General features: G+C 61.3%; 63 protein-coding genes, 1 tRNA gene and 1 pseudogene (2 of these 65 cut by a window edge). 32 read left to right on the top strand and 33 right to left on the bottom strand.

What is annotated here, in order from left to right; genetic code table 11:
* The 6 genes in view from LBK75_07320 to dut are tightly spaced (at most 39 nt apart) and all read left to right on the top strand, a layout consistent with a single transcriptional unit that may run on beyond the window.
* Positions 1 to 446: the 3' end of an ATP-binding protein gene (locus tag LBK75_07320; GenBank protein MDR1158102.1), read on the top strand. It extends 883 nt beyond the left edge of the window; the window shows 446 of its 1329 coding nt (coding positions 884-1329); its start codon lies beyond the left edge, outside the window; the stop codon is at positions 444 to 446.
* Entirely contained in the window at positions 443 to 2605 is a 2163-nt protein-coding gene (locus LBK75_07315; protein MDR1158101.1) for a DEAD/DEAH box helicase, read from the top strand. The genes LBK75_07320 and LBK75_07315 overlap by 4 nt, the downstream gene beginning before the upstream one ends.
* Positions 2606 to 2644: 39 nt before the next feature.
* Positions 2645 to 8455 (top strand): DUF3320 domain-containing protein, encoded by a 5811-nt coding sequence (locus tag LBK75_07310; GenBank protein ID MDR1158100.1) that lies wholly within the window; start codon positions 2645 to 2647, stop codon positions 8453 to 8455.
* Between the two features lie 12 nt (positions 8456 to 8467).
* Positions 8468 to 10483 carry a substrate-binding domain-containing protein gene (locus tag LBK75_07305; protein ID MDR1158099.1) on the top strand — a complete coding sequence of 672 codons (2016 nt, stop codon included), beginning with the start codon at positions 8468 to 8470 and terminating at the stop codon, positions 10481 to 10483.
* 32 nt (positions 10484 to 10515) lie between these two features.
* Positions 10516 to 11691, top strand: a complete 1176-nt coding sequence (locus tag LBK75_07300; protein ID MDR1158098.1) for an excisionase — start codon at positions 10516 to 10518, stop codon at positions 11689 to 11691.
* 23 nt (positions 11692 to 11714) lie between these two features.
* Entirely contained in the window at positions 11715 to 12164 is a 450-nt protein-coding gene (gene dut, locus LBK75_07295; protein MDR1158097.1) for a dUTP diphosphatase, read from the top strand.
* A gap of 93 nt (positions 12165 to 12257) precedes the next feature.
* Here the strand turns inward: dut and uvrA are convergent, their stop codons facing one another.
* The 5 genes and pseudogenes from uvrA to LBK75_07270 all read right to left on the bottom strand — a co-directional run bounded on the left by uvrA (position 12258) and on the right by LBK75_07270 (position 19380).
* Positions 12258 to 15116 (bottom strand): excinuclease ABC subunit UvrA, encoded by a 2859-nt coding sequence (uvrA, locus tag LBK75_07290; GenBank protein ID MDR1158096.1) that lies wholly within the window; start codon positions 15114 to 15116, stop codon positions 12258 to 12260.
* A gap of 344 nt (positions 15117 to 15460) precedes the next feature.
* Positions 15461 to 16153, bottom strand: coding sequence for a hypothetical protein (locus LBK75_07285; GenBank protein ID MDR1158095.1), 693 nt, complete (start codon positions 16151 to 16153; stop codon positions 15461 to 15463).
* Positions 16154 to 16387: 234 nt separating this feature from the next.
* Positions 16388 to 16720, bottom strand: a pseudogene (locus LBK75_07280) (transposase).
* A 61-nt stretch (positions 16721 to 16781) separates the two neighbouring features.
* Positions 16782 to 18014: a dihydroorotase gene (locus LBK75_07275; protein MDR1158094.1), complete on the bottom strand. Its 1233-nt coding sequence runs from the start codon at positions 18012 to 18014 to the stop codon at positions 16782 to 16784.
* 82 nt (positions 18015 to 18096) lie between these two features.
* Positions 18097 to 19380: a DUF1015 domain-containing protein gene (locus tag LBK75_07270; GenBank protein MDR1158093.1), complete on the bottom strand. Its 1284-nt coding sequence runs from the start codon at positions 19378 to 19380 to the stop codon at positions 18097 to 18099.
* Between the two features lie 225 nt (positions 19381 to 19605).
* Between LBK75_07270 and htpG the strand changes: the two genes are divergently transcribed.
* Positions 19606 to 21546: a molecular chaperone HtpG gene (htpG, locus tag LBK75_07265; GenBank protein ID MDR1158092.1), complete on the top strand. Its 1941-nt coding sequence runs from the start codon at positions 19606 to 19608 to the stop codon at positions 21544 to 21546.
* A 91-nt stretch (positions 21547 to 21637) separates the two neighbouring features.
* Here htpG and LBK75_07260 read toward each other — a convergent pair whose 3' ends face one another.
* Both LBK75_07260 and LBK75_07255 read right to left on the bottom strand, forming a co-directional pair.
* Positions 21638 to 24187 (bottom strand): LuxR C-terminal-related transcriptional regulator, encoded by a 2550-nt coding sequence (locus LBK75_07260; GenBank protein ID MDR1158091.1) that lies wholly within the window; start codon positions 24185 to 24187, stop codon positions 21638 to 21640.
* Positions 24184 to 26685, bottom strand: coding sequence for a LuxR C-terminal-related transcriptional regulator (locus tag LBK75_07255; protein MDR1158090.1), 2502 nt, complete (start codon positions 26683 to 26685; stop codon positions 24184 to 24186). Before LBK75_07255 ends, LBK75_07260 begins: the two co-directional genes overlap by 4 nt.
* A gap of 357 nt (positions 26686 to 27042) precedes the next feature.
* Here LBK75_07255 and LBK75_07250 point away from each other — a divergent pair, with 357 nt between their 5' ends.
* Positions 27043 to 28209, top strand: coding sequence for a response regulator (locus LBK75_07250; protein MDR1158089.1), 1167 nt, complete (start codon positions 27043 to 27045; stop codon positions 28207 to 28209).
* A 362-nt stretch (positions 28210 to 28571) separates the two neighbouring features.
* On the opposite strand, the gene LBK75_07245 is transcribed toward LBK75_07250, so the two are convergent.
* The 3 genes from LBK75_07245 to mtaB all read right to left on the bottom strand — a co-directional run bounded on the left by LBK75_07245 (position 28572) and on the right by mtaB (position 34818).
* Entirely contained in the window at positions 28572 to 29600 is a 1029-nt protein-coding gene (locus LBK75_07245) for a dihydrodipicolinate reductase (GenBank protein MDR1158088.1), read from the bottom strand.
* 160 nt (positions 29601 to 29760) lie between these two features.
* Positions 29761 to 33492 (bottom strand): phosphoribosylformylglycinamidine synthase, encoded by a 3732-nt coding sequence (locus LBK75_07240; protein ID MDR1158087.1) that lies wholly within the window; start codon positions 33490 to 33492, stop codon positions 29761 to 29763.
* A gap of 21 nt (positions 33493 to 33513) precedes the next feature.
* On the bottom strand, positions 33514 to 34818 hold the full coding sequence (gene mtaB, locus LBK75_07235; GenBank protein ID MDR1158086.1) for a tRNA (N(6)-L-threonylcarbamoyladenosine(37)-C(2))-methylthiotransferase MtaB: 1305 nt from the start codon (positions 34816 to 34818) through the stop codon (positions 33514 to 33516).
* A 158-nt stretch (positions 34819 to 34976) separates the two neighbouring features.
* On the opposite strand from mtaB, the gene LBK75_07230 reads away from it, so the two are divergent.
* The gene (locus tag LBK75_07230) at positions 34977 to 35231 is read left to right on the top strand and encodes an HPr family phosphocarrier protein (GenBank protein MDR1158085.1); all 255 of its coding nucleotides are present in this window, start codon (positions 34977 to 34979) and stop codon (positions 35229 to 35231) included.
* A 77-nt stretch (positions 35232 to 35308) separates the two neighbouring features.
* On the opposite strand, the gene LBK75_07225 is transcribed toward LBK75_07230, so the two are convergent.
* Complete coding sequence (locus LBK75_07225) at positions 35309 to 36925, bottom strand: CTP synthase (GenBank protein MDR1158084.1); 1617 nt, start codon at positions 36923 to 36925, stop codon at positions 35309 to 35311.
* Positions 36926 to 37152: 227 nt separating this feature from the next.
* On the opposite strand from LBK75_07225, the gene LBK75_07220 reads away from it, so the two are divergent.
* From LBK75_07220 to LBK75_07205, 4 genes are all read left to right on the top strand, one after another.
* Complete coding sequence (locus LBK75_07220; protein ID MDR1158083.1) at positions 37153 to 37950, top strand: NYN domain-containing protein; 798 nt, start codon at positions 37153 to 37155, stop codon at positions 37948 to 37950.
* A 58-nt stretch (positions 37951 to 38008) separates the two neighbouring features.
* Positions 38009 to 38890 carry a metallophosphoesterase gene (locus tag LBK75_07215; GenBank protein MDR1158082.1) on the top strand — a complete coding sequence of 294 codons (882 nt, stop codon included), beginning with the start codon at positions 38009 to 38011 and terminating at the stop codon, positions 38888 to 38890.
* 53 nt (positions 38891 to 38943) lie between these two features.
* Positions 38944 to 39020: transfer RNA gene (locus LBK75_07210), tRNA-Arg, on the top strand.
* A gap of 497 nt (positions 39021 to 39517) precedes the next feature.
* On the top strand, positions 39518 to 46012 hold the full coding sequence (locus LBK75_07205) for a DUF4981 domain-containing protein (GenBank protein MDR1158081.1): 6495 nt from the start codon (positions 39518 to 39520) through the stop codon (positions 46010 to 46012).
* 214 nt (positions 46013 to 46226) lie between these two features.
* Here the strand turns inward: LBK75_07205 and LBK75_07200 are convergent, their stop codons facing one another.
* Positions 46227 to 46649, bottom strand: a complete 423-nt coding sequence (locus tag LBK75_07200) for a DUF86 domain-containing protein (GenBank protein ID MDR1158080.1) — start codon at positions 46647 to 46649, stop codon at positions 46227 to 46229.
* Entirely contained in the window at positions 46633 to 47097 is a 465-nt protein-coding gene (locus LBK75_07195; GenBank protein ID MDR1158079.1) for a nucleotidyltransferase domain-containing protein, read from the bottom strand. Before LBK75_07195 ends, LBK75_07200 begins: the two co-directional genes overlap by 17 nt.
* Before the next feature lie 227 nt (positions 47098 to 47324).
* On the opposite strand from LBK75_07195, the gene LBK75_07190 reads away from it, so the two are divergent.
* The 4 genes from LBK75_07190 (at position 47325) to tsf (ending at position 57337) form a co-directional block, all read left to right on the top strand.
* Positions 47325 to 49883, top strand: coding sequence for a hypothetical protein (locus LBK75_07190; GenBank protein ID MDR1158078.1), 2559 nt, complete (start codon positions 47325 to 47327; stop codon positions 49881 to 49883).
* 561 nt (positions 49884 to 50444) lie between these two features.
* A complete protein-coding gene (locus LBK75_07185) occupies positions 50445 to 55187 on the top strand; it encodes a glycoside hydrolase family 3 C-terminal domain-containing protein (protein MDR1158077.1) in 4743 nt (1580 codons plus the stop codon).
* 456 nt (positions 55188 to 55643) lie between these two features.
* On the top strand, positions 55644 to 56405 hold the full coding sequence (gene rpsB / locus LBK75_07180; GenBank protein MDR1158076.1) for a 30S ribosomal protein S2: 762 nt from the start codon (positions 55644 to 55646) through the stop codon (positions 56403 to 56405).
* 17 nt (positions 56406 to 56422) lie between these two features.
* Complete coding sequence (gene tsf, locus LBK75_07175; GenBank protein MDR1158075.1) at positions 56423 to 57337, top strand: translation elongation factor Ts; 915 nt, start codon at positions 56423 to 56425, stop codon at positions 57335 to 57337.
* Between the two features lie 195 nt (positions 57338 to 57532).
* On the opposite strand, the gene LBK75_07170 is transcribed toward tsf, so the two are convergent.
* Both LBK75_07170 and LBK75_07165 read right to left on the bottom strand, forming a co-directional pair.
* Complete coding sequence (locus LBK75_07170) at positions 57533 to 58612, bottom strand: hypothetical protein (GenBank protein MDR1158074.1); 1080 nt, start codon at positions 58610 to 58612, stop codon at positions 57533 to 57535.
* An 87-nt stretch (positions 58613 to 58699) separates the two neighbouring features.
* A complete protein-coding gene (locus tag LBK75_07165) occupies positions 58700 to 60082 on the bottom strand; it encodes a PLP-dependent aminotransferase family protein (protein MDR1158073.1) in 1383 nt (460 codons plus the stop codon).
* Positions 60083 to 60202: 120 nt separating this feature from the next.
* Here LBK75_07165 and pdxS point away from each other — a divergent pair, with 120 nt between their 5' ends.
* Positions 60203 to 61078 carry a pyridoxal 5'-phosphate synthase lyase subunit PdxS gene (gene pdxS / locus LBK75_07160; protein ID MDR1158072.1) on the top strand — a complete coding sequence of 292 codons (876 nt, stop codon included), beginning with the start codon at positions 60203 to 60205 and terminating at the stop codon, positions 61076 to 61078.
* Positions 61075 to 61686, top strand: a complete 612-nt coding sequence (gene pdxT / locus LBK75_07155) for a pyridoxal 5'-phosphate synthase glutaminase subunit PdxT (GenBank protein ID MDR1158071.1) — start codon at positions 61075 to 61077, stop codon at positions 61684 to 61686. The genes pdxS and pdxT overlap by 4 nt, the downstream gene beginning before the upstream one ends.
* A 24-nt stretch (positions 61687 to 61710) precedes the next feature.
* Here pdxT and uvrB read toward each other — a convergent pair whose 3' ends face one another.
* From uvrB to LBK75_07065, 18 genes are all read right to left on the bottom strand, one after another.
* Positions 61711 to 63669 (bottom strand): excinuclease ABC subunit UvrB, encoded by a 1959-nt coding sequence (gene uvrB, locus LBK75_07150; protein ID MDR1158070.1) that lies wholly within the window; start codon positions 63667 to 63669, stop codon positions 61711 to 61713.
* A 72-nt stretch (positions 63670 to 63741) separates the two neighbouring features.
* The gene (locus LBK75_07145) at positions 63742 to 64341 is read right to left on the bottom strand and encodes a dipicolinate synthase subunit B (GenBank protein ID MDR1158069.1); all 600 of its coding nucleotides are present in this window, start codon (positions 64339 to 64341) and stop codon (positions 63742 to 63744) included.
* Positions 64338 to 65210, bottom strand: coding sequence for a dipicolinate synthase subunit DpsA (gene dpsA, locus LBK75_07140; protein ID MDR1158068.1), 873 nt, complete (start codon positions 65208 to 65210; stop codon positions 64338 to 64340). Before dpsA ends, LBK75_07145 begins: the two co-directional genes overlap by 4 nt.
* A 178-nt stretch (positions 65211 to 65388) precedes the next feature.
* Positions 65389 to 65706, bottom strand: a complete 318-nt coding sequence (locus LBK75_07135) for an MGMT family protein (GenBank protein ID MDR1158067.1) — start codon at positions 65704 to 65706, stop codon at positions 65389 to 65391.
* Positions 65707 to 65722: 16 nt separating this feature from the next.
* Positions 65723 to 67228 carry a hypothetical protein gene (locus LBK75_07130; protein ID MDR1158066.1) on the bottom strand — a complete coding sequence of 502 codons (1506 nt, stop codon included), beginning with the start codon at positions 67226 to 67228 and terminating at the stop codon, positions 65723 to 65725.
* Between the two features lie 82 nt (positions 67229 to 67310).
* The gene (malQ, locus tag LBK75_07125) at positions 67311 to 68801 is read right to left on the bottom strand and encodes a 4-alpha-glucanotransferase (GenBank protein MDR1158065.1); all 1491 of its coding nucleotides are present in this window, start codon (positions 68799 to 68801) and stop codon (positions 67311 to 67313) included.
* Positions 68802 to 69076: 275 nt separating this feature from the next.
* On the bottom strand, positions 69077 to 70075 hold the full coding sequence (locus tag LBK75_07120; protein ID MDR1158064.1) for a MarR family transcriptional regulator: 999 nt from the start codon (positions 70073 to 70075) through the stop codon (positions 69077 to 69079).
* A gap of 548 nt (positions 70076 to 70623) precedes the next feature.
* Positions 70624 to 71877, bottom strand: coding sequence for an insulinase family protein (locus LBK75_07115; GenBank protein MDR1158063.1), 1254 nt, complete (start codon positions 71875 to 71877; stop codon positions 70624 to 70626).
* A 153-nt stretch (positions 71878 to 72030) separates the two neighbouring features.
* A complete protein-coding gene (locus tag LBK75_07110; protein MDR1158062.1) occupies positions 72031 to 74172 on the bottom strand; it encodes a polyribonucleotide nucleotidyltransferase in 2142 nt (713 codons plus the stop codon).
* 246 nt (positions 74173 to 74418) lie between these two features.
* A complete protein-coding gene (gene rpsO / locus LBK75_07105; GenBank protein ID MDR1158061.1) occupies positions 74419 to 74685 on the bottom strand; it encodes a 30S ribosomal protein S15 in 267 nt (88 codons plus the stop codon).
* Positions 74686 to 74827: 142 nt separating this feature from the next.
* Positions 74828 to 75589, bottom strand: a complete 762-nt coding sequence (locus tag LBK75_07100; protein MDR1158060.1) for an NTP transferase domain-containing protein — start codon at positions 75587 to 75589, stop codon at positions 74828 to 74830.
* Entirely contained in the window at positions 75586 to 76206 is a 621-nt protein-coding gene (locus LBK75_07095; protein ID MDR1158059.1) for a TatD family nuclease-associated radical SAM protein, read from the bottom strand. The genes LBK75_07100 and LBK75_07095 overlap by 4 nt, the downstream gene beginning before the upstream one ends.
* Before the next feature lie 15 nt (positions 76207 to 76221).
* On the bottom strand, positions 76222 to 76989 hold the full coding sequence (locus tag LBK75_07090; GenBank protein ID MDR1158058.1) for a TatD family hydrolase: 768 nt from the start codon (positions 76987 to 76989) through the stop codon (positions 76222 to 76224).
* Positions 76986 to 77849 (bottom strand): stage 0 sporulation family protein, encoded by an 864-nt coding sequence (locus LBK75_07085; protein MDR1158057.1) that lies wholly within the window; start codon positions 77847 to 77849, stop codon positions 76986 to 76988. Before LBK75_07085 ends, LBK75_07090 begins: the two co-directional genes overlap by 4 nt.
* Before the next feature lie 65 nt (positions 77850 to 77914).
* Complete coding sequence (locus LBK75_07080; GenBank protein ID MDR1158056.1) at positions 77915 to 78709, bottom strand: hypothetical protein; 795 nt, start codon at positions 78707 to 78709, stop codon at positions 77915 to 77917.
* Positions 78684 to 79007 (bottom strand): cyclic-di-AMP receptor, encoded by a 324-nt coding sequence (locus LBK75_07075; protein MDR1158055.1) that lies wholly within the window; start codon positions 79005 to 79007, stop codon positions 78684 to 78686. The genes LBK75_07080 and LBK75_07075 overlap by 26 nt, the downstream gene beginning before the upstream one ends.
* Positions 79004 to 80374: a DegT/DnrJ/EryC1/StrS family aminotransferase gene (locus tag LBK75_07070; protein MDR1158054.1), complete on the bottom strand. Its 1371-nt coding sequence runs from the start codon at positions 80372 to 80374 to the stop codon at positions 79004 to 79006. Before LBK75_07070 ends, LBK75_07075 begins: the two co-directional genes overlap by 4 nt.
* Complete coding sequence (locus tag LBK75_07065) at positions 80371 to 81420, bottom strand: alanine racemase (GenBank protein ID MDR1158053.1); 1050 nt, start codon at positions 81418 to 81420, stop codon at positions 80371 to 80373. The genes LBK75_07070 and LBK75_07065 overlap by 4 nt, the downstream gene beginning before the upstream one ends.
* A gap of 711 nt (positions 81421 to 82131) precedes the next feature.
* Here LBK75_07065 and spoIVB point away from each other — a divergent pair.
* From spoIVB to LBK75_07000, 13 genes are all read left to right on the top strand, one after another.
* Positions 82132 to 83187: a SpoIVB peptidase gene (spoIVB, locus tag LBK75_07060; protein MDR1158052.1), complete on the top strand. Its 1056-nt coding sequence runs from the start codon at positions 82132 to 82134 to the stop codon at positions 83185 to 83187.
* A gap of 363 nt (positions 83188 to 83550) precedes the next feature.
* The gene (gene spo0A, locus LBK75_07055) at positions 83551 to 84342 is read left to right on the top strand and encodes a sporulation transcription factor Spo0A (protein MDR1158051.1); all 792 of its coding nucleotides are present in this window, start codon (positions 83551 to 83553) and stop codon (positions 84340 to 84342) included.
* 738 nt (positions 84343 to 85080) lie between these two features.
* On the top strand, positions 85081 to 90552 hold the full coding sequence (locus LBK75_07050) for an acyltransferase domain-containing protein (protein ID MDR1158050.1): 5472 nt from the start codon (positions 85081 to 85083) through the stop codon (positions 90550 to 90552).
* Between the two features lie 36 nt (positions 90553 to 90588).
* Positions 90589 to 95154 (top strand): amino acid adenylation domain-containing protein, encoded by a 4566-nt coding sequence (locus LBK75_07045; protein ID MDR1158049.1) that lies wholly within the window; start codon positions 90589 to 90591, stop codon positions 95152 to 95154.
* Positions 95151 to 97022: an asparagine synthase (glutamine-hydrolyzing) gene (asnB, locus tag LBK75_07040; GenBank protein ID MDR1158048.1), complete on the top strand. Its 1872-nt coding sequence runs from the start codon at positions 95151 to 95153 to the stop codon at positions 97020 to 97022. The genes LBK75_07045 and asnB overlap by 4 nt, the downstream gene beginning before the upstream one ends.
* A 35-nt stretch (positions 97023 to 97057) precedes the next feature.
* Positions 97058 to 103375, top strand: coding sequence for an amino acid adenylation domain-containing protein (locus LBK75_07035; protein ID MDR1158047.1), 6318 nt, complete (start codon positions 97058 to 97060; stop codon positions 103373 to 103375).
* A gap of 102 nt (positions 103376 to 103477) precedes the next feature.
* Positions 103478 to 108001: an amino acid adenylation domain-containing protein gene (locus LBK75_07030; GenBank protein MDR1158046.1), complete on the top strand. Its 4524-nt coding sequence runs from the start codon at positions 103478 to 103480 to the stop codon at positions 107999 to 108001.
* A gap of 56 nt (positions 108002 to 108057) precedes the next feature.
* Positions 108058 to 108828 (top strand): hypothetical protein, encoded by a 771-nt coding sequence (locus LBK75_07025; GenBank protein ID MDR1158045.1) that lies wholly within the window; start codon positions 108058 to 108060, stop codon positions 108826 to 108828.
* Positions 108825 to 109928 carry a flavodoxin family protein gene (locus tag LBK75_07020; protein MDR1158044.1) on the top strand — a complete coding sequence of 368 codons (1104 nt, stop codon included), beginning with the start codon at positions 108825 to 108827 and terminating at the stop codon, positions 109926 to 109928. The genes LBK75_07025 and LBK75_07020 overlap by 4 nt, the downstream gene beginning before the upstream one ends.
* A 55-nt stretch (positions 109929 to 109983) precedes the next feature.
* Positions 109984 to 110778 (top strand): alpha/beta fold hydrolase, encoded by a 795-nt coding sequence (locus tag LBK75_07015; protein ID MDR1158043.1) that lies wholly within the window; start codon positions 109984 to 109986, stop codon positions 110776 to 110778.
* Between the two features lie 27 nt (positions 110779 to 110805).
* On the top strand, positions 110806 to 113295 hold the full coding sequence (locus tag LBK75_07010; protein ID MDR1158042.1) for an ABC transporter permease: 2490 nt from the start codon (positions 110806 to 110808) through the stop codon (positions 113293 to 113295).
* Positions 113296 to 113356: 61 nt separating this feature from the next.
* Positions 113357 to 114052 (top strand): ABC transporter ATP-binding protein, encoded by a 696-nt coding sequence (locus tag LBK75_07005; protein ID MDR1158041.1) that lies wholly within the window; start codon positions 113357 to 113359, stop codon positions 114050 to 114052.
* A gap of 42 nt (positions 114053 to 114094) precedes the next feature.
* Positions 114095 to 115343: the 5' end (the start) of an amino acid adenylation domain-containing protein gene (locus LBK75_07000; protein MDR1158040.1), read on the top strand. 3104 nt of this gene lie beyond the right edge of the window; only the first 1249 of its 4353 coding nucleotides appear in the window; the start codon lies at positions 114095 to 114097; the stop codon falls past the right edge of the window.

Raw genomic sequence — 115343 nt, 5'->3', positions numbered from 1 at the left:
GAACGCCGCAGAGCATTACAGATACCCGCCGGGGGGTGTTTAGCTATGAAGCGCTTAAATCACGGCTGGAGAGCAGCCGTTTTTCGGACGAAACTACGCGCGATCTACTCTCACCCATCATCAAGCTCAAAACACTCACACCGGAAGAGATGTACTTTTTGATGCAAAAGTTGGAACTGATTCACAGTCAGGTGTATCAGTATGCGCCACAAATGTTGCCAAACGAGCTCCAGTTTTTTATCCAGACAGAATATGAGCGCATCGGCGCGGGGCAAAACATCACGCCCCGCGAGATCATTCGCGACTTCATTGAAGTGTTGAACATCCTGTTGCAAAATCCCAATAAAACCGTGCAGAGCATTTTGAGAGGCGATGGGTTTGAATACACTTCAGTCTCTGAAAACGAGACAAGCATACACACGGAATTTAAAGGGTTTGAGATATGAGCACATTTGAGAAACTCGCTCCGTTTATACAAGATTATATCTATCGCAACCGTTGGGAAGAACTACACGAAATCCAAGTGGCGGCTTGCGATGTAATTTTTAACAGCGACGGCAATTTGCTCATGGCTACGCCCACCGCTTCGGGCAAAACAGAGGCGGCGTTTCTTCCGATCATCACAGAGATATACAACAAGCCGCCAAACGGAGTGGGTGTGTTGTATATCGCTCCGCTTAAGGCGCTTATCAATGATCAATTCGGACGAATTGCGGTGCTTCTGGAAGAGGCATATATCCCTGTAACAAAATGGCACGGCGATGTTGGGCGAACAAAAAAGAACAGATTGCTGAAAAATCCGAAAGGTGTTTTGCAGATAACCCCTGAATCTTTAGAGGCAATGCTGATGAAACGGAAGCAGGACATTGTCGCGTTGTTTTCCGATTTGAGATTTGTCGTGATAGATGAAGTGCACAATTTTCTTGGCGAGGACAGGGGTGTGCAGCTGTCGTCCATTTTGGAGCGCATACAAGCATTGATAGATTCTGTACCAAGAAGGATTGGGCTCTCCGCTACATTGGGCGATTTGGTGGCCGCTGAAAAATGGTTAAACGGGGGCACAGAACGAAAATGCGTCACGCCATCCGTTTCCGCCGAACGACGCAAAGCGCGGATTATGGCGAGCCATTTTTATACGCTCCCGCTGAAATTGGATGCCGAAGGGACCAGTTGGACAGATTACTACGAGACGCTGTACAGTCTGACACAGGGGAGAAAGAGTATCATTTTTTCCAACTCTCGTGCGGACGTAGAGCGAAACATCGTAAATCTAAGAGAGCTGGCAGGCAGAAAAAAAGAGAGGGACACGTTTCTGGTACATCATGGAAGCGTTTCCGCCTCGAACCGTGAATACGCTGAAACGCAGATGAAAACTTCAGATTTGCCTTTGGTGACCGGCGCCACTGTCACTTTGGAACTGGGCATAGACTTGGGCGATTTGGAAAGGATTGTACAGACAGGGTGTCCGCACACTGTTTCCAGTTTGGCACAGCGGCTTGGAAGAAGCGGGAGACGCAGTGGTATTTCTGAGATGTGCTTTATTTTTAACGAGGAAAAACATGACGCGGGCAGTGAATTTTATAAACATATCAATTGGTTGTTCGTAAAATGTATTGCGCTGATAGAGTTGTATCGAGAAAATTGGCTGGAGCCTATTTTTATAGAAAAATATCCGTTTGGTGTTTTGTTTCATCAGACCATGAGTTTTTTATTTTCGCGCGGCGAAGCGACCGCAGAATTGTTGGCACAGACAATGTTGACGAAAAACGCATTCGCTTTTATAACACAGGAAGATTATAGACAGCTGTTGCGGTATATGCTTGAAAAGAAACAGATAGAAAAATTTGGAAACACTTTGCTGGTCGGTGAAAATGGTGAACATTTGACCAACCATTATGAATTTTATTCGGTTTTTGAAACGCCGGTTGAATACTCTGTACGCGATAAATCACACGAAATCGGTGTGTTAAACGACCCAATGCCCCCGGATACCACATTTGTGCTTGCGGGAATCGCATGGGTTGTGACTGAACTTGATAGGGAACAAAAGATCATATATGTAGAAAAAGTGCAAGGCAAACCGCCAACTATATGGCGCGGCCCCGGTGAGGGATTAGAGCATACAAAAGTGTTGCAAAAGATGCGGGAAGTGATTGCGACGGATGGTCAATACCCGTACTTGCATCCAAACGCGGCGAAACGTTTAGAGGAAATACGCCGGCTCATCGGACAAACCGGTGCTTTGCATGAGGGAATATTTGAAATTTCACCGGATACATGCGGCGTGTTTCCGTGGCTTGGCACAAGAGCCTTCAATGCGCTGGATTTTGCGTTGAACAAGAAATTGAAACACAGACAGTTCGTGCCGCACCATTGGCCGATGATGCTCATTAAAGGAGTCTCTCGCAGTGAATTGACAGCGGAATTGCGGGCAATAAAGGCATGGGAGTTGACCATTGATGATTTGGCGCTGCCGAGTGAGGTGGCGCCCATAGGCAAATATGGTGAATTTGTTCCCTCGGAATTGTTGCGCAAGCAGTTTGCGGACAGATATATTGACATAGCGGACATGCAGGAGGCGTTCATGCTGCCCACGGGGAGGTGAAAGCCCCATGCAAAAAGAAGAGCTGGGAGGTGTATCCACGTGGGAAAGGCAGATGTCTCGATCAAACCGGATGTCACGAGCGTAGTCAATTTTGCATTGCAGCAAAATCGCATCCCTGTTGTCAGAGAACTCTCTCTCTGTCACCTTGGCGCGGAGTTGTTGGAAGATGTTACCCTCCGCATCACCACGAACCCGGAACTTTCGATTCCATATGAACAGGTGCTGCGGCAGCTGCCCGGAAAGCAGGTTGTTGTACTCAAAAACATATCCCTGCATTTAAACGCGGAGATGCTCGCCGGTTTGACGGAGCGGCTCACAGGTATTCTGCAGATCTCACTCCACCAAAACGGCGAGGAATTGTCAGCCTACACGGAAGAAATTGTTGCGCTTGCCTACGACGAGTGGCATGGATCCGCCTTTTTCCCGGAGCTGCTGGCCGCTTTTGTCATGCCCAACCATCCTGAGGTGGTGACGATCAATGCGAGGGCCTCCGAACTGCTGGGAGTGTGGACGGGCAACCGGTCGTTGGACGCCTACCAAAGCAGAGATCCTGACCGTGTCAAGAAACAGGCCGCGGCCGTATACGGCGCCCTGCAGGAACAGAACATCGTTTATTCTGTCCCGCCGGCCAGCTTTGAAGCCGGGGGGCAGCGCGTGCGGTTGTGTGACGCGGTCATGCAGCAGCACATGGGGACTTGTCTTGACATCACGCTCTTTTATGCCTCCTGTCTGGAGGCCATGGGGCTTTGTCCGCTGCTGATCTTGCAGAAGGGGCATATCTTTTTGGGCGTTTGGCTGGAGGACTTGTCGTTCCCGGAATCCGTCTCGGACGACCCCTCGTTGATTACGAAACGCGTTTCCGAGGATATTGGCGAAATCGCCGTGGTGGAATGCACGGCGCTGACCGCCGGGAAGGACATCAGTTTCAGCGAGGCGGAAAAGGCCGCCATACAGTCTCTGCAAGGAATCGACGCGCTGGAATACATCATCGATGTCCACCGGGCCAGGCTTTCCGGCATCCGCCCTCTGCCCTTGCGCGTTCGAACGGAGCAGGGATGGGTTGTGGCATTCGACAAACGGGACGCCTCCGAACTCACCGCGGCGCCTGAAACGATGAGAGGCGCTGTCGCCGTGACGGAGGGTGCGGCCGCACCTGTGACCAAGCGGATGCAATGGGAACGGAAATTGTTGGATTTAGGGCTTCGCAATACGCTGATCAACATGCGACTCTCCCGAACGCTTATCCCGATCTTTTCCTCCTCTCTGGCCGATTTGGAAGACGCACTTGCGAGCGGCGCCGAATTTGGTGTGATGCCGCGCCCGGTGGAATGGGCACAGCGGGGAAAAGTTTCAGAGGATTTCGAAGACATTTGCGACGTCGGTCCGTATGCCCAGCTCATACAGGCCGAGTTTGCCAACAGACGGCTTCGGTCTCCCCTGTCTGAAAGCGACCTGAACCGGGCCATTGTCAACCTGTATAGAACCTCGAAAACGTCACTGGAAGAAAATGGATCAAACACATTGTATCTCTCCTGCGGGCTCCTGCGCTGGTTTGAGACAAACGCCAGCCAAAAAGCCCGTTATGCGCCGCTGGTGCTGCTGCCGGTGGAGATTGTCCGGAAATCGGCGCTGAAAGGGTATGTCATGCGCCTGCGCGACGAGGAGGCGCAGATGAACATCACCCTGCTGGAAATGTTAAAGCAGGACTTTAGCATCGCGGTCGGCGGGCTTGACCCCCTGCCGCTTGACGAACATGGCGTAAACATGCGCGAGGTGTTTGCGGTGCTGCGGCACGCCATCATGGCGCAGCCGAGATGGGATGTGCTTGAGTCGGCGTTTTTGGGGATCTTTTCTTTCTCGCAATTCGTCATGTGGAACGACATGCGCAACCGCTATCAGGACATGGAGAAAAGCAAGGTGGTCAAGAGTCTCATGGAGGGGCGCCTGCAGTGGGAAGCGGGCGGCATGCACATAGGCGGCCGGGTGCCGGAAGGGGATGTGTATCTTCCTATGGCTGCCGACGCGTCCCAGCTGTTTGCCATCGCATCCGCGGTCAAAGGCGAGAGTTTTGTGCTCCACGGACCTCCGGGGACCGGCAAGTCACAGACGATCACCGCCCTCATTGCCAACGCCCTGGCGCAGGGGAAAACGGTTTTGTTTGTGGCGGAAAAAATGGCCGCGCTGTCCGTGGTGCAAAAGAGGCTGGATCATTTGGGAATCGGCCCGTTTTGTCTGGAGCTCCATTCCAACAAATCGAGAAAAAAAGACGTGTTGGAACAGCTGCGCGCCGCGACGGAGATCCGCGGCGCCAGGACCACGGAGGCGTATGAAAAAATCGCCGAACGCGCGGCGGGTCTTCGCGCGGAACTGAATGCGTATGCGCACAGTCTGCACGCGGTGCGTCAATCGGGCCTCAGCCTCTGTGACATGGTGAATCTGTACGAGGCCAACCGTCAGGCAGAGGGTACGGTTCTCCTTGACAAGGAGTTTGCCGAGGCCTTGCATGCGGATGATTTGCAAGAAAAAGAGTTGTTGCTGGAGCGGCTGACGGCGGCCGCGAGAGCGGTGGGCCATCCGCACGGGCACAAGCTTCGCGCCATTGGCCGGTTCGACTACTCGCAGCAGGTTCGTGTCGGGCTGCCGGATGCGGTCAACAGGTACCGGGCGTCCGCCGCCAAAGCCGAAACATTGGGCAAGCGTCTGTCCGCCTGGCTGCAAGTCGATCCGCCGCGCGCGAAAGCCGGATGGGAGAGACTCGCCCGTGTCGCGGCGGAACTCAAACGGTGGGAGGCGATACCCCGCAGCTGGGCGCAAAAAGAGTCGTTCGCGAACTACTTGGAAGAAGTGCAGACATTTGTCCGGCATGCTCAAAAAGCGGCGGAAAACAAAAAGCGCCTGACGGCCCGCTGGGCGCCCGACTTTTTGCAGCAGGATGGGCAGGCGCTGGAGGCGGAGTGGAAGGCGGCGTCCGCCAAGTGGGCTTTGCCCAAAACGCTTGGGCAAAGCCAGCTCATAAAACGCCTTCGTCCCTTTTGTGTTGGCGCTGTCGAAAAAAACACGCTCTCCGACGCATTTGCCCTGCTGGCCGAGTACCAGCGAGAGAGTCAGGCCGCGGACGCGTGGCTGCGGCACAACACAGACAGCCTTGCGGCGCTGCACGCTTTTGAGAATACCGATTGGGAGCGTATCATAGGCCTGTGCGCCGAGGCGAGAGAGAGCAGCCAGGCACTGCGGACGCTGACGGGGTCTGACCATATGCGTCTGTTGTTTGCGGCCAACGGAGAGGGGTTTTCGGACATAGACTCCTTTGTGGCGGCCTGGCGCGAGTTCCTGGACGCACAGAAGAGCTTGGGAGTCCTGCTTGCTGTGGATTTTGACTGCTACGGGCTTTCCGACTGGATGCCCGCGCAGAGCGCCATCGGTGCGGATATCGTCGGCCACGCGGATGCGCTGCGGGAATGGATGGTGTGGAAAGGCATGGCTCAGGACGTACGCCGTACGGGCCTCGGCCATGTCGTTGACAGCTATGAGGCCGGATTGGCGCACGCCGCTGTGCTCCCCTCGTATCGAAAGGCGCTGTACGCCGCCATGATTGTCGCGGTCGTGGAATCGGATGAGACGTTGAATCGGTTTTCCGGTGCGGTTTTCGACGAAAAGATTGAACAATTCAAACGAATTGATCGCGAGCTCACAGAGGTCACGAAACAGGAGATTTTTGGCCGCCTCGCGGCCAAGGTACCGGACTTTTCAAGAGAAGCGGCGCAGAGTTCGGAACTGAGCATTTTGCAGCGGGCGATCCGCAGCGGGGGGCGGGGCCTCAGCATCAGAAGGCTGTTTGAGCAAATCTCCAATCTGCTGCCGCGCCTCTGTCCATGCATGCTGATGAGTCCCATTTCAGCCGCGCAGTATCTCGATCCCAAACGCCCGCTGTTTGATATCGTGGTCTTTGATGAGGCGTCTCAGTTGCCGACATGCAAAGCCGTGGGCGCCTTGGCGCGCGGCAAAGAGGCGATTGTGGTCGGGGACCCGAACCAGATGCCGCCGACCAGCTTTTTTTCAGGCGGTACAGTGGACGAGGACAACCTGGATGTGGAAGATCTTGAGAGTATTTTGGACGACTGCCTTGCGCTTGGCATGCCGCAGACACATCTGCTTTGGCACTACCGCAGCCGCCATGAAAGCCTGATCGCGTTCAGCAACAGTCAATTTTACGAGAACAAACTGTACACCTTCCCATCGGTGAATGACCGCGAATCGAGGGTCAGGCTGGTCCCGGTGGACGGATGTTTTGATCGCGGCAAAAGCAGAGAGAATCGGGTTGAGGCGGAGAGAGTCGTTGCGGAACTGGTACGCCGCTATCAAGACCCGGCGCTGCGCAAATGCAGTGTGGGTGTGGTCACCTTCAACATCTCTCAGCAAAACTTGATAGACGATCTGTTTACCGAGGCCTGCAAATCAGACAGCGGACTCGAAGCGTGGGCATATGATTCGGAAGAACCGCTGTTTGTAAAAAATCTTGAAAACGTACAGGGCGATGAGCGGGACGTCGTCTTATTTTCCATCGGATTTGGCCCCGACCAGGAGGGGAAAATATTTATGAATTTCGGTCCTCTCAATCGGGACGGCGGATGGCGCAGGCTCAACGTGGCCGTATCGCGGGCACGGGATGATATGGTCGTGTTTTCATCTCTCCAGCCGGATCAGATCAACCTGTCGAAAACCAACGCAAGGGGCGTGGCGGCGTTAAAAGCGTTTCTTGCGTATGCGCAGAGCGGGCGGGTCTCTGCGGAGGAAGTCGCTTCTCCGCAAAAGACTGCGCAGCAGGCCGGGATTGCCGGCAGCATTTGTGATTTCCTCGGCGAGGCCGGGTATGAAACACAGCGATCGGTTGGACATTCGGAATATCGGATTGATGTGGGCGTTGTGGATCCGGACCATCCGAACCGCTATCTGCTGGGGATTCTGCTGGATGGTCCTCTGTACGGCAAGGCAAAAACCACGCGTGACCGGGAACTCGCACAGGTTTCTGTACTGCATGGACTCGGCTGGGAAACGCATCGCATTTGGTCCATGGACTGGTGGGATAACAGCCGGAAAGAGAGAGACAAGCTGTTGGCGCGGTTGGAGACGCTGAGGAGAGAACCACCCCAGGAAACCGCCGCGGCGGAGAACCCATCCGCCGCGATGTCGGAAGAGGAAACCGTCGCAAATGAAAACACCCTTGTGATGGGCCGCTGCCAGCCGGCACCGCCTGTGAGTCAAGACCGCGCGGCAGTGTCTCAAGGGACAGTCTATCTGGCGGTGTCTCTGCCGAATATGCCCATTTCCGCGGATGAGTATGTCCTGCCGGAATCCACGAGTCATATTGCGGACAGATTCCGCCTCACGCTTCGAAGAGAAGCGCCCATATCCGAAACATTGCTGATTCGACGTGTGCTGCAAAGTTGTGGCATTGCGCGTGCAGGCAATCGCGTGCAGGCACGGAGCACAGACATTCTGCAAAGCATGGGGGTCAAGTATACCGAGTGGGCGGGACAGAAATTCTATTGGAATGACGGCCAGGAACCGTCGGCCTATCTCGGATTTCGGGCGACGGGCGAGGGCCATCACAGACGCGACGCAAAGGACGTATCTACAGAGGAGTCAGCCAATGCCGTTTGTGCGGTGCTGGAAGAGCAGATCGGTCTCCCGAAAGAGGATCTGATCCGGGAAACCGCAAAAAAGCTCGGGTATACAAGAAGCGGCCCGCTGGTGGTGGAAACGGTTGAGAGAGGGATGAACTACGCAAAGCATACGGGCCGCATTGTATGGGACGACCGCGGCTACGCGACGCTGTGCTCTCTGTGTTGACGGAGGAGTTATATGAATAGGCGTACGGCCATAGTACTCGCCGCCGTGTTTGCTGCGCTTTTACTGACTTCGTGCGGCGGCGACGCGGAACAGGTGAGTCCCTTTGGCGCGCCGTCTGAAACGGTCACGGCGTCGCCCAAAGCGGCGGCGACACCTGATCCAACGGCACAGCCGATTGCGTTGAAAGGTGATGAACTGCAGGACCTTTGGCGCAGAATTGACGGTTCGACCGCCACCATACCGCTGACCACCGCCTTGCATGATCACTTCGGCGGCGTGGGCGACCCGCCCACGCATTACACAACACCGGATGCGTATCATAACTTGTGTGATAGCAGAGCCAACATCATTTTTGCCACATATCCGTCCGAGGACGAGCTCGTCGAGGCGCGCGGACAGAATGTGGAATTGGAGATCGTACCGATTGCCAAAGACGCGCTGGTGTTCCTCGTGAACGCCGAAAATCCGCTCGACGGGGTTTCGCAAAAACAACTGCGCGGCATATACACAGGGGAAATTACAAACTGGAAAACGTTGAGCGGCTTGGACGAAAGCGTTGTACCGTACCAGCGCACATCCAATTCGGGTAGTCAGACGCTGTTTATCAAACTGTTGATGGGCGATTTGGAGCCCATGCGCCCGCCCACCGAGTGGATAGCCGAAACGATGGGCGGATTGGTCGAGGCCGTGTCGGGTTACGATAACGCACAAAACGCGGTCGGCTACTCGATGTTCTACTATGTAAACAATATGTATGGCAGCGACCGTTTTAAACTGCTCAGCGTGGACGGCGTAAAGCCGTCGCGCGACACGATTACGCGCGGTGCGTATCCGCTTGAGGATCATTATTACGCCGTCATACGCAAGAACACGCCGGCCGACAGCCCGGCGCGTAAGTTGGTAGCTTGGCTGCTCACCGACGAGGGCCAGACATTGATTGCAAAAGCCGGTTACATTCCGCTCAGACCGCTTGAGAACATATTCCCCGACGCGTCAATCGACCCGATTTATCTCGGCGACGTCGACAATTCTAGCGGTACGGGCGGCACGAAACCAAAACCCGACGAGGCGGACGAGATGGTTGTGAACGGCGTTCGCGAGCCGCTGTCCGACATTTTTTACGATGGGTTCAACTACATCCGATACATCAACAGCGAGATAGTGAACCATATGAACGCACCGAAAAGCGCATATGCATACAGCGAATTGCCGGACCTGCCGCTCTTGTCTGAAAGCGTGAAACGTCCGTTCACCGGCATTCCGAACAACTACACAAATTATGAGCTGTGGGACGACACGTATCGCCGCATCAAGTATCTTCGCATCATCTTGCCAGAGGGCAATCCGTTTTTCAACAGAACCATCGGGTTTGACGTCCGTCTGACCGGCGACATCAGTCCCTATGGGACCGCGGCCGATGAGTGGCCATTGCGTGTCATGTATGACTATGCGGGACGGTTGCTCCCCAACGTCAATATCTACACCATGCGCGTAAGTATGCCGCAATCACCCGAGGTCGCCGAACGCATCAATGAGCAGTTGGCCGCGTGGTACGACGGGTTCCCGCGCCAAGACGACAAGGTGGAGCTCATCGATAAGTTTGTAAAATTGAAGGATAATCCGGACTATGTCTACAACTTCCAGCCCTTATATGGGCAGTGGGATGACTACCTGTCAGTGTCATACGTTCTGCAAAACTACGACGGCCCAGCGAACAATGCGCCCATGGTATATACCATAGGCTTCAGTCTGGTCACCGGCCAGGAGATCACTTTGGCTGACAAACTTCCGCAGGACATTCCGTATCTGAGAGGCATGGCAATGGTATTTGACTCGATGATTACGCAGATGGAGGAAGGGGAACGCTTTTTGCGAACCATTTATGAGAATGACTACACCCCCGCCGAGGGGTCGGTGATCACGTCGGCGTGGCTGTTGGACAATTCGCTCGGTCTGTATGTCACCGAACCCGACGGTCGAAAATTACAGGCGACCATCTATGATTTTAAAAATTTGATAAACGAGTAAGAACAGAACCGAAAGGAAGATAGGCGTCCTATATGGAATTTATTTTGATGCACAAGACGGTTCCGGTGGTGGAGCTGACGATTGACGAGACCATCGCAGCCGTCACGGAGATCGACGAGGTCTATCATCCGGCGCATATCCCGGTCGGCGTTCCGGTCAAAAGCGGCAAACCGGACCGGAGAGCCTTGCACGAATGGTGGATTGGGCGCTCCATCCCGGCCAGCCGAAGCGGACTCAGGGACGCGCTGGAGGCGTTGCGCGTCTCCTCGCCGCAGTTCCTTTTGACCAAATGTTACGGGCTCTCCCTCTCCGATCAGTATTGGGTGAAGCCGAAAGGGAAACCGCTCGCATGGGCGGATGTCAACTTTTTTGAGAACGAGTTCTCGGAAGACGTGGGCAACGCACTGTTTGGCAGGGCGCCGGAGGACGCGGAACTGGATCTGATGTCGCCCGACAACACTTCGGACGGCTGGCTGAAAAAGAAGTGGGCGGCGGCGGACGGCAAATGCCTGCTGCTCAAAGGCGGCAGCTTGCCAAACTATCAGGAACCGCTGAATGAAGTGATCGCTTCGGCCATGATGCGGCGCCTGGACATCCCGCATGTGCCCTATGCCCTGACGTGGGACGGGGTGCAGCCTCTCTCGGCCTGCGAGGACTTTGTGACCAAAGACACAGACTTGGTCAGCGCATGGTATGTCCGTTCCACGGGCAAAAAACCGGGGCATCTGTCTGAATATCAGCACTTTCTCAGCCGCTGTGAGGCTCTCGGAATTCCCGGCGCGCGGGAGAGTCTTGACCGGATGTTGGCGGTGGATTTCCTCATTGCCAACCAGGACAGGCATTTCAACAACTTCGGCGCGCTCCGAGACGCCGAAACGCTGGTGTGGCTGGGGCTGGCCCCGGTGTTCGACTGCGGCACCTCCCTGTGGTATGACCAGAACCCGCATATGATCCGGCCCCGCGCGGAGCAGGCGAGCAAGCCGTTTCGTTCCAGGCACGCGGAGCAGATCAAGTTGGTGACGAGCTTCGACTGGCTGGATTTCGGCGCGCTGGAGGGCGTCGATGAGGAGTACGCGGAACTTCTGCGGCAAAGCCCCTACATCGACGATGCCCGGCGGGACGCCCTGTGTTTTGCGTTACGGACCCGCGTCGGGATGCTGAAGGAAATCGCCCGGGAACCGCGGCCCGAACAGAGCATGAAAAAATAGAACCGAGAGGAAGATGGGAATCCATGACAAACGACATCACAGTTACAGTGAAAAAATTGCGGCCGGGGGCGTGGGAGCCGGCGTATGCCACGCCGGGGGCGGCCGCGATGGACCTCTGCGCGCTGCTGGAGGCGCCGGTGAAAATCCCGCCGGGCGGACGGACGGCGATCCCCACGGGGCTGGCCATTGCCTTGCCGTCGGAGGCGTATGTGGCGCTGGTCTTCGGACGCAGCGGCATGGGGTTTGCCTATGGGGTGACGCTCTCCAACGCGGTGGGCGTGATCGACGCCGACTACCGGGGCGAGATCGCCGTGGGGCTTGTCAACCACGGTGAGATGCCCTACACCGTGCGTTCCGGCGACCGCATCGCGCAGCTCGCCGTGCTGCCGGTCTGTCACGCGTCCGTTGTCTGGGCTGAGGAACTGCCACCCACCGCGCGCGGCCAAGGCGGGTTCGGTTCAACCGGCCGCTGACCGCGGCGGTCAGGCAGGAACACACGCCGGCCACTGCCCAAGCGACCGCGGGGCAGAGGCCGGCGTGTGTTTGCATGCAAAGGGTCGTGTACGTCACAGGTTCAGTTTGGCCCGCAAGTATTGACCGGTGTAGGACGACGCGTGGGCGGCGATCTGTTCCGGGGTGCCGGCGGCGACAATCCGACCGCCCCCGTCGCCGCCTTCGGGCCCGAGGTCGATGATGTGGTCGGCCGTCTTGATGACCTCCAGATTGTGCTCGATGACGACCACCGTGTTGCCGCCCTCCACCAGGCGGTCCAGCACCTCGATCAACCGGTGCACGTCGGCGATGTGCAGCCCTGTCGTCGGTTCGTCCAAGATATAAATCGTGCTGCCGGTCGAGCGCCGGGTCAGCTCGCTGGCCAGTTTGACGCGCTGCGCCTCGCCGCCCGACAGCGTGGTCGAGGGCTGCCCCAGCCGGAGGTAGCCGAGGCCCACCTCGTTCAGCGTCCGCAGCTTGCGGGCGATCTTGGGCACGTTTTCGAAGAAGGCCAGCGCCTCCTCGCAGGTGAGTTCGAGCACATCGAAGATGTTTTTGCCCTTGTAATGCACCTCCAGTGTCTCCCGGTTGTAGCGGCGGCCCTTGCAGACGTCGCAGGGGACATAGATGTCCGGCAGAAAGTGCATCTCGATCTTCACCAGCCCGTCGCCCGCGCAGGACTCGCAGCGCCCGCCGCGGGTGTTGAACGAAAAGCGGCCGGGACCGTAACCGCGCACCTTGGCGTCGGCGGTGGAAGCGAACAGCGTGCGGATGTCGCCGAATACGCCGGTGTAGGTGGCCGGGTTGGAGCGGGGCGTGCGCCCGATGGGGGACTGGTCGATGTCGATGACCTTGTCGAGATATTCCTTCCCCTCGATGGCGTCGTGCGCGCCCGCGCGGATCCGCGCGCCGTTCAAGTCGGCGGCCAGCCGCCGGTACAAAATCTGGTTGACCAGCGACGACTTGCCGGAACCGGACACCCCCGTCACACAGGTGAAGGTGCCGAGGGGGATGTCGACGTCGATATGCTGCAGATTGTTTTCCGCCGCGCCCCGGACAGTCAGCGTGCGCCCGGAGCCCCGGCGGCGCTGCGCCGGCACCGGGATGCTGCGCTTCCCGGCCAGGTACTGCCCGGTGATGGAGTTTTCACAGGCGCGGATGTCGTCTGCCGTGCCGGCGCAGATGATGTGCCCGCCGTGGACGCCGGCGCCCGGACCCACGTCGATGATGTGGTCGGCGGCGTACATCGTGTCCTCGTCGTGTTCGACGACCAGGAGAGTGTTGCCCAGGTCGCGCAGGCGCCGCAGCGTGCCCAGCAGTTTGTCGTTGTCCCGCTGGTGCAGCCCGATGGACGGCTCGTCCAGGATGTAAAGCACGCCCATCAGCGACGATCCGATCTGCGTGGCCAGCCGGATGCGCTGGCTCTCGCCGCCGGACAGCGTGCCGGCGTGCCGAGACAGCGTCAGATACTGGAGCCCCACGCTGATCAGGAAGCCGAGGCGTTCCCGGATCTCTTTCAAAATGCGTTCGGCGATCATGGTCTCCTTCTCCGTCAGCGCCAGCGTGTCCCAGAAGGCCAGCGCCTCGGTGACGGTGCGGCGGGTGTAATCGGCGATGGACAGTCCGCCCACCGTGACGGCGAGACTCTCTTTCTTCAGCCGGCGTCCGTGACAGTCTGGGCAGGGGACGGACGACATGCAGTCCTCAATCTCCTGGCGGGCCCAGTCGCTCTGCGTTTCCCGGTAGCGGCGCTCCAAATTGTTCACAAGGCCCTCAAAGACCTGCTGCATGAGACCCGCGCCGCGCTCCGTGCGGTAGCGGATCTCCAGTTTTGTCCCTTTGGTGCCGTAGAGCAGCGCGTCCATCGCCTCGGGAGAGAATTTTTGCAGCGGCGTGTTCAGTGTGAAACCATAGGCGCGGCCGAGCGCCGAGTAGTACATGTGGGCGATGGTGCCCTCCTCGGCGCCGCTCCAGCCGGAGGCCTTTACGGCGCCCTGCGCCAGTGAGAGCGCGCGGTTCGGCAAAATCCGGTCCGGGTCCACTTTGCGCTGTTCCCCCAGACCCGTACAGGTGGGGCAGGCGCCGTAGGGATTGTTGAAGGAGAACATGCGCGGCGTGAGCTCCTCGATCGAGACGCCGCAGTCCTCGCAGGCATAGTTTTGAGAAAACAGCAGCGACTGTTCGGGGGTCGTCTCCGCACCGTCCGCGCCGATCACCTCGGGCAGGTGGGCCACGACGAGCCCTCCGGCGAGCGCCGCCGCGGTCTCCACCGAGTCGGTGAGCCGTGGACGCACGCCGTCGCGCACGACCAGCCGGTCGACGACGATCTCAATCGTGTGTTTTTTGTTTTTTTCCGGTCGGATTTCCTCGCTCAAGTTGTAGAGCTGCCCGTCCACCCGCACACGCGCATACCCGGATCGGCGGGCGTCCTCGAAGACCTTTTGGTACTCGCCTTTCCGCGCCCGCACCACGGGAGCCAGGACCTGCAGGCGCGTGCCCTCCGGCAGCGCCAGCAGCTGGTCGATGATCTGGTCGATGCTCTGCTGGCGGATCACCTTCCCGCAGCGGGGGCAGTGCGGCACGCCGATGCGCGCCCAGAGCAAGCGCAGATAGTCATAGATCTCCGTGACGGTTCCCACCGTAGAACGCGGGTTTTTGGAGGTGGTTTTCTGGTCGATGGAGATGGCCGGCGAGAGACCCTCGATGTAGTCCACGTCCGGCTTTTCCATCTGACCCAGAAACTGACGGGCATAGGAGGAGAGGGACTCGATGTAGCGGCGCTGCCCCTCGGCGTAGATGGTGTCGAACGCGAGAGACGACTTGCCGGAGCCGGACAGCCCGGTCAGCACGACAAGCTTGTCCCGCGGGATCTCGATGTCGATGTTTTTCAAATTGTGTTCGCGCGCGCCTTTGACAAAGATGCTGTTGCGCATACGGTTGTCCCTTCCCCGGGGCGCCGCGCCTCCCGACAGGCCGGGCGCCGAAACTGTAAAATATTTACAGTTTCGGCGGGATTGAGCGCATCCCCTGAAAAAATCAAAAACCCTGCCGCGCGATCCGGCCGCGCGGCAGGGTTCTGTCCGACCTCTCAACCATTATAAAGCGGAACAAATGTTCCGTCAAGCCGTGCAGGGAAAATTTTTAATCTCTTTGGGTCTAATGTAAAGTTTGGGATGTTACACATTGCCGGGTGTTTATGGTAAATAATGCCAATTACGCGATCCACTGTACACTTCCGTGTAGATGCTGTGAGATGTCTACCTACTCGACCATCTTTTTATCCGTTAAGTCCGGGTTTTGGAAGAATAGTCACCGAATGGCTCATAAAACGCATATCATCTCCCATACGACCATTGAGAAATACACGAAATCCGCGAGCGGCGCAAGCGTAAAGCAGTTCACAGGTATCAATTTCATTTTCTAAAAGATAGATCGGAAAACCAACCAGCTCAGATGTGGGCATGCTCAAGACATACTGCAGCAACGGATCCTCCCTGTTGGGCGCATTCATTCTATTTGTATTTGCAGGCTGATACACAACATACACATCTGTCGACGCATGCGTATTGCGAATGGACAGCTGCCAGTTGCACCCGCTCTTGTTGATGAAGAGCGGGTGTATTTTCTTTCTTTTTATGGCATCGTCGTACACTTCGTGCGTCATATCTCTGATATGAGACACTTGTAGCAATTTGCAATGATCCCTGGCGCCGATTACCATAACGAATTTGAAAAAACAGGATAAGTGATCGATGGATACATCAAGAATCGTTTCTGGCACGATGACATGAGCCATATTAGAACCCATCACAAACATATATGTTAAACAGATTTGGACAACAATATCCTGAACAGAATTCGCCATGTCGCCCTTTGCAACAATCTCCCGAGGATTATCAAGATGGATTGTTTTCCATGAATATGCTTTCAGTATTTCCAACATATGAACCGAACGAATTATCTCAATCATATAGGTTTTCCTTCCTTTCGCTATTCATCCAGTAGAAGAAAGGAGTAAGCGTCAAAGAGGAGGCAAGGGAGTGTGTCTATGTGGGAGTGTGTACTTTGCAGGACGGCGGTGTATTAGTACCTAAGCAGTTAATCTCTGCACGTTTTGCGCAGAAAATTTTTCAGCGATCCTTGAAACGCAGTGATAGCAATGATTTCAGAGCGCAAAGGCAATAGTCCAACTTTTTGGTTCCGGCTATGCCGAGTTAGGCAAAAGGAGTTGCAGCGCATTGATGTCGTTACGGATATTCCAACCTGGAGCATTTTTGAAGATGTAAGTCAGGTATTCATATGGATTCAGACGATTTTCTTTCGCGGTTTCGATGAGGCTGAACATAACTGCGGAGGCTTTTGCTCCGCGTGGGGTGTTTGCGAAGAGAAAATTCTTCTGGCTTATCACAAACGGCTTGATGCTGCGCTCGGCACGATTATTCGAGATTTCGAGCCGACCGTCGAGCAAAAAATGCTCCAGATATTTGCGTTGCGAGAGCGCATAGTGAATGGCCAAACCCAATCCGGTTTTGGATACAGCTCCATAACGGTCCGCCCAGTTGTTACACGGTGCCTTTTCCTGCGGATGCGGGCGGGGTTCAGAGCAGCAGCCGTCCGTGGCCCACGACGGCGACGCCGTCTACGAATACGTGGAGTACACGGCCGCGCAGCGTCAGACCGTCGAAGGGCGTGTTTTGCGACTTGGAGGCCAGGCGGCGCGCCTCCACCTGCCAGCGGGCCTCCGGGTCGAAGAGAGTGAGATCCGCCGGACGTCCGGGAGTCAGGCGGCCCGCCGGGATGCGCAGCAGGTCGGCGGGTGCGGCGGTCAGCAGGCGCAGCAACGCCGGCAGCGTCATCCGGTCTGTGTGGACCAGTGCCGTCAGCGACGCGGCGAGCAGTGTCTCAAGGCCCACGACGCCGTTCGGCGCGCGCTCCAGGGGGCCCGCCTTTTCGCTTGGATGGTGCGGCGCGTGGTCGGAGGCGATGACCTGGATGTCCCCGTCGGCCAGCCCCTGGAGGATGGCCGCGCGATCCTCCTCCGCGGCCAGCGGCGGGTTCATTTTTGCGTTTGCGCCGATCCGCCGAAAGTCGGCCTCGGTGAACCAGAAGTAATGCGGGCACGTCTCGCAAGTGACCGGGACGCCCCGCGCCCGGGCGGCGCGCACGGCGTCCAGCGTCTCCCGCCGGCTGACGTGGGCAATGTGCACCGGGCAGCCGGTCTCCTCGGCCAGCGCGATGTCCCGCAGCGCCTGCGCCGTCTCGGGTTCGCAGTGGGAGATGACGGGGAGCGGAAGCGCGGCCGCCGCCGTGAGGCCCGCGCGCATCAGGGCGTCGTCCGCCACCGGCCTGCCGTCGTCGCTCAGTGCGACGGCGCCGGCCTGCCGCAGCGCCTTGCCGTTGGTCAGCCGCTCGCCGTGCTGCCCCTCGGAGAGCGCGGCGATGGGCAGTACCTTGACGACGCCCGTGTCGGCGGCGCGCGCCCGGACCCAGGAGATCTGATCCGGGGTGTCGAGCACCGGCTTGGTGTTTGGCATGCAGGCCACTGTCGTCACACCGCCTGCGGCGGCGGCCCGGGTGCCGGAGGCGATGTCCTCCTTGTGCGTCTCGCCCGGCTCGCGCAGGTGCACATGTATGTCGATAAGCCCCGGCGCCACGACGAGCCCCGCGGCGTGAATCGTCTCAAACGTACCGACCGGCGCGATTTTCCCGGGCGCCTCGACGGCCTCGATCACGCCGTCGCGCAGGTACACGTCGGCCACGCGGTCAAAACCGGACGCCGGATCGATGACCCGGCCGCCTTTCAGCAGATAGGGCATGGGCTGCACAGGCATGCTAGCCGCCTCCTTGTTCTTAATCGATGCCTTTAAGAGTGGTTCAATGTCTCACTTGTGAAGTGATTGTTGAACAGTTCCTCTATATAAGATCGATCGACAGCGGGTGAATCACAAGCCCGGTTGTGAGTTTCGGATAAAAATAGGTGGATTTCTGCGGCATCCGTTCCCCGGCCCCGGCGACGCGCCCGATGGCGGAGACCGGTGTGGGGGCGAGCAGGAAGGCGCACTGGAAGGCCCCGCTCCGCACGCCGCCCAGCGCCTCTTCCAGGCTGCGCGTATAGACGAGATTTTCCTGGCGGGCCATGTTGTCTCGGTCGATGCCGAACAGGGGCGCCAGAATCATCGTGTGCAGCAGCGTCACGTCCAGCGCGCGGTAGTCCGGGCTCCGGTCCGGCAGCAGGCGGGCCGGCGCGTCCGTGTCCCGGAGTGTGAGCAGCGCCGCCTCGCCGCCGCCGGCGTAAAGCGCCACCATGTGCGGGCGCGCCGCCAGCGCGGCTTCCACCTCCTCCGGAGCTATACCGTGCGTGATCTCAAAGGCGTCGGCCAGCCGCGCCAGCGTGTCCGCCTCCGAAAAGGACGGCAGCCTCCGCACAAGCCGGTGGGTGGGCCAGACCACCAGACCGGGGTGGTGCAGATTCACCAGCATCATCATGATGTGGTCGGAGGGCGCCTCCGGCGGGAGGGACGGGTCGGCCGCGCGCCGCGCGTCCCGGAAGGCAAGCGCCGTCTCGTAACGGTGGTGCCCGTCGGCGATCAAGATCCGCTCCGGCGCCAGCGCCGCCGTGAGCGCCGCCTGCGTGTCCGGCGCCGTGACGGGCCACATCTCGTGGGTCACGCCGTCCGAATCCGTGAAGCGCACGGCGGGCGGCGCGTCCATCGCCGCCGCGAGCACCGCCTCCGCCGTCTGCGCGCCGTCCTCGTAGAGCGCGTAGACCGGGCTGATGTTACACAGTGTGTGTTCCATCAGGGAGAAGCGGTCGGACTTATCTTTGGAGAGCGTCTCCTCGTGGGGCAGCACAATGCCGGCCGCAAAGTCCGTGAGGCGCACCCGGGCAAAGAAACCGTGGACGGCGTTCGGAACGCCGCGGTCGTCGAACGACAGCCGGTAGACATAGTAGGCCGGGGCCGGGTCCCGATACAGCACGCCGTCACGCAGCCAGGCGCGCAGGCGCCGGCCGGCTTCGGCGTATCGGTCGTTCCCCAGCGGACGCTCCAGCCGGATCACATTGTATGGGTTTTGCCGCTCCATCTCCGCCTGCACGTCGGGGGAGATGACGTCATAAGGCGGGCAGCACAGCGTCTCCGCCGCGCCGGCCCGGCCATAGTCGTATCGGAGTGCCGCGAAAGGTTTTATGACAGCCACAGACAGACGTCCCCTCTCTTCTGAGTCATTTCTCTGAGTCGTTTCGCGGAATCGTTTCGCGCCGCCCCTCTATTATCCACGATTGGTACGAAATTGTCAAACACCAACTTCTCGCCGGCGCCGAGCGGGCGGTCGAATTTTTCTCTTGCAATTTCTGCCGGATTGGGTACAATAGTATTGGCACTCGTATAAAGAGAGTGCCAAACCACAAGAGGCCCCCGGGGGATGAAACGGCGGCTGGGCGCGCGGGGGCCCGGAAGAGGAGTGAGGAAATTGGCCGTCAGACAGTTCAAGGCCGAGTCGAAGCGGTTGCTTGACCTGATGATCCACTCGATCTACACACACAAGGAGATCTTTCTGCGGGAGCTCATCTCCAACGCGAGCGACGCGATCGACAAACTCTACTTTCGCTCGCTGACGGATCCGGACGTGGGCAAGACCCGGGACGATTTCCGGATCCGATTGACAGTGGATAGGGCCAAACGGCAAATCACGCTGTCGGACAACGGCATTGGCATGACCAAGGATGAGCTGGAACAGAACTTGGGCGTCATTGCCCGGAGCGGAACGCTGGATTTTCGCCGCGAAAACGCGGAGAAGCTGGACGACCTGGACGTGATCGGCCAGTTTGGGGTCGGATTTTACTCGGCGTTCATGGTGGCCTCCGAGGTCAGCGTGTCCTCGCGCGCATACGGGGCCTGTGACGCCTGGCGCTGGCACTCGCACGGCGCCGAGGGGTACGCTATTGAGCCCTGCGAGAAGGAGGAGGTCGGCACGGACGTCGTGCTCACCGTAAAGGCGGACGAGCCGGACGAACACTACGACGAATTCCTGGAGACGCGGCGCCTGGCGGAGCTGGTTCGGAAGTATTCCGACTACATCCGCTACCCCATCCGGATGGATCTGGAGCACAGTCATCTCAAGGAGGGGTCCGATACCGAGTACGAGACCGTGGTGGAGACCGAGACCGTCAACAGCATGGTGCCTCTCTGGCGCCGAAACCGGAGCGAGGTCACCGAGGAGGAATATCACCGGTTCTATCAGGATAAATTCTACGACTACACGCCCCCGCTGCGTGTGATCCATGCGACAAACGAGGGTGTGGCCACCTACCACGCGCTGCTCTTCATCCCGAAACAGGCGCCGTACAACTACTACACAAAGGAGTTTGAAAAGGGGCTGGCGCTGTATTCGTCCGGCGTGATGATCATGGAGAAGTGCGCCGACCTGCTGCCCGACCACTTTAGCTTCGTGCGCGGTCTCGTGGACTCGCAGGATCTCTCCCTCAACATCTCGCGCGAGATGCTCCAGCACAATCGGCAGCTCAAGGTGATCGCCGCGGGCCTTGAAAAACGCATCAAGAACGATCTGCTCAAGATGCTGCGCGAGGAGCGCGAGACGTACGACACGTTTTTTGAAGCCTTTGGCCTGCAGCTCAAAGTGGGTGCGTACACCGGCTTCGGCACAAACCGGGAGCTGCTGCAGGACCTGTTGTTGTTTCACTCCGCCGCGCAGAAAAAGCGGATCACGCTGACGGAGTATGTGGAGGCCATGCAGGAGGGGCAGGAGGTCATCTACTACGCGGCCGGGGCCAGTGTGGCGGCTCTCGACCGGATGCCGCAGGCGGAACTCGTGCGTGAACGCGGGTTTGACATCCTCTACCTGACCGACGATGTGGACGAGTTTGTGTTGCGTGTCTTCGGGACATTTGCGGACAAGAAGTTCCAGTCCGTGTCAGAAAGCGGTCTGGATCTCACCACCGAGGAGGAGAAAAAGCAGGTCGAGGAGCAGACGCGCACACATGCGGAGCTGTTCCGGTTTATGAAGGACGCGCTGGGCGACAAGGTGGCCGACGTGACCCTCTCCAGTCGGCTGAAGAAGCACTCGGTCTGTCTCACCAGCCGGGGCGAGGTGTCGATCGAGATGGAAAAGGTGCTCAATGCCATGCCGACGCCCGACAAGGTCGCCGCACAGAAGGTGCTGGAGGTCAACGCCGCCCACCCGCTGTTTGCCGTGCTGGACCGGCTCTACGGATCGGACCGCGACAAGCTGAAGACCGTGACGGGAGTCCTTTACGACCAGGCGCGCCTGGTAGAGGGTCTGCCGATCGAGGACCCCGCCGCTCACGCCGAGGCCGTGTGCGCTCTCCTCGCGGAGGGGCTCTGAGACAAAAGCGGGCGCGCCGAAGCGCGGTGCCCGCGGTCCCGCGAAAAGGGCCGGTTCCGCTTCGTCCGGGCGAAGCGGAACCGGCCCTTTCCTACTGAATCAATTTTCGTTCCAGGGCGGCGCGGAGCACATCCGCCATACTATCCGCACCTAACTTTGTGTAAATTGTGTTCAGCACCATCTTCACTGTATTGATCGACAAACCCTGGCCGGCGGCAATCTCCGATCGGGAAAGGCCGTGGTACAAATCGTTCAGCACCGCCGTTTCCCGGGGCGACAGGCGCACGTCGTCGTTTATGTTATTCATCCTGTTATAGGCAGAGATCACTTGGGTCAGGCGCTTGGCGTAAGTGGCCGCCTTCCGGTTGATCATTTCAAGCCACGGGCGGGGGATGTCACAGCCGTCGCTTCGCAACGCCGCGGCGGTGAGCGTACGCATATCCTTGCCCAGTTCAATGAAGGGCATGACCAAATCGTTGGACGAAGCCAAATCATAGGCGTCCCGCAGAGCGGCCAGCGCCGCGGCCGTATCCTTGATCTGATAGTGGCAAACGGCCTCCAACGCCTTCATTTCCAGTTTTCCAAACAGCACCGAATCCGTGCCTTGCCCGTCCTCAATGAAGGACAGCAGTTCATGATACCGCTTGTCGGCATAGTAAAATTTCGTTTTGACAAAATTCCCAAATCCCGCGATCAGGGCGCCGATGGAGTCACAGGTAAAATTTTCTTTGAGCCAAGTCGCCGCAAGCCGCGGCTTGCCAATCATAGCATAGTACCAACTGGACACGATGTCATAGGATGTGAAGCGGAGGACATACTCGCTGATTTCCAGTTGTTTTTCCAGAGCGCCAAACAATTCTTGCATTTTTTCAAATTTGCCTTGAGCGACCCCGACGCGTATGAGATAAAACAGCGACCGGTTCCTGATTTCATATTGATCCCGCGCTTCCGCCTTGCGCAGCGCCTGCGTGATGGAGACCTCGGCGGCCTTCAAGCTGCCTTTATAAAACAGAAGCTCACCTTTGGCCAAATCATCCAATCCACACATGTAGCCGTTCAAAACAGTCGCCGCGTAAGGAATGGCCCGGGTCAAGGCGGCTATGTACTCTTCCATCGCGCCCCGCCTTGTGCCGCTCACCTTAGACGCCCAAGCGTTCATGCTGACGCTGGTTAGGGCGGCGTTTACGTCATATGGACTGAGCATGTAACAATCATAGGCTTTCTTCAGCATAAGGTCAAAATCATAGCGATCGGTATAAGGACTCATCAGGTAATCTATGATCCCCAACTCTTTATACGCCCCACAAAGAACTTGGTTGTTGAAAGCGGAGGCCGGCAAGGCGGAGAACTTACGGATGCGTTCGTTTATTTCCGCGGCGGCCTCATCATAACGGGCCATACTCATGAGAAGACGGGAGCGCTGGGAATGGTAATGAGCAATCCGTTCCAATCGTTCCGCCGGCGCGCTGTCGTATACGCTGAGGACAAATTTAGCCTGCTCAAAGGGGATCTGCAACGGAAAATGGTGCGCGATCCTGACGATCGCCGCGTATTCGCCCGCCTTATCATAATAAGAGATGGCGTCCGTCTGGTAATTGTTTTCGTTGCACCAGCCCGCCGCTTTCAGGTAAGTGTCGCGCTTTTCCTCCTCGGTCAGGATGTTTTGCTTTTGTCTCAGATAATCAAGAAACAAGTGGTGGATCAAATATGCGCTCGAATAGATATCATAGCGGATAAACGAGCTGACCTTTTTCATTTCGTCCACCAAGGTTTCATCCATGGCCAGAATTGAAACCAAATCCGCGGAGAGATGGTCGATCAGCGATAACCGGGCGAGAAACCGCCGCAGTCTTTCCGAGATCTCGAAAAATATTTCGTCCTCGATCATTTTAAATATATTCAGCTTCATGGCGATGCGAGCGTTTCGTTCGTGGGCGGGGGCTTTTTTCAGAGACAGTCCCACCAGGTTTATGGCAAAAGCCCATCCCAATGTGTCGCTGTGGATATTGGAAACGCTCTGTGAAGACAGCTGACGGCCCAGCAATTGAAAATACTGGGCCGTCTCCTCCTCGGTGAAACGCAGCTCATTCTCATTGATATTGACCAGAAGTCCCTTCGACAGCAAACTGACGGTGCTGATATCCGGATTCACCCGTGAAATCAGCATCATCGTGATGTTTGGAAAAGGCGCCTGGATGGCGCGTTTGATGAATCGCAGCACCGCCTCGTCTTCTATGAAGTGGAAATCGTCAAACACCAGCACATATTTTTCGTTGAGCGCCAGTTCGTCCTCGGGGATGGAAAGCACCCTGGCGAACTGATCGTCCGTCTCCGGGAAGCCCAATTCCCGCATACGCTCCGCTACATGCCTGTTATAAAGCGCTATGGTGCGCGCAAAATTTTCCCAAAACCGCGTAGCCAGATTGTCGCGTTGGGAGAGCTGCATCCACGCTGTGGGCGCGCCGTAATGTTGGAGAAAGGCGTAGACCGCTTGGGTCTTTCCATAGCCCGCGCCGGCGGTAACCGTAACATAGGGGCTTTTCACGGCGTTTTCCAGCAGCTTGTTGATGCGCGGTCGTTCCAGATAGGCGCGGTTCTCGGGATGGATGGCCGCGTCACTGCGAAATATATGAGGTTTCATAGCGTATCCCTTATCAAATTCCGACTCAGCGCGGCGCGGATCAGATCCGCCGGATTATCCGCGTCCAGCTTCATGTAAATGGAATTTTGTATCATCTTCACCGTACCTACCGTCAAGTGCCGGTCCGCGGCGATCTGTGACCGGGATCCCCCCTGGTACAGCTCGTTTAGAATCTCCAGCTCCACAGAGGACAGATGCACGTCGTCGCTGATATTGTTCGCTATTTTGTAGTCCGAAGCCACAATCGCCAGATGCTTGGCGTAGGTCGCCGCCTTCCGGCCGACCGTTTCCAGCCACTGTCTGGGGATCGAGCAGTCTTTGTCGCGCATGGCCGAGGCGGTCAGCGTACGCATATCCTTGCCCAGCTCGATAAAGGGCATGATCAGCTCGTTGGACAGCGCCAGGTCATAAGCCTCTCCCAGCGCGGTCAGCGCCGCGTCTCTTTGTTTGGTTTGGTAGCGGCAGACGGCTTCCAGAACCTTCATCTCCAATTTGCCGAACAATACGGCGCTCAGGCTCTGTTCGCCCTGAATAAAGGCCAGCAGCTCGTCATAACGGCGGTCGGTATAATAATATTTTGCCCGGACCACGTTGCCGAAGATCGCGTTGAAAGAACCAAGCGCGCCTTGGGCAAAATTGCTTTTGATCCAGGCGGTTACGTTTTGAGACTGACTGATTGCCGTGTAATACCAGCTGGACACGATTTCAAAGGTGATAAAACGGGGCGAATATTCGGCGAATTCCAGCTGCGCCTCCAGCTGTTTGAATATTCTCCGGGTTTTTTCATAATCTCCCTGTGCCATGCCGATGCGCAGGAGATAAAACAGCGCCCGGTTGCGCACTTCGTACTGTTTACGCGCTTCTGATTTATGCAGCGCCTGCCCGATGAATTTCTCGGCCAATTCGAGACGGCCCTTGTAAAACTCCAGTTCGCCTTTGGCCAGATCGTCCAACCCGGACATACATCCGTTCAGTAGATTTTCCACATGGGGAATCGCGCGCTCCAGCACGGTTATGTATTCTTCCATCGCGCCGCTTTGCGCCGTGCCTACCTTGGAAGCCCAGGCGTCTACACTCATGCTGGTGACGGCTCCGAATTCGGGGTAAGGGCTGAGCCGGTAGTATTCGTCCGCTTTTGCCAGCGCCAGATCGAAGTCATAGCGGCCGGTGCGGGGCGAATCCAGATAATGGGCAAAACCTAGGGCCTCATAGGCGCCGCAAAGCACTTGGTGTTTGAAATCGGAAGCGGGCAAGGCGGAATACTTGCTGATGCGGCGGTCGATCTCTGCGACAGCGTCCGCGTAGCGGCCCAGACTCAGTAAAAGGCGCGTATGCTGAAGGTGGTAACGGGCGTTGCTTTCCAGCAGCCGCTTGGGACCGCCGTCATAGACGCCGAGTATGAATCTGGCCGGGTCCGTCGGAATCTGCAGCGGGAATTGGTATACGATGTCAATGATTGGCTCGTATTTTCCGGCCTTGTCATAGTAAGAGATCGCGTCCATCTTGTAATCGTTCGCGTCGCACCAGCGCGCCGCTTTCAGATACGTATCGCGCTTTTCCTTTTCCGTGAGGGTATGCTGTTTTTGTCGCAAATAGTCAAGAAACAACTGATGGATCAGGTACGCTTGCGTATAAATATCGTAGCGGATAAAGGCGCTGATTTTTTTTATTTCGTCTACCAGGCTCTGGTCTTCGGCCAAAATGGGAACCAAATCTGTAGAGAGATGGTCGATCAGCGACAGGCGGATCAGAAAACGCCTCAGCCTTTCCGAGACGACGAGAAAAAACTCGTCCTCGATCATGTTAAAGATATTCAGCTTCATCGCGGCGCGGGCCTCCCGCTCCTGGGACGGCGCTTTTTTCAGAGACAGGCCCACCAGACTGATGGCAAAGGCCCATCCGGAGGTATCGTGATAAATATTGGCGAGGCTCTGGGCGGTCAGGGGGACGCCGAGCAATTGGAAATACCGTGCCGTTTCTTCTTCGGTAAAGCGCAGATCGTCCTCGCTGACGCCGACCGCAAGCCCTCTTGACAGCATGCCGACGATATTGATGTCGGGCTCCGCCCGTGAAATCACAATCGTCGTCAAATTGGGGAAGGGAGTCTGGACGGAACGGCTGATGAAGCGTAGAACGGATTTATTTTCCAATAAATGGAAATCATCAAACACAATCACATTTTTTTCGTTGAACGGAATTTCATCCTCCGGAATCGACAGATAATTCATGAACTGATCTTCCGTATCGGGGAAACCCACGTCCAGAAGACGCTCCGCGAAACGCTTGTCGTACAGCATGATGGTCCGCGCGAAGTTCTCCCAAAACCGCGCGCTCAGATTGTCGCGTTCGGACAATTGTATCCATGTGGTGACGGCGCCATATCGCTGAAGAAAGGAATAGACCGCCTGGGTCTTGCCGTATCCCGCGCCGGCGGAAACGGCGACGAGGGGGCTTTGCACGGCGTCCTCCAGCAGCGTATGGACCCGGGGCCGTTCCAAATATGCACGGTTCTCCGGGGCGATGGGCAATCCACTGTGATATATGTGAGTATTCATGGGCGTTGATCACACTTCTTTGTAGATTGGGGTGTATTTTGCGATTTAAAAAAACAGGATTCGGGAGTGAAAACGTGATTCGCGAAACGAGTTCGATGGCGAATTTTGTGATTCTGATTTATTTGAATTCGGATATATCGCGTGATTGCGCAAGATGGCATGATAGTGACAGGAGACTTTCCATTCAAATACGCCGGCAGGCGGCCATGCCGGATAAGCTGAGGACATGCTGTGAGGATTGCGATACGGATTGGGATCGACGAGATCATTACCGTTTTTTATAAGCAAGGAGGGCTTCGAATGAGAAACAGGCGCGACACGATCATTCTGGTGGACGATAATATGGCAAATCTGTTTATGGGGAAGAACATGCTGAAGATGTTTTATGAGGTGTATTCGGTGCCTTCGGCGGAGAAGCTGTTCGAGTGCCTGGGACGATTTGTCCCAGATCTGATTCTTTTGGACATTGAGATGCCGGTGATGGACGGATATGAGACGATCAAACGGTTAAAAAGGACGGACGCCTTCATCGACATACCGGTGATCTTTCTCACGACAAAGAATGACGAGGGCAGCGAATTGTTAGGGCTCAATCTGGGCGCGGTGGACTATGTGTCCAAGCCGTTTTCGACGCCGCTCTTACTCAAACGTATTGAGACGCATCTGCTGATCGCGGCGCAGAAGAGGGCGTTAAAGCGCAGCAACGACAGCCTTCAGGAGACGGTATTGCAAAAAACCCGTCAGGTGACCGGTTTGCAAAACGCGGTGCTGAACATTGTGGCGGAGCTGGTGGAGTTCCGTGACGGCATCACGGGCGGTCATGTGTACCGCACTCAGAAATATCTGCAATTTCTCATTGAGCGGCTGATCAAAGAAAATATCTATATCGACGAGATTTCCAGATGGGATTTGGATTTCGTTTTTAGCTCGGCGCAATTGCACGATGTGGGGAAAATTGCCATCAGCGACGTGATTCTAAACAAACCGGGCAAATTGACGGATGAGGAATTTGAAATCATGAAGACGCACGTCCAGATTGGAGTGAACGCCATAGAACGGATCGAGGCAACCACGTCGCAGCATGAGTTCTTGCATCACGCGAAGATCATCGCCAGCACGCATCATGAGAAATGGGACGGCTCCGGCTACCCCCGAGGCTTGAGCGGCAAGAGTATCCCGCTGGAAGGTCGGCTCATGGCCGTCGCCGACGTGTATGACGCGCTGATTTCAGCTCGCCCTTACAAGAAAGCGTTCACCGCAAATGAGGCCGAGCGCATCATGGAGGAGGGGCGCGGCGTACATTTTGACCCGGTGCTGGTGGATGTATTCCATTCGGCCGCCGGGCGTTTCGCAGGGATCGTGAATCAGTACCGGGAGGAGATGAACATGCTGGACAGGCGGAAGAAGGGCGAAGGGACTCACCAGAATCAACGCTACATGTCAGCGAGACAGCGTGCCGCCGTATGAGATTCGGGGGCGTTACCGGCTGCACTGAAAACACAATCATTTCCCATCAAACTTGATTTGGGCTTATCAGAGGCCTTGAGCTTCTCCACTATATTATGAAAAATTTACCAACGTCAAGAGATAAATCTACACTTATTGCATTTTCGGCACATTTCACAAAAAATCGACAAATTCTATGCGTGGCCATGAGGTTTTTGTTCGATGTTCATGGTGGCCTCCGAGGGTTGCATGTCTTCGGGACCTTTGCGGACAAGAAGCAGACTGAGGAGCAACGCAGTGCCCACGGTCCCGCGAAAAGGGCCGGTTCCGTTTCGCCCAAGCGAAACGGAACCGGCCCTTTGTCAGCCAAACCGGCCGGCGGGTCATTCGACATAGAAATGCAGCGGATAGGCGGCGTAGGCGATCTCCGCCAGTTCATCCACCGTGACATAACCGGCGGGCGCATTGATGACGGAGGGAATGCGGTTCACGATGGTCGCGCAGGTGTGCTCCACCGTGGCGGGCTTTTGGACGTAGAAGACGGTGTCCGGCTCGCCGAGGATCTTCCAGTCGCACATGTCCCCGTCGTCGGGACCATACACTTTGCCGATGCATTGGGTCTCGATCACCGGTCCCTGGAAGGTCTCCGTGGTGACGACGGCACTCATGCCGATGCAGTGGCCCTTCGGGATCACGCTGCCCAAGGTCTCGGAGCGCAGATCCTTGTCGTAGAAATAGGGTACGCATCTCTGCGTCTGGGATTTGATCGTCCAACCCATCTTGGCGCAGAGGGACTCGTTGGAATTCCACACGTAAGAGGGCTCCAGCGTCTCGGGGTGGGCGATGTCCTTCTCAAACTGCTCGGGTGTGAGGCCCACGCCGTGGGCCTGGGCCAGCGCCAGACCGTAGTCCTCCACATTGTAGCTGACCGCGCCCTCGATCTTGTCGATTCGGTGCGTGCCGGCCGCCACCAACGCGACCAGGTTGACCCAGAAGATGTCCTGCATGCCGGAGCCGACGATCGTGCAGCCGGTCTCCTTGGCCAGCTTGTCCAACTTATTGGTGATGGCCGACGACGTCGTCCAGGGGTAGATGGCTTCTTCACAGGTCGTCACCACGTCGATGCCGCGCTTCGCGCAGCGTTCAAAGTGCGGGTAGACGTCAGACATGAAGCTGAACAGGGTGAGCACGGCCACATCGGCGTCGCACTCACTGAGCACCGCGTCGGCGTCACTGCGGATCGGGACGCCCAGTTTGAAACCCAGTTCCGCGTAGTCACCCACGTCCATACCCACGATGTCCGGATTCACGTCGATTGCCCCCACGATCTCCGCACCGACTTCATGAAGGTAGCGGAGGGTGTACTTGGCCATCTTGCCGCACCCGTACTGCACCACTTTGATCTTTCGCATGCGAGAAACCTCTTTTCTTGATGAAAATTGTAAATAAGGGCGATAAATGATGAGTATCTAAAACTATTATAGCATATTTGTATCACATTGTCCATAATGAGTTACTATTGTTTACGGCCGCATAGGGAGACATTTTTTGTAAAAATTTACCAATATTCCCTCATAGGCGGAAATAGTCCACGCCGCCGGCAAAGAGGGGCTGCGCCTTCTCGCCGGGGATATTTTTGGCCAGGTATCGGCCGGCCCGCTCCGTGTGGCCCATCTTGCCGAGAACCCGGCCGTCGGGGCTTGTGATCCCCTCAATGGCCAGCAGGGAGCCGTTGGGGTTGTGGGCGATGTCCATCGAGACATGCCCGTCCGGGTCACAGTACTGAAACGCCACCTGCCCGCTGTACACAAGACGCTCCAGCGCCTCCGGCGAGGCGACAAAACGCCCCTCTCCGTGGGCCACGGCGATGGTGTGTACGGCGCCCGGTTCGCAGCGCCGCAGCCACGGCGACAGCACGGAGGCCATGCGCGTCTCCACATAGCGAGACTGGTAGCGGCCGATGGTGTTGAACGTCAATGTGCAGTCGGCCTCCTCGGGCGGGCGGATGTCCCCGAAGGGGACGAGGCCGAGTTTGATGAGGGCTTGGAACCCGTTACAGATGCCGAGGATGAGCCCGTCGTTTTGATAGAGCAGCGTGCGGACCGCGTCGGACAGGCGCAGGCTGCGGAAGAAGGCGGCGATGAATTTGCCCGAACCGTCCGGTTCGTCGCCGGCGGAGAATCCGCCCGGAAGCACCAACATCTGCGCCCGGCGCAGCGCATGATCCATGGCCTGCTCCGAGTCGGCCAGCGCCGCCGGCGTCAGGTTACGCACCACGAGCAATTCCGGCTCCGCCCCCGCCTCCGCCAGCGCACGGGCGGTGTCGTACTTGCAGTTGGTGCCAGGGAAGACGGGAACGACGGCGCGTGGACGCCCCAGCCTAGTGCGGGGCCGCAGCGCCGCACGCGCGCCGTATGTGACGGCGGCGGGCTCAGGCGCCGGACCGGCGCCGTCCGACACACGGGTGGGGAAGACGTGTTCCAGCGGTGCCTCCCAGGCCGCGCGCAGCGCGGAGAGCGGCAGGATGGTGTCGCCGACGACGAGCTTGCCCGTGTCCGTTGTGTGGCCGAGCAGCCGTGCGCCCTCGAGGGGCGCTTCGCTTTCGACGACGAGCGCGCCGGAGTGCCGGGCGAACCAATCGTATCCCTTGGCTTCCGGCGCGGCCTCAAAGCCGATGCCGTTGCCGAGGCTCATCATGCACAGCGCGCCGGCCGCGCCGCCGGTCTCAAGCGCCCAGGCGGACAAGATCCGCCCCTCGGCGCACAGGGCGTGGAAGCGGTCCCAGAGAGCGGAAAGGCCCCGATAATCCGGGCTGCCAATGCCGGCCGGCGCGCACAGCAGGCTCACAGGATGCCCGGCGTCCTTCCATTCGGGGGAGATGAGATCCGCGGCCCGGCCCGGCGCGACGGCGAACGAAACCAGCGTGGGCGGCACGTCCAGGTCCAAAAACGATCCGGACATCGAGTCCTTGCCCCCGATGGCGGCGATGCCCAGTGCGCACTGGGCCTCAAAGGCGCCCAGCAGCGCGGCGAAGGGCAGGCCCCACCGATCCGCGTCTTCACGCAGCCGCGGGAAATATTCCTGCAACGTGAGATAGGCATCCCGATGGGAGCACCCGGCGGCCACCAGTTTGGCCGCCGATTCGATCACCGACCGCCGCGCGGCGTCAAACGGGTCGCTCTCCGCGAGGTATGGGTCAAATGCGTGGCTCATCACGCTGGCCGTGCCAGTGGTGTGCCCGACCGGCACCGGCAGCAGCGCCGCCATGACCTGTGTGGGGGTGAGTCGGCATTGGCCGCCGTGGGGCATGAGCACGGAACCCGCGCCCACGGTGTTGTCGAATCGTTCCACCAGGCCCTTCTGGGAGCAAAAGTTGAGGTCGGAGGCAAGCAGCAGCAGACGTTCCGCCAATTCGCCGGCGTCCGGCGCGGGGTTGGGCTGGTTCGACGGCACGGGGGCGACATGCACTTTGGCCCGCCGCGCCGCGCCGTTTGTGTCTAGAAAAACACGCGCGAGGTCCACAATCACGCGGCCCTCGTGTTCCATCACGAGCCGGGGCGCTTTCGTCACCTCGGCGATCACGGTGGCTTCCAAGTTCTCTGTTTCGGCCGCCTCGACAAACCGCGCGGCGTCGCCGGGCGACACGACGACCGCCATGCGCTCCTGTGACTCCGAGATCGCGAGTTCCGTGCCGGTCAGGCCCTCGTACTTCTTGGGGACCCGGTCCAGCCGAATGAGGAGCCCATCGGCCAATTCGCCGACGGCCACGGCGACGCCGCCCGCGCCGAAGTCGTTGCAGCGGCGGATGAGGCGGATAACCTCGGGATTTTTGAACAGCCGCTGCAGCTTGCGCTCCTCCGGGGCATTGCCCTTTTGTACCTCGGCGGCACAGTCCGAGACGGACTGAGTGTTGTGACTCTTGGAGGAACCCGTGGCCCCCCCGATCCCGTCCCGGCCGGTGCGGCCCCCGAGCAGGATCACGAGGTCGCCCGGCGCGGGCGTCTCCCGGACGACAGCCCCGGCGGGCGCCGCCGCCACCACCGCGCCCAATTCCATGCGTTTGGCGAGATAGCCGGGGTGGTAGATCTCCCGCACAAGGCCCGTGGCGACGCCGATCTGATTGCCGTAAGACGAGTGGCCGGCCGCCGCCGTGGCGGTCAGCTTGCGCTGCGGCAGCTTACCGGGCAAAGTCTCGGACACCGGCGCGCGCGGGTCGCCGCTGCCGGTCACGCGCATGGCCTGATACACATAGGCCCGCCCCGAGAGCGGGTCGCGAATCGCGCCGCCGATGCAGGTGGCGGCGCCGCCGAAAGGTTCGATCTCCGTGGGGTGGTTGTGGGTCTCGTTTTTAAACAGCAGGAGCCAGTCCTCCTCGCGCCCGTCCACGTCGGCCCGCACGCGCACCGTGCAGGCGTTCACCTCGGCCGAATCGTCCAGGCAGGGCAGGCGGCCCTGCTTTTTCAGCCACTTCGTGCCGCAGGTGGCGATGTCCATCAGGGTCACCGGACGATTTTTGGCCTCGGCGCCGTAGAGGTCCCGCCGCGCCGCCAGGTAGGCGTCATAGGCCTGCCGCACGCGGGCGTCGCCGATGGCAATCCGGCTCAGGTGCGTGTGAAAGGTCGTGTGGCGGCAGTGGTCCGACCAGTAGGTGTCCACCACCTTGAGCTCGGTCACCGTAGGGTCGCGCTCCTCGGCGCGAAAATACGCCTGAAGATATAACAGGTCCGCCATGTCCATCGCAAGTCCGTGGGCGGCGTGCAGCGAGGAAAGACCTGTTTCGCCCAACGCGGTGAAACCGTCGAGGATCGCCACCGGTGCGGGCGGGTCGAGGACCCGGCGCAAGGTCGCGGGCTTTTCCGGCGGGGCCTCGCCGCACTCGACAGGGTTGATCACATAGGCGGCGAGGACGGCCAGCTCCTCCTGCGAGATGCCATCCAGCGCCAGCACGCGGGCTGTGCGCACCAGGGGCCTTTCACCGCCCGTGATCATCTGGATGCACTGGGCGCAGGAGTCGGCCCGCTGGTCATACTGCCCGGGCAGAGACTCGTAAGCCAGCAGCCGTACGGTGTCCGACAGCGGCGGCAGCGTCTCCTCGTAGAGGTTGTCGCACACAGGTTCGGACAACACGACCGACCGCGCCGCCGCGTAGGTGGCCTCGTCAATCCCTTCGATGTCGTACCGGTGAAACTGCCGCACGCCGCACAGCGTACGAAGCTGTAAAAATCCCCGGTAGTCAGCCAAAAGTGCCCGGGCCTCCCCGTCGAAGCCCGGTTTTTTCTCCACATAGCACCGATACACGTTCATGACGACCCTCCCACGACAAAATCAAATCAATTGCCCCACCAGCGCGCCGTCCGAGACGGATGTGACGAGAGCGGGGCGCAGCTGCCCGCGCAGGCCCGCGGCGGCGCAGCGGACGGGCTGGTAGTTTTCCGCGTGCCCGGTGCAGACGCCGTCCATCTCCGTCTCGAAGAGAACTTGGACCGTGCGTCCCACACAGCCGGCCCGGTAGGCGTCGCCCATCCGTGCGGCCAGCCGGCCGGCCACGGCCGCCCGGCGCCGTTTCTCCGCCCGGGGTACCTGCCCCGGCATGTCGGCCGCCGGCGTGCCGGGGCGGCGCGAATAGGGGAAAATATGCATTCCCGAGAAGGCGCGCGCCTCGACGAACGAGAGCGTGCCGGCAAACTCCGCCTCCGTCTCCCCCGGAAAACCCACGATGAGGTCCGTCGTGACGGCGCAGCCGGGCAGGGCCGCCCGCAGCCGTGCGAGCGCGCCGGTGTAGTGTGCCGTGTCATAGCGGCGGCCCATGCGCCGCAGAGTCTCGTCGCAGCCGCTCTGCAGCGCCACATGGAAGTGGGGGCACAGGTTGGGCAGTGCGGCGAGCCGCGCCGCCGTCTCCGCATCCAGAGTGCGGGGCTCCAGGGAGCCGAGGCGTACCCGCAGGGCGGGAGCCGCGCGGCAGATCGCCTCGGTGAGCGGCGCGAGTCCGGCGCCGGCCGGCAGGTCACGGCCGTAGGAGGAGATCTCGATGCCGGTGATCACGAGTTCGCGGTAACCCTCGCCGGCCAGTCGGGCGGCTTCCGCGGCGGCGGCTTCGAGCGGCAGAGAGCGCGCCGGGCCGCGCACCGAAGGGATGACGCAGTAGGTGCAGCGGTTGTCGCAGCCGTCCTGCACCTTGAGCAGGGCTCGCGTGCGCCCGCCCACGCCGCCGGGCAGCTGCTCGTACTGGGTGCGCCGGGCGGCGTTGTCCACCGCGACCGTCTGTATCCGATGGATGTGGAGCGCCTCGAGCCGGTCCACAAAACCGGCGCGGTCGCCGGCGCCGGTCAGCAGGTCGATGTCGGCGATGGCCAGGGTGGCCTCGGGGTCGGACTGCGGCAGGCAGCCGCATACACAGAGCAACGCGCCGGGGTGTTCCCGGCGTGTCCGTCTGATCATGCGGCGCGACTTTTGGTCGCTGACGGCGGTGACCGTACAGGTGTTGATCACATAGGCGTCGGCCGGCGCCTCCCAGGGGACGACGCCGTGCCCCCGCGCGCGCAGAAGCTGCGCCAGCGCGCCGGTTTCCCACTGGTTCACTTTGCAGCCGAGGGTGTAGAGCGCCACTTTCATCGCACGGACCGAGCGCATGCCGGCGTACACCCGGTGTTTTTTGGGCGCGCCGTCAAAAAACGCATTGCCTTTTGTGTGTGATGTGCGTATAATAAAAAGCGTGTCCCGTCTGGCGGGCGCGAGGCAGGTGCGGCGCGAGCAGACGCGACGAAAAAAACGAAAAAGGAGTGAATGTTTTGAAGTATTATTTTCATGTACTGCTGTCCTCCATCAACGATGTGAAGACCTTTGTCACGGCGGCGTGCGATCAGCCCGTTGACATCGATATCTTATCCGGACGGTACATCATTGACGCGAAATCCATCATGGGTTTGTTCAGCGTCGAGCTGGCAAAGCCCATCCTCGTCGAGGTCCACGGTACCGAGGAAGAGGGCCTGGCGTTTCGCCAGAGGGTCCAGGAATTTGTCGTATCGGACGTGGAACGGGACTGAACGGGCCGAACCGACGCGAGATCGATGAGGCGATGAGAGGATAGACCGGTCCGTGTCTCGGGCCGGGCGGTCGGTACTCAGTGCCGGTTGCCCAGGGAACGCTTTTTGGCCGCCTCGATGAAACGGAAAAACAGAGGATGGGGCCGGCCGGGGCGGGAGCGGAACTCCGGGTGGAACTGCACGCCTACGAACCACGGGTGGTCCAGCAGCTCGATGGTCTCGACGAGGAAACGGTCGGGAGAGAGTCCGGAGAGTTTCATCCCGTGCTGTTCCACGACGTCGCGGTATTCGTTGTTAAATTCGTAACGATGGCGGTGGCGTTCGTCCACCGCCTCGATGTTCCCGTAACATTCGCTGACGCGCGTACCGGGTTCCAACCGGCAGGTGTACAGTCCGAGGCGCATGGTACCGCCCTTTTTGACGATGTGCTGCTGTTCCGGCATGAGATAGATGACCGGGTGCGGCGTCTCCGGGTCGAGCTCCGTCGAGTGCGCCCGGGGCAGGCCGCAGACAGAGCGGGCGAACTCGACGACCGCCATCTGCATGCCAAGGCAGATGCCGAAGTAGGGGATGCCCCGAGTGCGGGCATGACCCGCGGCGAGGATCTTACCGTCGATACCACGGTCGCCGAAACCGCCGGGGACGAGAATGCCGTCCAGCCCGGCGAGCCGGTCGTCGGCGTTTTGCGCCGTGATTTCCTCCGAGCCTATCCAGCGAATGTCCACGCATACGCCGTTTTCAATGCCGGCGTGCCCCAGCGCTTCGGCCACGCTGAGGTAGGCGTCGCGTAGCGCCACGTATTTGCCGATGAGGCCGATCGTCACCGTGCGCTGGCAGCAGGAGAGCCGGTTTACGGTCTCCTGCCACTGTGTGAGATCGGGAGTAACCGGCGGCAGGCCCAGCCGGCGGCAGGCCACCGCGTCGAAGCCCTCGTCCTTCAGCATCAGCGGGACTTGGTAGAGCGAGTCGGCGTTTCGATTTTCGATCACGCATTCGGACGGCACGTTGCAAAACAGCGCGATCTTGCTGCGGATGTCGCGACTCAGCGGGTGCTCCGTGCGGCAGACGATGATGTCGGGTTGGATGCCGAGGCTCAGCAGTTCCTTTACGGAGTGCTGAGTGGGTTTGGATTTTGCCTCGTGGGAGCCGGGTAGGTGGACAATGAGCGACACATGGACATAGAGCACGTTCTCTTTGCCCACGTCCACCGACACCTGACGGATGGCCTCCAGAAAGGGTTGGGATTCGATGTCACCCACCGTACCGCCGATCTCGGTGATCACCACGTCCGTGCCGTCCCGCGCCACGCGGTAGATGCGGTCTTTGATCTCGTTTGTGATGTGTGGGATCACCTGTACGGTGCCCCCCAAAAAGTCGCCCGAGCGCTCGCGCGAGAGTACGGACCAGTAGACCTTGCCGGCCGTGACGTTGGAGTTCACGCTGAGGCTCTCGTCGATAAAGCGCTCGTAGTGGCCCACGTCCAGGTCGGTCTCGGCGCCGTCGTCGGTGACAAAAACCTCGCCGTGCTGATAGGGGCTCATCGTACCCGGGTCCACATTGAGATAGGGATCGAATTTCTGCAGTGTCACGCGCAGCCCCCTGGCTTTGAGAAGCCGCCCCAGCGACGCCGCCGTGATGCCTTTTCCCAGGCCGGATACCACGCCGCCTGTTACAAAGATGAATTTTACCGCCATGCCGCCATAACCTCCGTCTGTTGTTTGGCCCCCGGTCCATGATCTTTCTTATTGTACCCCCGATGGGGAGGCGGGTCAAGATGGGCCCGTGAGAAAATCCCGCGCCGGACGCAGATTTTTCCCAGTGCCTCTTTTTCCCAGCACCTCCTGTTGACAAGGTGGTGTACAATAGAAGAGAGAAGCGATGCGCCGCGGACGCGCGCAGTGTGAAAGGAATGGCCATGGATATGCAAAGGCAAGATGAATTGAGGCTGGCGGTGCTGATCGACGCCGACAACGCGCCGCGCCGCCAACTCAAGGAGATTATGGAGGAGATTGCCGTATACGGTACGCCGACCGTCAAGCGCATTTACGGCGACTGGACGTCTCCCAATCTGGCGGGGTGGAAGAAGCCCCTGCTTGAAACCGCCATTACACCCATTCAGCAGTACGGGTATACGACGGGGAAGAACGCCACGGACTCCGCGATGATCATCGACGCCATGGATATCTTGTACTCCGGGCGGGTAGACGGGTTTTGCATCGTCTCCTCCGACTCCGACTTCACCCGGCTGGCCACCCGTCTGCGAGAGGCTGGCATGAAGGTGTTTGGGTTTGGAGAGAAGAAGACACCCAATCCCTTCATCGTGGCCTGTGACAAATTCCTGTATATCGAGATCATCGGGGGCGAGAAGAGAAAAACCAAGACCAAAGAGGCGCTGCCCCCGACTGAACCGGAGAGCCAGCCGAAACCCGCGAAGACCCCCAAGGCGGCCGCCAAGGCGCCCCCGGCCAACCAGATCCCAGAGGAGATCGTCGACCTCATCACCACCGCCATCGACGACGTGGCCGGCGACGATGGCTGGGCCTATCTCGGCGGGGTGGGCAACCTGATCAGCAAAAAGCAGCCGGACTTCGACGCGCGCAACTACGGCTATAAAAAGCTGACCCTCCTCATCGACGCCATCGACAGCATCGAAATGGATTTTCGAGACAATGTGCTGGAAAATAATGGAAAATTAATTTTCATCCGGAACAAAAAGTGAGGAGATGTCCGGGGGTGGGCGGCGTACCGGACGCCGAGCCCCGGGCGGGGAGTGCCCCATGAACAAAGCCCCTGTGCCGCCGCCCCGCCGCCGAGGGCGCGTGCGCCGGACGCCGGTCCTGCTGCTCTGCGTCGCGGTTTTTTTGGCCGCGGATCTGGTTGTCAGCAACACCGTACTGGAGCTCGGCGCGTACACGCTGGCGCACGCGCGGTTGCCCGCGGCTTTCGACGGGTTTCGGATTGTTCATCTTTCCGACTGGCACGCCGCCGAATTCGGGCCCGAGAACCGGGATCTCGTAGAGATGACGCGGCGCCAGACGCCGGATATCATTGTGCTGACGGGGGACTTTATCCAGCGCCCCAAGGAGCTGCCGCTCATGGAGGCGCTCTGCCGGGACCTCGTGGCGATCGCCCCGGTCTATTATGTGACCGGCAACCACGAGTGGGCTGGCCGCATTGTGGATCAATTGCGTCCGGTGCTGCGGGAGACCGGCATCGTTTATCTGGACAACGACTATCTCTTTCTCTCGCGGGGCGGCGAGCAGATCTGTTTGGTCGGCCTCATGGACCCGAACGGCCCGCGCACACAGTTGACGGTGTCGGAGGTGACGGCGCTGGCGCGGCGAAGCGGAGATCCTTTTTTGGTGATGCTCAGCCACCGGTACGACCGGTTTTCAGACTATGTCGCCCAGCGTGTCGACGTGGTGTTCACCGGGCACGCCCACGGCGGGGTCATTCGTCTCCCGTTCACGGACGGTCTCGTCGGTCCCGGGCGCGTGCTGTTTCCGCAACACACCTCCGGCGTCACGTGGGAGGGTACGACGGCCATGGTGACGAGCCGCGGTCTGGGCGGGGTGGGCGGTTGGCCGGTCCGTCTCTTCAACCGCCCCGAGGTCGTCTCGGTGACGCTCACCCGCCCCAAAGGGCCAGAGTCCCCATGATTCCCACGATAGACGGCCGGAATGCTAAAACATGCCGCCGGATACGCCGATGAGCGCCCGTAGCTCAGCAGGATAGAGCGACCGCCTCCTAAGCGGTAGGTCGGGGATTCGAATTCCTCCGGGCGTGCCAACAGGCGCCGTCAGATCACAGGATTTGACGGCGCCTGTATTTGATCGGAGGCGCCCTGTTGACAAAAAACAAAAAGCGCCGTTTTTATGGGGGAAAACGGCGCTTTTTGAGGATTTTAACGAGGTATATGCCCTGTTAAAATTGCCGATTTTTAAAATTTATCACACCTTGCGCGGTCGAAATACACAAAAAAAACATCTATCTTAGCCCTTGATTCTACAAATTTCGCGTAATATAATAGGGGTGTCGGCATCTGTGGCACGCTCTTGGTGAGATCGCGCGTAGCAGGCCATGCGGGGACCGTCGAAAGAGTTGCGGCCCAGCGGGTTTGTGCGGGTCGAGGAGGTGCGTCCGGAAGCAGGGCGGTTACTTTGTGTGCAGGGCAAGCAATCGCCGGCGGAACTGTTTGTGCAGACGGTTCCGCCCCGAACCGATCCCCGATTGCCATGGACGTTAGAGAGTTTGTGCGATATTCTTGCTGAAAGGTATGATATTGAATGAGGGTAAAGTTTTTCGTGGCAATGTCGGTCATGGCGGTCGCTCTGTTTGTTTTGCCGGCTGTCACGGCCAATGCGGCCGTGACGCTGACCGGCGGCGAGTGGACCGGCAACTCGACCACATTCGCGAAGGGCAGCGAGAACGCCCGCGCCCACTACTACACCTATGATTCGCTGAAAAGCGCGCTCGACGGGTACACGATGTATCCCGAGAGCGACGGCAACACGTACTATATGACGCTCAGCGACTTGCGCGCCACCGACGAGGGCGCGTGGAAATTCCTTTACTCAATCAACCCGTCGCAGCGCCCCTGGCCCGAGACAGCGCCGCAGATCGGTCGGGAGAGCCGCTTCTTGGAACCGGATTTCGACGACAGCGGCTGGGACAACATGGCGGTTCCGAGCAACTGGCAGATCAACTGGAACCCGGATTATCTCTTGGGGACATCGACGAAGATCACGAAGTACGACAAGATCACGTACAAAAACAACGGCTACGGCTGGGGCAACAGCGAGACAATCAACGGGACAAACTATGCAAACTCGATGAGCAACGGCATCAACAACCAGAACGCCCCGCAGAACTACAACGGCGTCGGTACCTACAGGCGTCACTTCACGGTGCCCGCCGGCTGGGCCGGCCGCACGGTCACGCTGAACCTCGACGGCGCGGACGGCTTCTATGTGTGGCTAAACGGCGTTCCAATCGGGTATTCCGAAGACACGATGACGCACAAGGAGTTCGACATCACCGGCGCGCTGAACTTTGACGGCGACAATATCATCGTCGTTCAGGTCATCCGCTGGACGACCGGATCATGGCTGGAAGACCAGGACATGATCCGTATCTCGGGCATATTCCGCGACATATACCTGCTTGCCAGGCGTAAGGTTGACGTGTACGACTTCCAAGCCGTGCCGGCCCCGACGGTGGCGGGCGGCTACAACGGCCGTTGGGATCTGTCGGTGACGGCCTTCCTGCGCGACTGGGCCGCGGCCGATACGGAGGGCCGCGAGGGCACGACGGTCTACGCGCGGCTGTATGATGCGGAGGGCAATCCGGTCTCGGACGAGCTCTCCAGCAGTGCCGGGGCGTTCGAGACGGTTGAGACAAGCACGGGCACGACGTACACCGGCTGGCAGATCGGCATGGGCTACAGGAACCTGTCGCTGCAGGGCGCGAGAAGGACGCTGAATTTCACAAACCTGGACGTGAAGCCCTGGTCGGCCGAGCACCCCAATCTGTACAAACTGGTGCTGCGCGTCGGAGACGAGTATATCTGCATACGCGTCGGTTTCCGCGTCATTTCGTTCACAAACAACAGCACAAGCCCGCGTGTTTTCATCAACGGCCAGCGCATCTTGCTGCACGGAACGAATACCCATGAGCTGAACCCGTATACGGGCCGCTACATGCCGGAAGCGCTGATCAGGCAGAACCTTCGCATCATGAAGGAGAACAACTTCAACCATATCCGCATGTCGCACTACCCGCACAGCACGATGTACTATGACATCGCGGACGAATACGGCATCTACATACTTGACGAGGCAAACCTGGAGACACATCAGTACCGCAACATAACGGTCAGTACGAACTCCGCCATCTGGGGCCAGGCCATCCGCGACCGCCAGGTGAACATGTACGAGCGCGACAAAAACTACGCCTGCATATGGGGTTGGTCGCTCGGCAACGAGTCCGGCGGCGGCACCGGAATGAACACATATGGAAAAGATTGGATCAGGGCCCGCGAAACGAGCCGGCCGATTCACTGTGAGTTCGAGAATCAGAGCGTACCCAGCGGCCAGAGCAGCACCGCCGTGGGCGACGTGCTGAGTTACATGTACGACACCGCTTCCGCCTGGAACAGCAGAGGCGGGAGCAGGCCGCAGTACCTGTGTGAATATTCGCACGGTGAGGGCAACTCGAACGGCAACTACCGCGAGTACATCGATGTGTTCGAAAACAACAACAGATGTATCGGCGGCGCCGTCTGGGACTGGATCGATCAGTCGATATGGACGCCGCAGCCCAACAAACGCGGCCAATTCCCTGAGGTGGGATACTTGGCGGTCGGCGGCGACTGGCAGGACACTTCAAACGACGGCTGGTTCATCGGCGACGGCGTGCTGTTTGCCGACGGCACCCCAAAAGAGTCGATTGGCGAGCTGAAGTACTACAACCAGATGATCCGCGGCACCCGCGTGCGCAACGACGACACCAGCGTCACCTACAACATCAGAAACAAAAACCTGTTTGCCAACGTCAATGAGTTTGATATGGCGTGGGATGTGACGGAAAACGGCGTCGTCGTCCTGTCGGGGACCGGCGCTCACGATGTGGGACCGGCGCCGTCGGACATCAACGCCGCGAAGAGCACGTCGGCGGAGATCACGACGGTTTTCGGCGCCATCCCGAACCCGAAGCCCGGCGCGGAATACCTGTTCAACGTCAGGTACCGACTGAGAGACGACACGCTTTGGGCGAAGAAAGGCTTTGAAATCGCCAGGGAGCAGTTCGCGCTCACCGTCACAAACGGTCCGGCCGCCGCGGTCCTGCCGGTCGGCGGCGACACCCTGACGGTGACCGGCCCGGCCGCCAACTCCGTCATTACCGGCCGGGATTTCTCGGTTGCGTTTACAAACGGCGTCATCACGTCGTACAAGTACAAAGGCGTCGAGATCCTCACGAGCGGTCCCGTGCCGAACTTCTACCGCGGCGTGTTGGACAACGAGCGGGCCGCCAGCAACGTCGAAACGAATATGTGGTCGTGGGCCAATCCGGCGTTTGCGCTCGGCACCGTCACGAGGCAGCAGACCGATGCGGGCAACCTTGTGATCCTCACCGTGCCGAATACCTGGTCGGCCAAAAACCTGACGGCGACGACCACGTATACGGTTTACCCAGACGGCGAGATCAAAGTGAACGAGACGTACGCGTTCAGCGGCGCTCCGTCCAGCGCAAACGAGGTCCCCGAAATCGGGACGATCATGACCCTCAGCCCCGGGTTTGAGAACCTCACGTGGTACGGACGCGGCCCGAACGACGCCTATGTCGACCGCCGGCTCGGCGTCCACGCGGGGATCTACCGCAACACGGTGGCCGAAAACTTCGTCATGTACCAGAGGTCTCAGGAGATGGGGACCAAAAACGACACGCGCTGGCTCACCCTGACAAACGACGCGGGGTTTGGTCTGATGGTCAAGGCGGGCAAATTCGCCGCCAACAACGCGTTCAGCGGCACGAACGCCTACAACGCAACGAGCCTTATCGAGTTCAACGCGCTGCATTTCCAGCCCTGGGAGCTGAGCCGCGCCAGCGCCACCGGGGGCAGTACCTCAAGGCACGCGTATCAGACGCTCGACCTCCACGCGAATGACGCCACCTACGCGACATACCTGCGCGTCAATCTGGCCAGCACCGGCGCCGGCGGCGACAATACATGGGGCGCCCGCCCGCTGGGTCAGTACAGGATTAACATCAACGGCGTGAGGACATACAATTACAACTTCTCGCTGAAACCCATCGACGGCGGCGAAGACAGCACCGTCGACGACGCCAATGCGTTCTGGACATCGGCGCGCAACTTCTACCAAAACATTCAGGACTATCTGCCGATTGCCCGTGAGATGGGTGTTCCGGTGTCGCATCCGGTGTATCAGACGGCGGCAGGCGTCGGCGGGCCCACGAACGATACGGTCGCCGCGCTGAATGCGTACAATGAGTTGAAAGCCCTCGCGGAGTCGATTGAGCCGTTTATCACGAGCTTCAAAATCGGGACCAACCCAGGCCTCGTCGACAACGAAGCCGGTACGATCGCCGTCAGCCTGCCGGACAACTTCGGTCCGCTCACGAGCGTCACGCCGGAGATCGAGGTATCCCTCGGCGCGACGCTTCAAACGGAGGGAGCGCTGGACTTCTCGCGCGGCCCGGTTGCCGTGACGGTCGTCACGCCGCAGAGCACGAAGACCTACACGGTCACGATCACGCTCTCGCCGGCCACCGCCGGCGACATCATCGGCTTCACACTGGCCGGAGCGGCCGGCGTGGTCGACGGGAGTGACATCGCCGTCACCGTGCCGTACGGCACAGACCTTGCCGACGTGACGCCGGTGGTGTTCGTGTCCGCGGGCGCGGCGTACGGCCCGTCGGGCGCCGTGACGTTTGTCCCCGGGGTCGCGAAGGCGTACTCCGTGACGTCCGCCGACGGCAGCCACACAAAACAATACAGCGTGACGGTGACGGTTGCGAAATCGACGGAATGCAACATCACCGCGTTCAGTCTGACCGATCTGGACGGTTCCGCCGCCCATGGGGTGATTGAGGGCGGCGACATCACGGTATACGTCATTCCGGGCACAGACTTAGCAGGTGTTACGCCAGCCGTGACTGTGTCCCCGGGCGCTTCCTACGCGCCATCCGGCGCGCAGACGTTCACCGTCGGTACGGCCGCTGCGTACACGGTGACGGCGGATGACGGTGTGACGACACGGACGTACAACGTGACCGTGAGAAACGTTGAGATCGCCAGCCTCAAGAAAACGGCGTTCGCCGCCTACAACACCAGCGGAACGCCCACCGGCACGGCGCTCACCGGTCTGCCAAGGGTTGTCGAAGTGGTCACGGCCACGGGAAAAGAAGCCACCCTGCCGGCCGTCTGGGGCAACGTGACCGGCGCGGCGTTTGCCACCGTGACAAACGCTTCCGTGACGGTCGGCGGCAAAACGTTCACCGGTGTGAAGGTCGAGGTCATCAAACCCGGCACGGTCGCCTGGATTAACTCCGGCACCGCGGCGAGCGGCTCCGATCTGTACGACGCCGTGAAAGGTCTTGTCGGAGCGGCTCTGGTGAACACAGTCTCCGACAAGGCGTACGCCGCGAACTCCTGGGGTTATCAGGAGGGTTCGCCGTCCGCCGGACTCGGCGTGCGCACAGGTACCTATGAATCAACCAAGATTGACACCGGCCTTTACGGAAATACCAATACCGCCGGCGTCAACTACCGCTACAGAATTGCGATGAAAGCCGGGACATATGTCGTGGCGGCGTGTCTGTACGAGTGGTGGTCCGGACCGAGAACAACGGAGATGATAGCCACTTGGAATGACGGCGCCGCGCGCACACAGTCGCTGGGGCAGGCGTCGGTCAGCAGTTCCACCAGACAGCAGATTCTAAACAACGGCGCGAGCCCGACCGCTATTACGCTCGCCGCGGATTGTGAGCTTACGCTGACGTTCTACGCCAGAACACAAAACCAAGGCCCAGACGTGGCGTGGGTGCAGATCTATCAGCCGGGCACCGCGGTTCCGACCGATCCCGACGAGATTACCGGCATCTTGACAAACCTCCATTCGGCGCTTTATGTACACGAAGCGACGCCGGGCGGCATAGGGGCGAAACTGCCGGCGACCGTGACGGTATCTACGTACGGCCACGGCAATAAGACGGCCGCGGTCGTTTGGAATACGCTGGCGGCGCTGCCGGCGCAGGCAAAAGCCTATCAGACGATTACCGTCACGGGCACGGCGACCGCGGACGGCGTGACCGCCAACGTATCCGCCGATATCGAGATAGTACCGCGCGGGCTCAAGTATTTCATTGACGCGGGTTCGATGGTCGAGGCCGCCGACGGGAAAAAGGCCGTCGGCTCGCGCGCCTGGAACAGCGTCAGCGCCCTTGTGGCAGATTTGCTCAACGGCGATGCGCCCGACAAGGCAAAGGGCGACGGTTCCTGGGGCTATACGACGGAGACCGGGGCCTACGGCGTGACCGGCGCGGTCATGCACCCGGCGATCAATGAGAATCTTCAGTATTACAAGGTGCCAAACTACACCGACAAATTCCATTATGGCTGGTACTCCTGGGACGACGCGAACGCCGCCGTTATGACGTACGAGTTGTCGCTGCCGGCCGGCAGTTACATGCTGACGACAGGTATCCACGAGTTCTGGCCGCAGGGCGCCGACGTCGCAAGACCGTATACGATCGATGTGATCGACGAAGACGGGCGGTTGCTGGCGACGGTGAACAATACGCTGTCAACAGCCAATGGCGCGGCGGTTGGTTCACGCCAGACGGACACCCTGTTCTTCACGCTGAGCGCGCCCACGGTCGTGAAAGTCAGCATGTACAAGACGGCTGGCGCGGCGGCGGGCGGCAACACCCAGCCGATGATCAGCTGGCTCGCGGTTGCGGAGCAGGGGGCATACGCCACGGTGCAGTCTTCTGAGCAAACGGCATCTGAAGTCAGGTTCCAGACGCTTGTCGAAAACTATACGCCGGACAGCGTGACCGGAAACAGTCTCCTTGCCATATATGACCCCGCCGGACGGCTGGTCAGCACGGACATCGAGGCGTTCACAGCGGCGAAAGACGACCTCACGAGGCTCAGCAACGCGGCGGAAGCCGCATTTGGGTCCGGCTATTCCGTCGGACTGTTTGTCTGGGACGACCAGAACAACCCGCTTGGCCCCGCGGCGGAGGCGACGCCGTAACGAGTTCTGACAGAGCCTAACGGGGCACTGTTTGGGCTAAACCCATGTCTCATAAAGCGCCGCAGACGTTGTGGATACAACGCCTGCGGCGCTTTTGGCGCGCACCGCAATTTAGAAGGAGAGTTTCAGGAAATCTGCCTGACCAAAGGTTTCAGGCCGGATGGCGCTCTGGGGATATTCGTCAAAGGAGTTATAAGTCCCATAAGCATATCGTTTATCTTGCTTCATCAGCTTCCTTGATTGCGTTTAAAATTTCATTATAATTGGCTTCACGCTCCGAATCGCTATATAGCTCTACGCCAATATCGCGCTCAATTGCGTCAATTTCTACCGCCAAGTCAAGTACATCAATCGTTGCGGAATGCCAAATGTCTGTAAAATCCACGGATTCATAATCGTGAGCAATGACATTCCTTGTCTTACGAATTGCCGACCAAGGGATATTTTTGTACTGCGCTTTCACGTCGTCGGACAAAACATGGCAAAGCTCGCCGATGTTGGCCAGAGTCTGTGTCACAGCTCGCTTTTTTTCTTCGTTTTGCATGAACCCGTTATATTCAACGCCGTCCATGAACTTGCTGACAAGCCGTGATTCTTCTCGCATCTTGGCCAGTATGCGTCTATCCCTCAATTCCATAGCATTTCACCATCTTTTCTATGCGCAGATGCGTTTCTTTCGGCAAGGGCAGCTTCAGTACGTCCACTTCTGTATGCAAAACTTCCTCTAAATCCGCCGCCAGACCCGCTATAGTGAACAAAGAAATTGAAGGTACATCGAAGTCAACCAACAAATCCAAATCGCTCTCATCATTTTGAGTTCCTCTGGCATAGGAACCAAAATAATAGGCGTTTTGAATCTTGTATTTCGAGGCTGCTTTTTTTACAGCCCGGCATATATCTTCATGTGTCAGCATAAATCTCATGTCCTTATCGTGTGTTTTGTCTGCAATACTCCCTATCAAAAAGGCATGGCCCTGATTGAACAAAGCGGCGGTGTTGGAGAGGGCGCTCATATCTCCTGTGGCTCGGAGCTGCCTTCTTAAAACTCGATCCAAGGCAGTTGGCCAAATGGCGTCCGGCTTCATCGATGATATCTCTGCTGTCGAAAGGCATCGGTATCCACTCCCTGACAAGTATCAGCATACTACAATCCGATCAAAATAGCAATCAAATAAAAATTCGTGATGCTCCGCGGACGCTTGCGGCGCTTTTGGCGCGCACAAATTTTACACGGACATGACGAAAATATGGTGGCGGAGGGGTTCCTTTGCCGTTACGATCGGAATATATAGACAATGAGGAGGAAAAAGTCATGAACGAACGAGTACAGTCATGGACGGCATGGTTGCTGGCGGGTGTTGTGCTGCTCTCTCTCATGCCCGGCGCTGCGGCGAACGGATGGCAGAGAAATGCCGTGGAAAATGGCGAGACCGAGCCGGCAGACAGCTTTACCACGCCGGACAGGCGAGACGGCGGTGCGAGAGTGGCCCTCTCGCTGGCGTATGTGCCGGAGCGCCGGGAGGTGGCCGTATCGGGTGCGCACACGGAAGAGATGAGCGGCGTACTGCTGCTTGCCTGTTATGACGGCGAAGGCCGGCTGTTGGACAGTGAGACGGCCCCGCTCACCGCGCTCGAAAGCGGCGCCGTCTGGCGGCACACAGCGGCGGAAGAGGCCGAAATCGTCAGGGCCTTTGCCTGGGACGAAACCGTCTTGACGCCGCTCTGCGGCGCGGAGACGCTTACGCTGGGCGCGGCGAAATACGAGGCGCTGGCGCATTGGGTCTTTAGCGACGAAGAAGGGTATACGTCCGGGTCGTTGGCGGACAGCAGCTTGAAGATTTCAGACAGGACGGGGCGCGGCAACGACCTGTTGCTGATGAGCCAAAAAATCGCCGCCGGGCAAAACGCGGGCGATTCACTTTCGTTCGGTGACAATGTTTTACGAGGCGGCGGCGGACCGCTTGGCACAAGTCCGCGAAGTTTGAAGTTCTCGCCGATGTCTAACCAGGGCGCATACTTCGTAACCGCCTCCGGCGAGCTGGATGACGAGGAATTCATGGAAGGCTACACCTTCGAGATCATCTTTTCGGCGCGGGATTCCGGCCAATGGGCCGCCATGCTCGGAAAGCGCGGCACGCCCAATTCGGCGTATGATATCAGGACGGACTGGCACAACGAGCTGGACGGCTCAAGCCAAGGTTCGTTCAACACCGGCGGAAGCAACGATTACACGAACGCCGGTGTGACCGGGGATCTGCAGCTTACGTTCAACAACACCCATGTAAAAACGCATGACCCCAGAATCTTGAACAACAATTACCAATCCTGTTTTTGGAGCGATCCTTACGGCGTCACACGGGATAGGCTGCATTATGCCGTGATCAGGAACGACGGCGACACCACCGTGCTCTATATCGATGGTTTGCCTGTGTTGAGGAGCGATAACCACAACCGTCCGCAGCCCGGCATCGATAAGCTGGATGGTTTGGGGTGGGCGGTAGGAGCCAATTACGGTTATTTGAAAGGGACATACTTTAATGGGGCAAACTGGAACCAAACGACGAGCAACCTGCTCACGCAGGAGGAATTCCTGGCGTTGGAGGCAGCCGGCAGCTTGGGCGCGCCGCAGTTCAGAGGCGAGATTCAGGAAATCCGCCTGACCAAAGGCTTCAGGCCGGACAGCTTTCTGCTGATTCCAAACAATGAGGGTCTTGTCCCTGATGCGGTGTATACGGATCAACTGGGCCACAACGGTGACGTCAGTTTCTTGAGCAAGCCTGAGAACTACAACTTCGTGTTCATTCCCGACACGCAGTACTACGTGCAGTACAAGAGGGGCGCCGACGGCGGGTCTCTGATCATGAGCACCATGTTCGAATGGATCGGCGCCCATAGGGCCAAGTACAACATCTTCGGCGCGTCGCACGTGGGCGACGTGACCGAGAACAACTCATCGCCCAGAGGCGACATAGAATGGGCGGCGGCGTCCAAAAGTTTTGAAATTCTGGACAAAGCGCGCGTGCCGTACACGGTCCTTCCGGGCAACCATGACTGGCGGCCGAACTTCCTCACGACGTTCCCCGAATCCAGAAACAAGGGCAAGGGATACGAGTTCGCCACTTCGTCGACCCCTATAGTCGATCCCGCAAACGACACGACGCGTGTCGGCGGCGGATACTCGAGCTATATGATCGTCCGCGGTGGCTCGTACAATTACCTGGTACTGGCGACCGGAGGGCCAAACAGCGGGTCGAGCAACATCGGAAGCACGTTGGGCGCCCAGGGCAGTGAACTCAACTGGTGCCTGGCCGTGCTGAGGACATACAGAGATCTGCCTACAATCCTATTGGAGCACACATCGGGTAACACAGTCATCAACAACCTGATCAATCCCTTCCCGCAGGTGTTCATGCATGTGTGGGGGCATTTGTCCGGTTCGTACGCGCAATGGGTAGAGCCCGGCGAAAGCAGTGCAAATCCGGGCTATTGGAACATCCAGATCGATTACCAGTCCGACGTGTACGGCGGAAATGGGTGGCTTGACATGTTTGAGTTTGACGAATCCGCAGGCGCCATTACCATGCACACGTTTTCGCCCTGGGTTGAGAAGAAGCTCGTCGAAAGCGCGGCGGATTCAGATTGGTGGAGATCGCTACCCAGGCAGGATCGCGTCATACATCCGTTTGACGTGAAAAATCTCACCAGATATTTCAAGGATGCGAGCGCTTTGACCGGTTATAAAAATACGATATCGGGAGGAAGCGGATTGCCTACCGGCAATAAACCGGGCGGCAGACAGGACGGCGTCCTCGCGCTGGATTTTGATACCCGCTTCGAGGGGTTGCGCAAAGCCGCTCTTGGCGTCGGCTGACGCCTGCCGCTTCCGGCCGCGCCCGGGACTTTGATCCGTTAGATTGCGCTCATGCCGCACACAACAACAAAAAACACCGCTTTTATTGCAAAAACGGTGTTTTTTGTTGTTTTTGATAAGGTATACCTTTTTGAAACTGTCGTTTTTGAGGATTTGACCCGTCCGATTCGGTCGAAATACACAAAAAATATTATGCCAAGCCCTTGACTTTACGAATTACATGCAATACAATGATAACATCAGCGTCTGTGATACAGTTTCAAAAAGGTATACCTTTTTGAAACTGTCGTGCATTGGAAGTTATCTTTCTGTTATACGAGGGCGGAGGGGTTTACCCGAGACTTGTGATCTGTGTGTAAAATAAGCGTATTTGTGGGTATTGAGGATATAAAAGTATCCGTTTGGTGTTTTACCTTAGGAAAAAGCGACCGTTTTGTTGTGCAGACGAAGCGGCCGCCGGTGGGTTTGTCTGTGCAAGCAGTCCCGCCCGCGGGGGCCGACGCCGCCCACAAGCGAAGTACCAAAACACAATAGATATGTATGTAAGGAGTGACTTGGGACATGAGGAGAGGAAGAACCTTAACCACCAAAATGCTCGCGCTGGCCCTTGTGGCCGCCCTGTTGCTGGCCGCGATGCCCGCGACGCTGGCGGCGGACACCATCGCCAACCCCACGACAGCGTTATCCAACCGGCTCTTGCGGGTAACCCACGGGTTGCTTACCGCGGCGAACAATATGCGCCTGCTGGCCGACTACGAAGGCGACGACGCCATCGCTTTCTATTACACGACAGACGGCACCGCACCCTCGAAGACAAACGGAGAGAGAATCAAAGTGTATCCGAGCACGGGGGCGCCCCGCGCGTACATCGACAGCCTGGTGGGCGGCACGCTCTATCGGCTCATCGCCTACGAAGGAGAAGCGACCAGCGACATCGTTGACTACCAGTTCGCGCTCGACGCCCCGACCTGGACACAGCTCGACGGCACGCCGCTGGGGACCAGCGGGCTGCACGCGGCGGCCGAAGTGGCCGGCGGCATCAAGCTGGCTGTCCCCGACGGGCAGGAGATCTATTTCCGGATGGCTGCTGTGGCGTACGATGAGGACACGGGGCTCTTTGCCGCGTCCGAACTCGACAGCGTGACGGCTGCGCAGCTGCGCGACGGCGGCGAGCCGTACAGCGTGCCGCTTCAGGTCCCGCAAGCGGTTCTGGAAGACGGCGGCGCCGCGCTTTTGATCAAAGCCACGGCAGTCAAGGGGACACTGGCGCCCAGTGCGGTAGCCACGTTCTACTGCCGCGTGGGTGACATCGTCCGGCTGCAGGCGGACAAAGACGGCAACCTGCTGACGGACCTCGACGCCTTCATCGCACAGCTCACGCTGGATGAGAGAATCTCCCTGACAGGCGGCGTCGGCGGCGACCCGACGATGCTGCTCAACGGCCTCAACTATCCGCTGGAGAGCAACAACGACGGCATCCCAATGCGCGGCGGCCCGGCGGGCGGCACCCCGGCGCTCCCGCGCTTCAACATCCCCTCGCTGGTCCTGGCGGACGGCCCGGCGGGCGTGCGCATGTGGAAGAACGCGACCGTGTGGATGGCCCCGGCGGGGTTGGGCTCCACCTGGAACCCGGAGATCCCGAAGAAGATCGGCGAAGTGACGGCGGACGAAGCCCGGCACTATGCGGTGGACATCGTCCTCGGCCCGGGCCTCAACATGCAGCGCAACCCGCTGGCGGGCCGCAACTTCGAATATTATTCCGAAGATCCGTACATCAGCGGCATCGCCACTCAGTCCTATGTCAGCGGCATCCAGAGCGGTGGCGTCGGCACTTCGCTGAAGCACTACGTCGCGAACGACGCGGAATCAAACCGCAGCCGGGGCAGCTCCAACGTCTCCGAACGCGCCCTCCGAGAGGTCTATCTGCGCGGCTTTGAGATGGCGGCGGAGGTCCAGCCCTGGACCTACATGGCCGGGTACAACGCGGTCAACGGCGTCAACGTGTCGGCGGATCCGTTCCTGCTGACGGACGTCCTGCGCGGCGACTGGGGTTTCAAGGGTTTTGTCATGTCCGACTGGGGCGCCGACTACAGCGCCACCGCGTCCCTTGAGGCGCAGATGGACATGGGTCAGTCTTCCCGAACCGCGGCCACGGTGCGCACCTGGATCACCGCCGCAAACATCACGGAAGAAGAGCGGGCGCGCCGGGTCGGCGTGCTGAACCGCAGCATCAGGAACATTCTGGGGGTCATGGTGAAGACCTCGGCCTTCCAGGGCGATTACGGCGTCCTCCAGCCGGACGGTTCCTACGCCGACGGCGTGAAGAACGACGGCACCCCCGTCGTGGGCCTGACGCAGGCGGACATCGGCTACCGTTCGGGCGCTTTTGGCGGCTCGGAGATCCAGAAGGCGTCGGCGCTCGTCAACAAACAGGCGGCGGACGAGGCCATTGTCATGCTGAAAAACGAGGACGCGCTGCTGCCGCTGTCCGAGGGGACCAAACTGGCGCTTGTGACAAACCGCCTGGCCTGGTCCGAGTTCTTTGACCCGCGTTGGTACGGCGACAGCGCCTCGGTGGGCGACGTCGTCATCCAGGGCACGGGCAGCGCCCAGGTGCGTTTCAACAACAACACGACCCCCTATACGCTCTCGCTGCGGGACGCGCTGGCGGACCGCGGGTTTGATGTCGTCGACTGGAAGATCGATACGGGCGCCTACGGCGGCAACGATGCGGCCTTCAAGGCGGCCTTTGCGGACAACCCGCCGGCAAACGGCAACGCCAAGTATGTGTACAGCGACGAGCTGGTGAAGGCGAAGGCGGCCGAGCTCGCCGCGAACACCGCCGCGACCCGTGTCAGCGCCGCGGACGGCGCCGCCAATGCGGCTGCGGCCGCTGCGGCCGCTGCGGCTACGGCGGACGTCGGTATCTTTGTGCTGACGCGCGTCTCCGGCGAGGGGTCCGACCTGGCGGTGACGGCCTTCAACCTCACGGCGCTGGAGCGGACTGTGTTTGACGCGTACGCGGACGCATTCCACGCGGCCGGCAAGAAACTGATCGTGCTGATCAACGTGGGCGGCACGGTGAACACGACGGAGTTCCGCGCCAAGGCCGACGCCATTCTCGATATCTGGAATCCCGGCACCGAGGGTACGCGCGCCATCGCCGACATTTTGAAGGGCGCGGTGAATCCCTCTGGCAAACTGGGCCAGACATTCCCCCAGACGTACAGCGACAGCCCGTCGATCGCAATGAACAAGCACCCGGGCACGACCTTCAACTCCCGGCCCGCCTATTACGACGAGGGCGTGTACATCGGCTACCGCTACTACGAGACCTTCCCCGAGAAGTACGACACGATGGTGGCGTACCCGTTCGGTTATGGCCTCAGCTACACGAAATTTGCCTTCAGCGACCTCAAGCTGAACAAGTTCGTGTTTGACAAGGACGACCCGGACGAAGAGATCACCGCGACGGTGAAGGTGACAAACACGGGCGGCGTGGCCGGAAAAGAGGTCGTGCAGCTCTACCTGAGCGCCAACACCTGGCAGGAGGAGGGCCGCCCGAAGAACGAGCTGCGCGCCTATGGGAAGACGAAACTCCTGGCGCCCGGCGAGAGCGAGACCGTGAGCCTGTCGCTGACGCTGCGGGATCTGCAGTACTACGACGACGCCAACCCAGACAACATCACCGACAATGTGCAGTATGGCAACGGAACCGGCTGGACGGTGGCGGACGGCACGGTGTTCACCGTCACGATCCGTGACAACGCGGAGAACGCGGAGAAGCCGAATTCGCCGGTGGCCGGCCCGACTCAACAGTTCGTATACGAAAAGATTATACCAAAATTTGACATTGGAGTGGAAGTCCTCGAATGGGGTAGCGCGGTGACGCATTTGATTGTGGATGCCGGCTTCCCGGTCGATGCCTCCGCGGTTCGTGCAGATCTGTTTGACGTAACCGCGCTGACAAAGAACCCGGCCAACAACAATGTCATATATGACGGGACGCGGACAGTCACAAAGGCGTACGTGAGCGCGACCAAAGAGAAGGGCAAACCCGCCGACAGCGGGCAGTACATTGTCCTGGAACTGAAATACGGGTACAACGCGACCAATGCGGAAATAGACGGTTCTGCGGCGATTATTTACCAGGGGGGCAGAAACTACTGGATCAACTTGGCATATGCCGTGACAACAGCGGACGCCATCGCGGAGATTCCGGCGGATGCGGAGTTTGTTTACCGCACAACAACTCATCTGCTCTATGACGATTTTAAGCTGGTTGACAACCCCGTGGAGGGCTATACGGCGCAGCGCTACAGAATGTATACGCCTGAAGAGGCCCAAGACGGAAAGCCGCTCCCGCTGGTTGTGTTTAACCACGGCGCGGGTGAGCAGTATGGAACGGCGGCGTCGGGGACAGTCAACAACGAAGGCGCGCAGTTGTTTGCCAACATGGGCGGCGTCGGCTGGGTCAAGAACGCGCCGGCCTCCTATGTGCTGGTTCCGCAGAGAGGCTATAGTTCCTATTCAAGAGCTGGCGTGGCTGCCTTTATCAGGGACCTCGTCGCCCGAGGGCTGGTTGACGGCAACCGCGTCTATGTATCAGGCGCTTCGGCAGGGGGGCAGGAGACCCACAATTATCTGTTGGATTATCCGGATTTGTGGGCGGGCGCCATCCCGATTTGTCCGGCTAGCGGCGCAAGCATTGCCGAGGCGCGGCTGGCGACGATCACCCATATTCCCATCTGGTACATACACGCGGACGATGACAGGACGGTTACACAGCCCAACTCGCTGACACCTTACGAACGGCTGCTTTCGCTGAACGCGAAAGACGCTCGCCGCACCAGCTTCCCGGGCGTGTTCGGCACAGAGGTCCCGAATGACGAATATCCCGGCGCAGCAGGCAAGCCCGGACCTGGTTATTATCCGGATGGACACTGGTCTTGGGTCATGGTGCTGAACAACGAGTTTGTTGAAAACGGCGGTATTCCGGGTTCCACGCAGGGCGTGGCCATTATGGACTGGTTGTTTGCACAGAGAAAAAATCCGCTGACAAACACGTCCACCACAGAGCAGTACAGCGTGACGTATGACGACAGAACATCGGATATCGAGTCGGGCGCGCAATTGCTCATTGCCCAGTACGATGAGGCCGGCCGGCTGGTTACCGTGGTCCAGACGGCGGTTATCCTTGCGATGCCGCAGACCTTTGCGGTAGACAGAGAGGCCGCGGCGGCCAGAGCGTTCCTCTGGAGCGCGGAGAGAACCCCGCTCGAAGACGCCGTCACGCTGAGGTAAGACACCTCGCGGATGGACAGCCGGGGGCTGGGAACGGATTGTGAAACAATCCGTTCCCAGCCCCGTTTTTATGTCCGCTCCACAGGGCCGCCAAGAGACGGCATCGGGGTGGATGATTGTGCATAAAAACAAAAGCGCCGTTTTTGTAGTAAAAAGCGGCGCTTTTTGATACAGTGTCATGCAAGAGCAGCCCGGCGCTTGCGGCGCACTCTCCTGCGTAAATTTGTAAAATGTCCGCGAAAAGGCTTGCGCCGGGGATGCGTGTTATGGTATACTATTTAGGCGCGTGAACGGAAAAGACAGATCAAACGTCCGGCGCGCAGTCCACACATCCGGAGGTCCGGCGGCCCCTGTGCCCCGCGAGAGCGCGGGGTGGGCGCCCGGAATGACGCCGGGTGGCGGGGCGGACGGGCTCGAAACGGCCGGTTCGCAAACAACAAATCGAGGAGGTATACCATGGCAGTCGTATCCATGAAGCAGCTGCTGGAGGCCGGCGTCCACTTTGGGCACCAGACCCGGCGCTGGAACCCCAAAATGGCCCAGTTTATCTTCACCGAACGCAACGGCATCTATATCATCGACCTGCAAAAGACGGTGAAGAAACTCGAGGAGGCCTACCGCTTTGTCCGTGAACTCTCTTCCGGAGGGGAGACGCTGCTCTTTGTCGGCACCAAGAAGCAGGCGCAGGAGGCCATCCGCGAGGAGGCCGAGCGGGTGAGCATGTTCTTTGTCAATGCCCGTTGGCTGGGCGGCATGCTGACCAACTTCAAAACCATGCGCCGCCGCGTCGATCGACTCAACCAGATCAAGAAGATGCAGGAAGACGGCACCTTCGACATGTTGCCGAAAAAAGAGGTCATCAAGCTGCACGGCGAGATCGAAAAGTTGGAGAAGTACCTCGGAGGCGTCAAGGAGATGCGCCGTCTGCCCGGCGCGCTGTTCATCATCGACCCGCGCAAGGAACGCAATGCGATCGCCGAGGCGCACAAATTGGGTATCCCAGTGGTCGCTATTGTCGACACAAACTGCGATCCCGACGAGATCGACTACCCCATCCCCGGCAATGACGACGCCATCCGCGCCATCCGGCTGATTTCCCAGACCATGGCCAACGCCGTGCTGGAGGGCCGCCAGGGCGAGCAGCTCGAAACCCCCGAGCCGGAAAAGAAACCGGCCGAGCAGCCGGCCGCCGCGCCGGCGGAGAAGGCGGAGGCGTAAGGAGAAAGGAGAACACTATGGCTGTGTTTACTGCAAAAGACGTGCAGGCGCTGCGTGAGACGACGGGCGTTGGCATGATGGATTGTAAAAAAGCCCTGACCGAGACCGAGGGCGATATGGAAAAAGCCGTCGCCTATCTGCGTGAGCGGGGGCTTGCCGCTGTGGCCAAAAAGGCGGGTCGCATCGCCGCCGAAGGCGCCGTGGGCGCCGTGGTGTCCGACACCGGCGCGGCCGCGATCGTGGAGATCAACTCCGAGACGGACTTTGCCGCAAACAGCGAGGCCTTCCAAGCGTTTGTCGCCGGCGTGGCCGGTGTCGTCGTAACCCGGAAGCCGGCCGATCTGCCGGCATTGATGGCCGCCCGCTACGACGATGGGAGCACGGTGGAAGAGGCGCTACGCGAGAAGGTGATGACGATAGGCGAGAACATCCAGATCCGCCGTTTCGACCTGTTTGAGCAGCCGCTCAATCTGGCGTATATCCATATGGGCGGCAAGATTGGCGTGCTTGTCAACCTCAAGGTCTCCGACGCCCTGAAAGACAACCCCAAGGTGGCCGAGCTGGGCCGCGACATTGCCATGCAGACGGCTGCCATGCGGCCGCTGTGGCTGGATACGGCGTCGGTCGACCCCGCTGTCCTTGAGAGCGAGAAGGAGATCTTCCTGGCGCAGGCTCTGGGCGAGGGCAAGCCCCAGGCGGTGGCTGAGAAGATGGTGGCCGGGCGGATCAATAAATACTATCAGGAGTTTTGCCTGCTGTCGCAGCCCTATGTGAAGGAGAACAAGCTCACCGTGGGGCAGCACGTGGCCCAGGTGGCAAAAGAGTTGGGCGGGGAGATCGAAGTGACCCGTTTTGTCCGCTATGAAAAGGGCGAGGGGATCGAAAAAAAGCAGGACAACTTCGCAGACGAAGTGGCCGGGATGGTGAAATAATTATACGCCTCCGATCATAGAACTGTTCGCGAATAAAATATACGAAAAGCGCCCCTCTTCCGGGTAGGTGTTTTCCTTCGGGAGGTCCGCGGCTTTGAGACAAAGGCGTCTACTTGAAACGGAAAGTAGGCGTCTTTGTTGTTTTGTTGGCGACCGAGCGGCGCATGTGAGACTTTTGCCGCCGGAGTCAGGCAATCACAGGTCGACAAACTGCAGCAGCGGGCCGCATCGCGCTTCCAGCGCCGCCTGCCGTTGGACGAGGTACCGGGCGGCAAACGCGCGCGGGTCGGGGACAGCGCGGGTCGCGGGCGGCGTGAAAGAGATGTTCCGCGTGAGCGCGAGCGCCGCCTCCTCGGTCAGCCGCGGCAGAAGCAGCGGTGCGCCGATGTGTTCCATCAGCGCGGCGAAGTCGCGGATCAACAGATCGTCCGGTGCGCGGTGCGGATACCCGCGCGCCACCAGCGCGATGTTGTGGTCGTAAAACGGCGCGAGCGACAGCACCTCGCCGGTGTCGCTGTCGCGCAGGACGCCGAAGTTGTTCTCGTGTCGGTCCATGTTGAAAATCAGCCCGTCAAAATAGCACATCGGCACATATTGCGACGCGACGGTTTCGCTGACGGCCCGAAACGCCTCATAGATTTTGACGTAGTCCGATTCGTCCTCGATGATCCCACGGGCGGGCTCAAAGTCCACCCGGGCATTGTCCGTGAAGTCCCGGCTGCGGATAAAATCACCCGTCGGTTCGTATTCCGCCATCGGAAAGCCCAGGAGTGTGCCCAGTCGGCAGGCCAGCAGTTCCGAAAACAGCTCCTCCTGTTTGCCGGCCTTGAACATCCACCATGTGCCGTCCATCAGCCGCCAGCACTTTTCAAAGCTGCCGGTGTTGGTGAGCTCCGGCGTCCGGTCCGGCGGTTGGTCAAAGGCGTTGACGTCGCCGGTCAGCGCGAGTTCGTCAAACAGATTCATTTTGAAGCGGATGTCCTCATACCGCAGGGAGTCGTCGAAAAGCGGCCTCACCCAATAGTTGTCGGTGATGGTGGCGGCGTTCACCGCCAGCACGGCCGTCAGGTCGTCCTTATGAGCCAGGCGCAAAGCGCGTTTCAGCAGTCGCGAGTTGGTGCGGTGCCCGTCGACAGCTCGCGATTCCAGCCAGGCCCGCGCGTCGCCCGTCCGCCGCAAAAACAGCGGCAGCCGGGACGAAAGCAACGGTTCCGGCGCCTCGCCGATGATGCTTGCGACGGGCACATCCTTTGACAAAAGCAGCAGGTCCTGCACCGGACAGCCCTCCCTCCCAGTATCATTGTATCATGCCCCACGGCCGGCGGCAACAGTCCGGCGGCCTTGGCGGTGTCACCGCTTTCCTCAACCCCAGGCCTCGACCAGCCGGCGGGCTGCCTGGCGCAGGGTGTCTGCGGTGTGACCGGCGTACCCCGCCACGACGGTGTGCGAGGGCGGCGGCGGACCCCAGTGGTAGTGGGAGAGCGGGTAGACGCGTACGTCCCGCGCGGCGGCCCGGGCCACGAGCGCCGCTTCGTTCAACCCCCGGACCCGCAGCAGCAGATGGAGCCCCGCATTGGGTCCGTCGATCGACAGGGCGGACCCCAGAGGGGACAGCCCCTCCAGCAGCGCGTCCCGCTTCTTTTTGTAGACGAGACGCATTCGGTTGAGGTGGCGTTCGTAGTGCCCGCCCTGAAAAAAGGAGCGGATGATCCGCTGCTCAAACTCCGAGACAGTGCAGCTGTAAAAGGACAGCATCTCCCGGTAGCGCAGCAGCAGGGTTTCCGGCAGCACCATGTATGCGATGCGCAGGGAGGGAGAGAGTGTCCGGGCGAAGCTGTTCATGTAGATGACGCGGCCGCCGCCGTCGAGGCTGTAGAGCGTGGGAATCGGCCTCAGGACAAATCGAAACTCACCGTCGAAGTCGTCCTCGATCAGGTAGCGGTCTGCCCGCCCGGCCGTCCACTGCAGGAGCTGCCGGCGGCGGCCGATGCTCATCGTGATGCCCAGCGGGAAATGATGGGACGGCGTGACAAGCGCGACCGACGCGTCGGTGTCCGCCAGCGCGCCGGCGCACAGCCCTTCCCCATCCAGGGGGATGGGGAACATCGGCCTGCGCCGGGCGGTCAAGATCCGGGCTGCCTGGGGGTAGCCCGGATTTTCAAACGCGACCGGCGCGTCGGGCATGAGCTCCAGCAGCAGGCCGAGCAAGTACTCCATGCCCGCTCCGAGGACCACCTGGTCGGCGCGCGCCTCAAGGCCCCTGAAGGCCCGCAGATACCGCACGATCTCCTCGCGCAAATCGGCGTTGCCCTGCGGATGGATCGGCGCGAGCAGAGAAGTGCGATCGTCCTGCTGGCACCCCCGCAGCAGTCGGTTCCAGATGGAAAACGGGAAGAGTTCGGCGTCCACCGCGTTTGTCCTCAGGTCGAACCGGCAGAGCGGCGCGTCGGGGGGCGCCGGCGGCGTCGGTTCGCGTCGGGTCTGAGCCGGCTGTGCCGCCGGCGTTAGCCGGGCGACAAAGTACCCCCGCTTGGGCCGGGACTCGATATATCCCTCCGCCTTCAGCTGCGCGTAAGCGTTTTCGACTGTACTCTGGCTGATGTTGGCGTGGACCGCCAGCTTGCGTTTGGAGGGGAGTCGCGCACCCCGGCCGAGCGCCCCGGTTTCGATGTCACGCACGATGGAGACATAGAGCTGCTCATAGAGAGGCTTTTTTGACGCGGCGGAAAACAGCGGCGTGATCACAGCGCATCCTCCCATCTGGCATGGCAAAATAATCACAAACTGGATATTGCAGACGTGCCAGTTCTATGTATAATCATACTATACTGGGTGGCGTCAGGCAAGAGGGAGGAAGCGACAAACATGCAGGAAGACCGTTATGAACTGAATAAGAATTTGGCCCAAATGTTGAAGGGCGGCGTTATTATGGATGTGAGCACGCCAGAACAGGCGCAGATCGCCGAGGCGGCCGGCGCCTCGGCGGTCATGGCGCTGGAGCGGATTCCGGCGGACATCCGGGCAGCCGGCGGCGTGTCGCGCATGAGCGATCCAAAGATGATCAAGGGCATTCAGGCGGCCGTCTCCATCCCCGTCATGGCCAAGTGCCGCATCGGGCACATTGCGGAGGCGCAGATCCTGGAGGCCCTCGAGATCGACTACATCGACGAAAGCGAGGTGCTCTCTCCGGCGGATGACGTGTACCACATCAACAAGCGGGTGTTTCGGATTCCGTTCGTCTGCGGCGCCAAGGACCTGGGCGAGGCGCTGCGCCGCATCGGCGAGGGCGCGGCGATGATACGCACCAAGGGAGAACCGGGGACCGGCGACGTCGTGCAGGCCGTGCGCCACATACGGAAGATCATGGGAGAGATTCGTGCGCTGACCACCCGGTCGAAGGACGAACTGTACGAAGCGGCCAAGCGGCTCGCCGCACCATATGAACTTGTACAATATGTGGCAGAAAATGGAAAACTTCCGGTGGTAAACTTTGCCGCGGGCGGCGTGGCCACACCGGCGGATGCGGCGCTGATGATGCTGCTCGGTGCCGAGGGCGTTTTTGTGGGGTCGGGGATCTTCAAATCCGGTAACCCCGCAAAGCGGGCGGCGGCCATTGTGCGGGCCGTCACACACTACACAGACGCCGGGCAGCTCGCCGCGCTCTCCGAGGACCTCGGCGAGGCGATGGTGGGGATGAGTGAGCAGGAGATCAGCCTGCTCATGGCGGAGCGGGGTCAATGAGCGCGGCGCGCGTGGGGGTATTGGCACTGCAGGGGGCCTTTCAGGAGCATCGAAATATGCTCTCCGCCCTGGGGGTGGAGAGCATAGAGATCCGTCGGCGCGGGGACTTTGTCCGGGGCGTGGACGGTCTGATCATACCGGGCGGAGAGAGCACGGTGGTAGGGATGCTGCTGGCGGAGTACGGCCTGTTGGCGCCGATCCGGGCGGCTGTCCGGGCGGGACTGCCGGTGTTCGGCACCTGCGCCGGTCTGATTTTGCTCTCAAAGCGCATCCAGACGCCGCATGGGACAGCGCGCGGCCCTCTGGGAGAGATGGACATCGTCACACAGCGCAACGCTTACGGCCGGCAGCTCGGCAGCTTTCAAACGACGACCCGGTTTGAAGGCGTGGGCGACGTCACCGCGGTCTTCATCCGCGCGCCTCACATCGTTCAGACGGCGGATCACGTCGAGGTGCTGGCCAGGGTGAACGGAAAAATCGTGGCCGTCCGCCAGGGTCGCCTGCTCGCGACCGCCTTTCACCCGGAACTCACCGCCGACACCCGCATCCACCAATACTTCCTCGCGCTCATAGCGACGCACCGCACCGCCACGCAAGCGGACTGTTAATCGTTCACTGTTCACTGTAAACTGTCATCCCCCGTCGCGCAGTTGGATGAGCTGGTCACGCAGGACGGCGGCGTATTCGAACTCCAACATGTGGGCGGCTTCGCGCATGGCCTTTTCCAGGCGGGCGATGGCCGCCTTTTTTTCTTGCGGAGACAGCGGCACGGCCTTCTCCGGCTTGTTCGTGGCGCTGGAGATCTCCAAAAGGCCGCGCACCCCTTTGCGGATGGTCTGTGGGGTGATTCCGTGCGCCTCATTGTGGGCGACCTGCCGCGCGCGGCGGCGGTTCGTCTCATCGATCGCACGGCGCATGGAGTCCGTGACCCGGTCGGCGTACATGACGACGAGGCCCTGCGCGTTGCGCGCCGCTCGGCCGACGGTCTGAATGAGCGAAGTTTCGGAGCGCAAAAACCCCTCCTTGTCGGCGTCCAGGATGGCCACCAGTGACACCTCCGGCAGGTCGAGCCCTTCGCGGAGCAGGTTGATGCCCACCAGCACATGGAACACGCCGAGGCGCAGGTCCCGGATGAGTTCCATACGCTCGATCGTGTCGACGTCGTGGTGCATATAGCGCACCTTGATGCCGACGGTCTGAAGATAGGCGGTCAGGTCTTCGGCCATCTTCTTCGTCAGTGTGGTCACCAGCACGCGCTCGTCCCGCGCCGCCCGGGTCTCGATCTCCTCGATAAGGTTGTCGATCTGTCCCTCAATCGGACGCACGGAGATCTCCGGGTCGACGAGGCCGGTGGGGCGGATGACCTGTTCCACGAGCTGCCCCGAGCGGGAACGCTCGTATTCGCCGGGTGTGGCCGACACGTAGACGGCCTGTCCTTTCCGCGCGTTGAACTCCTCGAAGTTCAGCGGGCGGTTGTCGAGCGCCGACGGCAGACGAAACCCGAAGTTCACCAGCGTTTCCTTGCGGGAACGGTCTCCCGCGTACATGGCGCGCACCTGTGGCAGTGTGACGTGTGATTCGTCCACGACCAGCAGAAAATCTTTTGGGAAGTAGTCGAGCAGCGTATTGGGCGTCGAGCCGGGCGCACGCCCGGAGATCACGCGGGAGTAGTTTTCGATGCCGGAGCAGTGTCCCAGTTCCCGCATCATCTCGATGTCATACAGCGTGCGCTGTTTGATGCGCTGTGCCTCAAGCAGTTTGTCCTCGCTCTCAAACAGGCGCACCTGGGTCCACATCTCCTCCTCCAGCGTCTGGGCGGCCCGCTCCATCTTGTCGGCGCTCGTGACATAGTGCGAGGCTGGGTAGATGGCCGCGTGCTGCAAAATCCGGCGGGGTACGCCCGTGACCACGTTGATCTCTGAGAGACGCTCGATCTCATCTCCAAAGAACTCCACGCGAATGGCGAAGTCGTTTGTATACACCGGGAAGATCTCCACCGTGTCGCCGCGCACCCGGAATTTGTTGCGCTCGAAGGCGATGTCGTTGCGTTCGTAACGGATTTCGATCAACTTGCGCAGCATCCGGTCGCGATCATACCGGAGGCCCGGACGCAGGGAGAGCACCATATTGGCGTAATCGATGGGGTCGCCCAGCGAATAGATGCACGACACGCTGGACACCACCACCACGTCCCGCCGCTCAAACAACGACGAGGTGGCGCTGTGGCGCAGCCGCTCGATCTCGTCGTTGATGGCGGAGTCCTTCTCGATGTAAGTGTCCGTGTGCGGGATATAGGCCTCCGGCTGGTAGTAGTCGTAATATGACACGAAATATTCCACGGCGTTATCGGGGAAGAATTCACGAAATTCCGCGCAGAGCTGGGCCGCCAGCGTCTTGTTGTGGGCCAGTACCAGCGTGGGCCGCTGCACCGCCTCGATCACCTTGGCAATCGTGAAGGTCTTGCCGGACCCGGTCACGCCGAGCAGCGTCTGTTCCTGAAGACTGTTTTCGAGACCGGCGGCCAACGCTTCGATGGCGTGCGGCTGGTCGCCCGCCGGTTCGAAAGGGCTGGACACGCGAAAAGCAGGCATAGGCATCACTCCTCCCAGGCGGCCCGCGCCCGTTGTCTTTTGTTAATATTATATCGTCATATTGCGATGCCGTCAATGAGAGACCGGGCAGGCGGGTGGGGTTAGCAGCGGTTGGAGTTGGCTGCCTGCCAGGGCTGCCTCCAGTGTGGCGGGCAGCAGCGAGAAGTCGGACACCAGGCTGTTTTGTTTTTGGACCGGATCATCCTGTCCAAAGGGGACAAAGTAGACGTGCTTGCGCGCCGATAGGCGCCCGATGTTGTGCCAGTTGGCTGCCAATGCGTCGTTCGAGGCGATGGCGAGGACCAGAGGCCGTTCGTTGCGCAGATGTGCCTTGCAGGCCATCGTGACGCTGGTGTCGGTGATACCGCAGGCCAGTTTGGCCAGTGTGTTCCCGGTGCAGGGGACGACGGTCAACACATCGAGCAGCCGGCGTGGGCCGATGGGTTCGGTCTCTGCGATGGTGTGGCGGACCGGGCGGGCGCAGAGCGCCTCCATTTGTTCGATGAAGAGAGCGGCGCGGCCGAAGCGGGTGTCTGTGGCGTAGGCGTTTTCCGACATGATGGGCCATAGCTCGTAATCCCGCGCCGTCAGTTCCTCCAGGGTGGTCATCGCCTGGGCCAAAGAACAAAAAGAACCACACACGGCAAAGCCCACGCGTATGGGGGTATTCATGACAATCCCTCCATCATGATGTGATACAGTGTGTCGCGCAGGATGAGGTTGGCGGTCCGGGGCGCTACCTTGCCCGGCAGGCTCAGTGCCCAGATGCAGTGCAGCCCCAATCTGTGAGCGGCGTCGAAGTCGACGCCGCCCGGCGCGGAAGCCAGGTCGATGCATAGGCAGCCGGGGGGCAGCAGCTTCAGGCGGTCCTGTGTCAGCACAGGCGCGGGCACTGTGTTGAAGACGGCGTCGCACTCTCCGAGGGCCGCCTCCAACGCCTGCGTGGGGACGGCCCGGCCGCCCTCAATTTCGATCCAAGCGAGGTCCGCCTGCCGGCGGGCCGACGACGTCACCTGTGCGCCGAGGGACCGCAAACGGCGGGAGAGCACCTTGCCGATGCGCCCGTATCCGACGACGAGACAGCGCGCGCCATGCAATGTGATGGGCATATTTTCCATAGCGATCTGCAGTGCTCCCTCTGCGGTGGGCACCGCGTTGCGCACGGCGAAGTCGTCCCGCGTCAGGACGTCCCACACTGCGAACCCGCGCGCGGCGCCCGCTTGCCGCAGGGCCTCCGGGATGCGTCCGCCCGCCAGCACCTGCCCGGCTCTGGTCATCTGCCAAATCTCCGTCGCTGCCGGCGGGTGGCGGAGCGCCGGCGCGTTCAGGGCCCCGTGGTCCAGCGTCATGGGGATAGGCAGCACAATGCAGTCCGCTCCATGCAGGCAGTCCGCCAGCGTCTTGGCCGGCGTCCCGGTCATTTCGGTCGCCGGTGCGTCGATGCCGAAGGTGGACACCGCATGCCCGTCCGCGGCGATCAGACCCGCGAGACTGGCCTGACGGGCATCCCCGCCGATGAGGGAAAAACGCGTGGTTTTCAAACGAATCCCTCCTACTTGAACCATCTATGCGAGGGTTTTGCACAGGACATCATATGCACCGGCGACGGCGGTTGACAATTGAGAATGGAGAATGGACAATTTTGCAAGACGGCGGACAAAACGCAAACAGCCCCCCGACACACGGAGGGCTGTCTAGGCTGACAAAAATATCCAATTATCAATTCTCAACTGCCATCAGGCGATGTCGCGTCATGTCTACGCGGCCGTCCGGAGTGAAAGCGACGTCCTCGGCCTCCAGCAGGGAGCGCTGGATGTTGGCGCCGCCGAAGGCGAAGGCGCTCGTCAGCGCTCCGTTTTGAAATACCACCCGGTGACAGGGGACCGCCCCCGGCCACGGGTTGTGGTGCAGCGCGCGGCCGACCGCCCGGGCGGCGCCCCAGCGTCCGGCCAGCGCGGCCACTTGTCCGTAGGAGGCCACCCGACCGGGGGGAATCTGCCGTACCGTGTCGTAGACCGCCCTGTCAAATGCCGTCATGCTCTCACCTCTATCCTCAACCCTCCGGGGAGGGCTCTGTGCCAAGGGAAGGAGCGTCGTTGGCGGGGTTGCCCTCCGCGCGCAGTGTCTGCAGGGCGGGACAACCGGAGAGGGCCGACAAAGTTTCCACCTCGTTGTCCTCGATGTGCAGTGCAGAGAGGGCCGGCAGTCCGGCCAACGGCTCGATCGATGTGATCTGGTTGCCGTTGCACAGCAGCGTGGCCAACTGATCGTGGTCCGCGAGCGGGGCGAGATCCTCCACTTGGTTGCGCGTGAGATCTACGGTCTCCAGCGCTCTCAGCGGACGCAGGCCGCGCAGGTCCGCGATCAGGTTGTCGGAGGCCAGCAGGGTCTGCAGGCCGGACAGTCCGGCCAGCGGCGCGGAGTCCCCCACAGCATTCAGCGAGATGTCCAGGGTACGAAGCGCCGTCAGGTCCGCGAGTGGGGTGAGATCGGTGATGCTGTTGCCGTGCACATAGAGGCTTGTGAGCCCGGTCAGTGGGGTGACCATGTCCAGCGAAGCGAGGTATGTGTCCTGCAGGTCGAGGACGGTGAGCGACGTCTTTTCAGCGATCCTTTCCAGGTCCTCCGGGGCGAGACGCACGTGGCGTAGGCTGAGTTCCGAGAGTTTCGTCAGCGCGGAGAGGGGAGAAAGATCAAGGCGCTGCCCGTGCCCGCGCAGGGTGAGCCGCGTGAGGGAGGGCAGGAAGACAAGGTCCTCCAGGGACTGGTAATCCGCGTTGTTCTCCAGCACGAGCGCGTCGATCTCCCACAATTCGCTGCTCATGATGGGGTCGACCGGCTTGTCGAGCAACATGCGGAAATGGGCCTCCAAAATAGGGTCGGAAAATGTCACCGGCTGTACGACGTTTTCTAACCGATAGACGCCCTCGACCCAGTCCGACACCAATCCGTCCCGGTCGACGGCCACCGCGCGGACGCGGCTCTCACCCGCCGGCAGTGGGATGATCTCGGCGCAAGGTCCGTCTGCCACGGAGGGGATGTTCCCGTCCAGCCGCAGATAACAGAACGTGTCCGCGCCGTTCTCCGGCACGAGATCCACCTGCTGCTGGTAGGTCCCCGGCGCCGGCGACAGCGTAGGCGGGCGAGGCCGCAGGCGCGCGAGCTCCTCCGCGATGAACGGGTTCGACGGGTCATTCAGCAGCGAGACCGCGTCGCTCAGCTTGTCCTGCGCCACATACACCGCGCAGAGTTTGGTGTACAGGGCAAGTTGCCCGGCCTGCACCTCCATGCCTTTGACCAGAAGGTACTCGGCGCGGGTGTAGTTACCCAGCGACAGATAGGCGTCCACCGTGCGCAGCCGCAGGTCCGTGTCCTCCGGCCGGCGCGTCAGCATCCACAGCAGATGTTCGGCGGCGCGCGCACCGTCCTCCGCGTTGAGGGCGTATTCGGCCCGCCCCTCGTGGTAGTCGTACAACAGGCCGGGTCCCCAGCGGAGGCCGGCCAAGCCCAGCGCGGCCAGTATCAGCAGGAAGAGAAATGCGGAAACAAATTTTTTCATGCCAAGTTCTGTCCTCACCCATCGGTCTCTTTCTGAATTTCCATATTTTTACGATTTTACGTCAATTCTCTTACGGGTCCGCTCACAGCCGGCGGTAGACGTGTGTGATGGCGCGCAGCCGCGCGGACACCTCGTCGTTCAGCGCCTCGGCGCGCACCCGCCAGCACCAATTGCCGCCCCCCAGCGTGGAGGGCGTGTTGATCCGCGCGTCGCCCCCCAGGCCCAGCACGTCCTGCAGCGGCGCCATGGCCAGCCCCGCCGCGCTGCCCCAGACCGCTTTGACGGCGCCCCAGGAGAGACCCTCGTCTTCCCGCAGGCGCAGATACGCGCAGGCCATCGCCCGCTGGGCCTCCGACGCCTCGCCGGACAGCCAGTCCAAGAACGGGGGGGAGTCGTGCGTCGAAGTATAAAACACCCGGTTCGACCGTGTGTTGTGGGGCAGGTAGCTGCTGTCGCCGTCCGGGTCAAAGGCATACACCAGTACATCCATGCCGGGCAGCCCGGTTTTGGCGAAGAAGGCGCGCACCGTGTCGTCCAGGTCGCCCAAGTCCTCGGCGATGAGCGGCAGGTCGGGGTACGCGGCCCGGATGGCGCGGATCAGTTTCAGGCCGGGGCCGCGCCGCCAGCGGCCGTGCAGGGCGGTCTCCGCCTCGGCGGGCACGGCCCAATAGTTGTAAAAACCGCGAAAATGATCGATGCGGATGACGTCGAAAAACTTTTGGGTGTGGCCGAGGCGGCGGAGCCACCACGCCCACCCGGTCTGCTCGTGATAGTGCCAGTCGTACAGAGGGTTGCCCCAGAGCTGCCCGGTCTCCGAGTAATAGTCGGACGGCACGCCGGCCACGTCGCGGGGGCCGCCGTCCCGGCGCGTTTGAAAAAGCTCGGGGTGGGTCCACAGCTCGACGCTGTCCCGCGAGACATAGATGGGGAGATCCCCCACGATCTGAATGCGCCGCTCGCCGGCGTACGCTTTGAGCGCCGTCCACTGCACGTCGAATAAGTACTGAAGGAACTCATAAAACGCGATCTCCTCGGCGAGTTCGACTTTATATTGCCGGAGCGCCGCCTGGGTGCGCGCTCGGATGGCCGGGTCGGGCCAGTCGTCCAGCCCCGCCATGCCGAAGTGCGCCTTGACCGCCATAAAGAGCGCGTAATCGGGCAGCCAATCCGCCTGCGCCGTGCGGAAGGACCGCAGGGTGCGGGCCAGGGGCCTGCGCCGCGCGAAAGCGAGCCGCAGCGCCTCCAGCCTGGTGTGGTAGAGCTTCCCATAGTCCACACGGTCCGGGTCGTCTCCAAAGTCGAAGACCGCGAGTTCGTCGGATGTCAGGAGTCCCTGCCGGCAGAGCAGCGGCAGGTCGATGAAATAGGGGTTCCCGGCCATGGCGGAGCAGCTTTGGTAGGGGGAATCGCCGAAGCCGGTCGGTCCCAGCGGCAGCACCTGCCAATAGGACTGCCCCGCGTCGGCCAAAAAGTCGATGAAACGTCTGGCCTCGACGCCGAAGGTCCCGATGCCGTAGAGCCCGGGCAGGGACGAAATCGGCAGGACCACGCCGCTTTTTCGCTGATGCAGCACGGAAAACTCCTTTCCCCCGCGCCCGGACCGCCGGCGCGGGTCTGCGGATAGCGGGTATAACGGATCGGTATCAGTATATCATAGAACCGAAGCTCGGAACAAGAGTTTTCCCGCGCCGCCGGGCACGGCTGCCGGGCGAGACTTTTGACGCCTGAACCATAAGCGCAACGAACCCGTATGCGAACAACTTGACTGCGGATGCCGCAGCGCTCTGCCACGCTGTGATTTTGCTGAAATCGTACAAATCAAGCCAATACCCGCTTTATCCATGGCATTCATATGACCACCCACCGCCCCTTTTTTCTCGCACCCTCGCGGCGCAAAAGCCCCGCCGCCTGATATTCTTTCAGCTCACGGGAGATCGTGCTTTGCGATTTGCCCGTGAGTTCGGACAGCGCCGGAATCGTCGCGGTCGGGTTTTTATTTATCACGTCGAGCGTCGTTCTTGTCTTTTCGTTTATCTTGCCATTTATCTTGTCATCTGACAAGATAAATGGCCGCTCAAATGGAAATGTCACCACAGTAAAACTCGGCGTCAACTCAAAAATCGAACGGTCATAGACTTTGAGGATACGACTCATTCCTGACCCTATTTGCTCCACAAGTTCCATATCGCGAAATACGCGCATAAGTTCGCGGTTTCGCGGCATTGAGCGGCACTTGAAAAAATCCGCTTCGCAGAGTCCATCCACCAAACCGCCGCAGGATGTAACGACGATTCTGTTGGTGAAAATTTCGACAAGCGGGACGCCTTTTGTGTAGTCATTGTGGACGATCGCGTTTATCACGGCCTCGCGCAACGCGATTGTATTCACACGTTCTTTTTCAAGACGGTTTTTCGCCGTAATCTTTGCGAATGTGCGATTTTCGGAGTCCAGGCGGTCAAGAATCCGCTGTGTCGCGGTAATCAGGCAGCGGTTGCCGTATTCCCGTGTTTCGAGCAGGTCAACCTTGTCCGTTCCCGCATACGCCGCGACTTTGACGGATACGCCATTTTCGTCCGCGAACAGATACGCGGCGTAGTTAAACTCGCCGCCGCTTTGCCGCAGATCAAGGCTTTCGATAAATTGTTCCGTCGGTTCAAGGTTCTTTTCCTCGTAGTAAATGCAAAGCTGTTTGAACGTGAGCGTTTGGCGCGGCGAGAGCATTGTTTGGAGCGTAATCTGCTGGCGTTTAGACAGCAACTCTTCGATCAACTGCTCGCTCATAGGCTGTGACGAACTGCCAACACGAACAAAACAGCCCCGCTCCGACATTCCGATGTTCTCCTGCATTTTCAAACCTCCGCCACAATAGATGTTGAGGTTATCATATCATTTATCTTGTCATTTGACAAGATAAATTTGCGTTTTGCGCGGCTCGCGTGATCGCTGTCGTTGTCCACTGCGTTGGTTGCGCTCTTCTATGCTGTTAAACTCGGGCTGTATCATAGAACCGAAGCTCGGAACAAGAGTTTTCCCGCGCCGCCGGGCACGGCTGCCGGGCGGGACTTTTGACGCCTGAACCACGGAGTGACGAGAGTCGTCCCCAAAGGCGGTATAAACGGCCCAAAGCCGCACACACTATGGTAAAGCCACTCCATCCGTCCCATGGCGGAGAAGGCGAGGTGAGAGAATGGCCAAGGGGAAGAAAAACAGACGCCCGGCGCCGCCGTCCGGCGACACGCCGTCCGTACCGCAGTCCTGACGCATCAACGTCTGTCGGGGGCGGTACTTCCGACAGACGTCAAAACAAATCGAGGCGCCGCGGCACCTCGCAAAACGCCGGGCTGCGGAACAAGGTTCGCGGCCCGGCGTTTTGCGGAAGTCCGCTTCTCGTGCGCTCACTGGAGCGCGCGGCGGTACTGTGCTGTGTGGACTGTGCGGCCTACGGCGGAGAAGCAGAGGCGGGAGAAGTCGAAGAGCTGCCCCGCCAGGTCTCTCACAATCTCCGGCGTGACGGCGTCGTAGCAGGCCATGATCTCCTCGGGGGAGGGGATGGCCTCCAGCAGGAGTTCGTTGCGCCCCAGGTGGTTCATCCGTGAGGACGTCGACTCCATGCCCATCAGTACATTGGCCTTCACCTGCTCGCGCGCGCGCTCCGTCTCCTCTCTCGTCGGGCCCTCGTCGGCGAACTGACGCACGATGTCGGCGATCAGCCGCAGCGCCTCCCGCTCTGTTTCTCGGCTCAGCGCCGTGTAGAGGCAGAAGAGACCCGTGTCCTCGTGGCCGACGGAGAAGGAATAGATGGAGTAACAGAGCCCCCGTTGTTCGCGCACCGTCTGGAAGAGCCGGGAGGACATGCCGCCGCCTAAAATGCCGGAGAGCACCTGCTGCGCGTGACGCGCCGGATGGTTGTACGCAAGTGCCGGGAAAGCTAGGCACAAATGGTTTTGCTCGATGTCCTTGTGCCGCGCGGTGAAGGCGGGGGCAAAGGCGGCCGTCTCGGTGTCCAGACCCGAAGACGGCGTAAGCGCGGCAAACCGCGCCAGCAAAAAGGCCCGGTCCCGCGCGGCAAACCGCCCGCTTATGGCCACGACAATGCGGTCCGGACGGTAATTCTCCCGCATGTAGGCGCGGAGCCGCTCCGCCCGCAGACGGCGCAGGACGCCCGGCGTCCCGAGGATGGGCCGGCCCAGCGGACAGCCGCGGTAGGCGGCGGCGAAAAGACGCTCGGAGACGAGGTCCTCCGGCGTGTCTTCGTACATATCGATTTCCTCTAAGATGACGCCCCGCTCCGTCTCCCAGTCGCCCTCGCCGAGGGAGGGCTCGAAAAAAATGTCCGTCAGCACGTCGAGCGCCTGCGGCAGATGGGTGTCGAGCGCGCGGACGTAAAAGCAGGTGCACTCCTTCGTGGTGAAAGCGTTGACCTGCCCGCCAATGGCGTCCATCTCCGCGGCGATCTGCGCGGCGCTGCGGGTGCGCGTCCCTTTGAATACCATGTGCTCGATCGCGTGGGAGACGCCGGACAGATGTGCCGGTTCGTGCCGGGATCCACTGCCCACCCAGATACCGACCGCCGCCGATCGCACGTGGGGGATCTCCTCAAACAACAGCCGTACGCCGTTCGGGAGCGTGATTTTTTCTATATTTTCCATTTTGCCACCGCCGCTCCTCTCCAATCCGTGGTTGGGGTGTCGATACGCCCGCAGTACGCCTGCGGGCAGTTCAGTCAGACATCAGAAGAAAACGGGTTCGCCCCGGCTTTCGGCGGGGGCGGACCCGTAACAGATGCGCGTGCGAAACGCAGCTCACTTCGGCGCGGCCGGCTGCCCGCCCTGACGGGCCAGGTCGGCCATCGCGTCTTTACGCGAGAGGTTGATGCGGCCCTTTTCGTCGATCTCAATTACCTTGACCCAGGTCATATCGCCGATGTTCACGACATCCTCCACCTTGGCTACCCGTTGGGGGGCCAGTTTGGAGATGTGGATCATGCCCTCCTTGCCGGGGGCGAATTCGACGAAGACGCCGAACGTCATGAGACGCGTCACCCGACCGTAGAAAAGGTCGCCGATCTTGGGGTCGAGCACGATGGCCTCGATGATTTTGAGGGCGCGCTCGCAATCGTCCCGGTTGGGGGCCGAGATGAAGATGCGCCCATCGTCTTCGATGTCGATCTTGGTGCCCGTCTCGGCCGTGATCTTTTGAATCACACTGCCGCCCTTGCCGATGACTTCGCGGATTTTCTCGGGGTCGATCGTGGTCTGAAGCATCTTGGGCGCATAGGGCGAGAGATCATCGCGGGGCTTCGCGATGCAGGGCGCCATGACCTCATCCAAGATATTGTAGCGCGCGTCGCGGGTGAGCGTGAGGGCGCTCCGGATGATCTCGGGGGTCAGCCCGTCCGTCTTAAGGTCCATCTGAATGGCCGTGATGCCCGCCTTTGTGCCGGCCACCTTGAAATCCATATCGCCGTAAAAATCCTCCACACCCTGGATGTCGACGAAGGTCAGCCAGCGATCGCCCTCGGTCACGAGACCGCAAGAGATACCGGCCACCGGGGCCTTGATGGGTACGCCGGCGTCCATGAGTGCGAGAGTGGAGCCGCACACGCTTCCCTGGGACGTGGAACCGTTGCTTGAGAGCACCTCGCTCACCAGACGGATGCAATAGGGGAACGCCTCCTCCGAGGGGATGACGGGCTCCAGCGCCCGCTCGGCCAGCGCGCCGTGTCCAATCTCCCGGCGCCCGGGGCCGCGCGAGGGCCGCGCCTCGCCCACCGAGTACGACGGGAAGTTGTAGTGGTGCATGAAGCGCTTTGTCTCGGAGTCGAAGATGTTGTCCAGCTTCTGCTGGTCCGAGATCGTACCCAGCGTGGCCACGGTGAGCACCTGGGTCTGCCCGCGCGAAAACAGCCCGGAACCGTGCGCGCGCGGAAACAGGGCCACCTCGGCCGACAGCGGCCGGATGTCCAGCAAGCCGCGCCCGTCCACCCGTTTGTTCTCGTCCAGCAACCAGCGGCGCACCACATGCTTTTGCAGCTTGTAGAGCACGTCGCCCAGCGAGGATTCGATCTCGGGGTACCGCGCGATATATTCCTCCGTGAGTTCGGCGCGCAGCGCCTTCAGGCGCTCCTCACGCACGTTTTTGTCGTCCGTGTCCAGGCAGGTGCGCAGTCTGTCCAAAATGGCCGCTTTCAATTCTTCGTACAATTCGCCGTCGAAGGCCGCGCGGGCGTACGCGAACTTCTCGCGGCCGACCGCCGCTTTGATCTCCTCGATGAAGGCGACGAGTTTTTTGATCTCCTCATGGGCGGCGGTGATGGCGTCGAACATCGTATCCTCCGGCACCTCGCGGGCGCCGGCTTCGATCATGACAACCTTCTCTTTGGTGCCGGCCACCACGAGCGACAGGGCGCTCTGCTCCCGCTGGGCCGCAGTGGGGCTGATGATGCATCGGCCGTCCACAAGACCTACGGCGACGCCGGCGATTGGCCCGCCCCAAGGGATGTCGGAGATCGAGAGCGCCACGGAGGCGCCGATCATCGCGGGGATCTCGGGCGCGCAGTCCGGCTCCATGCTCAAAACGGTCGCCATGATGGCCACGTCGTTGCGCATGTCGGAGGGGAAGAGCGGGCGGATGGGCCGGTCGATGAGGCGGGAGGCGAGGACGGCCTTCTCCGACGGGCGCCCCTCGCGGCGCAGAAACGAACCAGGGATGCGGCCCACCGAATACAGTCGCTCCTCAAAGTCCACGGACAGCGGGAAATAGTCGATGCCTTGGCGGGGCGTCGAAGAGGCGGTGGCGGTGACCAGCACGGCGGTCTCGCCGTAACGGACGAGACAAGCGCCGCCGGCCAGCTCGGCCAGTTTGCCCGTCTCGACGGTCAGCGCCCGGGGGCCCAGCGTGGTGGAAAACAGGCGCTGCGCCGGGAATTCGCGTTTTGTGATCATGGTTGTCCTTCCTTTACTTGGGAACGGCCGGACAAGGTCCGGACGCCCGTTAAAATAGGATCCGCCGGGACAACACGCCACACGATGTTTAGCGATTGAAACCGACTCCGAGCCGGGCGGCTCGGGGGCGCGTTCAAAGGCTAAACGGAAGCGCCTTGCACCGGATGGACCAAAAGGGAGGGAAAAGAGGCCCAAACCCCTCTCCCGCCCCCTTTTTCAGAGTCAGCCGCGCGTACGCGCGAACCCTTACTTGCGGATGCCCAGCCGGGCGATCAACGCGCGGTAACGCTCGACGTCTTTTTTTTGCAGATAATCGAGCAGACTGCGGCGCTGGCCGACCATCTTGAGCAGGCCCCGCCGGGAGTGGTTGTCCTTCTTGTGCTCCTTGAGATGCTCCGTAAGCTGATTGATGCGCTCGGTGAGGATGGCCACCTGTACCTCCGGCGAACCGGTGTCGGTCTCATGGATGCGGTTTTCCTGGATGACTTCCGTCTTTTTTTCCTTGAGCAGCATAGTGTGATTCACCTTTCTTCCCGAATGCGGGCAAAGATTCCCGGAGCGCGGTGATGGGCGGGTGAAATCCCCGACTGGCGGGCCGATGCCCCAAGACTGCGCAAAGGGTCCCGTAAAACGAATCCATCGTAACACATTCGTCTCAAAATGTCAAAGAAAAATCCGCGTCCGAACCGATTGCCCGGAGCCGCGCCTCCACATCGGCGAGCTGTGCAGCGGTATTGACGCCTAGGATCTCACCCTCATGCCCGCTACGGCAGATGCCGACGCGGCCACCGTCCGCCTGGAGGAGCGCCGGCACATCGGTGAGATAATACTCGCCCTGGGCGTTGATGCCGCCGACCCGGCGCAGGGCCGGGAAGAGGAGCGCGGTCTCCATCACATAGACGCCGGCATTCAGTTCGGGGATCTGTCTCTGGGCCGGCGTACAGTCGGCGTCCTCCACAATGCCGGCAAAGGCGCCGGCCGCGTCCCGCACGACGCGGCCGTAAGGGAGCGGATGCCGGGAGACGCCGGAAAGCAGCGTGCAGACGTTTTTTTCCCGCCGGTGGACGTCGAGGAGCGCCCGAAAGGTTTCCCGCCGGATGAGCGGCATGTCCCCATAACAGATGAGCACCGGCCCCGGGTGACCGACCAGCGCCGGTTCGGCGCACAGCACGGCGTGGCCGGTACCGAGCTGGCGCGCCTGCTCGGCGTAGACATACGCCGGCCCCAGCGCCGCTCGGACGGCCTCCCGCTTGTACCCCACCACCAGCACCGTATCCGCCGGCGCGATGAAATCCAGCGCGCGCAGGACATAAGAGATCATCGGGCGGCCGCAAACCGTGTGCAGCACTTTGGGCGGACCGTCCGTCCCGGCGTCCATCCGCGTGCCCTGGCCGGCCGCCAGCACAATCGCCTTCATCCCGCCGCGCCCCCGCCCTCCGGCAGCATCGCACTGCGCACCCGGAATCCGGCGCCGCAGGAGGCGGCCAGCGTGCGGCAGCGCTCGATGTCGGAGGCGGACAACAGGTCGACCACCGTCATGACCACCGTGGGCACTTGGGCCGCCGCCAGACGGGTGAATGTGAGGAGCGCCTCAAAAGCGCCCCCGTACACGGGGTGGCAGTGCGCCTCGTAACGCGCCGCGTCGGGGTAGTTGAGCGACACCGAGACCGTGTCCACAAGACCGCACAGCCGCGGCGTCACGTCGGCGCCGTGGATCAGATTGGCTTGCCCATTTGTGTTGATCCGGGTGGGGATGTCGGGGTAGGTCTCACGCATCCGGGTGCACACCCACAGCAGGTCGTCCAGCCGCTCGGTGGGTTCGCCGTATCCGCAAAACACCAGTTCCCGGCAGGTGGTCATGCGCGACATAACGCTCTCCCACACCTCCGCGCGCGTCGGTTCCCGCGGCAGCCAGAGCGTGAGGGCGTCCCCCACGGCATCGGAAAACGTCCGCACACAGAAGTCGCAGCGGTTGCCGCAGCGGTTTGTCAGATTCACATAGAGCCCGGCGCCGACCCGGTACGTGATCGTCATGATGAAAACCTCTAATTAACAAATTTTGGAAAATAGACGGTGCCCGTTCTCCCACGTGAGGGCCGCGATCTCTTCTGGGGAGGTGCCCCGCGCGCGCGCAAGCGCCTCGGCGACCAAGCGGACGTGGCGGGAGTCGTTGCGGCCGCCGCGGTGGGGCTCCGGCGTGAGATAGGGCGCGTCGGTCTCGATTAGCAGCCGGTCCTCGGGCAGCCAGGCGGCCACCTCCAGCAGCCGGCGGGCGTTTTTGTAGGTGACGACCCCGGTGAAGGAGAGGTACCAGCCCAGCGACACCAGAACCTTGGCGCTCTCCAGGCTGCCGGAGTAGCAGTGAAACACACCGCGCACATCGGGAAACGCCCGCACGATCTCCAGCACGTCGGCGTGGGCCTCGCGGTCGTGAATGATCACGGGGAGCGAGAGGGTGCGCGCCGCTTCCATTTGCCGTCCAAACACCGTTCGCTGCACGTCCCGCGGCGAGAAGTCGTAGTGGTAGTCGAGGCCGATCTCCCCAATGGCCGCCACCTTGCGGCGGCCGGCCAGCTCGGCCAGCGCCGCTTCCATGTCCGGCGGCGCCTCCGCCGCGTCATGGGGGTGGACGCCCACCGCCGCCCAGACATAGGAATACGCCTCCGCCAGCGCCGCGCCCCGGCGAGAGGAGGCGATGTTGACGCCCGGCACCACCACCCGCGCCACATCCGCCGCGGGCAGCGCGGCGAGCACGGCGTCGCGGTCCTCGTCAAACTGTTCGTCCGTATAGTGCGCGTGCGTGTCGAAGAGCGTCATACTTCCACCTCGGCGGCGGGGGAAGGGGCGCCCTTTTTCTTGCCCTTTTGAGGGCCTTTCAGCACGGTGACCTCCCGTTTGTCAAACACTCGCAGCGTCTCGGGCGCGTTGTCCAGCCGCACCTTGAGCTTGCCGCGCAGGAGATTCACGTCCGTCACCAGCCCGACGCCCTCTGACGTTTTGACCACGGAGTCCGCCCGGGGCGTCGTGCGCAGCAGTTCCTCGTAGGCCTCCTGCTCATATTTCAGACAACACATCAACCGACCGCAGGTGCCGGAGATCTTGGTCGGGTTGAGCGACAGATTTTGTTCTTTGGCCATCTTGATTGACACGGGCTGAAACTCCTCCAAGAAGGTGGCGCAGCAGAAAGGTTTGCCGCAGATGCCGAGGCCGCCCAGCATCTTGGCCTCGTCGCGCACGCCGACCTGACGCAGCTCGATGCGCATGCGGAACACCCCGGCCAGATCTTTGACCAATTCGCGGAAATCGACGCGGCCGTCGGCTGTGAAATAGAAGATGATCTTGCTGCCGTCGAAGGCGTACTCCACGTCGATGCATTTCATCTCCAGCTTGTGGGCGGCCACCTTTTTCACGCAGATCTCCAGCGCCCGTTTTTCTTTTTCGGCGTTCTTTCGGACGGTGCCGCAGTCCGCTGGCGTGGCCAGTCGCAGCACCCGACGCAGCGGAGGAACGATCTTCTCTTCGTCCACTTCATGGATGCTCAAAATGCAGGTGCCCATCTCCTGCCCGTAGGAGGTTTCGACGACCACGGCGGCTCCCTTCGGGATCTCCAGCGCGCCCGGGTCAAAATAATAGGCTTTGCCCACCCGTTTGAATCGGACCGATATCACTTTGACCAAGATGTAACTCCCTCTCGCGGAGCCTCAGGAACGCCCTTAACAGTTCCTAAAAGCCTGCCCAGTTGTTATAATGGCTCGTTGCTGTCTACTAGCGTGGCCAGGACGGCGGCCAGAGCGCCGCAGAGGTGCCCCGGGTGCACGTTGAAGTCCAGCGCCGCCTGCCAGCGGCGTATTTGTATTATTATATCGCCATATCGGCGGGCGGTCAAGACGTCGGCGCCGGCGATCTCCCTGAAAACGCCCGCAGCCAGTGTGTCCAGCGCGCCAAAAAGCGCCTCCCGCCCGAGCTTTTCGAGGGCGAGACAGGCACACAAAATCGCCCACTCGTCCTTCGCGCGCAGCGCCGCCAGCACGGCTTCGACCTCCGGGCCCGCTTCGTCCTCCGCTGCGGCGGCCGGCGGCAGCCGCAGCAGCGCGCAACGGGAGCGCACGGTGGGCAGCAGGGCGGCGGCGTTTTGGGTCAACAGCAAGAACACCGCGTAGTGCGGCGGGTCCTCCAGTACGGACAGCAGCGCGTTTTGTCCCTGTGGGTTCAAAATGTCCGCGTTCACAACGGCGATCTTTCGGCGCCCTTCGTTGGGCCGCACATACATCTCGCCGCGCAGTCGGCGCACCAAATCCACGGGCATCCATTTTTTGTCCTCCGGCGGCGCCAGCAGGAACAGGACGTCCACATGTCCGACGCCGTACAGCTTGCGGCAGGCCGTGCAGTGTCCGCACGGCCGGTCGCCCGCCTCCGCGAGGCAGAGCGCTTCCGCCGCGAGGCGCAACGCCTCGGCCCGCCGGGCCTCTTCAGTGCCGCCGGACAGGATCAGCGCATGCCGCCGTGCGCCCTCAGAATTTGTGGTATTGGTCGACATGGAGCACAAACGCGGTGGCGCCGCCCACCGTCACCTCGACGGGCATCGGCGCGTAGAGGCCGAGGCCCAGTTCGGACGCGGCGGGGACCGCCTGACGGCGGCTGTTCGAATACCGCCCGATGATCTCCATCGCCCCGTCCACTTTGTCGTCGTCCACCCCGACCAAAACCGTGACGTTGCCCACCATCAGGAATCCGCCGGTGGTGGCCAGTTTTGTCACGGGGAAACCCACCTGGGTCAGGTGCTGGATGACGATATGGGCGTCGTCGTGGTTGATGATCGCCAAGATCAATTTCATAGTCGTGGTCCTTTCATGAGATCCGGTTCGTCCACGACGCAGACCGGGGTATTTCCGTCGTAACCCATTTGATAGAGCAGTTCCGTGTGGTTCTTATCGATCAGTTCGCCCGGCGCCACCAGCGGCACGCCCGGCGGATAAGGAGCGATGGCGCGCGCGGCCGCCCGCCCGGCGGCGGCGGCCAGAGGACAGACGACGTGCCGGGCGAAGAACGCCTGGCGCGGCGACAGGGCGGCGAAAGGCGGCGGCCAATCGGGGGGGCGCAGGGCGGGCGAGACGGCCGGCGGCGGCCGGTCCCGCCACAGCGCGTGCAGCGCGGCGGAGAGCCGCTCAAGATCCTGCGCGCTGTCGAGCGCGGAGAGCAGAAAGACCACATTGCGTGCGTCGGCCATTTCACAGACCACGCCGCAGGCCTGTTCCAGCCACGCCGCGTCGCCGACGCCCCGGCCCGTGAACAGGCAGAGCCGGGCCGGATCGACGGCGCCGGCGAGAAAGGGCCCGCCCGGCTGGTCCCGCCAGCGGTCCGCCCATTGGACGACCTCGGCGAGCCGGGTTCGGCCCTGGTGCATCATATAATCGCGCGCCAGATCCAGCGACGCCATCAGCACATAGGAGGGGCTGGCGGTGCCAAACAGCCGTGCGCCGTCTCGCAGCCGCCCGGTGTCCCGGGGGTCGGCGGCCAGCAGAAAGGCAGCCTGCCCCAGTGCGGGCAGCGTCTTGTGTGCCGACAGACAGGCGGCGGCCGCGCCCTGCGCGGTCGGCCCCACCTGGCCGTCCACATAGGGCAGATGAGCCCCGTGCGCGGCGTCCGCCAGCAGTGGCACGCCGTGCCGGCGGGCGGCGGCGGACAGAGTGACAAGGTCGGACTGCACGCCGTGATAGGTGGGGGAGGTGACCAGTGCGCAGGCGGCCTCCGGGTGCGCGACCAGCGCCATTTCCAACGTCCGCGCCGGCAGTCCGCCGCTCACGCCGAAAGGCTCGACGACTTGGCTGAACAGCCAGACCGGGTGCAGATCCAACAGCGCCAGCGCATGGTGCACACTGGCGTGGGCGTTGCGGTCCACGAGCACAGTGTCCCCGGGGTGGGCGAAGGCAGCCAGCATCGCCAGCACCCCCTGGGTGGAACCACCAGTGAGGAAGAGACAGTCGCCCGCGCCGTAAGCCTCGGCATAGAGACGCTCGGCCGCGCGGATAGGCCCGTCGTCTCCGCCGCGGTACAGGTCCCCGGTATCCGACAGCTCGGTGAAGTCGATGGCCGTGATCTCCCCCCAGAGCGCGCCGATCGGGTAGCCCTTGTGGCCAGGCATGTGGAAACGGGCCTGGTCCCGGGCGGCGCGGGCCGCGAGTGCGTCGTACAGCGGCGTCATCGGTACAGTTTTGGCAGGCGCGCCGCAAAGAGGGGGTTTACATCGAGGCAGACGGCATCGCCCAGACCGCAGGACAGCGGGGTGATGTCGATCACCGTGTGGTGCAGGCCCACATTGCCCAGCACGCGGGCTCGCCCGCCCGCGACGCGCACGGACGGCGCGCGGAAGGGCCGTACGCGGTCGAGCAGATGAGGCCTGTCGGCACGCTCCGCCGTGAAGCCGTCCGCGAGGCCCACCGGGAGGATCCCCACGCGGGTTGAACGGCGGCAGGTATGGACGTCGGATGTCCCTACGCGGGTTCCCTTCGGGAGCCAGCGCACCTCGGTGACGGCGGCCTCAAGATAGCCCACCGACTGAAGCCCGTACCGGCCGGGCACACGGCCCGACACGGAGAGCCCGACGCGCACCGCGTCGAGTTTGGGGAGATCGTGGCGGAAGAGCGCCTCGCTGCCGGCCGCATGGATGAGGCCCGTCTCAATGCCCTCGGCCTGGAGGCGGGTGAGCACCCCGCGAAAGAGGGCCATCTGCTCGGCCACGGCCTTCGGGCGCGCGTGGGCATTGAGATGGGTATACACGCCGGAGAACGCCAGATTTGGTATGTAGCGGTAGAGAGACAGAATCTTGTCGAATTCCTCGGGCAGAAAACCGTACCGGCCGATGCCTGTATCGATCTTCAGATGGGCCTCGGCCACTGTGCTGCGCCGCTCGGCTAGGCCGGAGAGCGTCAGCGCCGCGTCGCGGGAACCGACGGTGGCCACAAGGCCCGCGTCGAGGAGAGCCTCGATCTCGGCGGGGTCCGCGGTGGAACGCAGCAGCAAGATCTCCTCGTCGGTGAAGCCCGCGCGGCGCAGCAGCGCGCCCTCGGAAGGCTCGGAGACGGCAAAGCGGCGGACGCCCGCATCGCGCATGAGGCGGGCTGTCTCCAAGAGGCCGAGCCCGTAAGCGTCCCCCTTGAGCACGCCGATGAGCGCCGCGCCGCGGGCGCGTTCGCGCGTCAGCGCCAGATTGTGTCGCATCTTCTCTTTTTCCACGATCAGATGTTTCATTGGGGTCTCCCCTCCGTCTCAGCCGGGCGGTCCCGGGGTCCCGTGTCGCAAGATGAGAGCGCGTCGCGCGTGGGAACGCGCCGCTTGCCAGACCGGCCTCACTCGTCGATCGGTTGGGGCGCTCCGTTTTTTGTGCGCTTTTGCGGGTAGCGGACGCGTCCGCCAAGGGTGATCGTGTCACCTTATACAAATGATACAGGGCTTCGCCGGTTGTGTCAAGAGGGCCTCTAAAAACTTCTGTCGGAAAAAAGATCCGGCGCCGCGCCGGCCGTGTGGTCTGCACCCGCACAGAGGGCAACCACATCGGTTCCTTATCGGTGCCTTCACTTCCGGCGGCGAGCCGAAGACGGCGCGGTGACGAGAAAATAGGAAAAATTTGGATCATAAAAAGGCACCGGCAAAGGCGCTTTGATTTGATAATATGGGAAGATGGGAGGAAAACTATCCGGCATAATCATCGATCAACAAAGCCTGAAAACATAAAAATTCCTTTTTCGCCGGTCATTGGAATGGCGGCGGCGCATAGACGGCGGTATTTCGCATCTGCGAAATCCTGACAAGGAGATTTGGCCGCAAATTGACAGGGCGGCGGACGCTTGTTTTCCGGTCGATCGGACCATAGTAACAGTGGGAAGAAAACAAAAATTTCTTCCGTCGACAAAGCAGATCCGGTGCGGACATGTCCGCACCGGGGAAACAGGAGTCAGATTAATGAAAATAAGAAAGAACGCACGGGTACTCGGGGCGCTGCTGCTCGCCGGGCTCTGCTGCCGGCCCAGTGAGCCGGCAGCCGCCGCGGCCGGCTCACCGCCCGGCGTGATCCCCGTCGGACAAACGGTGGGCGTGCGTATCCAGACAGACGGCCTGCTTGTGACAGAGCTCTCCGAAGTGCCGACGGCCGGCGGTGTCCGCTGCCCGGCGGAGGAAGCCGGGCTGCGGGTGGGCGACCGCATCGTGCGGGCAGGCGCCGGCCCGGTGGGCGGCACGGAGGACCTGCGGCGCGCCGTGGTGGAGACCGGCGACGCGCCGCTTGTCCTGGAGGTCGTCCGGCAGGGTACGCCCGTGACGCTCTCCGTGCGGTCGGTCCGCTGCAGCGAGGACGGGCAGTACCGGATCGGCGCGCTGACCCGCGACGGGCTGGCCGGTCTCGGGACCATGACATTCTACGATCCGCAGACCGGCCTCTTTGGCGCGCTGGGGCACAGCATCGCGGAGGCGGGCGGCAGCGATCCGCTGCCCCTCGCGACGGGCAGCATTCTGGGCGCCACGGTGCGAGATATCACAAAGAGTACGGTGGGCAGCCCGGGCGAGCTCAAAGGAGAATTTGTCTCCGAGGAGAGCGCCGGCGCCGTGCTGGCCAACACCGACCACGGGATCTTCGGGGTGCTGCAGGACACGGCCCTGGCCGGCCGCCGGCCGGTGATGCCGGTCGCCGCGCCGGATGAGGCGCACACCGGCGCTGCCCGAATTCTCTCCAACGTACGGGGCGGTGAGGTCGAGGCCTTCGATGTTGAAATCGTCAAGCTCTACGGCGGTGAAGGGGACGGCGAAGGGCGGCATTTCATGCTGAAAGTGACGGATCCCAGTCTGCTGGCCCTGACAGGCGGCATCGTACAGGGCATGAGCGGCAGCCCTGTGGTGCAGGATGGAAAACTGCTGGGCGCGGTGACCCATGTCCTCGTGAGCGACCCCAAACGCGGCTACGGCATTTTTGCGCAGACAATGCTCCGCGAGGGAGCTCTCTGCCTGGCGCGGGCGGCGGCTTGAATGTCCCCGGGGCCCGCGGCATAGCCGCGGGCCCCGGGGAGTGCTGAGTGCTGAGTGTTGAGTGCTGAGTGTCGAGTGCTGGGGGTGTGTTCCTTACGGGCGCTGACATGTCAAGAAGAAATTCCAAGAAATGTAAAAACAGTGAAAGCGTTGGGACACAGCGCATACAGGAGATACGATAAGTGTGTTGAATGACCTGATATTTACATAAATGTAAATTATTGTAAAAAAAGGGCGAACGATTATTTACAATAATTTCCATTTTTGTCTTGCATATCGTGTCCCATTATGATATTTTACAGGTGGTGATGCAAGACCGGCAATTTTGAAGTGGATGTTTGAACGAAATGAGGGGGTAACTGCATGATGGACAACACGGTGAAAATTTTGATAGCGGACGACAACGCGGATTTCCGTTCCCTGCTGACGAGTGCACTGGAAGGCGAGAAAGACTTTGAGATTGTCGGTGTGTCCACCGACGGGTACCAGGCGGTACAGCAGATCATGACGCTTTTGCCCGACGTCGTTTTGCTGGACATTGTCCTGCCCGTACTCGACGGGTTTGGCGTGATGAAGGCCATCGGGAGCATGGCGACGGGGAGCCGGCCCGGCGTCATTGTTCTGTCTGGCTTTGCCACCGACCAGACCACGGCGGAGGCGGCGGCGCTGGGCGCCCAGTATTTTATCCTCAAACCTTTTGACATCGCGGGGCTGGTGGAGCGTGTCCGCGCGGTGGGCAGGGCCAGACGCACGCAGCCTTTACGAGCCGCCGCGCCCGCGCGCGGGCTGCGCTCGGATCTGGACATCGAGACACGCGTGACCGACATCATCCACGAGATCGGCGTGCCCGCCCACATCAAGGGTTACCAGTACCTGCGTGAGGCCATCATGGTGGCCGTCAAGGACAGAGAGGCGATCAACGCCATCACCAAGGTGCTCTACCCTGCCGTGGCCAAGACCTTTGCCACCACGCCCTCCCGCGTGGAGCGGGCCATCCGCCACGCCATCGAGGTGGCCTGGGACCGAGGCGATATCGAGACACTGCAGGGGTTCTTTGGTTATACGGTGTCCAATGTCAAGGGGAAGCCGACCAATTCCGAATTCATCGCCATGATCGCCGACCGCCTGTCTCTCCAGCTCAAAGCCGGCGCCTGAGAGAGACCAAGCCGCCATAAAAACGAGGCGTCCCGCCGAGACCTATCGGCCGGGACGCCTCGTTTTTTATGATGAAGATACGTACGGCGGACTCCCGCGTGATTGCACATATAAAGCATGGTAAAGTGATGAAGTCGCCAGTCGATTTACGCGATGAATTGTCGCCTGCCTGTCAGGTTGAACATATTTAAAATTCACGAAAAAAAGGGTATGGAAATCAGGAGGAGCTGAAGAAGAGCAGAGGAAGAAAATGGAAATTATAGACAAAAAGGTCGATAAGGCTTTTGAAAAAAGTGCAAAAACTTAGAAGGAATTACTTGACAGGCAAAAATTATTGGAATATAATGGCGTTCGCCTCTGCCATAGTCGGCGGACGATGCTGTGGCAGAGGGAGCGGTGCAACACTGTTTGTGGGTTTTGAAAAGGCCCTTTTGGAGGCAGACAGGAGGGTATAGTGTGTTTGGTGTTGAGCAAAACAGGGCACTCACGCATCTGTTCACGGGTGTGTGTTTGTCTTGTTATTTTTTGTGCCGCCCGACAGCTTGGGTATGAGGATTCAAACTTTGCTGTTCGGCTATGCCGAACCGGATGGGATGCGAAAAATGGAAGGTATATGACACAAAATCCACATCGCTTTAGTATGATTTACTTGATCAGGCGGGACGTTTGACACAGACAGCATTGATGAGACGTTCGAATCGACGGACGTGTGTTTGACGGACGCAGGAGGGGTGTAAAATGGGTGGAGAGGTGCTGAGCGCTTACGGAGACCAGGCGATTGCGCTCGTGGGGATCGGCTGCCGCTTTCCCGGCGGTGTAAGCAGCACGAACATGTTTTGGGACATGCTCGCGAACGGAACCGACGCCATTGTCGAGATCCCGGCGGATCGTTGGGATCGGAAGACATATTACCACGAAAACCGGAGTTTTAAGGGGAAGACCGTGAGTCAATACGGGGGCTTCATCGATGGCGTCGACCAATTTGACCCGCAGTTTTTCGGCATCACCCCGCGAGAGGCGCCCTTTATAGACCCGCAGCAGCGGCTTCTGCTGGAGGTCAGCTGGGAGGCCATGGAGGACGCGGGCCTGGTGGTGGAACGGCAGGCCGGGAGAGATGTGGGCGTGTTCATGGGCGCCTTCACGCTGGACTATAAGATTCTCCAATTCGGCGGGTCGAGCTTTGACATGATCGACCTGCACACGGCCACCGGATCCATGATGACGCTGATTTCCAATCGCATCTCCTACGTGTACGATTTCACCGGACCCAGCATGACGGTGGATACCGCCTGCTCCTCCTCGTTGGTGACCACGCACCTGGCCTGTCAGAGCATCCGAAGCGGCGAATGTAGTATGGCGCTGGCCGGCGGCGTGCTGCTGAATCTCGCTCCGCAGTATACCATTGCGGAGTCCCAGGGCGGTTTTTTGTCGGCGGACGGCCGCTGCAAGACTTTCGATGCGGGCGCGAACGGCTATGTCCGCGGCGAAGGGGTGGGCGTGGTGGTCCTGAAGCGGTTGGCGGACGCGGTGGCCGACCGCGACAGCATCTACGCGGTGATTTTGGGGAGTGCGGTCAACCAGGACGGGCACACGAGCTCCATCACGGTGCCGAGTCCGGTCTCACAGACAAAAGTGATTCGAGCGGCTTGCGCCCAGGCGCGGGTGGACCCGGCGCAGATCCAATATTTCGAGATGCACGGCACCGGCACGAGCGTGGGCGATCCGCTTGAGGCCCAGGCGGTCGGCGGCGTGCTGTCGGAGGGCAGAGATCCAAATCACCCATTTTATGCCGGGTCCCTCAAGACAAACATCGGGCATTTGGAGGGGGCCGCGGGCGTGGCCGCGCTCATCAAAACGTCCCTGTGCTTAAAGCACAGGCAGATACCGCCCCACCTGAATTTGCACGCGTTGAACCCCGCGATCAACCCGGCGCGGTATCACATGCGGATCCCCGACGCCTTGACGGACTGGCCCGCGTATGGGCCGCGGGCGCTCGCGGGCGTCAACGGCTTCGGATTCGGCGGCACGAACGCAAGCGTCGTGATGACGCAGGCCCCCGAGAGCGTCCCGATCGAAACCCCGGACGCCGCGTCACCGCTGCTCTACTGTCTCTCGGCGCGCGCGGAGGACGCCCTGAGGGGGCTGACGGAAAAATACGACCGGTTCCTGTCGTCGTCCGGCCCTCTCGACCCCTACGATCTTGGGTACAGCATGGCCTTTCGCCGCGACCACCACGACTTCCGGCTGGCGGTAGCGGCGGACAACGCCGCGGACCTCGGCCGCAAGCTGACCGGTTTTTTGGCGGGCGAAAAGAGTCCCGCCGTGGCCTTGGGGGTGCGGCGAAAGAAGGACGCCGGGCTGGTGTTTGTCTACACCGGGATGGGTCCCCAGTGGTGGAAGATGGGCCGCACGCTGCTGGAGACGGAGGAAGTTTTCCGGCAGACCGTTCTGCGCTGCGACGAGGTATTTGGCCGCTATGCGGGGTGGTCGCTTTACGAGGCGCTCACGGCGGAGGAGTCGTCGTCCGCCATGGGGGAGACCAGAGTCGCGCAGCCGGCGAACTTTGCGCTTCAGGTCGCTCTGACGGCGCTGTGGCGGTCCAAAGGGTTCCGGCCCGCCGCCATTGTGGGACACAGTGCGGGCGAAATCGCCGCATTTTATGAGGCCGGCGTCATGAGCTTTGAAGACGCCATAAAGCTCGTCTACTACCGGAGCGCCCTGCAGCACGAACTGACGGGGCTTGGAAAGATGCTGGCGGTCGGGCTGGACCACCGGAGCACGGCCGCGCTCATTGCGGACCGCCCCGGGGTGGACATCGTGGCCGTAAACAGCCACAGCGGCGTCACGCTGGTGGGAGACTTAGCGGCATTGGAGGCCGTCGCCGCCGCGCTGCAGGCGCAGTCGGTGTTTAACAAATTTTTGGATGTGAACGTGCCGTTCCACAGCCGCTTTATGGAGCGGATCCGAGAGCGCTTTTTGGCCGGTGTGGCCGGGATAGCATACCACAGTCCCGCCACCGCGCTCTATTCCACCGTCACCGGGCGCGCCGTCACCGGGGCGGTGTCCGACGACTATTGGTGGGACAACATCCGGCGTCCGGTGCTCTTCGCCGATGCGGTGAGCGCCCTGCTGGACGAGGGCTACACAGGGTTTTTGGAGATAGGCCCGCACCCCGCGCTCAGCCGCTACATAAAGGAGATTGCCGGGGACAGAAACGCGGATGTCGCGGTGGTGAGTTCCCTGCACAGACGGCAGGACGAGCGGGACACCTATTACGGCGCCGTGGCGGCGCTGTACGCAAACGGATACCTGACGGACTGGACGCCCCTGTACCCGGCGCCGGGCAACTACGTCAAACTGCCCGGCTACGCTTGGTGTCAGGCATCCTACTGGCGGGAGTCCGAGGCGGGCCGCCGGCGCCGCCTGGGCCTGTATGAGGACAGCCTGCTGGGCCTGAGAGCCGAAACGGTGGAGCCGATTTGGGAGACCGAGCTCAAGCGGGAATTGGTGCCTTTTTTGGAGGATCATCAGATTCAGGGCAATGTGGTTTTCCCCGCCGCCGGTTATCTGGAAATGGCCATGCAGGCGGCGAAGGCCTGCTATGGGGACGGTTTTTTCAGTCTGCGGGAGATCGAATTTGTCAAAGCGACGTTTGTAAATCCGCAGGTGACCACCAAGCTCCAACTGCACATCGGCGGGGACCGGCCTGCGTTTTCCATCTACGCCGTCTCGGAGGGGCACGCCCATCTGGCGGCCCGAGGTTCGTTCCGGCAGGGCCAAAATCTGGGGCGCGGCCGGCGCGCCGACGTGGCCGGGATGGCCGGTGCGCTGACCGGCGGCGGATATGTTCTGTACACAAAAGAGGCGGCGTATCGGAAGTTTGGCGAGATGGGATTTGACTATCAAAACCGGTTTGCCTGCTTGGAGCAGATCTGGGTGTCTCCCGCGCACGTAGCCGCCAGGCTGGTGCTGCCAGACGGTATGCTGACGGAGGCTGAGGCCTACAAACTGCACCCGGGCATCTTGGATGCCTGTTTCCAGACCGTCGTCGCCCTGGGTTTCACCAGAGAGGGCGAGGAGCTCCGGCTGCCGGTCGGCGTGGGCGAATACAGGGTCTGCCGGCCGCCGGCGGGCACGATGTGGATCCACTGCCGGCTGACCTCGGAGGACGAAAACGGTTCCCTTAGCGACATCTCGTTGTACGGAGAGGACGGTCGGCTCATCGCCTTTGTCGGCGGTTTCGCGGTGAGGCCGCTGGGGCTGACGGCCGGTGAACTGTCGCCGTCCGCGCTGGACCGCCGGCTGTATCGGCTCGACTGGGTGGAGAAAGCACGCGCGGAAGGCGGTGCGGCGCCGGGGCTGTGGGTATTGCTGGCCGATGGGCGGGGATTTGCCGCGGCGTTGGCCCGGCACATTCGGAACGCCGGGGGCCGATGCCTGCTTGTGGAGCGCGGGCCTGCCTGTTCGCTGGACATCCCCGGTGGACGCGCCACGGTCAGAGGAGATGTGGAGGCGGATTTTTCTCGGGTGTACGAGGCCTGCGGGGCGCCGGTGCAGGGGATTGTCCACTGCTGGAACCTCGACGCGGAGGCAAACGAGCGGGTAAACGCCGATATCCTGCGCGCGGCGGCGGACGTGGGGCTATACTCCCTTCTGCACACCATCCGGGCTTTCATCGCCGACAAAGGAGAAAAGAACAAACTGTGGATCGTGACCGGCGGAGCCCAGACGATCGGGCCGGATGAGACCGGCCAGATGCTGCAAAATCCCGTGTGGGGCATGGCGCGGTTGATTGGCAACCAAGAATACACCGGCAATTGGGGCGGTATTGTAGACGTCGACCCGACGGACTTGACGGGGGATGCCCGGCTGTTTTATGAGGAAATCATGGGCAGCGACGGGGAGGACCAGATCGCGTACCGGCGGGGGAGACGATACGTCGCCCGGCTGAACAACATACAGACGCTGCCAAAGCCGCTGCCGGTGACGCTCAGTTCAGAGCACTGTTATCTGGTAACAGGGGCGTTCGGCGCGCTGGGGCAGCTCGCGACCCGCTGGCTCGTGGCGCGGGGCGCCAGACAGCTGGCGCTGCTGGGACGGACGCCGCTTCCGGACCGCGCGCAGTGGGAGCGGAACGACCTGAGTCCGTCGGTCAAGGCGCGGGTGGACTTCGTGCGCGCCCTTGAGGAGGCGGGCGCACAGGTGCACATCGGCGCGGCCGATATGCGGGACAAAGCGGCGCTGGACCGATTCTTCGACGCCCTGGGGGATACGGCGGACCGCATCCGGGGGGTCATCAGCACAGCCGGCGTCGTGAGGGACGCGCTCATCGGCAATATGACAAACGATCTGTTCCACGAGGTCTTCGACAGCAAGGCCATCGGCAATTGGCGGCTGCACGAGCGTTTCCAGCAGCAGGAGCTGGACTTCTTTGTGCTGTATTCGTCCGTCGCGTCGATGATCACGTCGGCCGGGCAGGCGAACTACGCGGCCGCGAACGCGTTTTTGGACGCGCTGGCGCAATACCGGCGCGACCGGGGCCTCGCGGCGCTGAGCATCCTGTGGGGGCCCTGGGCGGAGGGGATGATCAAGGACTTGCACCTCGAAGAGCTCTATGTGAAGAAAGGGATGACGCCCTTGACGGGCGAGAGCGGCGATATGGCGCTTCAGAGGCTTCTCCGGCAGGACATCGCCTACGCCGTAGTCCTGGAGGCCGATTGGAAACGGATCATCGAGTCGGGGCCCAGGAGCCAGACACCGTACCTGGACCATCTCGACGCGGACGCCGGGTCAGACGTTGTCGCTCTCTCCGACGAGGAGATTTTGAAGCGCTTCCAGGAGGCGTATCTCCGGCAGGAGGAGACGGCGCGACAGGCCTACTTGGAGGAAAAACTGCTGGCGTTGGTCGGCCGGGTACTGCATTTGCCGCCGCAGGGCATCCGGCTGCAAAATTCCCTCAGCGAACTCGGCATGGATTCGATGCTGTCGATGGAGCTGCGCAACCGCGTCGAGCTGAATCTCGGCGTCAATGTCCCGATTGTGAACATTTTGAACAATCAATCCATCGCGGATCTGGTGAGCGAACTCTCCGGGGCGCTGCGGACGACGCTGGGGCTGGACACGATGGAGGAATTGCTCGCGGACATCAGCGAGGACGAGCTGCAGGGTCTGTTGGATGAATTGGAGATCCAGACGGACGCGGCGGGCTGAGGCGGGCCCGCGGCCGCGCGTGAGAGGGAGATGGACATGAACAACAGCGCGCAGGAGAGGATAGCGATGCTCTCCGAGGAACAGTTGGAGGCGCTGAGGCGCAAACTGCGGGACAAAAAGCGCCTCGAAAAAACCGACGAGGCGGCCATCCGCCCCGTGCCGCCCGGGCAGCGGGCCCGATATCCGCTGCCCGCCGGGCTGCGGAGAATCTGGCTGGCCAGCAGCATGGCGCAAGATCACAGGCTCTATACCATCGGGGGTATCGCCCGCATCCGGACTGCGTTGCGGTCGGAGTGGATCGCGGAGGCCTTTGCGTCGCTGCCCGCGCGGCACGACATCCTCCGGACCGGCTTTGCCGCGGATGAGACGGGAACGCCCTACGCCCAGGTGGCGGAGAATGTTCTCTTCGCCCTCAAGGTGCTGGATGTGTCGGACAGACAGGCGGACCGTCGGACCCTGCTGGACAGCCTGGTCAGGGACGAACTGGACAGACCATTTGACCTGTCCGAACCGCCGCTTCTCAGGGGGACGCTGCTGTGCACCGCGCCAGACGACTGGTCGCTGCTGCTGGTGGCGCACCACCTGGCTGTGGACGGCCTCTCGACTGGAATAATTTTCCAACAAATCATCCGTTACTACGAGGCCAAAGAGGCTGGCCGGCCGCCCGACGTCGGCGTGCAGCCGATCACCTATGCCGATTACGCCTGGTGGAAACGCGGTCAGTGCGACGGCGTCCCGCCGGACAGCCCCTCCGTGCAGTACTGGCTGGACACACCGACGGATGCGCCGCTGGACTTTTTTGAAGACTGCCGCCCGCGCAGCGACGCCGAGACGCGCGGTTTTCGTGTGCCACTCCACCTGGAGGAGACGCTCGTGCACGCGCTGAAAAGGCAGGCGCAGGCGCAGAAAGTCACTGTGTTTGGGTTTTTGCTGGCTGCGCTGTTTCTGCTGATTCACAAGTATTCGCAGCAGAACGAACTGGTGCTGGGCGTCCTGTTGTCCGGCCGGGATCGCCGGGAGATAGGAAACCTCATCGGCTGTTTCATCGACAGCCTGCCCGTCTGCCTCGACGCCGGCCGGCCGGAGACGGCGGCGGCGTTTGTCCGGCGGGTGTATGAGACGTTTGTGACGGCGGTGCGTCACAAGGATGCGTACGACCGGGCCGGCGACCGGACGGAGAGCCGCCAGATTTTGTTCAGCTACGAAGAGCATCCCGGGAACCACATTGACGTGGAGGGCGCGCGGATTGACTTCGAAGAGATCGTGACAGGCTTTGTCCGCAGCGAGATGGAGGTCGAACTGAACCGCCTGGGGGATGTCGTCGACGGGTGGATCAACTGCCGGGAGGGGCTGTTTGCGCGCCCGTACGTCGAGGAGTTCGCCGGTGCCTACCTGCATCTCCTGCGGGCCATGGTGATGCGACCGTCCGATCCCATCGCCCGGTTTGAGGTGCTGTCTCCCGAGAAGATCGAACAGATACTGGCGTTTGGCCGCGGGGCCGCGGCGGCGTGGTGTGGGGACCGGACGGCGTCGGAGGCCTTTGCGGCGCAAGTGGCCGCCCACCCAGACAAACCCGCGCTGTTTATGGGCTCCCGGGTCGTCTCCTACCGAGCCTTGGACGACATGGCGGCGCGCGTCGCCCATGCACTGCGCGCCGAGGGCGCTGCCCCGGAGGGCCGGGTGGCACTGATGGCGGCGCGGGGCGTGTCTCAGATAGCGGCCGTACTTGGGATCTTACGGAGTGGCGCCGCGTATGTTCCGCTCGACGGCGCCAGCCCGCCCGCGCGGCTCAGGAGGATCCTTGAGGATTGCGGCGCGCGGATTTTGCTGACGGACGATCCGGATGCTTGCGAAGCGCTCTGCCTCGGCGTCCGGATCCTGTCGCTGGCCCGGGCGCTGGCGTACGCCGCGTGCGCCGGTCCGCTGCCGGTCGGCCGATCGGAGGACTTGGCCTATGTCGTCTACACATCGGGGACGACGGGCGCGCCGAAGGGTATCTTGGTGGAGCACAGGCAGTTGCTGGCGACGGTGATCGACAACGATTACCTGACGTACGAGGCGGACGACAAACTGCTGCAACTCTCGAACATCGCCTTTGACGGCTCGGTGTTTGACATCTTCGGCGCGCTGCTGAACGGGGCCGGCCTTGTGCTGTTGGACAGGGAGAACGCGATGGATGTGCGGGCGATTGCCGGAACCATCCGAGACCAAGGGGTCACGGTCATGTTTGTCACGACTGCGCTGTTCAACGCCATCGTGGACTGCGACGTTTCATGCCTGCCCCGTCTGCGCAAACTGTTTGCCGGCGGAGAGCGCGCCTCGGAGATCCATATGCGGCGCGCGCTGGCCGCGATGGGGCCGGGGAAACTCCACAACATCTACGGACCCACCGAGGCGACGGTGTTTTCCACGGTCTTTCCCATCGATGCGTGCCCATGCGGGGACATCCCCATCGGCAGACCTGTCTCCCACACCTCCGTGTATATCATGAACCGGGCGGGCAATGTGCAGCCGGTGGGCGTCAAAGGCGAGATTTTGATCGGCGGACCGCGGTTGGCCCGGGGCTATCTGAACAGACCGGAACTGGAACTGGATAAATTCATCGCCTGCCCTCACGAACCCTCCGGCCGCTGTTACCGGACGGGCGACGTGGGCCGGTGGCGGGCGGACGGACAGATCCTCTTCTGTGGCCGGAGGGACGCGCAGGTGAAACTGCGGGGATTTCGCATCGAGCTGGGTGAAATCGAGCGGATGATTTTGTACGCGCCGGGGGTGAAAAAAGCGGTTGTGACGCTCCGGGACGACGAGGGACGGGGACAGTACCTGTGCGCCTACCTCGAGACGGCGGACGGGTTCTCGATCGAGACGCTGAGGGAGATCCTAGCCGAACGGCTGCCTCCCTATATGCTCCCCGCCCACTATGTCCTGCTGGACGCCATTCCGGTCACCCGGAACGGGAAGACGGACAAGACAAAACTGCCGCCGCCCGACCTGCGGCAGGCGCGCACGTTGGCGCCGGCGGATACCGAAACCGAGCGGATTCTCCTCGGCCTGTGGCGAGAGGTCCTGGGCCGGGAAGAGATCGGCGTGACGGAAAATTTCTTCGACTTGGGGGGCGATTCGATACAGTTGTCCCGGCTCTCGTCCTTGATGAGACAGCATCTTTGCGTCGACGTCTCCCTGCGCGCGCTCTTCGGCGCGGCGCACATCCGTGACATGGCGGCGCTGGTGGAGGCCGGTGCGCCGGCCGCGTCCGAGACGCCGACCCGGCTGCCCGACGGGGACGACTACGAGGTGTCGCCGTCGCAGCTGCGCATGGTGCTGCTGCACCTCAGAAACGACAAAAGCCTCGCGTACAACATCCCGTTCGCGGTCCGCATCGAGGGGCCTGTGGAGCCGGACGCCTTCGAACGCGCCGTCCGCGTCCTGATCGGCAGGCAGGAATCTCTGCGCACGAGTTTCGCGGTGAAGGGCAATCGGATCGTACAGTGTGTGCACGAGCAGGTGACGTTTGTCCTCGACGGCGGCCGGCGCGAGAGGTCGATAGAAGAAGAGCTGGCGGCGTTTATCCGGCCGTTTGATCTGAGCGCGGCGCCGCTGTTCAGATTGAAACTGCTGCGGGAGAGCGACGGGTCGCATCTCCTGCTCGGAGACTTTCACCACGCCGTCTTCGACGGCGTCTCGCTGGATATCTTTTTGCGGGAATTTTGCCTTATCTACGGAGGGCTTCCCCTGCCGCCGCTGCCGTTTCGCTACCGCGACTGCGCGGCCTGGCAAAATGGGTCCCTGGAGACGGAGAAGATCCGGCGGCAGCGGGCGTATTGGCGGCGGCAGTTGAGCGGCCAGATCCCCGCGTTGGACATACCGGCCGACTTTTGCAGACCTTCGGTCAAGAGCTTCGCGGGGGACACGCTGTTTTTTTCCTTCGACACTCCGCTGTCGGAGGCGGTCCGGCAGTTGGCCGGCCGGACAAGGACCACGCTTTTCGTGGTGTTACTCTCCCTGTACAAGGCGCTCCTGTGGCGCTACACGGGCCAGGAGGACATTGTCGTCGGTACGCCGGTCGCAGGCCGGACTTTGGCCGGCGTCGAAAACATCGTCGGTCTTTTTTTAAACACACTGTGCATCCGTAGCGCGCCGCGCGCGGACAAGTCGTTCCTCGCTTTCCTAGAGGAGGTGAAGGAGACGGCCGTCGACGCCTTCGAAAACCAGGACTACCCATACGACAAGCTCGTCGAGGACCTGCGGACGGCTGTGGCCGCCGACCGGAACCCGCTGTTTGACACCATGTTCATCATGCAAAACGCCGCCCAGTTCCCCGTCGACATCGAGGGCGTCTCGTTTTCCCATGTGCCGATCCGCTATCAGGCCGCCAAGTTCGACATCAAACTGGAGGCCTACGATATGGGCGCGCAGATCCGTTTTGTGTTGGATTACGCGACGGATCTCTTCCGACGGGAGACGATCGAACGTTTCATCGAGCGCTTTACCGAGGTGACGCGGCTCGCATGTCGCGACGCGCGTGCGCCGCTCGCGGCGCTGTTCCCCCTCAAAGATGAGGATGAGGCGCAGCTGCGGGCCTTTTCGGAAGATTTTGTGTGAAGGTGGTGGTGGTCATGTGCGGGATCTGCGGGGTGTGGGACGCGCGCGGCGGCGCGCGCGCGTGGACGGACGTGGTGGACGACATGGTGTCGGCGCTGAGGCATCGCGGGCCGGACGACCGCGGGGTGAGCGTGTACGGCGGCGTGACGCTGGGATTTGCCAGGTTGAGCATTGTGGACCTGCGGACCGGGATGCAGCCCATGACAAGTGAGGACGGCTCGGTGGTTTCGATTTGCAACGGCGAGATCTACAACTACCGGGCGTTGCGGCAGGAGCTCGCCGGCCGGGGGCATGTCTTTCGGACGCAGTGCGATGTGGAGGTCATCCCGCACCTGTACGAGGAGTACGGCATCGATTTTTTAAAGAGGTTGAACGGCCAGTTCGCCGTGGCGCTGTACGATATGAGGCGCGGCGCGCTGTACTGCGCCCGCGACCCACTGGGGATCGCGCCGCTGTTTTATACGCAGCTGGGCGGCGTCTTCCTGTTTGCCTCGGAGATCAAGGCGCTGCTGCGGTACCCCGGCGTACCGCGGCGGATCGATCTGACGGCGCTCGACCAGGTGCTCACCTTCCCGGGCGTCGTCAGCCCGCGCACGATGTTTCAGGGCATATGCAGTTTGCCGGGCGGCCAATATCTGAGACTCGACGGCGAAGGGCTCGCGCTCTCGGAATATTGGGATCTGACGTTTGACGCCGGCGGCGAGACGCGAGAGGAGTCGTATTACAGTGAACGGCTGGATGCGTTGCTCTCGCAGGCGGTGCGGTACCGGCTGAACGCGGATGTGCCGGTCGGGTTTTATGTGAGCGGCGGCCTCGACTCCTCCATCATTGCCGCCAAGGTGGGGGCGTTGGGCGGGGACGTTGCCCGGCACTCGTTTTCCATCGACTTTGCCAGAAAGGACATCTCCGAGCGGCTCTATCAGAAGCTGGTGACACGGCGGGTGCGCTCCATTCACCACGAGAGAATCTTTGGGACGGACAGCATTTTGGAGCATTTGAAAAAGGTGGTCTACCACTCAGAGTCGGCGCTGAAGGAGACGTACAACACGGCTTCGGTGATCCTCTCGGAGCTGGTGCGGGCGGCCGGAATCAAAGTGGTTCTCACGGGCGAGGGAGCGGACGAGCTGTTCGGGGGCTATGTCGGATACAAGTTCGACAAAATGCGCAGGATGTCCGGCGTCGATCCGTCGTGTTCGGACGAGGACAGGGCGCTCAACGAACGCCTCTGGGGGGACCCGCTGTTCGTCTATGAAAAGAACCACGCGTCCTTCATGGAGAAAAAACGGGCGTTGTATGCCGCGCGTCTGCGCGAAGCCATGCACGAGTTTGAATGCACCGCGTCCCCGCCGGTCGATGTGCAGAGGCTCCGGCGGCTGGATCCGCTGCAGAAACGCTCGTATCTGGATTGCAAGCTCCGGCTCGCGGACCATCTGCTGGCCGATCACGGAGACAGAATGGCCTACGCCAATTCCGTGGAGGCGCGGTACCCCTTTTTGGATCTGGAGGTGGTCAATTTCGCGGCCTGCGTGCCCTCCGAGCTCAAGCTGAAGGGGCTGGACGAGAAATACATTCTGAAAAAGATGGCGCAGGCCTATGTCCCGCCAGAGATTCTAAAACGCCCCAAATTTGCCTTCGTGGCGCCCGGGAGCGCGGACATACTGCGGGAAAACGACGAATACATCATGGACCTGCTGAGTTATGAGACCGTGAAGCGGCAGGGCTTTTTTGACCCGGACGCGGTGGAACGGATGAAGCGGACGTACAGCGCGGAGGGCTTCACACTGCACCTGCCCTATGACAACGACATGCTGATCATCGTGATCACTTTGGGGATCTTGCTGGATATCTACCGGATCTCCGGAGCGTGAAGGCGAAACAGAGAAGAGATGTGGGGAGAAGAGCGATGAAATACGCCGTGCTGCAGCACTATCTGGACGAAAGTTTCCGGACCCGCCGGGACAGTGTCTGCGTGACCTACCGCGGGCGGGCCTATACATATCGTACACTGCAAAACGACGCGGACCGGGTAACCGCGCGTCTGCGGGCGGACGGATGCGCCCAAGGGACCTGCGTGGGCGTGCTGACGGAGGACCGGTACGGCATGGTGGCCGCGATGCTGGGCATCTGGCGGGCGGGCTGTGTCTTTGTTCCGCTGGAGGGCGAGTATCCAAGCCCCCGCCTGCGGGAGATGGCACAGCTCTCGGGGATGTCCTGCCTGCTTGGAGACGGGGCCGCACTGTCGGAGCGGGCGCAGGCGATCCTGCCGGACGGGTGGTACGCGGTCCTGGAGAACCTATGGGCCGACGGTGCTTCCGGTTCGGCGGCGGCGGGTTCGGTGGAGACGGCGTACGCGCCCCGGGATCGGATGTATGTATACTTCACGTCGGGCACCACAGGCAAACCGAAACCCATCGTGGGCCTCAATGAGAGTCTCGCCCATTTCATCGACTGGGAGATCGGCGCCTTCGGGCTCTCGGAGGGTGTGCGCGGCAGCCAGTTCACTGCGGTCTGCCACGACCCGTTTTTGCGGGACGTTCTCGTGCCGTTGTGCTCCGGCGGTACCTTGTGCATACCGCCGGAGAAAAACACGCTGCTTTCCGAGGAGACGCTGACCCGCTGGATGGAGGCGGAGCGCGTCCAATTGGTGCACTGCACGCCCAGTCTGTTCTCCCTCATCAGTCACGACGCCTTGACAAGCGGCAGTTATCCCGATTTGCGGCATGTACTGCTGGCCGGCGAGCGGTTGCTGCCGGCCATGCTGGCGCGCTGGCATGCGCTGCTGGGCGACAGAGTGCAACTGGTGAACCTTTATGGGCCCACCGAGACGACACTTGCTAAATTATTCCACATTGTGCGGCCCGAGGATTTCGACGGGCACACGATCCCAATCGGCAAACCCATTCCCGGGGCGGCGGCCATCCTGCTCGACAGCCGGATGAATGTGTGCCCCAAGGGTACCGTCGGGGAGATTTACATCAGGACCAAGTACGCGTCGGAAGCGGCGCTGTCCGCCGACGAGAGCGCGACAAGCCGTTTTGTGCCAAATCCTTTTCAAAAAGACACGCAGGCGGCCGGAACGGACCTGATCTTTAAGACGGGCGATCTGGCCAAACAGTTGGAGGACGGTAGTTTTGTGTTCCTTTCCCGCGTGGACCGCCAGGTGAAGATCCGGGGGTTTAGGGTGGAACTCAGCGAGATCGAAAACAGGCTGACGGCGCTCGACGTCGTCAAAGAGGCCGTTGTTACCCATGAGAGGACAGAGACAGCGGACCTGTTGTGCGCATTTTTGGCGCCGGCGGCGAGACGGCACGCCGACTGGCCGGCGCTCAGCGTCGCGCTGAGCGCCGTGCTGCCGGATTATATGGTGCCGCAGACCGGTTTTGTCCTTGAGAGCATTCCGCGCACGCCCAATGGGAAGACAGATTTCGCGGCGCTCGACCGACTTCGGCGGGAGGCGCAGGCTGCCTGTGCGGCGCAGCCGCAAAACGAGACCGAGCGCCGGATCCTCGACATCTGGGAACGCGTTTTGCAGATGAGACCCGCCGGTCTCGATGCGCCGTTTTTTAAGGCGGGCGGCAGCTCGCTCAGCGCCATGCGCTTTCTGGGGGAACTCCACCGGGAGTTTGGCGTGGAAGTACCGCTGCGCGAGATCTTTGAGAGGGGCAGCGTCAGCCAGCTGGCCGCCTTTGTGACAGTGCAGGCCGGGGGGTCGTTTGCGCCCATCTCGCCGGCCGAGCCGGCCGAGTGGTACCCGGTGTCGCCCGCGCAAAAGCGTATGTTCATGCTGGATAGGCTCATTGGCGGGAGCACCGTGTACAACCTTCCCCACGCTATCCGGCTGGAGGGGCGGATCGACAGAGAGGCGCTGCTTGGCGCGGTGCGGCGGATCGTAGCGCGGCACGAGAGCCTGCGGACGGTGTTTGCGATGCGCGGCGATGAGATCATGCAGCATGTCTGCGAGACATGCCCGCTGGAGATGCCCGTCGTCCGGGCCGCCGAAGACGCGCTGGACGGCGTCGTCGGACGTTTTGTGCGGCCCTTTCAGTTGGACCGCCTCCCGCTTCTCCGGGTGCAGCTGGTTGAGATCTCCGAGGAGGTGCATTACTTTCTCTACGACATGCATCACATCGTGTCCGACGGCACGTCGCTGACCGTGTTCGCGCGGGAGTTGCTGCAGATATGCGCCGGGCAGACACCGGACGCGCTCGACATCCGGTACCGGGATTACGTCCAGTGGCAGCGCGAGCAGATGCTGTCAATGAAAATGATCGAGAGCGAGGACTATTGGCTGGAACGCTTTGGCGGGCGTATCCCCGTGCTGGACTTTCCCACGGACACGCCGCGCGGCGCCGTCAAGACATACGACGGGCAGCAGGTCGGCGCGGTCATGGACGAGGCGCTGAAAGCGCGGCTGCGCTTGGTCGCGGACACGCACGGCGTCACGCTGTTTACCGTGTTGTTTTCGGCCTTTGTTATCCTGTTGCACAAATACACCGGACAGCAAGACATGGTCGTCGGGACGCCGGTCCAGGGGCGGGAACACCCCGCGCTTCAGGCGCTCATCGGCATGTTTGTCAGCAGCGTGCCGCTGCGCGCCCATCTGGCGCCCGAGCAGCCGGTGGGCGCGCTGCTTGCCGCGCTCCACGACGTCGTCGTGGAGGCGCTGGAGCACCAGGGCTATCCGTTGGAGACGCTGATTAGCCATTTGGACATCCCGCGGGACACCGGCCGGACGCCGCTGTTCGACATGGTGTTTGCCTACCACGACTACATGCTGAGGGACATCGACCTGGAGGGCGTCCGCGCCCGGTCCTGCCCAGTCAAAGAGGTCCGCGCCAAGTTCGACGTCGAGCTGGCCGCGGTGGAGCAGGATACGGGTCTGGCGCTGCAGCTCATTTACGACAGCCATCTCTTTCGCGCTAAGACCATGGAACGGCTGATGAGACAATATTTGGAAATTTTAGAGCAGCTGGATGCGCCGGACATCGCCGTGGCGGACATCCGACTGTCGGGAGCGGCGTGGGACCCGCAGGCGCCGAGAGGCGCCGACGTGGGGTACCCTGCGCTGTGTGTGCAGCAGATCTTTGAGGACTGCGCTGCCCGGTATCCGGACAGGGTGGCCGTCAAGATGGAAGGGCGCAGCCTTACCTACCGGGAGCTGAACCGGCGCGCCAACGCCTTGGCGGGCCGGTTGCGGGCGCTGGGCGTGGGGGCGGACGATTTGGTCCCTTTCCTGGCACCCCGGTCGCCGGAGATGATCGTCGGCCTCTATGCGATCATCAAGGCGGGCGGCGCCTATGTGCCCGTGAATCCCCAGTATCCGCCGGAGCGGATTGCGCATATCATCAAAGAGTGCCGCGCCAAGGTGATCCTCACCCTGGACTGTCAGGCGCCGGCGGCGGCGGGGGAGACAGTCCTGTCTCTCGGAGATCCGGCGCTCTTCGTGGGCGGCGGGGACAATGTGGCCATGTTGAGCCGTCCGGACCATCTGCTCTATGTGATCTTCACGTCGGGCACCACCGGGCGGCCCAAAGGCGTGATGATCGAGCACCGCAATTTGGTGAGGCTGCTGTTCAACGACGCTTTTCCGTTCGATTTTTGCGAGAGAGACGTCTGGCTGATGTTTCACTCGTTCTGTTTCGACTTCTCGGTGTGGGAGATCTTTGGCGCCACGCTGTACGGGGGCACGTTGGTCCTTATGGAGGAATCGCTGGCGGCCGACGCCCGGGCGGTGCACGAACGGCTCGTCCGCGAACGGGTGACCGTACTCAATCAGGTCCCGTCGGCGTTTGCCGGCCTCATGCGGCTCGAATCCCGGGATATGCTGTCGTTGCGGTATCTCATTTTCGGTGGGGAAAAACTGATGCCGAGCCGTCTGGCCGCATGGCGCCGAGCCCACAGGGAGGTTCGAATTGTCAACATGTACGGGATCACCGAGACGACGGTCCATGTGACGTACAAGGAGATCACCGACGAGGATGCGGCTGGCAGCCGCTCCAACATCGGCCGGGCCATTCCCACATTGGATGTGTATCTGTTCGACGGGGACAACCCCTGCGGCGTTGGGATCCCGGGGGAGATCTGTGTGGCGGGGCACGGGCTGGCGCGTGGATATTTAAACGACCCCGTGCTGACGGCGGAGAAATTTGTGCCAAATCCCCTGCGGCCGTCGGAGCGGATGTATCGCTCGGGCGACATCGGCCGCTGGCTGGAGAGCGGGGAGATCGAATACCTCGGCCGGAAGGACGAACAGGTGCAGGTCCGGGGCTACCGCGTGGAGCTCGGGGAGATCGAACACCAGCTGAGACAGTACGACGGTGTCCGGGAGGTGGCGGCGGTCGCGAGGGAATACGGCGACGAGACGAAGCTCACTGCCTACTATGCCGCGGACACGGCGCCGCCTGGCGCCGCGCTCAGGAACTTTCTGCTCGAGAGGCTGCCGGAATACATGGTCCCGCATTTTTTTGTGCCGATAGACGCCGTACCCCTGACGGCGAACGGCAAACGAGATCTGGAGGCGCTGCCCGACGCCAAGGACTGGCTGGACGGCGGCGCGAGGGGGAGCAGCCGGCCGACGAACCCCACGGAGGAACTGTTGTTGGCGTGTTGGCAGGAACTGTTGGATCTCAAACACATCGGCATTGACGACAACTTTTTCGTCTGCGGCGGGGACTCCATCAAGGCGTTGCAACTGGTGGAGCAGATGCGAAAGAAGGGCCTGCGGGTGTCGCTGGAGAGCATCTTCCAGCACCAGACCATCCGCGCGCTGGCCGGTTGTGTGGACACGGCCGTCACGACGGCCGAGCAGGGGATCGTCCAGGGGCTCTCGGCGCTTACCCCTATCCAGACGTGGTTCTTCGACCTGGGCCTCACCGACCGCCACCACTACAACCAGACCGTACTGCTGGGCAGTGCGAAACTGCTGGATAGGGGCTGTGTGGAGACGGCGCTGCAGACGGTGGCGCTGCACCACGACGCGCTGCGCATGGTTTTCGCCGAAGAGGACGGGGTTGTCCGTGCCCGAAATCGGGGGCTGGAGGGGGCTTTGTTTGCGTGTGCCTTCCACGACCTGACGGAGGACGAAAACGCCGACGACACGATGAGGACGTTGGCGCAGGCGCTCCAAAGCAGTTTTTGTCTGGCGGAGGGCCCGCTGTTCAAGGCGATGATCGTCAGTCTCAGGGCGGGGGACAGGCTGCTGCTGACGGCGCACCACTTGGTGGTGGACAGCATTTCGTGGAAGTACATCATTGAAGATTTCATCGTCGCCTATCGGCTGATCTTGGAGGAGCGGCCGGTCGTACTGCCCGACAAGACAGATGCGTACCTGCTGTGGGCAAACAGCCTGTCGCGGTATTTCGACAGGCCGGAGACGGCCGGGGAGATCCGATATTGGGACGAAAAGAACAAGATGGGCGTCTCGCCCGTGTTTCCGCCCCCAGCAGTCCCACTGGGGGGCGAAGCGCTGACGGCGGAGGTTCTGCTTGCCGAGACGCACACGCGCCGCTTGCTCGCCGAGGCGCTGCGCCCTTACAACACGGAGGTCCGCGAGCTGCTGCTGGCGGCGCTGAAGCGGGTGCTGAGCGCCTGCCGGGGGACCGCCGGGGCGTTGGCCGTCGGACTGGAGGGGCACGGCCGGGAGGACGTGCTGCCGGGAGTCGACATCGGCCGTACCGTCGGCTGGTTCACGTCGTATTACCCGCTGGTGCTGGGCGACCTGCCGGAGGAAAGTCTGGAGCAGACGATTGTCGGCGTCAAAGAGGCGGTGCGCCAGGTCCCGCGCCGGGGCGTCGGGTACGGCATTTTGCACTATGTAGAAGGCTCCCCCCGATACCGGCAGTACGCGATGCGGCCGGACGTCGGTTTCAACTACCTGGGGGAACTCCGGGACACGCCGGAGGAGGGCGGCTTTGCGATATTGGACAGGAGCTACGGCGCCCTGCACAGCCGCCGCGACGCCGGCCCGTTCGCGTTGGAGATCAACGCGTATGTCGAAAACGGCCGGCTCTGTCTGAAGCTGACTGGCCGGCCCGACACACTCTCAGACGCGGCGCTGCACGCCTTCGCGGCGCGCCTGGAGCGCGAGATCGTCGATGTGATCGAGCACTGCGCCGGACGGAGGGATGTGGCGTACACGCCATCCGACTTCGGCGAGACGTCGCTGTCGATGGAGGAACTGGCGGAGATTTTGCGTCTGGGCGGCCAGTTGGCGGGACACTAACGTGGGTTGCACCTGCAACCCACAACCCAAATTCTTGTTTTTGTTGCCGCTTCGCGGCAACAAGGTACTAAACGCCGGGATGGCGGAAGGGTAGGGAGGCACATGAACAACGGCGCCGCAGCGCGGACCAACGTCGAAAAGATTTACCCGCTGACCCCGCTGCAGCGGGGGATCCTTGCCTGTGACAAGCTGTATGGGCAGGGAATGTATATTGTTCAAAAGCGGATCGCCGTGACGGGCACGCTGGATTGGGCGGCGTTGGAGGGGACGCTGGCCCATTTGGGGCGGAAATATGAGGTGCTGCGCACCTTCTTTGCGGCCGATGCGCAGGAGACGCCCGTGCAGGTGGTGCTGCGGACGCGCGCGCTGAAGGCCGGGTTTTTCGACCTGACGACGCTGCCCGAGGCGGCGCAGGAGCGTCGACTGGAAGCGCACATGGAGGCGGTCCGGGACAAGGGCTTCGACCTCGGTCGGGAGGCGCTGCTGAAATTGGACGTGTTTCAGATGGGGACGGATCGGTTCGAGCTGGTATGGACCATGCACCACATCATCTTGGACGGCTGGAGCGTCGGCATCCTCCTGGGTGATTTCATCCGGATATACACGGATATCCGACAGCACAGGCCGCTGGACGAGCGGACGCGCAACGCGTTCGACGGGTTTGTCAAATGGCTGCTGCCGAGGAGTGGAGCGGGTCTCGCACATTGGCGGGCCTACCTTGAGGGCTACGACACGGATGTGACGCTGTTTGGCAAGCCGCCGGACGCCGCCGGATACCGCTGCCGGGCGGCGGAGAAGGCGGTGCCTCTTGGGCGGGCGCTCACCGAACGGGCCAAGGTGTTGGCCCAGCGGGCGGAAACGACGCTCAACATGTTGGTGCAGGCTGTCTGGGGTGTGCTGCTGCAGTGTCACAGCCGGGCCGACGACGTGCTGTTCGGTGTGGTGACCTCCGGCCGGAGCGGCGGGGAGGATTTCCACCAGACCGTGGGTCTGCTGATCAACACCATCCCCTGCCGGGTGAAGACGCAGGGATCGGACATGACGTTTTTTGCGTTGTTGCGCGCGGTGCACGACGGCTGTCTCATTGGGCAGACGTTTGAATACACCTCGCTGACTGAACTTCAAAACGCCGGATGCCTGGCGCGCGACGCTGTGAACACCATCTTGGTCTTTGAAAATTATCCGATCGACAGGGTGCAAAACGATCCGGCCGCCGTGGCCGAGCGGGGCTTTGCCGTCGGCCGGCTCACCGGACGGGAGCAGACCAATTACGGCCTCACGGTGGTGGTCATGCCCCTTGAAGAGGCGCGGGTCCTGTTTCAGTACAACGCCGAGGTGTTCACCGAGGCGGAGATGACGCGCCTCGGTGCGGAACTGGTCCGGGTACTGGAACAGGTGACGGGAACCCCGGACATGCGTGTCGGGGCCGTCTCGGTGCTCGACCCGCAGGCGGAGGCCCGGATCCTCTCATGGTCGCAAAACAGCGCCGTCGACTACCCGCGGGACGTCTGTGTGCACACGTTGTTTGCGCGCGCGTGCCGCCGCCGCCCCGACCGCGCGGCCGTGGTGTGCGGGGACAAAGAGATCTCTTACGGGCAGCTTGAGAAACGGGCCAATCGGCTGGCGCGCAAGCTGGTCGAGATGGGGATCGGACCGGGGGACGCGGTATGCCTCTGCTGCCCCAAATCGATTCGGTTGATTGTTGGTCTTCTGGCGGTGCTGAAGGCGGGGGCCCACTACGTTCCGATGGATCCGGACTACCCGGCCGGACGACTGGCCTACATGTGCGAAACGGCCGGCGCGCGGGCCGTGCTGACCGACGGGCCCGCGGCGCCCTTCGACACGGTGGCGCCGGTGATCGACCTGCGCGACGAGGGGACATTTGCCGGTGAAGCTGGGGACGTGGACGGCGGTGCCCGGCCCGAAGATCCGGCCTATGTCATCTTTACCTCCGGTACGTCCGGGCAGCCCAAAGGCGTCATGGTGGAGCACGCGCAGGTCGTAAGGCTGTTCTTCAACGCAGGTTTCCCGTTTGATTTTACCGAGAGAGACGTCTGGATGATGTTCCACTCGGCCTGCTTCGATTTTTCGGTCTGGGAGATCTTTGGCGCGCTGCTCTTTGGCGGGACGCTGGTCGTCATCTCTAAAGAAGAGGCGCGGGACGGGCAGACGGTGGCGGAGATCGTTCGCGCCCGGGGTGTCACGGTGTTCAACCAAGTGCCCTCCGCCTTCTACAGCCTGTTGGCGGCGGCAGGGCCGCCCCTCGACAGCCTGCGGTATCTGATCTTCGGCGGAGAGGCGCTGGCGCCGGACAAACTGCGCGGCTTTATGGAACGCCACCCGCGGGTCAAGGTCGTCAACATGTACGGCATCACGGAGACGACCGTACACACGACGTACAAAGAGCTGACGCCGGCCGACACGCTGCGTCCGGTCAGCAACATTGGCCGGCCGCTGCCCACATTGGATGCCTATGTGATGTGCGGAGACCGGCTGTGCGACGTTGGCATGACGGGGGAGATCCGCGTGGCCGGGGCGGGACTGGCGCGTGGCTATGTGGGCAACGAAACACTCACCGCGGAGCGCTTCGTTCCCTGTACGGCGCTGGCGGGCAAGCGGCTGTACCACTCCGGCGACCTGGGCCGGTGGTTGGAGAGCGGGGAGATCGAGTACCTGGGCCGGGCGGACGGACAAGTCAAAATCAGGGGGTTTCGCATTGAGACCAAGGAGATTGAGCACGCGCTCAGGATCCATGCGGGGGCGGAGGATGCGGCGGTCGTCGTCAAACGGAGCGCGGCGGGCGACCCATACCTCTGCGCGTTTGTCGCCGGCGGCGCGCGAGACGCCGAGACAGTCAAAGAGCGGATAGGGGCTTTTCTGCCGCCGTACATGGTGCCGGCGCGGATCGTCTTTTTGGACGCGCTGCCGCTCACGGACAACTGCAAATTGGACAGGGGAAAATTGGACGATCTGGCGGCCGCGGCCGGGCGAACGGCCACGGCGCCGCAGACGGAGACCGAGGAGCGGATCGCCGCGGCGATGGCGGAAATCTTGCGGGTCGAGGATGTGGGTCGAGAGGACGATTTCTTCGATCTGGGCGGCCACAGCTTAAACGCCGCCCGCCTGGCCGCGGTCGTGGAGAAGGCCTTCTCCATCCATTTCCCGCTGGCCGAACTGTTTCGCCGGCCGGTGGTCTCGCAGCTTGCGGCGTATGTGGACCGACTCCGCCGCGAGGAGGCGCCCTGCGGGACGGCGGAGGACATCCCGGCCGCGCCCGAGGCCGCGTACTATGTGTTGTCCCCGATGCAGGAGGACATCTGGACGACGGTCAAACTGCATCGGGACGGCGGTACGTTGAACATTGTCCTGCCGCTGCTGTGCCATCGGATGGAGATGGAGACGTTGCGCGGCGCCCTGCGGGATCTCATCCGGCGGCACCACGCGCTGCGGACGGAGTTCGCCGTGGCGGACGGCGTCCCCGCCCAGCGGGTGCGGCCCTACAACGACAGTTTCGGCGACTTTGACGTTTTGAACTTCGACGGCGCGGCAGCGGAAGAGGCCCTGGAGAGATTGCTGCCGCAAGTGGCCGGACCGTTTGATCTTGAGGCGGAACGGCCCGTCCGGGCCGCGGCGGCGTATCTCGGCGAGAATCGGCATCTGTTTGTGCTGGTGATGCATCACATCATCGCCGACGCACACTCCCTGGAGATCCTGTGCCGGGATTTGCAGGCCTTCTACTGCGCACGCCGCGCGCGCCGCACGCCGGACCTGCCGCCGCTGTCGATCCAGTACGCGGACTACGCCGTGTGGTTGCGAAACCGGCTGCAGGGGTCCTACGGGGAGGAACTGAAGCGCCACTGGGCGCGCGTGCTGACGCCGCCCGTCCCGGTGCTGACGCTCAACGCCGATTTTCCGGACCGGCGCGGGGCGGAGCACGCGGGGCGAAGTATCGACGTATCTCTGGACGACGCGCTGGTCCGGTCTCTCAGGGCGCTCGCGCAGGCCCACGGGGGCACCCTGTTTATGGGTCTGTTGACGGCGGTGTACGCGCTGATGCACAAGTACACGGGGCAGAGGGACATCGTCCTCGGTACGGTGGTCAGCGGCCGGGATCATGTCCAGCTGTTTGACCAGGTGGGCTACTACCTCAACATCCTGCCGCTCAGGCTGCATTTCCGGGCCGAAGACGATTTTACCGCTCTGGTGGCGGGGGTGCGGGAGGTCCTGCTGCAGGCGTTTGCCCATCAGACGTGCCCGTATTCCAGCATTCTGCGCGCAATGGTCCCGCCGCGCGCAGAGGAGACCCCGCTGGTTGCGGTGCTGGTGCAGTTGGTCTCCTCACAGCGGGAACGGACGATCCCTTTCGACGGGGGAGAAATGGAAATTATTACTACGCCCTCCACCCAGAGCAAGTGCGATCTGGTGTTTAACTTTGTGGAGACGCCGACGTCTCTGTGGCTGCGGCTTGAGTACAGCACGTCACTGTTTCTGGACGCCACGGCGGCCAGAATCGCGGCCCGCTTTGTCGCCGTGCTCGGGCAAATCACGCAGTGCCCGCAGCGGACCGTCGGTTCGCTCCTGTCGGAGGAGCGGGCCGCGCTGTCGCCGGTGCGCCGACGGCGCTGACGCGCGGCGGGATGGGACGGAAAAAAGAAAGACCGGACGGGAAAGGAAGAAGTTGCATGAAATACCAGGCGGTTCTTGGAGAGACGTACACCCAAAGTGAGAGAAGCATTCTGCGGCTTGGCGGTCTCTTGACGGCCGTGGTGGCTCTCCTCTATGTGACTGTCACCGTGATGATCGCAGTGGACCCGGTCGGCATGTACATCGCCGGCGGAGAGGGGTTCGGGACGCTGCTGCATCGTCCGTACATCAACATCATATGGCGGTTGCTGTTTGCGGTCCTGTACATTCTGAACATCGCGGTGGTCGTCGCGCTGAACGTGTATGTCGGCAAGGGCAATGAACGGCACGCGGGCGTACTTACCTGGAGCAAGATCTGTATGCTCTTTGGCCTTTTGTTGGGGGCGGCCAACTGGGTGCACTTCGTCGAGGTCACCCGGGTGATGCTGCAGCAGTACGCCGCGGGATTCACGCTCGAAGAGATCACGGCGCCGCACTACTTCCCACTGGACCCCTATTTTCTCTGGACGTGGGGGTTGTTCGGCGTGGGGTACCTGGCCACAAACCTCGTCGCGCTGCGCAGCAACCGATTTTCTCGCAAACAGTGCATTCTGGGCATTGTCGCCAGCGTGCAGTGCATCGTGTTGGTGTTGAGTTACATCAGCCAGATAGCGGTCAGCATCGCCGGCATGTCATACAGCCTGATGATGCTGGTGGCCGGCACGCTGGGCGGCGTCACAGGGCCGCTCTACTGCTTCGGCTGCCGGAAGTATTTCCGGGCCGCGGCGCAGGCGTCGGCATCGGAGGAGAGGGAGGCGGCTGCGGGTTGAGAGCGTTGGTTGTGCAGTCGAGTCCCAGGGAGCTTCTGCTCAGTACCTCGCGGCAGATGGCGGGGCGGTTCATCGAGGGATTGCAGAGCGCCGGCGCCGAGGTCACGGACATCGACTTGACGGCGGTTCGCATCGACGACTGCCGGGACTGTACCTGCTGTATGACGCCCTCTGTGGGGCGATGCGTGCTGCCGGACGAGATGACGCGGCGGATCTTCCCGCTGTTCATGCAGACCGACATCCTAGTGTTGGTCACGCCGGTGTATTTTGGGATGGTCAGCGCCACCCTGAAACGGTTCATTGAACGACTGTTTCCGGCGCTGCAGGCGCGTCAGGACGTCTTTGGCGGTACCGTCAGCCAGCCGTTTCGAGGGCCCCTGCCCAAAACGGTGGTGATTGCGTCCGCATCCTGGCATGTGAGCCACGCGTTTGCCCAGATGTCGGCGTATTTGCACTACCTGCTGGGAAACGCGCTGACAGCGGAACTTTACCGGGGCAATGCGAGTGCGTTTTTGTTCTGGGGCGCCTTTCGGGAGAAGCGAGAGTCTGTCTTGCAGGCATGCCGGGACGCCGGGCGGCAGATGGCGGAGACGGGCGCCGTGGACGTGGAAACGGCGCGGCGGGTCTCACAGGATCTGGGGGACCTGGAAAAGACAATCCTCTCGCACAATCTGAGTTTGGAGATAGGCACAAAGGCGCGCATCAGCTCGCTGGAGCTGGCTTCGCGGTGGCTGAAACACCGCGAAGCGGTGCCGCCCGGTAGCGTGCAAAACTTTAAGAACCTGATGTTGCTGATGTTCAGGGGTGCCGGCGAGGGCAGGGATTTCACGGTAAAATTTACTTTCGTCGGCGATGCGCCGGGCGTGTGCGTGTTCCACGTGCGCGGCAAAGAGCTGGAGATCACGGAGGACCTTGAGAGCCGGGCGGATCTCAGCGTCCGAACGACGCTGACGCAGTGGATGCAGGTCTTCGGCAAATCGGAAGAGAGTTTTTTGAAAGCCATGACCCAGGGACAGCTGCTGGTGCAGGGGAATCTGTCGGTCCTTCCGCTCTTTTCGGAGGTGTTTGTCTATGGCAACACCGCAGCGCGTCCCGGATGATTGGTCGGGCCATTGTTTTGGCGGACAAGAGAAAACACAGAGAGAGGGTCAGGAGATGGAAATGGGATCGGCGCAGGTGTTTTGCCTCCCCCACGCGGGCGGTATGACGTCCGCATACGCGTGTTTTCGAAAGCACACGGACCGGGGACTCGCCTTTGAGCCCATCGAGCTGGCTGGCCGGGGCCGACGCTTCACGGAGCCTTTGTACGACACCTTCGCGCAGGCCGTGGACGACGTCGGGGCCGTCGTCCGGCGGCGTATCCGGGGCCGTTACGCGCTGTTTGGGCACAGCATGGGGAGCTGGCTGGCCTATGACGTCTGTTTTCGGCTGGAGGAGATGGGCGCGCCGCCGCCGGCGCACGTCTTTGTGTCGGCCAATGTGCCGCCGGTCCCGTCCGCACGGCGAGCGCCGCTGCATGAGCTGCCGGACGAGACGTTCATGGAACGCGTGCTCGCTCTGGGCGGGACGCCGCGAGAGATCGTGCGGCACAAGGAGCTCATGGATCTGATCGTCCCTATCTTGAAGGCCGATTACCGGATGATGGCGACCAGGGCGCTGAGCGAGCCGCTCCGCCCGCTGCCCTGCGGCCTCACAGTATTCTCCGGGCTGGGGGACAGGGCGTTTTTGGGGCGGGCGGAAGACATGCTGCGGTGGCGGGCGTGCACCGACAGGGCATGCCGATACCACGCGTTTGAGGGGGATCATTTCTATTTTTATGAGCATGTGCCGGAGATCGTCGCACTGATACGCAGTGCCCTCGCGGGGGGAGAGACAGCGGACGGGGCGCCGTGCGCCCCCGCCGCGCCCGCGCCGCTGACATGGGGACGGAGACGGCCCGCGGCCGGTTGAGATGGGGAGGGGATGCTAACTGTGAAGATGATCTTTAGGTATCTGGTTCGCAACATGATGGAAAACAAGGCGAGGTTCTTCCTCGTTTTGTTCTCGATCGCCGTGTCCGCCGCGCTGTTGTTTGCCACCGAGGGTATGAGCCGCACCTGCCGGGAGATGTATTTGGATCAGATATACGCGGCCAGCGGCAACGCGGACATCCAAGTGACGGTCAAGACGGAGACGGGCCTTGCGAAGTACATCGCCGACGACGCCCTCGCGCCGACGGCGCCGGCGGCGGACTATGTGATGGGGGTGCTGCGCGCCCAGGGGCTGTATGCCCCGGATGCCCAAAACATGGTGTATTTAAATGTCTTGGGTACGACGCTGGACGCGCTGGCGCAAAACAATCCGGTGGTGTTTGCGGCGCGGGCCGAGACGCCCTTTGAGGGGGCGCAGATCATCGTCGGCCAGCGCTTCGCGGCGCGGCGCGCGCTGTCGGTTGGCGATGCCGTTACCGTCCGGTTTTTGGGGCGGGCGCAACGCTTTACGGTGTATGGAATCGCACAGGCCACCGGTCTGTTCCTGAACGAAAGCACGGAGATCACGGCGGTGGTGCCCAAGGAGGCATTGGGCGATCTGTTGGACGCGCGGAACCAGTCCAATCTCTTCTTTGTCAAATTGCACGCGCCCGACCAGATCGAGGCGCAGATGGCCGCGCTGCGGGCCGCGCTGCCCGCGTGCGATGTGAGCCGGCCGGTGAACCCGGACGAGTTAGCTCAAATTGTCTCTACGGTGGTGCTCCCGTTCCGGGTTGCCTCGGTGGTGGTGATCTTCATGACCGTCTTTATCATCTACACGGCCTTCACCCTCATTATGAAAGAGCGGACACAGGTCTACGGCAGCTTCCGGAGCGTCGGCGCAACCGGGCGGAAGATGAACGCGCTGCTGGTGCTGGAGAGCGGCGTCTACGGTATACTGGGCGGCGTCTTCGGCGTCCTTATCGGCTTGGGCGTGCTGTGGGCGATTGTCGATGTGTATGTGACGCAGCTGGGAGGGGGGCTGCCGGTGTCGGTACAGTTCGGCGGGCGCGACGCGCTCGCCGCGGTGCTGTACGCGGCGGCGCTGACGATCGCCAGCGCGCTTTTCCCCATTGTCCGCCTGTCTAAGACGTCGGTCAAAGAGATGATCCTCGGCGCGCCGGAGGGGGCGCGCAGCGGCCGTCGCGTCGTGTCGCTGATGCTCATGATGGTGGTCGTCTATCTGCTGTGCCTGTTCATTCCCGGATACCTGCCGACGGGTCTCATGTCCATGATCCTGACCATTGTCTGTATGTCCTGCCTGTTGCTGGTCACGATGCTGGCCGTCACGCAGGCCGTCCGATTTGCAGCCCGGCTGCTGACCCGTGTGTGCGGGGGCGGCGTATTCTGGTTGGCGATCCGCAACGTGGGCGGCAGCAAATCGCTGCTCAACATCGTCCGACTGCTCACTATCTCCCTCGCCGGCGTTCTGGTGATCAGAGGCGTCTCCGAGGCCATCTCGTACACCGTGGAGAGCGTATATGAGGAGTATCATCTGTATGACGTCTCCCTGCAGCTGAGGCGGGCCGACGAAGAGGCGCTCGCGGCGCTGCGGGCGGTGCCGGGCGTCGCGTCGTTTGTCGGGGATTATGAGCTAAACGACGTGGAGGTCTCCGACAGGGGGTTCTTCCTCAACACGCTGTACGGCATCGAGTCCGAGGATTTCTTCGACTACATGGGCGCCGGCCGGAGCGAGAAAGCCATAGCCGCGGTACGGGACCTCGGCGCCGGCCGGCACATCGTCGTCACGGAGCTGCTGGCCTCCAAGCTCGGTCTGGCGCCCGGGGACGCCGTACAGCTGCGCCTGGGCGGACGGGATGTCGCGTACACGGTCACCGCGCTGATCGACAGTTCCTTTAAATTGGGCAACATCGCGTTCATCTCGGCCGGCCATATGACGGCGGACGCCGGCCTGTCGTTTTACACGCATCTCTACGTCAAGGCGAACGGTGCGCCGGACGAGGTGAAGAACGCCATCCGGCAGACGTTTTTAGACGAGATTCTCTTCATGCAGACGTTGGAGGAACTGGTGGCCGCCAACCAGGATTTTATCACCGGCATGTTTCGCATCATTGGCGCTTACGCGATTTTTGCGCTGCTCGTCGGCATCATCGGGATCGTCAACAACATCCTGGTCAGCGTGTTTGACAGGGGGCGGGACATCGCGACGTACCGGGCGCTCGGCATGGAGAAGAAAAAGGTGAACCGGCTCTTTTTGACGGAGGCGCTGCTCACCGGTGTGTTCGGCGTATTGTTCGGGTTCGCGGCCGCGCGGGGGACGCTGTACATCACGCCTGGGATACTCGGCTTTATCTTTGGACGCGTGAAGATGCGCGGCGACATGACGGAGTATCTCATCTTCGGTGCGGCGGCTCTCGTCGTCATGGGCGTGCTGTCGCTGTTGGCCATTTGGAAGAACAAGAAGATGAGTTTGATCGAGCGGATCAAGTACGAATGATGGGTTTGGGTGTCAGATGCACTTCTGACATCTGAGCCATGAAGAAATCGGGGGAAAGAAGATGAGCGAGCTTGCGATTCAGGTAAAACACGTCAGCAAGGAGTTCGGTGTGGGCGACGCAAAAGTCTCCGTACTCCGCGACGTCTCCTTTGAAGTCGGCCGGGGAGAGTTTGTCAGCGTCATGGGCGCGTCGGGGTCCGGAAAGAGCACGCTTTTGTACCTGATAGGGACCTTGGACCGCGTCACCGGCGGGGACATCTGGGTGAACGGTCGCAACATCCGGGAGATGCGCGACGCGGAAAAAAGTGCGCTGCGGCGCAATATGGTAGGGTTTGTGTTTCAATTTTACAACCTCATCCCCAATTTGACGGTAGAGGAGAACATTCTGCTGCCGGCGGTGCTGGACGGGAAGCGGCCCGGACAGATGAAGGGGGCGCTCGCGCAGATCCTGCAGACCGTGGGGCTGTCGGACCGCAAGAAACACTTCCCTCGGGAGCTCTCCGGCGGGCAGCAGCAGCGGACCGCGATCGCCCGCGCGCTGATCGGGCAGCCGGACATCATCTTTGCCGACGAGCCGACCGGAAACCTCGACAGCAAGACGGGCGAGGGCGTGATGCAGCTCCTGCGGTCGGTGAACCGGGAACTCGGCAAGACCATCGTGATGGTGACGCATTCCGTGGAGTCCGCCGCCTGCGGCACCCGGATTCTCCACATCAGAGACGGTGCGATCGTCAAAGACGAGCGGCTCGCCCACTGACAGGAACACCCGTTTTGGGGCAGGAAAGGAAGGAGCCGGACCATGCGGTACAGAGCATCCGATCATCAGGAGAGAATGTGGTTCATCGACGCCTTCGAGCGGGGCGCGCTCTACCCGGAGGGGCCGGTGTACCACAATGTGCCGCTCATCCTGAAGGTGCGAGGGCGGCTTGACGAGGAGACGGTGCGCAAAGCGCTTCGCCATCTGACGGGCAGCTTTGAGATCTTACGCACCCGCCTTGTCAAGGAGCGCGACACCATCTATCAAGAGATTTTGGAGGATGTCGAGCCGGTCTTTACGGTGTTGCGGGCGCCGGATATCCACGACGGTGAGAGCGCGGTGGAGCGTCTGAAAGAACTCGCGTTCGGCGCCTTTCGGGACGGCCTTGAGGGGGCTCTGTTTCGGACATGGTATCTTGAGACGCGCGCGCGGGCGAACTACCTCCTGCTTGTTTTGCACCACAGCCTGTGCGACGCCCCGTCGAAACAGATGCTGCGGCGAGCTTTCATCCGAGCGTACCGCCGACTTACCGCCGGCGAGGCGGCGATTGCCGGTGGGGAGAGCCTGCAATACGTCGACTACGCCCTGTGGCAGCGGGAACTCCCGGCGGACTTTCTTGAGACAGAGGTCATGTACTGGCGGGGCAAACTGGGGGATCGCATCCAGACGCTGACGCTGCCGACGGACAGCCGCCGCGCCTTGGTGCACGTCTATGAGCCGGCGGTTTGCCGCCGAGTCTTTCCGTCGGGGCTGGCGGAGAAACTGGACGCGCTCGCGCGCGCCGGCGGCGCCGGAGATTTTTTGATGGCGGCGTACAAAGTGCTGATGATGCAGTATACGGGTCTCACCGAGATCAACGTCGGAACCAGTGTGCGTGAAGACGACAGCGGGGGCACGAAGGACGTTGTGGGCCCTGTCTCCAATTTGGTGCTGGTCAGCGACGTCCTCGACCCGCAGGCTGACATCCGGGCTCTCGCGGCACAGGTCCGCGAGAGCGCCGACGGCGCGGCGCGGCACAGTGTGATCCCCTTTGAGCAACTGGTTATGAAGATCAAGCCGGACAACGACATGGGCCGCACCGCGTTTTTCGACGTGTTCTTCCGCTACGAGGAACAGGAGCGGGAGGAGGACGACGGGACATTTGCCGAGATCGACCTGAACCTCGGCTGGGGGAAGTACGACTACAATCTGTCCATCGTAAAGCGCGGCGCCGGTTTTACGCTGCTGCTGACGTACAACCGCCGGTATTTCGGCGATGAGATGGCGTCGCGCCTGGCGGAGAACTATCTGA

The sequence above is a fragment of the Oscillospiraceae bacterium genome, assembly GCA_031265355.1.
Lineage (GTDB): Bacteria > Bacillota > Clostridia > Oscillospirales > UBA929 > JAIRTA01.
The sequence above is the reverse complement of the archived record's forward strand: the minus strand, read 5'-3'. Positions and strand labels throughout refer to the sequence as shown.

What these genes read in the sequence shown, in the direction of transcription:
- LBK75_07015 (MDR1158043.1), top strand. Translation starts at nt 109,984, where the DNA reads ATGGAAATGGGATCGGCGCAGGTGTTTTGCCTCCCCCACGCGGGCGGT.
- rpsB (MDR1158076.1), top strand. Translation starts at nt 55,644, where the DNA reads ATGGCAGTCGTATCCATGAAGCAGCTGCTGGAGGCCGGCGTCCACTTT.
- LBK75_07010 (MDR1158042.1), top strand. Translation starts at nt 110,806, where the DNA reads ATGATCTTTAGGTATCTGGTTCGCAACATGATGGAAAACAAGGCGAGG.
- tsf (MDR1158075.1), top strand. Translation starts at nt 56,423, where the DNA reads ATGGCTGTGTTTACTGCAAAAGACGTGCAGGCGCTGCGTGAGACGACG.
- LBK75_07215 (MDR1158082.1), top strand. Translation starts at nt 38,009, where the DNA reads ATGAACAAAGCCCCTGTGCCGCCGCCCCGCCGCCGAGGGCGCGTGCGC.
- LBK75_07080 (MDR1158056.1), bottom strand. Translation starts at nt 78,709, where the DNA reads ATGTCGACCAATACCACAAATTCTGAGGGCGCACGGCGGCATGCGCTG.
- LBK75_07050 (MDR1158050.1), top strand. Translation starts at nt 85,081, where the DNA reads ATGGGTGGAGAGGTGCTGAGCGCTTACGGAGACCAGGCGATTGCGCTC.
- LBK75_07130 (MDR1158066.1), bottom strand. Translation starts at nt 67,228, where the DNA reads ATGAAAAAATTTGTTTCCGCATTTCTCTTCCTGCTGATACTGGCCGCG.
- LBK75_07075 (MDR1158055.1), bottom strand. Translation starts at nt 79,007, where the DNA reads ATGAAATTGATCTTGGCGATCATCAACCACGACGACGCCCATATCGTC.
- LBK75_07030 (MDR1158046.1), top strand. Translation starts at nt 103,478, where the DNA reads ATGAACAACGGCGCCGCAGCGCGGACCAACGTCGAAAAGATTTACCCG.
- rpsO (MDR1158061.1), bottom strand. Translation starts at nt 74,685, where the DNA reads ATGCTGCTCAAGGAAAAAAAGACGGAAGTCATCCAGGAAAACCGCATC.
- LBK75_07245 (MDR1158088.1), bottom strand. Translation starts at nt 29,600, where the DNA reads ATGCGAAAGATCAAAGTGGTGCAGTACGGGTGCGGCAAGATGGCCAAG.
- LBK75_07090 (MDR1158058.1), bottom strand. Translation starts at nt 76,989, where the DNA reads ATGACGCTCTTCGACACGCACGCGCACTATACGGACGAACAGTTTGAC.
- LBK75_07005 (MDR1158041.1), top strand. Translation starts at nt 113,357, where the DNA reads ATGAGCGAGCTTGCGATTCAGGTAAAACACGTCAGCAAGGAGTTCGGT.
- LBK75_07185 (MDR1158077.1), top strand. Translation starts at nt 50,445, where the DNA reads ATGAGGAGAGGAAGAACCTTAACCACCAAAATGCTCGCGCTGGCCCTT.
- LBK75_07115 (MDR1158063.1), bottom strand. Translation starts at nt 71,877, where the DNA reads ATGGAAAATATAGAAAAAATCACGCTCCCGAACGGCGTACGGCTGTTG.
- LBK75_07025 (MDR1158045.1), top strand. Translation starts at nt 108,058, where the DNA reads ATGAAATACCAGGCGGTTCTTGGAGAGACGTACACCCAAAGTGAGAGA.
- spo0A (MDR1158051.1), top strand. Translation starts at nt 83,551, where the DNA reads ATGATGGACAACACGGTGAAAATTTTGATAGCGGACGACAACGCGGAT.
- LBK75_07195 (MDR1158079.1), bottom strand. Translation starts at nt 47,097, where the DNA reads ATGAAGCCGGACGCCATTTGGCCAACTGCCTTGGATCGAGTTTTAAGA.
- LBK75_07045 (MDR1158049.1), top strand. Translation starts at nt 90,589, where the DNA reads ATGAACAACAGCGCGCAGGAGAGGATAGCGATGCTCTCCGAGGAACAG.
- LBK75_07070 (MDR1158054.1), bottom strand. Translation starts at nt 80,374, where the DNA reads ATGACGCCGCTGTACGACGCACTCGCGGCCCGCGCCGCCCGGGACCAG.
- uvrA (MDR1158096.1), bottom strand. Translation starts at nt 15,116, where the DNA reads ATGCGCAACAGCATCTTTGTCAAAGGCGCGCGCGAACACAATTTGAAA.
- LBK75_07300 (MDR1158098.1), top strand. Translation starts at nt 10,516, where the DNA reads ATGGAATTTATTTTGATGCACAAGACGGTTCCGGTGGTGGAGCTGACG.
- LBK75_07250 (MDR1158089.1), top strand. Translation starts at nt 27,043, where the DNA reads ATGAGAAACAGGCGCGACACGATCATTCTGGTGGACGATAATATGGCA.
- LBK75_07220 (MDR1158083.1), top strand. Translation starts at nt 37,153, where the DNA reads ATGCAAAGGCAAGATGAATTGAGGCTGGCGGTGCTGATCGACGCCGAC.
- LBK75_07275 (MDR1158094.1), bottom strand. Translation starts at nt 18,014, where the DNA reads ATGCCTGTGCAGCCCATGCCCTATCTGCTGAAAGGCGGCCGGGTCATC.
- LBK75_07315 (MDR1158101.1), top strand. Translation starts at nt 443, where the DNA reads ATGAGCACATTTGAGAAACTCGCTCCGTTTATACAAGATTATATCTAT.
- mtaB (MDR1158086.1), bottom strand. Translation starts at nt 34,818, where the DNA reads ATGCGCTCGGTCCGTGCGATGAAAGTGGCGCTCTACACCCTCGGCTGC.
- LBK75_07240 (MDR1158087.1), bottom strand. Translation starts at nt 33,492, where the DNA reads ATGAACGTGTATCGGTGCTATGTGGAGAAAAAACCGGGCTTCGACGGG.
- LBK75_07260 (MDR1158091.1), bottom strand. Translation starts at nt 24,187, where the DNA reads ATGAAACCTCATATATTTCGCAGTGACGCGGCCATCCATCCCGAGAAC.
- LBK75_07305 (MDR1158099.1), top strand. Translation starts at nt 8,468, where the DNA reads ATGAATAGGCGTACGGCCATAGTACTCGCCGCCGTGTTTGCTGCGCTT.
- LBK75_07095 (MDR1158059.1), bottom strand. Translation starts at nt 76,206, where the DNA reads ATGACGATCACGTACCGGGTCGGCGCCGGGCTCTATGTGAATCTGACA.
- spoIVB (MDR1158052.1), top strand. Translation starts at nt 82,132, where the DNA reads ATGAAAATAAGAAAGAACGCACGGGTACTCGGGGCGCTGCTGCTCGCC.
- LBK75_07190 (MDR1158078.1), top strand. Translation starts at nt 47,325, where the DNA reads ATGAACGAACGAGTACAGTCATGGACGGCATGGTTGCTGGCGGGTGTT.
- LBK75_07100 (MDR1158060.1), bottom strand. Translation starts at nt 75,589, where the DNA reads ATGAAGGCGATTGTGCTGGCGGCCGGCCAGGGCACGCGGATGGACGCC.
- LBK75_07035 (MDR1158047.1), top strand. Translation starts at nt 97,058, where the DNA reads ATGAAATACGCCGTGCTGCAGCACTATCTGGACGAAAGTTTCCGGACC.
- pdxT (MDR1158071.1), top strand. Translation starts at nt 61,075, where the DNA reads ATGAGCGCGGCGCGCGTGGGGGTATTGGCACTGCAGGGGGCCTTTCAG.
- htpG (MDR1158092.1), top strand. Translation starts at nt 19,606, where the DNA reads ATGAAACGGCGGCTGGGCGCGCGGGGGCCCGGAAGAGGAGTGAGGAAA.
- LBK75_07225 (MDR1158084.1), bottom strand. Translation starts at nt 36,925, where the DNA reads ATGGCGGTAAAATTCATCTTTGTAACAGGCGGCGTGGTATCCGGCCTG.
- LBK75_07285 (MDR1158095.1), bottom strand. Translation starts at nt 16,153, where the DNA reads ATGATTGAGATAATTCGTTCGGTTCATATGTTGGAAATACTGAAAGCA.
- LBK75_07065 (MDR1158053.1), bottom strand. Translation starts at nt 81,420, where the DNA reads ATGAAACATCTGATCGTGGAAAAAGAGAAGATGCGACACAATCTGGCG.
- LBK75_07120 (MDR1158064.1), bottom strand. Translation starts at nt 70,075, where the DNA reads ATGCAGGAGAACATCGGAATGTCGGAGCGGGGCTGTTTTGTTCGTGTT.
- pdxS (MDR1158072.1), top strand. Translation starts at nt 60,203, where the DNA reads ATGCAGGAAGACCGTTATGAACTGAATAAGAATTTGGCCCAAATGTTG.
- LBK75_07135 (MDR1158067.1), bottom strand. Translation starts at nt 65,706, where the DNA reads ATGACGGCATTTGACAGGGCGGTCTACGACACGGTACGGCAGATTCCC.
- dut (MDR1158097.1), top strand. Translation starts at nt 11,715, where the DNA reads ATGACAAACGACATCACAGTTACAGTGAAAAAATTGCGGCCGGGGGCG.
- LBK75_07205 (MDR1158081.1), top strand. Translation starts at nt 39,518, where the DNA reads ATGAGGGTAAAGTTTTTCGTGGCAATGTCGGTCATGGCGGTCGCTCTG.
- LBK75_07145 (MDR1158069.1), bottom strand. Translation starts at nt 64,341, where the DNA reads ATGAATACCCCCATACGCGTGGGCTTTGCCGTGTGTGGTTCTTTTTGT.
- uvrB (MDR1158070.1), bottom strand. Translation starts at nt 63,669, where the DNA reads ATGCCTGCTTTTCGCGTGTCCAGCCCTTTCGAACCGGCGGGCGACCAG.
- LBK75_07200 (MDR1158080.1), bottom strand. Translation starts at nt 46,649, where the DNA reads ATGGAATTGAGGGATAGACGCATACTGGCCAAGATGCGAGAAGAATCA.
- LBK75_07110 (MDR1158062.1), bottom strand. Translation starts at nt 74,172, where the DNA reads ATGATCACAAAACGCGAATTCCCGGCGCAGCGCCTGTTTTCCACCACG.